94 protein-coding genes and 4 pseudogenes (1 of these 98 cut by a window edge) are annotated in these 106,211 nt (G+C 71.3%); 52 read left to right on the top strand and 46 right to left on the bottom strand.

What is annotated here, in order from left to right:
• Together ACZ6KY_RS21910 and ACZ6KY_RS21915 are read right to left on the bottom strand one after the other, a co-directional pair.
• Positions 1-553: the start of an MFS transporter gene (locus ACZ6KY_RS21910; RefSeq protein WP_469311966.1), read on the bottom strand. The gene continues 992 nt to the left of window position 1, outside the view; the window shows 553 of its 1,545 coding nt (coding positions 1-553); it begins with the start codon at positions 551-553; its stop codon lies off the left edge, out of view.
• A gap of 282 nt (positions 554-835) precedes the next feature.
• On the bottom strand, positions 836-1,009 hold the full coding sequence (locus tag ACZ6KY_RS21915) for a CsbD family protein (RefSeq protein WP_328551817.1): 174 nt from the start codon (positions 1,007-1,009) through the stop codon (positions 836-838).
• Between the two features lie 179 nt (positions 1,010-1,188).
• Here ACZ6KY_RS21915 and ACZ6KY_RS21920 point away from each other — a divergent pair, with 179 nt between their 5' ends.
• Positions 1,189-1,788, top strand: a complete 600-nt coding sequence (locus ACZ6KY_RS21920; protein ID WP_469311967.1) for a DUF5709 domain-containing protein — start codon at positions 1,189-1,191, stop codon at positions 1,786-1,788.
• Positions 1,789-1,915: 127 nt separating this feature from the next.
• On the opposite strand, the gene ACZ6KY_RS21925 is transcribed toward ACZ6KY_RS21920, so the two are convergent.
• The gene (locus tag ACZ6KY_RS21925) at positions 1,916-2,086 is read right to left on the bottom strand and encodes a hypothetical protein (protein WP_469311968.1); all 171 of its coding nucleotides are present in this window, start codon (positions 2,084-2,086) and stop codon (positions 1,916-1,918) included.
• A 253-nt stretch (positions 2,087-2,339) separates the two neighbouring features.
• On the opposite strand from ACZ6KY_RS21925, the gene ACZ6KY_RS21930 reads away from it, so the two are divergent.
• From ACZ6KY_RS21930 to ACZ6KY_RS21950, 5 genes are all read left to right on the top strand, one after another.
• Positions 2,340-2,519, top strand: a complete 180-nt coding sequence (locus ACZ6KY_RS21930) for a CsbD family protein (protein ID WP_469311969.1) — start codon at positions 2,340-2,342, stop codon at positions 2,517-2,519.
• 430 nt (positions 2,520-2,949) lie between these two features.
• Positions 2,950-3,681 (top strand): GvpL/GvpF family gas vesicle protein, encoded by a 732-nt coding sequence (locus ACZ6KY_RS21935; RefSeq protein ID WP_469311970.1) that lies wholly within the window; start codon positions 2,950-2,952, stop codon positions 3,679-3,681.
• 434 nt (positions 3,682-4,115) lie between these two features.
• A complete protein-coding gene (locus ACZ6KY_RS21940; RefSeq protein ID WP_469311971.1) occupies positions 4,116-5,462 on the top strand; it encodes a GH25 family lysozyme in 1,347 nt (448 codons plus the stop codon).
• Between the two features lie 130 nt (positions 5,463-5,592).
• Positions 5,593-6,012, top strand: coding sequence for a hypothetical protein (locus ACZ6KY_RS21945; RefSeq protein ID WP_469311972.1), 420 nt, complete (start codon positions 5,593-5,595; stop codon positions 6,010-6,012).
• A gap of 37 nt (positions 6,013-6,049) precedes the next feature.
• Positions 6,050-6,799 carry a D-Ala-D-Ala carboxypeptidase family metallohydrolase gene (locus tag ACZ6KY_RS21950; RefSeq protein WP_469311973.1) on the top strand — a complete coding sequence of 250 codons (750 nt, stop codon included), beginning with the start codon at positions 6,050-6,052 and terminating at the stop codon, positions 6,797-6,799.
• Between the two features lie 67 nt (positions 6,800-6,866).
• Here ACZ6KY_RS21950 and ACZ6KY_RS21955 read toward each other — a convergent pair whose 3' ends face one another.
• From ACZ6KY_RS21955 to ACZ6KY_RS21985, 7 genes are all read right to left on the bottom strand, one after another.
• A complete protein-coding gene (locus ACZ6KY_RS21955) occupies positions 6,867-7,946 on the bottom strand; it encodes a helix-turn-helix domain-containing protein (protein ID WP_469311974.1) in 1,080 nt (359 codons plus the stop codon).
• A gap of 127 nt (positions 7,947-8,073) precedes the next feature.
• Entirely contained in the window at positions 8,074-10,140 is a 2,067-nt protein-coding gene (locus ACZ6KY_RS21960) for a beta-galactosidase (protein WP_469311975.1), read from the bottom strand.
• Positions 10,137-11,462: a glycoside hydrolase family 36 protein gene (locus ACZ6KY_RS21965; protein WP_469311976.1), complete on the bottom strand. Its 1,326-nt coding sequence runs from the start codon at positions 11,460-11,462 to the stop codon at positions 10,137-10,139. The genes ACZ6KY_RS21960 and ACZ6KY_RS21965 overlap by 4 nt, the downstream gene beginning before the upstream one ends.
• Positions 11,463-11,511: 49 nt before the next feature.
• Complete coding sequence (locus ACZ6KY_RS21970) at positions 11,512-12,408, bottom strand: carbohydrate ABC transporter permease (protein ID WP_328551842.1); 897 nt, start codon at positions 12,406-12,408, stop codon at positions 11,512-11,514.
• A complete protein-coding gene (locus tag ACZ6KY_RS21975; RefSeq protein ID WP_469312047.1) occupies positions 12,405-13,385 on the bottom strand; it encodes a carbohydrate ABC transporter permease in 981 nt (326 codons plus the stop codon). Before ACZ6KY_RS21975 ends, ACZ6KY_RS21970 begins: the two co-directional genes overlap by 4 nt.
• A gap of 8 nt (positions 13,386-13,393) precedes the next feature.
• Positions 13,394-14,704, bottom strand: coding sequence for an ABC transporter substrate-binding protein (locus ACZ6KY_RS21980; protein WP_469311977.1), 1,311 nt, complete (start codon positions 14,702-14,704; stop codon positions 13,394-13,396).
• A gap of 791 nt (positions 14,705-15,495) precedes the next feature.
• Complete coding sequence (locus ACZ6KY_RS21985; protein ID WP_469311978.1) at positions 15,496-16,488, bottom strand: LacI family DNA-binding transcriptional regulator; 993 nt, start codon at positions 16,486-16,488, stop codon at positions 15,496-15,498.
• 366 nt (positions 16,489-16,854) lie between these two features.
• On the opposite strand from ACZ6KY_RS21985, the gene ACZ6KY_RS21990 reads away from it, so the two are divergent.
• Positions 16,855-18,012, top strand: coding sequence for a hypothetical protein (locus tag ACZ6KY_RS21990; protein ID WP_469311979.1), 1,158 nt, complete (start codon positions 16,855-16,857; stop codon positions 18,010-18,012).
• Positions 18,013-18,259: 247 nt separating this feature from the next.
• On the opposite strand, the gene ACZ6KY_RS21995 is transcribed toward ACZ6KY_RS21990, so the two are convergent.
• From ACZ6KY_RS21995 to ACZ6KY_RS22030, 8 genes and pseudogenes are all read right to left on the bottom strand, one after another.
• Positions 18,260-18,865, bottom strand: coding sequence for a GOLPH3/VPS74 family protein (locus ACZ6KY_RS21995; RefSeq protein ID WP_469311980.1), 606 nt, complete (start codon positions 18,863-18,865; stop codon positions 18,260-18,262).
• A 148-nt stretch (positions 18,866-19,013) separates the two neighbouring features.
• Positions 19,014-19,506, bottom strand: a pseudogene (locus ACZ6KY_RS22000) (serine hydrolase); the annotation flags it as partial.
• Between the two features lie 144 nt (positions 19,507-19,650).
• Positions 19,651-19,773: a type B 50S ribosomal protein L36 gene (gene ykgO / locus ACZ6KY_RS22005; RefSeq protein WP_081220789.1), complete on the bottom strand. Its 123-nt coding sequence runs from the start codon at positions 19,771-19,773 to the stop codon at positions 19,651-19,653.
• 47 nt (positions 19,774-19,820) lie between these two features.
• Positions 19,821-20,081, bottom strand: a complete 261-nt coding sequence (locus ACZ6KY_RS22010; protein ID WP_469311981.1) for a type B 50S ribosomal protein L31 — start codon at positions 20,079-20,081, stop codon at positions 19,821-19,823.
• Positions 20,082-20,157: 76 nt separating this feature from the next.
• The gene (gene rpmG / locus ACZ6KY_RS22015) at positions 20,158-20,322 is read right to left on the bottom strand and encodes a 50S ribosomal protein L33 (RefSeq protein ID WP_328551850.1); all 165 of its coding nucleotides are present in this window, start codon (positions 20,320-20,322) and stop codon (positions 20,158-20,160) included.
• Positions 20,323-20,718: 396 nt separating this feature from the next.
• Positions 20,719-21,447, bottom strand: coding sequence for a DUF4232 domain-containing protein (locus ACZ6KY_RS22020; RefSeq protein ID WP_469311982.1), 729 nt, complete (start codon positions 21,445-21,447; stop codon positions 20,719-20,721).
• Positions 21,448-22,192: 745 nt separating this feature from the next.
• Complete coding sequence (locus ACZ6KY_RS22025) at positions 22,193-22,474, bottom strand: hypothetical protein (protein ID WP_469311983.1); 282 nt, start codon at positions 22,472-22,474, stop codon at positions 22,193-22,195.
• Between the two features lie 91 nt (positions 22,475-22,565).
• The gene (locus ACZ6KY_RS22030; protein WP_469311984.1) at positions 22,566-23,420 is read right to left on the bottom strand and encodes a hypothetical protein; all 855 of its coding nucleotides are present in this window, start codon (positions 23,418-23,420) and stop codon (positions 22,566-22,568) included.
• 255 nt (positions 23,421-23,675) lie between these two features.
• Between ACZ6KY_RS22030 and ACZ6KY_RS22035 the strand changes: the two genes are divergently transcribed.
• From ACZ6KY_RS22035 to ACZ6KY_RS22050, 4 genes are read left to right on the top strand one after another with little or no spacing between them, the layout of a single operon-like run.
• Positions 23,676-24,380 carry a response regulator transcription factor gene (locus tag ACZ6KY_RS22035; protein ID WP_469311985.1) on the top strand — a complete coding sequence of 235 codons (705 nt, stop codon included), beginning with the start codon at positions 23,676-23,678 and terminating at the stop codon, positions 24,378-24,380.
• On the top strand, positions 24,377-25,867 hold the full coding sequence (locus ACZ6KY_RS22040; protein ID WP_469311986.1) for a sensor histidine kinase: 1,491 nt from the start codon (positions 24,377-24,379) through the stop codon (positions 25,865-25,867). Before ACZ6KY_RS22035 ends, ACZ6KY_RS22040 begins: the two co-directional genes overlap by 4 nt.
• Before the next feature lie 48 nt (positions 25,868-25,915).
• Positions 25,916-26,347: a hypothetical protein gene (locus tag ACZ6KY_RS22045; protein WP_469311987.1), complete on the top strand. Its 432-nt coding sequence runs from the start codon at positions 25,916-25,918 to the stop codon at positions 26,345-26,347.
• On the top strand, positions 26,347-26,541 hold the full coding sequence (locus ACZ6KY_RS22050; protein WP_469311988.1) for a hypothetical protein: 195 nt from the start codon (positions 26,347-26,349) through the stop codon (positions 26,539-26,541). Before ACZ6KY_RS22045 ends, ACZ6KY_RS22050 begins: the two co-directional genes overlap by 1 nt.
• A gap of 86 nt (positions 26,542-26,627) precedes the next feature.
• Here ACZ6KY_RS22050 and ACZ6KY_RS22055 read toward each other — a convergent pair whose 3' ends face one another.
• Complete coding sequence (locus ACZ6KY_RS22055) at positions 26,628-27,317, bottom strand: class I SAM-dependent methyltransferase (protein ID WP_469311989.1); 690 nt, start codon at positions 27,315-27,317, stop codon at positions 26,628-26,630.
• Positions 27,318-27,408: 91 nt separating this feature from the next.
• Here ACZ6KY_RS22055 and ACZ6KY_RS22060 point away from each other — a divergent pair, with 91 nt between their 5' ends.
• Both ACZ6KY_RS22060 and ACZ6KY_RS22065 read left to right on the top strand, forming a co-directional pair.
• A complete protein-coding gene (locus tag ACZ6KY_RS22060; protein WP_469311990.1) occupies positions 27,409-28,095 on the top strand; it encodes a TetR/AcrR family transcriptional regulator in 687 nt (228 codons plus the stop codon).
• Positions 28,096-28,351: 256 nt separating this feature from the next.
• Complete coding sequence (locus ACZ6KY_RS22065; protein WP_469311991.1) at positions 28,352-30,733, top strand: SpoIIE family protein phosphatase; 2,382 nt, start codon at positions 28,352-28,354, stop codon at positions 30,731-30,733.
• A gap of 76 nt (positions 30,734-30,809) precedes the next feature.
• On the opposite strand, the gene ACZ6KY_RS22070 is transcribed toward ACZ6KY_RS22065, so the two are convergent.
• Together ACZ6KY_RS22070 and ACZ6KY_RS22075 are read right to left on the bottom strand one after the other, a co-directional pair.
• Positions 30,810-32,051, bottom strand: a complete 1,242-nt coding sequence (locus ACZ6KY_RS22070) for an NAD(P)/FAD-dependent oxidoreductase (RefSeq protein WP_469311992.1) — start codon at positions 32,049-32,051, stop codon at positions 30,810-30,812.
• 504 nt (positions 32,052-32,555) lie between these two features.
• On the bottom strand, positions 32,556-32,903 hold the full coding sequence (locus ACZ6KY_RS22075; RefSeq protein WP_469311993.1) for a PRC-barrel domain containing protein: 348 nt from the start codon (positions 32,901-32,903) through the stop codon (positions 32,556-32,558).
• A 740-nt stretch (positions 32,904-33,643) separates the two neighbouring features.
• On the opposite strand from ACZ6KY_RS22075, the gene ACZ6KY_RS22080 reads away from it, so the two are divergent.
• The 10 genes from ACZ6KY_RS22080 to ACZ6KY_RS22125 all read left to right on the top strand — a co-directional run bounded on the left by ACZ6KY_RS22080 (position 33,644) and on the right by ACZ6KY_RS22125 (position 46,554).
• On the top strand, positions 33,644-34,183 hold the full coding sequence (locus tag ACZ6KY_RS22080) for a hypothetical protein (RefSeq protein WP_469311994.1): 540 nt from the start codon (positions 33,644-33,646) through the stop codon (positions 34,181-34,183).
• Positions 34,184-34,680: 497 nt separating this feature from the next.
• Positions 34,681-36,813, top strand: coding sequence for a hypothetical protein (locus ACZ6KY_RS22085; protein ID WP_469311995.1), 2,133 nt, complete (start codon positions 34,681-34,683; stop codon positions 36,811-36,813).
• Positions 36,814-36,899: 86 nt separating this feature from the next.
• On the top strand, positions 36,900-38,438 hold the full coding sequence (gene pelF, locus ACZ6KY_RS22090; RefSeq protein ID WP_469311996.1) for a GT4 family glycosyltransferase PelF: 1,539 nt from the start codon (positions 36,900-36,902) through the stop codon (positions 38,436-38,438).
• A complete protein-coding gene (locus ACZ6KY_RS22095) occupies positions 38,435-39,811 on the top strand; it encodes a hypothetical protein (RefSeq protein ID WP_469311997.1) in 1,377 nt (458 codons plus the stop codon). The genes pelF and ACZ6KY_RS22095 overlap by 4 nt, the downstream gene beginning before the upstream one ends.
• 95 nt (positions 39,812-39,906) lie before the next feature.
• Positions 39,907-40,908, top strand: a complete 1,002-nt coding sequence (locus ACZ6KY_RS22100; protein ID WP_469311998.1) for a GDP-mannose 4,6-dehydratase — start codon at positions 39,907-39,909, stop codon at positions 40,906-40,908.
• A gap of 33 nt (positions 40,909-40,941) precedes the next feature.
• On the top strand, positions 40,942-41,655 hold the full coding sequence (locus ACZ6KY_RS22105; protein WP_469311999.1) for a nucleotidyltransferase family protein: 714 nt from the start codon (positions 40,942-40,944) through the stop codon (positions 41,653-41,655).
• A gap of 7 nt (positions 41,656-41,662) precedes the next feature.
• Positions 41,663-42,592, top strand: a complete 930-nt coding sequence (locus ACZ6KY_RS22110) for an NAD-dependent epimerase/dehydratase family protein (protein ID WP_469312000.1) — start codon at positions 41,663-41,665, stop codon at positions 42,590-42,592.
• The gene (locus ACZ6KY_RS22115; protein WP_469312001.1) at positions 42,589-43,251 is read left to right on the top strand and encodes a spherulation-specific family 4 protein; all 663 of its coding nucleotides are present in this window, start codon (positions 42,589-42,591) and stop codon (positions 43,249-43,251) included. Before ACZ6KY_RS22110 ends, ACZ6KY_RS22115 begins: the two co-directional genes overlap by 4 nt.
• Before the next feature lie 285 nt (positions 43,252-43,536).
• Positions 43,537-45,399 (top strand): M1 family metallopeptidase, encoded by a 1,863-nt coding sequence (locus ACZ6KY_RS22120; RefSeq protein ID WP_469312002.1) that lies wholly within the window; start codon positions 43,537-43,539, stop codon positions 45,397-45,399.
• Positions 45,400-45,582: 183 nt separating this feature from the next.
• On the top strand, positions 45,583-46,554 hold the full coding sequence (locus tag ACZ6KY_RS22125; RefSeq protein WP_469312003.1) for an alpha/beta hydrolase: 972 nt from the start codon (positions 45,583-45,585) through the stop codon (positions 46,552-46,554).
• Positions 46,555-46,593: 39 nt separating this feature from the next.
• Here the strand turns inward: ACZ6KY_RS22125 and ACZ6KY_RS22130 are convergent, their stop codons facing one another.
• The 3 genes from ACZ6KY_RS22130 to ACZ6KY_RS22140 form a co-directional block, all read right to left on the bottom strand.
• Positions 46,594-47,952 (bottom strand): VWA domain-containing protein, encoded by a 1,359-nt coding sequence (locus tag ACZ6KY_RS22130; RefSeq protein WP_469312004.1) that lies wholly within the window; start codon positions 47,950-47,952, stop codon positions 46,594-46,596.
• An 8-nt stretch (positions 47,953-47,960) separates the two neighbouring features.
• Positions 47,961-48,818 (bottom strand): AAA family ATPase, encoded by an 858-nt coding sequence (locus tag ACZ6KY_RS22135; protein ID WP_469312048.1) that lies wholly within the window; start codon positions 48,816-48,818, stop codon positions 47,961-47,963.
• Between the two features lie 140 nt (positions 48,819-48,958).
• Complete coding sequence (locus ACZ6KY_RS22140) at positions 48,959-49,903, bottom strand: NADP-dependent oxidoreductase (RefSeq protein WP_469312005.1); 945 nt, start codon at positions 49,901-49,903, stop codon at positions 48,959-48,961.
• 531 nt (positions 49,904-50,434) lie between these two features.
• Between ACZ6KY_RS22140 and ACZ6KY_RS22145 the strand changes: the two genes are divergently transcribed.
• Positions 50,435-51,454 (top strand): LLM class flavin-dependent oxidoreductase, encoded by a 1,020-nt coding sequence (locus tag ACZ6KY_RS22145; RefSeq protein WP_469312006.1) that lies wholly within the window; start codon positions 50,435-50,437, stop codon positions 51,452-51,454.
• A 100-nt stretch (positions 51,455-51,554) separates the two neighbouring features.
• On the opposite strand, the gene sthA is transcribed toward ACZ6KY_RS22145, so the two are convergent.
• Entirely contained in the window at positions 51,555-52,958 is a 1,404-nt protein-coding gene (gene sthA / locus ACZ6KY_RS22150; RefSeq protein ID WP_469312007.1) for a Si-specific NAD(P)(+) transhydrogenase, read from the bottom strand.
• A gap of 502 nt (positions 52,959-53,460) precedes the next feature.
• Here sthA and ACZ6KY_RS22155 point away from each other — a divergent pair.
• Positions 53,461-55,362 carry an AMP-dependent synthetase/ligase gene (locus tag ACZ6KY_RS22155; RefSeq protein WP_469312008.1) on the top strand — a complete coding sequence of 634 codons (1,902 nt, stop codon included), beginning with the start codon at positions 53,461-53,463 and terminating at the stop codon, positions 55,360-55,362.
• 217 nt (positions 55,363-55,579) lie between these two features.
• Here ACZ6KY_RS22155 and ACZ6KY_RS22160 read toward each other — a convergent pair whose 3' ends face one another.
• The 4 genes from ACZ6KY_RS22160 to ACZ6KY_RS22175 form a co-directional block, all read right to left on the bottom strand.
• Entirely contained in the window at positions 55,580-57,424 is a 1,845-nt protein-coding gene (locus ACZ6KY_RS22160) for a sensor histidine kinase (protein WP_469312009.1), read from the bottom strand.
• Positions 57,421-58,119, bottom strand: a complete 699-nt coding sequence (locus ACZ6KY_RS22165) for a response regulator (RefSeq protein ID WP_469312010.1) — start codon at positions 58,117-58,119, stop codon at positions 57,421-57,423. Before ACZ6KY_RS22165 ends, ACZ6KY_RS22160 begins: the two co-directional genes overlap by 4 nt.
• Positions 58,120-58,278: 159 nt before the next feature.
• Entirely contained in the window at positions 58,279-59,037 is a 759-nt protein-coding gene (locus tag ACZ6KY_RS22170) for a L,D-transpeptidase family protein (RefSeq protein WP_469312011.1), read from the bottom strand.
• Between the two features lie 127 nt (positions 59,038-59,164).
• Complete coding sequence (locus ACZ6KY_RS22175; RefSeq protein ID WP_469312012.1) at positions 59,165-59,806, bottom strand: DUF6629 family protein; 642 nt, start codon at positions 59,804-59,806, stop codon at positions 59,165-59,167.
• Positions 59,807-60,108: 302 nt separating this feature from the next.
• Here ACZ6KY_RS22175 and ACZ6KY_RS22180 point away from each other — a divergent pair, with 302 nt between their 5' ends.
• The 9 genes from ACZ6KY_RS22180 to ACZ6KY_RS22220 all read left to right on the top strand — a co-directional run bounded on the left by ACZ6KY_RS22180 (position 60,109) and on the right by ACZ6KY_RS22220 (position 68,720).
• On the top strand, positions 60,109-60,324 hold the full coding sequence (locus ACZ6KY_RS22180; protein ID WP_151467464.1) for a DUF4177 domain-containing protein: 216 nt from the start codon (positions 60,109-60,111) through the stop codon (positions 60,322-60,324).
• A gap of 218 nt (positions 60,325-60,542) precedes the next feature.
• Positions 60,543-61,346, top strand: coding sequence for a VOC family protein (locus ACZ6KY_RS22185; RefSeq protein WP_469312013.1), 804 nt, complete (start codon positions 60,543-60,545; stop codon positions 61,344-61,346).
• A gap of 163 nt (positions 61,347-61,509) precedes the next feature.
• Positions 61,510-61,962 carry a cyclic nucleotide-binding domain-containing protein gene (locus ACZ6KY_RS22190; protein ID WP_469312014.1) on the top strand — a complete coding sequence of 151 codons (453 nt, stop codon included), beginning with the start codon at positions 61,510-61,512 and terminating at the stop codon, positions 61,960-61,962.
• A 68-nt stretch (positions 61,963-62,030) separates the two neighbouring features.
• Positions 62,031-62,846: an N-formylglutamate amidohydrolase gene (locus ACZ6KY_RS22195; protein WP_469312015.1), complete on the top strand. Its 816-nt coding sequence runs from the start codon at positions 62,031-62,033 to the stop codon at positions 62,844-62,846.
• A gap of 128 nt (positions 62,847-62,974) precedes the next feature.
• Entirely contained in the window at positions 62,975-63,799 is an 825-nt protein-coding gene (locus tag ACZ6KY_RS22200; RefSeq protein WP_469312016.1) for an amidohydrolase family protein, read from the top strand.
• Between the two features lie 49 nt (positions 63,800-63,848).
• The gene (locus ACZ6KY_RS22205) at positions 63,849-65,162 is read left to right on the top strand and encodes a DUF4032 domain-containing protein (RefSeq protein ID WP_469312017.1); all 1,314 of its coding nucleotides are present in this window, start codon (positions 63,849-63,851) and stop codon (positions 65,160-65,162) included.
• Positions 65,163-65,257: 95 nt separating this feature from the next.
• Positions 65,258-66,934: an NAD(P)/FAD-dependent oxidoreductase gene (locus tag ACZ6KY_RS22210; RefSeq protein WP_469312018.1), complete on the top strand. Its 1,677-nt coding sequence runs from the start codon at positions 65,258-65,260 to the stop codon at positions 66,932-66,934.
• Positions 66,931-68,373: an ATP-binding protein gene (locus ACZ6KY_RS22215; RefSeq protein WP_469312019.1), complete on the top strand. Its 1,443-nt coding sequence runs from the start codon at positions 66,931-66,933 to the stop codon at positions 68,371-68,373. Before ACZ6KY_RS22210 ends, ACZ6KY_RS22215 begins: the two co-directional genes overlap by 4 nt.
• Positions 68,370-68,720: a UBP-type zinc finger domain-containing protein gene (locus tag ACZ6KY_RS22220; RefSeq protein WP_469312020.1), complete on the top strand. Its 351-nt coding sequence runs from the start codon at positions 68,370-68,372 to the stop codon at positions 68,718-68,720. The genes ACZ6KY_RS22215 and ACZ6KY_RS22220 overlap by 4 nt, the downstream gene beginning before the upstream one ends.
• 28 nt (positions 68,721-68,748) lie before the next feature.
• On the opposite strand, the gene ACZ6KY_RS22225 is transcribed toward ACZ6KY_RS22220, so the two are convergent.
• On the bottom strand, positions 68,749-69,240 hold the full coding sequence (locus ACZ6KY_RS22225; RefSeq protein WP_469312021.1) for a VOC family protein: 492 nt from the start codon (positions 69,238-69,240) through the stop codon (positions 68,749-68,751).
• Between the two features lie 150 nt (positions 69,241-69,390).
• On the opposite strand from ACZ6KY_RS22225, the gene ACZ6KY_RS22230 reads away from it, so the two are divergent.
• Entirely contained in the window at positions 69,391-69,606 is a 216-nt protein-coding gene (locus ACZ6KY_RS22230) for a hypothetical protein (protein WP_037617573.1), read from the top strand.
• A 310-nt stretch (positions 69,607-69,916) separates the two neighbouring features.
• Entirely contained in the window at positions 69,917-70,060 is a 144-nt protein-coding gene (locus ACZ6KY_RS22235; RefSeq protein WP_469312022.1) for a hypothetical protein, read from the top strand.
• 3 nt (positions 70,061-70,063) lie between these two features.
• Here ACZ6KY_RS22235 and ACZ6KY_RS22240 read toward each other — a convergent pair whose 3' ends face one another.
• Both ACZ6KY_RS22240 and ACZ6KY_RS22245 read right to left on the bottom strand, forming a co-directional pair.
• Entirely contained in the window at positions 70,064-70,519 is a 456-nt protein-coding gene (locus ACZ6KY_RS22240) for a hypothetical protein (RefSeq protein WP_469312049.1), read from the bottom strand.
• Positions 70,520-70,687: 168 nt separating this feature from the next.
• Entirely contained in the window at positions 70,688-72,133 is a 1,446-nt protein-coding gene (locus tag ACZ6KY_RS22245) for a serine hydrolase domain-containing protein (RefSeq protein WP_469312023.1), read from the bottom strand.
• A 427-nt stretch (positions 72,134-72,560) separates the two neighbouring features.
• On the opposite strand from ACZ6KY_RS22245, the gene ACZ6KY_RS22250 reads away from it, so the two are divergent.
• On the top strand, positions 72,561-74,198 hold the full coding sequence (locus ACZ6KY_RS22250) for a protein kinase domain-containing protein (protein WP_469312024.1): 1,638 nt from the start codon (positions 72,561-72,563) through the stop codon (positions 74,196-74,198).
• 23 nt (positions 74,199-74,221) lie between these two features.
• On the opposite strand, the gene tgmB is transcribed toward ACZ6KY_RS22250, so the two are convergent.
• Positions 74,222-75,175, bottom strand: coding sequence for an ATP-grasp ribosomal peptide maturase (tgmB, locus tag ACZ6KY_RS22255; RefSeq protein ID WP_469312025.1), 954 nt, complete (start codon positions 75,173-75,175; stop codon positions 74,222-74,224).
• 14 nt (positions 75,176-75,189) lie between these two features.
• On the bottom strand, positions 75,190-75,381 hold the full coding sequence (gene tgmA / locus ACZ6KY_RS22260; protein WP_451810550.1) for a putative ATP-grasp-modified RiPP: 192 nt from the start codon (positions 75,379-75,381) through the stop codon (positions 75,190-75,192).
• A 251-nt stretch (positions 75,382-75,632) separates the two neighbouring features.
• On the opposite strand from tgmA, the gene ACZ6KY_RS22265 reads away from it, so the two are divergent.
• Positions 75,633-76,661, top strand: coding sequence for a hypothetical protein (locus ACZ6KY_RS22265; protein ID WP_469312026.1), 1,029 nt, complete (start codon positions 75,633-75,635; stop codon positions 76,659-76,661).
• A gap of 49 nt (positions 76,662-76,710) precedes the next feature.
• Here the strand turns inward: ACZ6KY_RS22265 and ACZ6KY_RS22270 are convergent, their stop codons facing one another.
• From ACZ6KY_RS22270 to ACZ6KY_RS22280, 3 genes are all read right to left on the bottom strand, one after another.
• Entirely contained in the window at positions 76,711-79,140 is a 2,430-nt protein-coding gene (locus ACZ6KY_RS22270) for a GH92 family glycosyl hydrolase (protein WP_469312027.1), read from the bottom strand.
• Between the two features lie 243 nt (positions 79,141-79,383).
• On the bottom strand, positions 79,384-80,535 hold the full coding sequence (locus tag ACZ6KY_RS22275; RefSeq protein ID WP_469312028.1) for an FAD-dependent oxidoreductase: 1,152 nt from the start codon (positions 80,533-80,535) through the stop codon (positions 79,384-79,386).
• A gap of 97 nt (positions 80,536-80,632) precedes the next feature.
• Positions 80,633-81,367 carry a TetR/AcrR family transcriptional regulator gene (locus tag ACZ6KY_RS22280; RefSeq protein WP_469312029.1) on the bottom strand — a complete coding sequence of 245 codons (735 nt, stop codon included), beginning with the start codon at positions 81,365-81,367 and terminating at the stop codon, positions 80,633-80,635.
• Positions 81,368-81,517: 150 nt separating this feature from the next.
• Between ACZ6KY_RS22280 and ACZ6KY_RS22285 the strand changes: the two genes are divergently transcribed.
• The gene (locus ACZ6KY_RS22285; RefSeq protein ID WP_469312030.1) at positions 81,518-82,201 is read left to right on the top strand and encodes a DUF2238 domain-containing protein; all 684 of its coding nucleotides are present in this window, start codon (positions 81,518-81,520) and stop codon (positions 82,199-82,201) included.
• Between the two features lie 228 nt (positions 82,202-82,429).
• Here the strand turns inward: ACZ6KY_RS22285 and ACZ6KY_RS22290 are convergent, their stop codons facing one another.
• Positions 82,430-83,413: an aldo/keto reductase gene (locus ACZ6KY_RS22290; protein WP_469312031.1), complete on the bottom strand. Its 984-nt coding sequence runs from the start codon at positions 83,411-83,413 to the stop codon at positions 82,430-82,432.
• Positions 83,414-83,527: 114 nt separating this feature from the next.
• Here ACZ6KY_RS22290 and ACZ6KY_RS22295 point away from each other — a divergent pair.
• Positions 83,528-83,620 (top strand): annotated as a pseudogene (locus tag ACZ6KY_RS22295) (cyclase family protein); the annotation flags it as partial.
• A gap of 30 nt (positions 83,621-83,650) precedes the next feature.
• Here the strand turns inward: ACZ6KY_RS22295 and ACZ6KY_RS22300 are convergent.
• Positions 83,651-84,085, bottom strand: a complete 435-nt coding sequence (locus ACZ6KY_RS22300; RefSeq protein WP_469312032.1) for a DUF7144 family membrane protein — start codon at positions 84,083-84,085, stop codon at positions 83,651-83,653.
• A 677-nt stretch (positions 84,086-84,762) separates the two neighbouring features.
• Positions 84,763-85,557: an SDR family oxidoreductase gene (locus ACZ6KY_RS22305; RefSeq protein ID WP_469312050.1), complete on the bottom strand. Its 795-nt coding sequence runs from the start codon at positions 85,555-85,557 to the stop codon at positions 84,763-84,765.
• Positions 85,558-86,075: 518 nt separating this feature from the next.
• On the opposite strand from ACZ6KY_RS22305, the gene ACZ6KY_RS22310 reads away from it, so the two are divergent.
• The 4 genes from ACZ6KY_RS22310 (at position 86,076) to ACZ6KY_RS22325 (ending at position 91,865) form a co-directional block, all read left to right on the top strand.
• A complete protein-coding gene (locus tag ACZ6KY_RS22310; RefSeq protein WP_469312033.1) occupies positions 86,076-86,630 on the top strand; it encodes a gluconokinase in 555 nt (184 codons plus the stop codon).
• 171 nt (positions 86,631-86,801) lie between these two features.
• Entirely contained in the window at positions 86,802-87,533 is a 732-nt protein-coding gene (locus ACZ6KY_RS22315) for a dienelactone hydrolase family protein (RefSeq protein ID WP_356781742.1), read from the top strand.
• Positions 87,534-88,396: 863 nt separating this feature from the next.
• Positions 88,397-90,550 (top strand): RICIN domain-containing protein, encoded by a 2,154-nt coding sequence (locus ACZ6KY_RS22320; RefSeq protein ID WP_469312051.1) that lies wholly within the window; start codon positions 88,397-88,399, stop codon positions 90,548-90,550.
• A gap of 22 nt (positions 90,551-90,572) precedes the next feature.
• A complete protein-coding gene (locus ACZ6KY_RS22325) occupies positions 90,573-91,865 on the top strand; it encodes a ThuA domain-containing protein (RefSeq protein WP_469312034.1) in 1,293 nt (430 codons plus the stop codon).
• An 83-nt stretch (positions 91,866-91,948) separates the two neighbouring features.
• On the opposite strand, the gene ACZ6KY_RS22330 is transcribed toward ACZ6KY_RS22325, so the two are convergent.
• Entirely contained in the window at positions 91,949-92,749 is an 801-nt protein-coding gene (locus ACZ6KY_RS22330) for a DUF1206 domain-containing protein (RefSeq protein ID WP_469312052.1), read from the bottom strand.
• 29 nt (positions 92,750-92,778) lie between these two features.
• A complete protein-coding gene (locus ACZ6KY_RS22335) occupies positions 92,779-93,177 on the bottom strand; it encodes a hypothetical protein (RefSeq protein WP_469312035.1) in 399 nt (132 codons plus the stop codon).
• Between the two features lie 191 nt (positions 93,178-93,368).
• Here ACZ6KY_RS22335 and ACZ6KY_RS22340 point away from each other — a divergent pair, with 191 nt between their 5' ends.
• From ACZ6KY_RS22340 to ACZ6KY_RS22365, 6 genes are all read left to right on the top strand, one after another.
• Positions 93,369-94,292, top strand: coding sequence for a MurR/RpiR family transcriptional regulator (locus tag ACZ6KY_RS22340; RefSeq protein ID WP_469312036.1), 924 nt, complete (start codon positions 93,369-93,371; stop codon positions 94,290-94,292).
• Between the two features lie 451 nt (positions 94,293-94,743).
• A complete protein-coding gene (locus ACZ6KY_RS22345) occupies positions 94,744-95,121 on the top strand; it encodes a hypothetical protein (protein ID WP_469312053.1) in 378 nt (125 codons plus the stop codon).
• 49 nt (positions 95,122-95,170) lie between these two features.
• Positions 95,171-96,073 (top strand): MBL fold metallo-hydrolase, encoded by a 903-nt coding sequence (locus ACZ6KY_RS22350; protein WP_469312037.1) that lies wholly within the window; start codon positions 95,171-95,173, stop codon positions 96,071-96,073.
• 152 nt (positions 96,074-96,225) lie between these two features.
• Positions 96,226-96,585: a YkvA family protein gene (locus ACZ6KY_RS22355; RefSeq protein WP_469312038.1), complete on the top strand. Its 360-nt coding sequence runs from the start codon at positions 96,226-96,228 to the stop codon at positions 96,583-96,585.
• Between the two features lie 89 nt (positions 96,586-96,674).
• Positions 96,675-98,099, top strand: a complete 1,425-nt coding sequence (locus ACZ6KY_RS22360; protein WP_469312039.1) for a CAP domain-containing protein — start codon at positions 96,675-96,677, stop codon at positions 98,097-98,099.
• Positions 98,100-98,370: 271 nt separating this feature from the next.
• A complete protein-coding gene (locus ACZ6KY_RS22365) occupies positions 98,371-99,627 on the top strand; it encodes a serine hydrolase domain-containing protein (protein WP_469312040.1) in 1,257 nt (418 codons plus the stop codon).
• A 24-nt stretch (positions 99,628-99,651) separates the two neighbouring features.
• Here ACZ6KY_RS22365 and ACZ6KY_RS22370 read toward each other — a convergent pair whose 3' ends face one another.
• Positions 99,652-101,997: a glycoside hydrolase family 65 protein gene (locus ACZ6KY_RS22370; protein ID WP_469312041.1), complete on the bottom strand. Its 2,346-nt coding sequence runs from the start codon at positions 101,995-101,997 to the stop codon at positions 99,652-99,654.
• Positions 101,994-102,734 (bottom strand): HAD family hydrolase, encoded by a 741-nt coding sequence (locus ACZ6KY_RS22375; RefSeq protein ID WP_469312042.1) that lies wholly within the window; start codon positions 102,732-102,734, stop codon positions 101,994-101,996. Before ACZ6KY_RS22375 ends, ACZ6KY_RS22370 begins: the two co-directional genes overlap by 4 nt.
• A gap of 175 nt (positions 102,735-102,909) precedes the next feature.
• On the opposite strand from ACZ6KY_RS22375, the pseudogene ACZ6KY_RS22380 reads away from it, so the two are divergent.
• Positions 102,910-103,539 (top strand): annotated as a pseudogene (locus ACZ6KY_RS22380) (nucleoside/nucleotide kinase family protein); the annotation flags it as partial.
• A 322-nt stretch (positions 103,540-103,861) separates the two neighbouring features.
• On the opposite strand, the pseudogene ACZ6KY_RS22385 reads toward ACZ6KY_RS22380, so the two are convergent.
• Positions 103,862-104,143 (bottom strand): annotated as a pseudogene (locus ACZ6KY_RS22385) (hypothetical protein); the annotation flags it as partial.
• A gap of 172 nt (positions 104,144-104,315) precedes the next feature.
• A complete protein-coding gene (locus tag ACZ6KY_RS22390) occupies positions 104,316-105,077 on the bottom strand; it encodes a peptidoglycan-binding protein (protein ID WP_469312043.1) in 762 nt (253 codons plus the stop codon).
• 306 nt (positions 105,078-105,383) lie between these two features.
• Between ACZ6KY_RS22390 and ACZ6KY_RS22395 the strand changes: the two genes are divergently transcribed.
• A complete protein-coding gene (locus tag ACZ6KY_RS22395) occupies positions 105,384-106,064 on the top strand; it encodes a DUF6445 family protein (RefSeq protein WP_469312044.1) in 681 nt (226 codons plus the stop codon).
• Positions 106,065-106,211: the final 147 nt, after the last annotated feature.

Below are 106,211 nucleotides of genomic sequence, written 5' to 3' on the forward strand. Positions count from 1 at the left end.
CCAGTCCGCCGATGACGGGGCCCACCGCGCTGGAGATGCCGACCGTGGCGCCGAAGAGCCCGAAGGCCCGGCCGCGCTCGGCTCCCCGGAACATCTGCTGGATGAGGGCGGAGTTCTGCGGTGCGAGGCAGCCGGCGGCCACGCCCTGCGCGAGCCGGGCCACGATCAGGAGCGTGATGGTCGGGGCGGCTCCCGCCGCGGCGCTGCACAGGACGAAGGCGGCGAGCGCGATCAGGAAGATCCGCCGCCGGCCCATCGCGTCGCCCAGCCGCCCTGCCGTCACGAGAACCAGCGCGAAGGTCAGGGCGTAGCCGGAGACGACCCACTGGATGGAGGGAGGGGTGGCGTGCAGGTCGCGCTGCATCGAGGGCAGGGCCACCGCCACGATGGTGACGTCGAGCAGACTCATGAACCCGGCGACGAGAGTGACCCACAGGGCGCGCCACCGCCGCGGATCGGCGCCTTCGGCCGCCCCCCGCGTCCCGTCCCCGCGTCCGTCTGCCTGCGTGTCCGGTCCCACGCCGGGGGCTCCTCTCCGCCGCTCCCCCACCATCTTGGGCCCGTGCGGGCATCCGGCAACACGAGATCCTGGGCGGCTCGCCCCCGTGAGCAGCGCCTCGATGACGCGGCTCGGCCAGAGCGGAGGGCGGCGGGCAGGTGTCACGGTGGGCGCCGGTGACCAGTAACCGGTCAGCGGTCAGCGGTCAGCGGTCAGCGGTCAGCGGTCAGCGGTCAGCGGTCAGCGGTCCGACGCATGGCCGTGGGGCCCGTTCCGTGGAACGGGCCCCACGTGGTTCGGTCGAGAACGACCGTGCAGACTCCCTCTACGGAGCTGTCAGCCCTTGAAGACGTCCTTCGTCTTCTCCTTGGCCTGCCGTGCGTCGCCCTTCGCCTTCTCGGCGCGGCCCTCGGCGGTCATCCGCTCGTTGCCCACGGCACGCCCGGCAGCTTCCTTCGTCTTGCCCTTGGCCTGTTCCATCTTGGCCTTGGCCTTCTCCTCGCCACCCACGATGTCTCACTTCCCCATCACGATCGACTTCGGGTGTCGAGGCATCGAGTGACCCGCGCGGCCCGCGTCAAACGTGTGGATCGAGGATCAGTACCCGGCCGCCCGGTGACCCTCCGTGGTCGCGTGCGGCTCCGGCGTGCCGGAATGGGTGGGCTGGGCCAGCCTGGATACATGGGCCGATGACGCTTCGATCCGTCCGGAGAGTCACGCCCGTCCAGGGCAGCCAGAGCGAGGACGACGTCATGGGTGATGAGGTCTACCAGCCGGGAGGCCCCGATGTCCGCGAGGACGAAGGCATCCTCGACCCTGAGGACACCCTTGAGGACCGGGGCTCGGATCCCTTCGACGAAGGGTGGTCGCCGCCCGAGCGCCCGCTCGCCGTGGAGCATCGGGGCACCACCGCGCGTGAGCAGCGTGAGGGGGAGAGCCTGGACGAGAAGCTGGCCGAGGAACGGACGGATCCGGCGCTGGAGGAGCCCGACGAGGACGACGACGCGCGCGACCTGGCGGACGATGAGGACGGGCTCCCGGACGACGAGGTGGGCGCGGACCGCGCGGAACGGATCCTGGCCCTCGACGAGGGCGCCCACGAGGACGCGGAGCACGACATGATCGCCGAGGACGCCGGCAGCGACGACGACACGGCCTCCGCGGAGGAGGCGGTCGCCCACCTGATTCCCGACGACGACATGCCGGAGCGGCTGCCGGACGAGGACGGGCGCCGCGCCCCGGAGGACGAGGTCCGCCGACTGCGTTCCGAGACGGACGTCGTTCCCTAGCGGGGTGCCGGTGCGCGGAGATCCGGAACGCGCGGACCTGAGTTCGTTACGGCACCGAAGTGGTCGTACGGCACCGAGGCGGTCGTACGGTGCCGAGGCGGTCGTACGGATACGAGATGACGGTCGGTCAGTCCTCGCCCCTGACGATGTTCCACTCGGGGGCGGACCGGTCCGTGCGGGCCGTTCGGTCGGCCGTCGCCGGAACACAGGTGCGCGGACCGCTCCGGCGCCGACGGCGCGCCATGGCCCATCCCGTTTCGGGTCGTGCGGTGGTCCTGGTGATGATGTCCGCGGTCACGGCTCTTCTTCTTCCTTCTCTGCTCGGCCCCGGTTCCTTCTCCGTTCGGGCCTCGTCGGGTCCGGCCGCTCCTGCGGCTCCGGGCTGTCAGTATCGGGTCCCCCTCCGTCACGCGGGGAAACCCGTGGCAGCCACGGGCGTCGTACGCGGCCGGGTACGCCGGTTTGCGATGCCGTCCGCCAGGCCACACGGTGAGGAACGGAGGCGCGGCCCGCCGCGCCGCGGCACGGAGCGCCCCGAGAGGACGGCGACGATGATGTTCAAGGGCAACGCGAAGGCGAAGCAGATCAAGGGCAAGGTGAAGGAGTCCGTCGGAAAGGTGTTGGGCGACACCTCGGTGCAAAGGGCGGGGCGCCGTGATCAACTGCGCGGCAAGGCCCAGGAGATGACGGAGAAGACCACGGCACGCGTGCGCGGGTGGACGAAGCACTGACCATGACGCTTCAGCGTCCCGCCGCTCCTGCTTCGGATCGCGCGGCCCGCGACTCCCGCGGGCCGCGCGATCCGAAGGGACCGCCCCATGAGGTGCGCCTTATCTGGTACTACAAATAGCGCCTATATGATGGTATTGGGATTTTCCGCCCGATGTGCGGCGTCCGCCGCCACGACCGGAGACACCTTGCCGCGGCAGAACCCGCCGGACGGCCGCCGGACCGGCGACAAGGCGCACCGCGCCGCACACGGGCAGATCGACCGGCGCTGAGACATCACAGCCGGTGAAGGGAGGCACCGTGACTGTGGTGCCGCGGACTCGAGGCGGCCTCACCGGCGGGAGCCAGGAGGAGAGGGTCGCGCAAGGGTGGCGACCGGCCCGGCGCTCCTCCCAGTGGGAGAGAAGCGCGTCTCACGCGGAGGAGTGAGCCATGGCCGTCCACGTCTACTCGATCACCTTCAAGGACCGTCCGCTCCGCCTCGACGACCTTGAAGGCGTCGGACCGTCGCCCGCCCGGCTGCGTACAGTGACCGCGGGTCCGCTCTGCGCTGTGGTGAGTGACGCGCCGGAGCAACCGCCCGTCGGACAGCAGGACATCGGGACGGACCGCGACATCGAGACGCACCAAGCGGTCCAGAAGCGTCTGATGGCGGACGGCACCGTCCTTCCCCTGAGGTTCGGCTGCACCGCTCCGGACGACGAAGCGGTCCGGCTCGCGCTGGAGGAACGTGCGGACGACTACGCCGACCGGCTCGGCCAGTTGGAGGGCTGCGTCGAGTACCACCTCAAGGCGTCGCAGGACGAGGAGATGCTGCTGCGGGAGATCCTCTCGGAGTCCGAGACGGCCCGGCGGCTCAACGACCGGATCAACGCCGGCACGGCCGACCCCGACACGGCTCCGCGTCTCGGCGAGCTGGTCGCCGCGGAAACGCGGGCCCGGCAGGAGGCCTTGGCGTCGGGCGTGGTCGAGGCGCTCCGCCCGTTCGCCCGGAAGATCGACTCCACCCGGGCGGACGGAGGAGACTTCCTGAGCGTCTCCTTCCTGGTGAACGAGGAACAGGACGAACTGTTCCTGGCAACGGAGTTGAGCCTCGCCCACCAGATGGGCGAGGGCTTCGACTTCCAGCTCGACGGTCCGCTTCCTCCGTACAGCTTCAGCTGACGGAGACGTCTCAGCATCGGGCACAGCACCCCGGACCCTCCGAGCGGGCCCGTCACCCGGCGTGAGCCGGACACGGCTCCACTTCGCCGCTTCGGGGCCTGGGCGCGAAAGATCCGGACCGCCGGAGCCGACGAACCCGAAGTGGGCCGTCCGGCCAGTGACTTCATCCTCCGGTCCGGCTCCAACGACGACATCCTCACGTAGCCGCCCGCCCCCTGCGCACGCAGCGCCGGTGCCGTGGCGGGACCCGTCAAGCTCCGCCTCCGCCCCCCGTATCCCGTGTTCATCCCATCAGTGATCCGTCCCCGCAGGTCACAGGCGCGTGACTGTCCCGGCGTCCCAACCCGGGCCGGAGGATCCGGCCTTCGGGAGAGCCGCTGCCAGCATGGCCCCTGCCGGGGACTCCCGGCGACTCACACGAGGGGGAACACCAGATGGGACAAAGGACGCTTCTGCGGGGTCTGACCCTCGCCGTAGCAGCGGTCCTGCCCCTGTACGGGCCGACGGCGGTGCAGGCGGCGGAGTCCGCAGCCGCCGCGGTCGCGGTCTGCGGGCACACGAGCGCACAGCCCACGCTACAGCGGGGATCGACGGGGGACTCGGCGGTCGAGGCGCAGTGCGAACTCGATCTGGCGACGAAGCCGAGCCGGTACACGCCGATCGCGGCGGACGGCTCGTTCGGGGCAGGGACCGAGACGCGCGTCAAGGAGTTCCAGCGGTGTGCCGGGCTGGGCGTGGACGGTGTGCTCGGCCCGCAGACCTGGGCGGCGCTGAACACCTGGGCCGCCCAGCCGCACACCTGCGCGACCCAGGGCACGTCGAGCACGGCGCAGACGACCGTGTGCGGCCATACCGACGCGCGCCCGACACTGCAACAGGGCGCGAAGGGCGTCGAAGTCAAGGAGTTGCAGTGCCGTCTGAACCTGGCCATGGATCCGTTCCACTATGCGCCGCTGACGATCGACGGCGACTTCGGGGGCGGGACCGCGTCCCGGGTCATCGAGCTCCAGCACTGCGCCAACCTCGGTGCCGACGGCGTCGCGGGCCCGAACACCTGGGCGAAGTTGGTGGACTGGTCCAGTCGTAACACGTACTGCACGCCGCCGCGCCCCGCCGGCTACCCGATCGACGGCCTGGACACAGCCAAGTACCAGCACCCGGGCGGCGCGCCGATCGACTGGAAGGCCGTACGGGCCTCGGGTGTCGAGTTCGCGACGGTCAAGGCCACCCGGGGTCTGAACGTCACCGACGAATACCTCGCCACCGACCTTCAGGGGGCCTGGGCCGCGGGACTGGCAGTCGCGCCCTACCACTTCTACACGGGCACAGCGCAGGACACGGGTGCCGCGCAGGCCGACCGGTTCATCGCCGCGGTGCGGGCGACCGGTTACACCGGGCAGCGTGCGGGCGACCTGCCGCCGGTATTCGACCTGGAGCGCATGGACGACGGCAGTGGGCGCTGCCCCACCTACGGCACGGTGGACGACGCCAAGGCCTGGCTCGACCGGGTGGAGGCGGCCTTCGGCCGCACTCCGATCATCTACACCCAGAAGTCCTTCCTGGACGACTGCCTGGGTTCGACCACCGCCTTCGCCCGGTATCCGCTGCAACTCGCGGACTACCGCCAGTCGATCACCCAGCCGCCAGTGCCGAACGGCTCGACGACCTGGGCGATGTGGCAGTACACCGACGCCGCGCTGTTCCCGGGCCTCCGGGCACCGGCGACCGGGGACGTGTTCAACGGCACCCAGGCCGATCTGGACCGGCTGGCCAACCGGTGACCCCGGCCGTACCGGGGAACGTCCCCATGACCGGCGGGTTCGCACGCGCGTCCTTCGTCGCCCCGCTCCTCACCCCGGGCGCCACCCCGCACATCGCCTTCTGACCCCCCTCACCCGAACGGAGACCATCATGATCAAAAGCAGGGCGTTCGCCTCGGTTCTGTTCACCGCGGCCGCGCTGCTGGGAGTGGGCGTCGCGCCCGCCTCCGCGCAGCCCTCGACCGCCGCGGTCAGCTGCTACGGCGGCGCCAGGACGCTGACGTACCACTACCAGTCAGCCGCCAAGGAGTACGGCACCTACACCACGTCCTCGCGGTGCGGTGACATCAACGTGCGACTCAGCGCGAGCACGCCGGACGGGGCGTACCTGGACGCCTGTGTGGTGTTCGTCGACCACACCACCAAGTGCAACAACGACGACGCCTACACCACGCACGGCACCGAGTGGGGAACTGTCGCCACCGACGTCAAGGACGGCACTCACTTCGTGCTGCGCGTGCACGCCTATGACATCGACGCGCAGAACGTCACCTTCCAGCTCGCCTACTGACCTCTTTCCGCACCACCGTTCCCCGAAAGGGCGATTGATGACTTCCTCCTTCCGTCCCATGGACCGCCGGGCCATGCTGCGTGGCACGCTGGCCGCCGGCGCCGGCATCGCGTTCGGCCAGCTGCTGTTCTCGGGTGTCGCACAGGCCTATTCGTGGTCGCGCACCCTGGGACAGGGCGACACCGGGGCCGACGTGACCGAGCTGCAGATCAGGATCGCGGGCTGGGCGGCGGACAGCGCCGGCCACAGCCGGGTCGGCGTCGACGGGGACTTCGGCGCCGGCACGGCCGCGGCGGTGAAGCGGTTCCAGGCGGCCTACGGTCTCACCGCCGACGCCAGCGTCGGGCCCAACACCCAGGCGAAGCTCAACGCGCTGGAGCAGTCGGACGGCTCCACGCTCCACTTCAACTGGAGCGAGTTCGTCGACCAGTCGACCGGCAACTTCAACGGCGGCAAGCTGACCGCGGCGCAGGTGAAGGAGAACGCCCGCCGCTGCATGTACAAGCTGGAGGCGCTGCGCAAGAAGCTGGGCGACAAGCCGATCACCGTCAACTCCGGCTTCCGCAGCATCGCGCACAACGCCGACATCGGCGGGGCCAGCGACAGCATGCACCTGTACGGCACCGCGGCCGACCTCGACGTGCCCGGCGTGGCCACGAAGACCGTCTACCAGAAGGCGGAGACCTGCGGGTTCTCCGGGCTGGAGACGTACACCGTCGACCACCAGCACGTCGACAGCAGGGCCGACCTCGGCCGCGACTGGTGGTGGGAGGACGGCACGGTCTGAGGCCGCCGCGGGGGATCCTGAACCGGAGCCCCGGGTACCGCCGCGGCGGTACCCGGGGCTCCGGGCTTCAGCCCTTCGGTTCGTCCTTCAACGCCGCCTCGCAGGAGGGCCAGTCGTGGAAGTCGTGCCGGACGCTCCACAGACGGTGGGCCGCCTTGATGTTCCACTCCGGATCGAACGCCCGCAGCGGCGTGCCGTCGAGTTCCCGCAGGCGGGCGTCGGAGATCTGGAACACGCCCCAGTTGCGGCTGCCGTTGGTGTTGGGCAGTACCCACAGCGGGTCGAGGAACGACGCGCAGCGGGCGATGGCCACGGCCTCGTCGGGATCCTCGACGAACACCGCACGGATCCGCTCGGCCACCCTGGCAGGCGACCAGGTCGACATGTCCACCTTCTGCGCGTAGAGCGCGTTCTTGGTGTCCTCGTCGACCACGCTGCTGGCCGGCACACCCGCCAGCACCTGGAACGCGGTCAGTCTGCGGAGCGTCTCCGGGCCGAAGTCCCCGTCGACGGCGAGCCTGCCTTTCGCCCGCACCAACAGGGTCTGGACCTCGCGCACGCACTCGTCGTGCTGCCCCATGCTCACCGACTTGCACGCGGAGGAGCGCAGCAGCCGGTCACCCGCGGCCGACGCGCCGCCGGTGCTGCTGTCGGGCATCCACACGAAGCCAGCCACCAGCACCACCGCGACCAGGGCGGCCAGTATCGCGAGACGGGAGGACCATTTCTCGGGCACCCGGTACCGTCGCGGCGTCCCGGTCTCGTCGAGGGTGATCTCCGGTGGGGTGACGTCGTCCGGTCCGGGGCCCGCCTGAGCGGGCAGGACAGGTTCGCCCGGCTCCGGTTCCGGCTCCGGCTCCGGCTCCGAGTTGTCCTTGGCCGTCACGGCCAGCGTGTCCCTGTCGGTGTCCGCCAGCGCCCACAGCCGGTGGAGTTCGCGGAGTTCCTCCGCGCTGGCACCGCACACCTTGGCGAAGGCGTGCACCACCCGGTAGTCCGCGGGAACGCTGAGACCGGAGCAGTACCGGTGCAGACTGGAACCGCTGACACCCGCCTCCTTGCCGAGGCGGTCGTAGCCCCGGCCGCTGCGGTCCTTCAGCATCCGAAGACAGGCTGCGAACTTTTCGGGATGCGGAGAGGCAACCACACGACCACCCTTGCTCAAACCTCTACTGACGGGTAGAAGCTACACCGCGCGAAAGGAGTGCGTCCGCCCTTTCACAGCCGCAACACGATCACCAATGGTCCGTCCGCTGACGGCATTTGACCAATAATCACCGACGTAGGTCCGTCTCCGTGTGTCTCTCCCCCACTCCGGTCACCGCCGCCCTCGGTACCCTCACCACCGCGATCTCGCCGGGATCGAGCCGCACCGACCCCGACAGCGGCTTGCCCGTCAGGAGTTCGGTGGCGCCGGGCGGGACGGGGATCTCCGCTCCCTTGCCCGCGTGGTCGATGTAGAAGACGTAGTCGGCGTCCCGGCCGCGCCGGCGGACGGTTTCCACGCCTGGGGGCACCTCTCCGGCGTCGGTGACTCCGGCGTCGGCGCGGATGCGGGCCAGCAGGGCCGTGAGGGTGTCCTGGTCGGGGAGTGTCGCCAAGTACCAGGCGGTGCCCGGTCCGTGGGTGTTCCTCGTCACCGCCGGGACACCGGCCAGGGGTCCCTCCGTGTACGTGGCCACCGGTTCCGCGCCGTTCAGCCGCACCCGTTCCGACCACAGGGTGGACGTGGCGCCCGGGGGCACCTGGCCGGTCAGCCCGGCCGACTCGCCGGGGAGGAGCGGGAAGAGCTCGTCGCTGCGGACGCCGAGGATCTCCCGGAAGGCTCCCGGGTAACCGCCCAGCCTGATGTGGCAGTTCTCGTCGACGGCGCCGCTGTGGAAGCCGACCGCGAGGGTGCCGCCGCGCTCGACGTGGCCGGTCAGGTTCGCCGCGCCCGCCTCGTCGACGAGGTACAGACTCGGGGCGAGGACCAGGCGGTAGGCGGAGAGGTCCGCGTCCGGGCGTACGAAGTCGACGGCCACGCCGGACCGCCACAGTGGCTCGTACCAGGCACGGACCAGATCCTGGTAGCGGAGTTCACCGCTCGGCTGGGAGGGCAGTTCCAGTGCCCAACGGGCGTTCCAGTCCCACACGATGGCGACCTCGGCCGTACCGGTGCTGCCGCGCACCTCGGCCAGGGCTCTCAGGTCGGCGCCGAGGCGGACCACGTCCTGCCAGATGCGGCTGTCCGTGCCCGCGTGCGGGAGCATCGCCGAGTGCCATTGTTCGGCGCCCGCCTTCGCGGCCCGCCACTGGAAGTAGGCGATGCCGTCTGCGCCGTGCGCCACGTGGGACAGGGCGTTGCGGCGCATTTCCCCGGGACTCTTGGCGCGGTTGACGGGCTGCCAGTTCACGGCGCCGGTGGAGTGTTCCATGAGCAGCCAGGGTCCGCCCGCCAGCGACCGTGTCAGGTCGCCGCACAGGGCCACGTCGATCTCCGAGGCCGGGTCGGCGGACATCAGGTAGTGGTCGTTGGAGACGACGTCCAGCTCCGGTGCCCACCGCCAGTAGTCCAGCGCGTCGAAGGTGTCCATCACCATGAAGTTGGTGGTGGCCGGTGTCGACGGGGCTGCCGTGCGCAGCACGTCCCGCTCCGCCGTGTACAGCGACAGGAGCTCGTCGGAGCAGAAGCGGCGCCAGTCCAGCTGGTGGGTGGGGTTGGGGACGGCTCCGGTGGCGCGGGGCGGCAGGATCTCGTCCCAGTCGTAGTACCACTGGCTCCAGAAGGTGGTGCCCCAGGCGTGGTTGAGGGCCGCCAGGTCCTCGTAGCGCTCGCGCAGCCAGCGCCGGAAGGACCGGGCGCTGGTGTCGCAGTAGCAGGCCGCGTTGTGGCAGCCGTACTCGTTGTGGATGTGCCACATCACCACGGCCGGGTGACCGGCGTACCGCTCGGCGAGCGCGCCCGCGACGCGCAGGGCGGCCTCGCGGTAGGCGGGGCTGCTCGGGCAGAACGTCTGCCGGCTGCCGTACGAGAGCCGGCGGCCGTCGCGGTCCACCGGGAGCGCCTCGGGGTGCGCCCGGAAGAACCACGCGGGTGGCGCGGCGGTCGGGGTGGCCAGGTCGGCGGCGATGCCGTTCTCGTGGAGGAGGTCCAGGAGTCGGTCCATGCGGGTGAAGTCGTACGTCCCCTCGGAGGGCTCCAGGAGCGCCCAGGAGAAGATGCCGACGCTGACCATGGTGACGCCGGCCTCGCGCATGAGGCACATGTCCTCGGCCCAGATCTCCTCGGGCCACTGCTCGGGGTTGTAGTCGCCGCCGTAGACGATGCCGGGGACGGAGAGGGTGCGTTCGGTGGTCATGCGGCCCCTCCCGAGGACAGCAGGCGACGGGTGGTGGCCACGCCCCACTCGTCGAGGGACAGCAGGCGGTCGCTGGAGGCCATCAGGCCGCCGGTGGCCTCGACATGGGCGGCCCAGCGTTCCCGGGTCTCCACTGCGGGGCGGGCCATCAGGCAGTCGGGGTCGTTGACCCACAGGCGGCGGTGCTGCCATTGGCGGCCGGTGCCGGTGAACTCGGCTGCGTCCTGGCCTGGTTGGCTGTAGTCGTCGGCCTCGGGGCGCCGGTGCGGTGCCGTGTCGGGGCTGACCCGCATCGCGTCGAACAGGCCGGTGGACGGGAGGACCGGCGCGCCGCAGCCGAGCAGGTAGGCGTCGGCGCCGATGGCTTCGCGGATCAGGGCGATACCGGCGCGGTAGGCGGTCAGCGCGTCGGCTCCCGAGTGCCGTACTCCGTCCAGGGCGCCCGCGTAGAGGAAGTCGGTCTTGAAGTAGTCGTATCCCTCGGCGCGCAGGGTGGCGAAGACGTCGGTCAGGTAGGCCCCGGCGTCGGGGTGTGTGGTGTCGAGGGTGTAGAGGTCGTGGTCCCAGTTGTGGCCCGCGTGCACGGGCGCGCCCTCGGCGTCGCGGACCAGCCAGTCGGGGTGCCGGACGGCGAGTTCGCTGTGCGGGGCCACCAGGAACGGCGCCGTCCAGATTCCCGCCCGCCGGCCGCGCGCGCGGATGGCGTCGGCGAGGGCGGAGCGGGAGCGGAAGCGGCCCGAGAGGGTCAGCCAGTCGCCGAGTGCGCTCTGGTAGCCGTCGTCGATCTGGACGACGTCGACGGGCAGGTCGAGGGTGTCCATCGCGCGGAGGTTCTCGTGGATGTCGTCCTCGGTGACGGCGGTGAAGTACTCGTACCAGGAGCACCACACGGTCGGCGCGGGCCGCGGGGCGGGCAGTGCGAGCCCGTCGGCCCAGGCGGCGAGCGCGCCCTGGATTCCGTCCGGTCCGGGGTGGGCCGACTCCGTGACGGGGCCGTCGGCGCTGATCTCCGCGCGGCCGTCCCGGACGGTCAGCCGGATCGACGGGACCGAGGTGGCCGGGTCCGTGGCCGCCCACAGCCGGACCGGGGCACCATCACCCGGATCGAGCGCGAGCAGTCCCTCGCCCTGGAAGACGGCGGGCGGCACGGTGCGGCCGGGCCGGTAACAGACCGTCGCCCAGTTGGCGTCGGCCGGGCGGTGCGGGGTGTCGTCGAGAGCGTAGGAGCCGCTGGGGCTCCAGGACTGCCAGCCCTCCTCGTGGACCCGTGCGGTGCGCGGGTCCACGGGCACGGAGGCTGCCGGGGTGAAGGATTGAGGCACGTCGTTCTCTTTCACGTGAAGCCGCCTGAGTCTCTCAAGTGAAGCCGTCTCAGCCCTTGTTGGCGCCGAGGGTCAGACCGCTGACGAACTGGCGCTGGAGCGCGAAGTACACGACGAGCGTGGGGATCGCGGTGAGCAGGGCGCCGGACGCGACGAGGTTGGGGTCGGTGAAGTACTGGCCGGAGAGGTTGTTCAGCGCCGAGGTGATCGGCATGTTCTCGCCGGTCGAGATCAGGACGAGCGCCCAGAAGAAGTCGTTGTAGATCCAGATCGACAGCAGGGTCGCCAGGGCCGCCATCGCGGGCTTGCACAGCGGCAGGGTGATCTGCCAGTACAGCCGCCAGACCGAGGCTCCGTCCACGAGCGCGGCCTCGGTCAGCTCGTGCGGCAGCGAGCGCATGTAGTTGCTGAGGACGAACGCGCAGAACCCGGACTGGAACGCCACGTGGATCAGCACGAGGCCGAGCGCGGAGTCGTACAGCTTGCCGCTCGCCGTGATGCCCGGCAGGTCGGTGAGCAGGTACATCCGGTACAGCGGGGTGATGATGACCTGCTGCGGGAGCAGGTTGCCCGCCGTGAAGACCAGCAGCAGCGCGAGATTGACGCGGAAGTCGAAGCGGCTGACGTAGAAGGCGACCATCGAGGACAGGAACAGCGTCAGCAGGACGGCCGGCACCGCGATCAGCAGTGTGTTGACGAAGTAGTGCGTCATGTCCGACTGTTCGAACGCGTTCTTGAAGTTGTCGAAGTTCAGTGTGTCCGGCCAGGACACATAGCCCTTCGCACTGGTCTCGCCGTACGGGCGCAGGGCCGAGAACATCGCCCACAGCAGCGGGGCGAGCCAGGCCAGGGCGGTGCAGGCGAGGAAGACGTGCAGCAGCACGCGGGCGGGGCGGACGGGCGCCCGCTGCCCCCGCCCGCCGGCCGCGAGGGTGGGGGCGCTCACGATCGCCGCTCCTTCCGGAAGGTGGCCACCAGATAAGGGATGATCACGACGAGTGAGATGACGAGCAGGACCACCGCTATCGCGGAGCCGTAACCGATGCGGCTGGACTCGCCGATGATGTTGTTGGTCACCAGGATCGAGAGCAACTCGGTTCCCTGGGCACCCTTGTTGAAGACGAAGACCAGGTCGAAGGCGCGCAGCGACTCGATGATGGTGACGACCAGCACGACCGTGTTGGTGGGCCGCAGCGTCGGGAAGACGACGTGTTTGAACGTCTGCCACTCGTTCGCGCCGTCCAGCGCGGAGGCCTCTCTGAGGGAGGGGTCGATTCCCTTGAGGCCGGCCAGGTAGAGGATCATCATGTAGCCGGTGTGGCGCCAGGAGGCCGCGACGAGGACGGCCCACAGGTTGAGTTTGGGGTCGCCGATCCAGTCGATGTAGTGGCCCGGCTTGTTGGCGCCGATGAGGCTGTTGATCAGGCCCGTGTCCGGGTTGTAGACGAGCTGCCAGACGAAGCCGATGCAGGCCATCGAGATGACGACCGGCAGGAAGAACGCCGTCTGGTAGACGCGGCTGAAGCGGATGTTCTTGTCGAGCTGGACGGCCAGGAAGAGGCCGAACGGTGTCGGGATCAGGATGAGGACGACGAACCAGATGACGTTGTGCTGGACGGCGGGCCAGAACTGCGGGTTGTCGGCGAAGAGTTGATGGAAGTTCTGGAGGCCCACCCACTTGATCGAGCCGAACCCGATGCCGTCCCAGGTAGTGAAGGCGAGGGCGATGGAGGCGAGGGCGGTGACCCAGACCAGGGCCACGTGCAGGACCGTGGGCACGCCCGCCATGAGGGCGAGCGTGAACCGGTCGCGTCGGGTCAGCAGGCGGCGGTGGCCGCGTGCTGCCCGCTTCGGCGCGGGGGCAGCGCCCGGAGGCGGCACACTGGCCGCCTCCGGGGACTTCTTCGTGGTGTCGGTGGTCATGATGTCGTTCACGCGGTCGCGAAGATCTGCTTCTTCTGGCGCTCGATCGAGGACAGCAGACTGTCCACGCCCTTGGGGTTCTGGAGGAACTTCTGGAGTCCGGGCTGCATCACCGTCGAGGTGAAGTCGGGGCGGGAGTCGCGGTCCATGAACTGGGTCAGGGTCTTGGCGCCCCCGATCATGTCGAACGCCTTCTTCTGGAGCGCCGAGTAGGCGGAGGTGTCGGCCTTGCTGGAGGCGGCCACCACGCTCGGGTCGCCCTTGAGGTAGAGCTCCTCCGCGGCCGGACTGCCCATGTACTCAAGCAGCTTGAGGACGCCGGAGTGGTTCTTGGGGGCCTTGCTGACCATGAGGCCGTCGGTGGGGGCCTCCACGGTGTCCTGGCCGTACGCGGGGTTGATCTCCGGGAAGGCGAAGAAGTCGAGGTCGTCCAGGTCGTCCTTGTTGGTGAACTGCTGGGCCACGAAGGTGCCGAGGACGTACATGCCGGCCTTCTTGGCCACCAGCGTCTGCGCGGCGTCCTGCCAGGTGCGGCCCATGAAGCCGTCCTGGTGGTACGGGAGGAGTTCGGCCCAGTGGTCGAAGGCGGCCTTGACCTTGGGGTCGGTCCAGGACGCCTTGCCGGCCATGAGCTGGACGTGGAAGTCGTAGCCGTTCAGGCGGAAGTTGATCTGGTCGAAGGTGCCCATCGCGGGCCAGGCGTCCTTGTCGCCGAAGGCGATGGGGACGAGCTTGTCCTTCTTCATCTGCTTGCACAGGGCGACGAGTTCGTCCCAGGTGGTGGGAACCTTGTAGCCGTGCTGCTGGAAGACGCTCTTGCGGTAGAAGACGGCCCACGGGTAGGTGGTCATCGGAACGAAGTAGTACTTGCCGTCCTCGCCCTTGCTGAGCTTCTTCATCGCGTCGGGGAAGTTGTCCCCGATCTTGGCCCACACGTCGTCGATGGGCGTGGCGAGCTTCTTGGCCGCGAAGAACTGCATGCGGTACCCGGCGAACCAGTTGAAGACGTCGTCCGGGGTGCCTTGCAGATACGAGTTGATCTGCTCCTGGAAGGTGTTGTGGTCCTTCGTGTTGACGTCGACGGTGAGGCCGGACTGCTTCCTGAAGGCCGCGTAGACGTCGGCGAACGCCTTCTTCGGCACGGCGTCGGACGCGTTGGAGCCGACCGTGACCGTCTTGGGATCCGACGCCGTGCCGCTGCCGCCGCAGGCGCTCAGCAGGGGTATGCCCGCGCCGAGCGCGGCCGCGCCGCCGATTCCGCGAAGCAGGGTGCGACGGCTGGGGGTCGGGGCGGACAGACCCGGGAGGGGAAGGTGCATGACGGCTCCTGAGGGCAGGGTTCGGTCAGGATGAACGGCGGGGAGGCCGGAAATCGATCAGAAACCAACTCGACCGAACAACGTGGGCGTAATGACAGCCCGATGTCGCCACGGCGTCAAGACCTCGCACCTCGCGTGCCCGAAACGTGACCGACACGGGATGGACGATCGCGGCCGGACCGAGACCCTGACCGCGCGCCGAGATCACCACCCCGGACGCCGACGGGCTCCAGGGCCCGGTTCAGCTGCCATGTCCGGCGCGGCGGAGGGGCATTGGAGCGCCGAGGGGATGCGGCCGACGCCAAGCGTTCGCGGCCCGGGCGGGAGACGGACCGGGGCGCGGGCGGCTCGGGCGCGCCTTTGACGCCACCGCCCCGGACGGTTCGCAAACCGGTCCGCGACGGGCAGAGTGACGGTCGCGCGGGGTGTGGTCTTTCACGACGGAGATGACCAAAAGTCAACAGCGGCTGATGGGTTTTGTTTACAGGCAGCCCGAAGCGACACGATGGTCATTCCATACTGAATCCGACAGCTCCATGGCAGGTCACGGAGCCGCCCACCCCTGGCCGGCTGTTCGCCCGCCGACCAGTCTCGCGCAACGTAATCGATTACGCTACGTTCCCTCGACATCGATCCGGCAAAGGCATGGAACGGAAACGGGCGTGTCGGAGACGGTCGTTCACGGTCGGCGGTCCCGTTTCGGAACGCGAAGAACATGACAGGGGCGCCGAACCGCGCCGGAACCGTGCGGGACCGACACCGAACGGCGCCGGACCGGCACGGCAGCGCCGTCAGACCGACGCGCGCGCCACGAAGTCCGCGGCGACCCGCACGGTCCTCCGCAGCGTTCGGCCGTCGATCTGCTCCAGGAGGAGCTCGGCCGCGACGCGGCCGACCTCGCGCGCCGGGTACCGGATGGTCGTCAGCCGCGGCCGGACCAGCGAGGCGAACTCGATGTCGTCGTGCCCCACCAGAGACACGTCGCCGGGGATGTCGAGCCCGAGGCGCTCGGCCGTGTCCATCGCGCCGACAGCCGTGATGTCGTTGCCGCACAGCACCGCCTCGGGCCGGCGCCGGGCACGCATCAGGCGTTCGAAGCCCTCCGCTCCCGCCTCGCGCGTGTGCTCGCCGCGGACGATGTGCTCCTCCGCGACGCGCAGCCCCGCCTCGGCCGCGTGCTCCAGGACGCGCTCCAGGCGGGGATCGCCGCCCGCGGCATCCAGCGGCCCGGCGATCACACCGATGCGCCGCCGGCCGGTGGCCGCCACATGCGCCAGCGCCTCGCGGACCGCGACATCCGCATCGGGAGTCACCAGATCGACATCGCCGAAGGAGACGTCCGCGCTGACCACCGCCGGAATCCCGGCGGCGCGCAGCACGTCGAAGGCATCGGTGGCCAGCCGGAACGGCGTCATCACCACACCGGCGAACCGCTGCTGCACCGCCTCGTCAAGGAGCGCCTCCTCCTCGTCCCGCCGCGCGCCCGTACTGCTCACCAGCACGTGGTAGCCGCAGCCGCGCAGTTCGTCCTGTATCGAGCGGGCCAGCAGCGCGTAGAAGGGGTTGGCGATGTCGGGCACGACGAGGGCGACCATCGTGGACTTGCCCGTACGAAGGCTGCGGGCGACGGGGTTGAGACTGAAGCCGAGCCGCTCGATGGCCGATTCGACCGATTTGCGCGTTTCCTCGGTTACCGGGCGCTTTCCGCTCAGCACATACGAGACGGTCGCGGACGAGACCCCCGCGGCCCGCGCCACGTCACTCATGGTCACCCGCTGCCGCATGCGCGTCCGCCCCTTCTCCGACCGCCACCCTACCGGCGCCCTCCGATCCCCGGAGGCCCCGGCCGGGCGCGACCCACTTCGTATCCTCGCAGGTCCGCGCCCTTCAGCGGGCCGAATGCTCGCGGTCGCCGCCCGCGACGCGCACGTCAGGAACCCGGCCGCCCGGGCCGCCCCGGCGAGCCGGTCCGGCGATCGGCGGCACCGCTCGCGTTCTTCGCGATGACCCCAATCCGGCCAATCGTCAACGAAATGCGCATAGTCACCCGATGGCGGAGGTCCGTGATCCAGAGGGGCCTCGGCTCCCGACTCTTGGCCAAAGGCGACCATACTGGGAGGCCACACCACACCCCACCAGCAAAGTGACTCATGCCGAAGTCCTCCACAGACCGTCCCACCGCCCCGGAAACAGTCTGGCTGGCCGCCGGGCGCCATACCGGCCCCGCCCCTCAGCAGGCGCTCCGGGAGCACCTGCGGGAACTGAAAGACAGCGAAAGGATCCAGGACTTCCTGGAGAAGGAGAACGCCGCGACGCCGGACGGTCACGTCTTCGAGGCGCGCTGGTTCGTCGACGGCGACGTCACGGTGCGGGCTCGGCTCGCCACCGACGGCCGTGAGCAGGTGGAAGGCGAGCGACGCTGGACGCTGGCGGCCGAGGCGGAACGGCCCTGGGACCCCGCGTGGCCCTCCCCTGCCGCCCTGCTCTGGCCCGAGCGAAGCGACTTCTCCTGGGATCGTGACGCCGTGGCCGGGCTGCGGCTCCAGGACATCAACCCGCTGCCGAAGGACGACGCGGTACTGCGGCGCCTGATCAAGGACACCGCCCGGCACAGCTGGAGCATCAACGTCGTCGTGCACGAGGCCATGACCCCCGACGCCGAAGGCCGCCTCCCGCTGGCCCGGCTGCTGCCGCCGGCCCTCCACCACCGAGTCGTCGAACACCGCGCCACGCCCGAGCAGTTCCACGCGGTCAACTGGGCGCTCGGCGACTTCGGGACGTCCGTGCCGCGTGGCGGGGCCGTCATTCTGTCCGGCACACCCGCCCGGGTCGGGTTCGACGAGCAGGCCTTCCGGGTGCGCAGTGTCTTCCTCGACGGCACCGAACCGACCGAACTCCTGGACAGGGTCGTACAGTTCGCGGCACTGCCCTGGCCGCTGCCGGACGACGCGGCGGCCGCCCTCACCGCGCTCCGCGAGGACTGGCATCTGCTGACCCTCGAAGAGGAACTCACCCACGCACGCGCCTTGGTGGCCTCGTACTCCGAGGCCCTCGACGCCATGACCAAGTCGCGCGACCTGTACCGCGAGGCGACCGAACTCGCCCACGCGGCGCTCGCCGAGATGGCCGAGTACCGCGACGCGGCGTCCGCCGTGCGGGACTCCGCGCCGGGGCAGGACAAGCACCCTCTGACGAAAACGTTTCAACGCGTCACGGACTCGCTGCTGTCCCGGCGGGCGCCTCGTGTCGACGCCCACCTCCAGGAAGCGCGCGCGAGCGAGGAACGGGCCCGCGAGGCTTCCGGGTGACCCCCGCGGGGAGGACGGCGCGCCCGCCGATCCGCCCCTGCGCACGTTTCACGGACTCGCGCACGTTCGTCGTACGGTCGGATCCGGCCCTCGTACGGTCGGATCCAGCCTCGGACCCGTTCCTCGTATGGTCGGACCGGCCGCGCGTGCCGTCGGAACAGCCGCGCGTGTCCCGTCGGACCCGCCCCACGCCGGGTTTCCGTCAGGCGCCCCGCGCGGAGCTGTCACGCGCCCCACACCGGAGCCGTCACGCGCCTCGCCAGATGTTGGCGAACGCCGCGTTCTCGATGGCCCGGCGCTGGCGGACGGCTTCCAGTTCCATCACCGCGTCGTGCACGGCGACCAGGACGGTCGTGACCGCCTCGTCCTCTACGGCCGGACTGTCCTCGGTCTGTTCGGCGGGGATCCCGACGACCGCCGCGAGCGCGGCGAGGACGGGCTCGTCCGCCGCCCAGCGGTGCATCGCCCGGCTGCGGGCCGGTGAGTCCACCAGCTCCATACGGTTCGGGCCGAACGGCAGTCGGCCGCGCCGCTGCCGGGTGAGCTGGCCCGTCTGTTCGAGGTCGGTCTGATAGGCCGCCGACAGGTCGCGGCCCCTGCGCCACAGCCAGTCCTCGACCCGCTCGTACGGGACCTGTCGCACGATCGAGGACGCCGCCTCACCCAGGAGACGGTCGTCGGTCGCCGGCTGCCTCGCCGGAACCATCCGGTCACCGTCCAGTGTGATGACCTCACCGGCGACGAGATCGATCACCTCGGCGCCGGCGAGGGCGAGCGACAGGTCGCCCTGCCCCACAGGACGTTCCGGCTCCTTGTCCATCGTGATGATGAACAAGTCCCTGGCCGTGGTCACGAACGGCTCCCTTCGGAGTACTTCGCCCGGCGCGACCGTCACGCGTCGGATCCAACGCATCCACCGCACCGCTGTCCTCGGGCGATCCGGTCGCCCGAGGAGAAGAGCACGTCACGATCGTGATCGTAACTCCCGGCGGACCGCCGCGTCAGTGAGCCGCGGGCTGCGCCGGCAGGTTGAACACGTGCTGCGGTGTGACGATCTTCGTGATCGCGTCTCCGAAGAGAGTGCTGGGCTCCGAGCCCTGGTAGCTGATGTCGGTGTTCAGCAGCACGACCAGGGTCGCCCGCGCCGGCGGGAAGCAGACGGTCAGCGACTCGTAGCCCGGCAGGGAGCCGTTGTGTGTGTCCGACCCATCCCTGGACGTCGAAGATGCCGAGGCCGTAGCCCACGCCCGGGATGGGGGTCGGGGGCGTGGTGAGCCGCTGCTTCCGGGTGGCGGGACTGATCATGGTGCTGCCGTCGGGGAAGACACCCGTGGCGACCGTGCGCGCCCAGGCGCGCAGATCGCGCAGGTTGGAGATCATCGCACCGGCCGCCCAGGCCCAGGAGGGATCCCAGGTGGTCGATTCCTCGACGTTGCCGCTCGCCGTCCGGTCCGTGCAGCCCCGCGCGTGCGGGCTCGGGAAGGCGGCGCCGGTGGTCCGCGTCCTGTCGGAACGTTCGCTCCCGTGCACCGGACCCGCCGCGCACATGGACGAGCGGCGGTGGAAGCCGCACGCGCGGCCGGTCCGGCCGACGCGCGGTGCGCCGGCCGGACCGGATGTCCTTCACCTGATGTGCCGTCAGCCCTGACGGGCCTTGAGTCGCGGGTTCTTCTTGTTCACAACGAAGACCACACCGCGTCTGCGGACCACCTGGGCCCCGGGCTTGGACTTCAGCGACCGCAGTGAGTTGCGTACCTTCATGGCTCTGTTCTCCTTCTGCTTCTGCCGAACTCGGCGCGCTCCGGCGTTCAGTGCCGCTTCGGCGCCGTGCGGCCGTAGCGGCGCTCGAAGCGCTCCACGCGGCCGGCGGTGTCCAGGACCCGCGAGGTCCCGGTGTGGAACGGGTGGCTCGCCGACGAGATCTCCACGTCGATGAGCGGACGGACGGTGCCGTCCTCCCACTCGATCGTCTTGGCGGAGTGCGCGGTGGATCGCGTCAGAAAGGCGACGTCTGCGGCACGGTCCCGGAAGACGACCGGACGCGATTCGGGGTGGATGTCGGGCCTCATGCGGTTCCCTCCTCGGTTACGGCAGGTGCGTCTGCGGATACGCCGGGTACGTCTGCCAGGTGCCCCCGGCGTGGGGTCAGCGCTCCTCCCGGAACGCGACGTGCTTGCCCGCCAGCGGGTCGTACTTCCGCAGGACGAGCCGGTCGGGGTCGTTCCCGCGGTTCTTGCGCGTCACGTAGGTGGCGCCGGTCCCGGCCGTCGACTTCAGCGTGACGACGGGGCGCGCGCTGCTGCGTGCCATGAAGTCCTCCTTCGCCCACCATGCACGAGCCTTGACTCTTGCATGCCAATCAGTTACGTGAGCTGTAACAGCGCACCCGGCGTCCGCATTCCCGGGCCCCGGACGCGACAGGCGACACGCCGACGGCTGACGGCTGTGCCGCCGCGCCTGGACCCGATCAGAGCCATAGGTCCAGGCGGGGCGTGTGCCATAGGTCCGGCCCGGGTCGGTGCTTCCGGTCCCACCCGCAGAGCCGCCAGGGGCGCGGCCCGGTCCCGGCAGCCTACGGACGGCCGCTCCGGACACCACCCTCTGCCGCTCTCCCGCAAGGCGCCCGGCACCCTGCGGGAGACTCCGATCCCGGTCACGGGGTGCAGTCGCCACCGGTGCGCGGCGGCGACAGCGCACCGGTGACGGTCAGGAAGGCTTCGTCGCGGTGACGGCCGTCACCGTCACCGTGTTGCCGCACTCGGCCAACACGCCGTCTTCGAGGGCGAGTTGGTGCGCTCCGCCGGCGGGGAGACCCACCACCAGGGTCGGATAGGTGACCGGAGTGGACCCGGACACGCAGTAGCCGTCACCCTCGCCCTGGACCTGGACGAACGTCATCTTGACCCAGGCCTTCGCCCCGGGCGCGAGCACCACCTCGGACGCGGAGCCCGTCGGGGTCACGGCCAGCGGGTGGTTCTTCTCGGGCGATCCGTTGGCCGCCCCCGCCACGGTCGGATACCCCTGGACGGCACACGACGCTCCGGACATATTGGTGAACTCGACGATCGCCGCGCCGGTTCCAGTTCCCTCGGGCCGTACGGCGGCCTGGTACATGAACGCCTTCAGGGACTCCCCGGCGCACGTCTTCGTCGCCGGGGTCGCGGTGGCGGTCGCGGTCGCCGAAACCGGGGTCTTGGGAATGGAGCCGCCCGCGGGCTTGGCCGAGGCTCCCGTCCCGCCGGACGACGGGGCGTGCGTCGGTGAGCCGGAGGACGAGGCCGTCGGCCCGGCCGTCTTGCCCGACGGCGAAGCGGTGGAGCCCGCGGCGTCCGCGCCCGGCTGGCACGCGGTCATGAGAAGTGTGGCCGCCGACAGGGTCGCCATCGCCAGAGCGGCTCCGCGGACACGCGACCCGAAGTGCATCCCGTACTGCATGAAGTCCCCCGATTGAGATGTTCAGGCGCCGGTCGCTCACCGGCACTCGTCGCTACAGATCGCCGATCGGCTTCCCGTGGTTCACGTGCGCACAGGGCTGTGACATGACGGTGACGGGGCACGTACCGATCGCCTGGGCGGCAGATCCGAGCGACGGCCCTGACCGCTCAGGGTCAGCGACAGACGCCGGGCGGTGCTCGACGTGGAGGTGAACCCGCCTGTAGTCGACCACGACCCGCATGTCCCGCGTCGCGGCCCTGATGAGGTCCAGCCGGGCCGTCGGACCCGCGCCGGCGACGAGGCGGGCTCCATCCACGTCGTGGTCGCGCTGACGTCGGTGCGTTCCGCGCGCTCCCCGGTCAGCAGGCGTGTCGTGGCGTCGGCGGACGTGGTGCGCAGGACGGGAACCTCGGCCGGGTCGGACGTCAGCGTGCCGTCGTCGTGCGGCGTCCAGCGGGCGTGGCGCAGGCGGTCGCTCACGCTCTCTGCCCGCGTACGGGTTCCCGGGAGGGGATCGGCGGAGGTGACGTCGCGGGTGCGGAAGGTGAGTCGTCCCCGCGGCCGGTCCTGCTCGCTGCCGCCGGACGACGACGGCTTTCCGGGCGTGAACGTCGAAGCCCCGGCGGACGGGCCGGATCACGCGGTGCGGCCGGGCCGGGGCACGCCGTCGTCGTGGCCCCGCCACCGCCACCCCCGGTCGCCGGGACGCGGCGTCGGCCCGTCGCTGGGCCCGTAAGCCGACCAGTCATCCGGTGGCGGACAGGAGGTTCTTCGACTCGGGGCTGCCCAGGACCGACGTGAGGGCCGCTGCGGCGTACGCCAGCCCGTCCAGCACCGCGGGAAGGACCGAGACCGCTCCGCCGCCCATGCCGCCGGGCGCCTGTCCGGGCGGGGCGAAGAGGTGGCGGCGGGGGGCGCCGCCCGCCGCGTACGCGCGAGCGGTCTGCGCCGCGAACCCGGTCTCCCCGGGGGCGGCCGACTCGGCGATCCGTATGCTCCGGGCGTCCAGCCGTTCCGGTGTCGTCATCCGGCCTCCCCCGGTCCGGTCGCCTCGCGTTCCTGCTCTCCGGTCCCGGTTGTCCCCGAGAAGGGGTTCGGGTAGGGGTTCGGGAAGGGCGTCACGAGGGCGTGCCGTCGAACTTGAAGCGGAACGCGACCGCGCCGTCGACGGTCCTGCCCTCGGCGGTGAGGGATGCCCCGGAGCCGTCGAGCCGGCCCGCGAAGGTCGTGCCCGCGGCCAGCGCGTGCGGGAGGCCGCCGGGCATCTGGCCGAGGTCGGAGCGGCAGGCGACGAGCAGGCCGGGCCAGTTGAGCAGGTTCAGGGCGATGGCCTGCTGGGCGTGCGGGTCCGTGAGCCTGGCGTCCAGTTCGCCGTCGGACCAGCCGATGTTCCAGTAGGTCAGCAGGAGATTCGGATCCCGGGGGTTGCCCGCCAGGTCCTGGCTGGAGGTCGTGCTGACCGACGAGGACCAGAAGGACACCGCTCCGGGCTGCGAGGGACTGCCCGCCGCGAACAGCATCGAGAACGGGTTGCTCTCCGTCTCGCCGCCACCGGTCCGCGGCCTGCTCAGGTTGAGCGTGCTGTTCATGGAGTAGGTCTGGCTGTCCGCCAGGCGCCGGGAGCCGTCGGTGGAGCAGTAGTCGTAGATGTCGACGGAGACGCTCGCGGTGCCGCTGTACGCCGTCCCCCACAGGGCCGACGCGCCCGAGTCGTCGGCCGACACCGGTTCGTCCGACGTCGCCGTCGTGGCCGGTTCCTCGCTCGGCGTCTCCGTCGGTGTCGGTACGTCGCTGACCGTGGGCGTCGGCTCCGGCGCGGAGGCGGAGGTCGGCGGGCCGGACTCCACGGTGCTCGCGGAGGCCGTCGACGCGTCGGCCGTCGCCGCCCCGTCGTTCCCGCACCCGGTCAGCGACGCGCACAGGAGCCCCGCGCACACCACCGCGACGGCTCGGCCCCGAACGTTTTCGGACACTCTTCGAACCCGCGTCATGGCACGCATGACACTCCCCTCCCCACCGGGCCGCTCCCCCACGAGCACCCAGGACATGCGGGACATTACGCTGCGGGGTCGCCCCCTTACCCGCCACAAAGTCCTTCGTTACCGATTCGTGCCTGCCCGCGGCGTCATGGACGGGACCGCGCGAGTCCGTCGACGAAGTGGCTGGTGCACCATGGGCGACGAAACGGGCCGGCCGACCGGCCCGTTCCTCCGAACCGGGGTGTGGTGATGGGCGGAGATCGGGGCCGGGTCCTCGTCGTCGACGACGACGCGGCGATACGGCGGTCACTCGAACGCGGTCTGCGGCTGGGCGGTTTCACGGTGGATCTCGCCGACGGCGGGCGGCCCGCGCTGGACGTGGCCCGGCGGACGCCGCCGGACGCGATCGTGCTGGACATCTCCATGCCCGACCTCAGCGGCATCGAGGTGTGCCGGACGCTGCGGGCGGAGGACAACGACGTACCCGTCCTGATGCTCTCCGCGCTCGACGAGACCGGTGACCGGATCGCGGGGCTGCAGGCCGGTGGCGACGACTACCTGGTGAAGCCTTTCGCCCTGCAGGAGTTGGTGCTCCGGCTCCAGGCGCTGCTGCGGCGCCGGCCGCCGAGGGACACCGACACCGTACGGGTGGGCGGGCTGTCACTGGACCCCGCGACCCGCCAGGTCAGCCTGGACGGGCGGCAACTGGAACTGACCCGGCGCGAGTTCGAGCTGCTGCATGTCCTGGCGCGCAACGCGGGCATCGTGCTCAGCCGTGATCAGCTCCTCGACCGGGTCTGGGGCTACGACTTCGATGTGCGCACCGACGCGGTGGACACGTTCGTGAGTTATCTGCGGCGCAAGCTGGAGGCGCCGGGCCGTGCCCGGGTCATCCACACCGTACGAGGAGTGGGGTTCGTGCTGCGCGACGACGGGCCGGAGGACGGACGATGAGACTGTCCACCCGCATCGCGCTCGCCGTCGGCGCTACCGTGCCGATCCTGGTGCTGGCCACCGGCTGGCTGCTGTTGCGGCTGGTCGCGACGGATCTGCACAACCAGCAGGACGCACACCTGCGGGAGAGCGCCGCGGCCGTGGCGAAGGACGCCCGGGGGCTGCTGCGCGCGAGTGCCGCCGACCGGTCGGCGGCGGTGGAACAGGCCCGTGAGCGGCGGCTGTTCACCTCCGCACTGGACGTCGGTGTACGGCTGACCGGTCCCGGGGGGACCTTCATGGGCGGACCGCAGCCCGAGCAGGGGGTGTCGCTTCCCGTGAACGCGCGGGTGCCGGCCACCCTGCGGGCAGGCGGGGACACCTGGCGGGTTCTGTCGACGCGGGTGTCCGGTGGGCGGCCCGGAGTACGCGGCACGCTCTGGCTGTTCGCGCCCGACACCGCCTCGGACACCCAACTACGGCTGGTGCGCAGGCGCGTGGTGTCGGTGGCGCTGCTCGCCGCGCCGTTGTCCGGGCTGCTGGCCGGGGCGGTGGCCGGGCGCGCGAGCCGTCCGCTCAGGCGGCTGCGGAACAGTGCGAGCGGTCTGGATCCGCGCACCAGCGCCGCGCGCCTGGACCACACGCCGGCCCGGATCGCCGAGGTCGACGATCTGGCGCACACCCTCCAGACGGTCCTGAGCCGCTACGACGAACAGGCCGCTAGGACCGAGGAGGCCCTCGCCACCGCCCGTTCCTTCGCCTCGGCCGCCGCGCACGAACTGCGCACTCCGCTGATGAGCATGCAGACCAATCTGGAGATCCTCACCGAACATCCGGGCCTTCCCGCTCCCGACCGCGACGAGGTCCTCGACGACCTGCGCCGCGAACACGCCCGTCTTCTGGGCCTGTTGGTCATGCTGCGCGAGCTCGGCCGTGGAGACCTGGTCGAGGCGGACGCGTTCGGCCCGGTGGACCTCGCGGACGTCGTCGAGGCGAGCGTGCGGGAGCAGCGGCGGCGCCATCCGCTCGCGCACATCGTCGCCGACTGCCCGCCGGGGCTGCGGGTGCACGGCTGGGAGCCCGGACTGCGCACGGTCCTGGACAATCTCCTCATCAACGCGCTGGTGCACGGCGGTTGTGCCGACGGCCGCCCCGCGCACATCGACGTCACACTGCGCGCGAGCGGCGACCACGCCCTCCTGTTCGTCGACGACCAGGGGCCGGGTATCGCGCCCGAGCGGCGCGCCGAGGTCTTCGGACGCTTCCAGCGCCGCCCGGACAGTCCGGGTTCGGGGCTCGGACTCACCCTGGTCGCCCAGCAGATCGACCTGCACCGGGGCCGTATCCGGGTCCTCGAACCGCCGGCCGGAGCGGGGACCCGGATCGAGGTCGTTCTCCCGCTGCTGAACGGCGGGGCCGGGACGGAGGCGACGCTCCCCGCGCAGCGCAACTGGATGATCACGACCGCCGGTGTCCGGCCACAAGAATTCCACAAAGACGACTCCTAGCGTGCCGGGCATGAGGGCAACCGCCCCCGGAACGGAGAGGAGTTCAGCATGTCGAGTACGTCGAGGACGCGGATGCCGGCGGCATCGAGGACCAGGACGACCGTCGTCTCGCTGATGGCGGTGGGCGCGCTGCTCGGCACCGCGGGCGCCGCGTCGGCCGACGGCACCGCGACGCGGCCGTCGGGCGCGCCGACGGGTGACGGCGCGAAGGCGCTCTGCAAGCGGGCGCCGAAGATCGACCAGCGGATCGACCGCATCCTCGGACGGCTGAACGGGGGCGCGTCGCAGCGCGGTTCCGTCGCCCGTCTGGAACAGCGGGTGGCCAACGCCAAGTCCGCCGGGCACACGCAGATCGAGACCTATCTCAACAACCGGCTCACCTTCCGGCGTTCCTTCGTCCCGACCCTGGAGGGCCGCAAGAAGGACCTGGCGGACGTCGAGAAGTGGTGCACGAGCCACGACAACGGAGCCAACTCCTGATGAGCGCACGGCACCTGGCCCTGGCCCTCGCCGCGACCGCGCTGCTCCTGACCGCGTGCGGCGGCCCGACCGACACCACGAACGCCCCCGCCTCGCCCGGCCCGGCCTCGACGGACCTAGCCCATCTGCGGAAGCTGGTCGACGGCGCGGAGTCCGCGGCGAGTTCCGCCGAGTCGGACATGGCCCGGGAGTAGTTGTCGTCGTCCGCCCCGGCGGTGTGCGGGAGTGCACACGACCGGGGCGTTCGGGGGCGACGGCCGGTGACGAGGCCTCCGCGGTCCTAACCCGGCTGTTCCGCGGGCTTCCTGGACAGCGGACGTACGCCCTGCACGTACGTCAGCCACGGACGGACGTCGCCGCTCCCCCGGATCTCGAAGCCCGCGCCGGTGATGAACCCGTCCAGCAGGTCGGTCCGGTTGTGTGACATGGCGTGCCCCAGGCCGCCGTGCACCAGGTGGCGCCCGAGGACGGTCTTCGGCGGCCGGAACTCGACGACCAGCAGGCGTCCGCCCGGCCGCAGGACGCGGCACATCTCCTTGAGGGCCGCCGGCCGGAGTTCCTCGGGCAGGTGGTGCAGCATCAGGCTGGTGACGACGGTGTCGAACGACGCGTCCGGGAGGGCGAGGTTCTCCGCGACCCCTTCCCGGTAGGCGCACGCGGCACCCTGTCCGGCCGCGTTCCTGCGCCGCGCGTAGGCGAGCACCGACGGCGACGGGTCCACGCCCGTCACCGTTCCCTCCGGTCCGACGACGGCGGCCATGCGCCGGGTCAGATACCCGGTGCCGCAGCCGACGTCCAGCACGCGGTCACCGGTCTCGGCCCCGCTCAGCGCGGCGAGCCGGGAGAAGGCGCGGTTCCGACGGCCCGCGAAACAGAACGCGCCGCACAGCTCGTAGGCACGCGGGGCACCGATGGTCACCCCTGGGGTGTCCGCGTGCGGCTTTCCTTGCATAAGGCGCCCGATGGACATACCGGCCACACTCCTTAACTTAGCGACGACTAAGTACATCCCTAACTTAGTCTCGACTAAGAAAACTCGCAACGGGCCTACGATGGCGGGTGTGACCGACACCGAGAAGACCCCCGCCCACCAGGGCAAGGCCCGAACCCGCACCCGGATGCCCGCCGCCGAGCGGCGCGCCTCGATCCTGGCCGCGGCCACCGAGGTCTTCTCCGAGACCGGCTACGAGCGGGGCAAGGTCTCCGACATCGCCCGGCGTGTCGGGGTCACGGAACCGGTGGTCTTCCAGAACTTCGGCTCCAAGTCCGCCCTCTACCAGGCGGCCCTGGACCATGTGACCACCGCGGTCACCGCGCTCCTGACCGAGGCCGCGGACACCGGACGCCCGGTCCCCGAGGTGCTGGCGGCCTTCCTGGACCCGGCCCACATGGACCGCTTCCACCAGCGCGGTGCCCACGGTTTCCTGTTCGCCGACGCGGCGGCCCTCGCCCACGACCCGGCCCTCGGCGAGGCCGCCCGGCACATCCACCAGAACTTCGCCGAGGCCCTCGCGGGACTGCTGCGCCGCGGCCAGAACGCCGGTGACATCCGCGACGACATCAGCGCGGACACCGCGGCCTGGTGGCTGATCTCGCTGCTCGCCGGACGCCCGCTGCGCAGCGCGGTGATGCCGGACCGGGCCGCCGTGGAGGCCCAGTTGACGGACATGGCCCTGCGGTCGCTGCTGCCCCCGGGCGGCGAGCCCGCTCCGCGGCCCCCGGCCGGCGATCAGCCGTCCGGCAGGTGACACGAGGAGTCCCGGCGCGTACAGGGCTCCCGGCCACATCGCCTCGCGACCCCCAGCGCCTCCGGCCGCATCGCGTCGCCTTGCTACCCCGCCGCGCCCGGCCGTATCGCCCTCCGACTCCACGGCACCGTAGAATTATTGCTTTGTGGACCAAAAAGGACATGTTTCGCGACATGATCTCCTCCGGTGATTCAGCCGTCGAAGTCGTCCCATGACGCGGGGGTGCCGGCCGGACGCACAGCAGAGGTGATTTCCGGTGACTGGTGCTACTCCGCTGATGGTCGTCGACGGCGCGGGCGTCGTCGTCCGGTGGAGCCGCAGAGCACGCGAGATCTGGCTGCGCTCGGACTCCGAGGCCGTGGGACGGGCGGCCCTGGCCATGGTCGCGTCCGGCGCCGGGGACTCCGGCAACGGGAACTCCGGCACCAGGGACTTCGACGCCGACGACTCGGGCGGCGGTACGGAACCCCGATCCGGCCCCCTGGTCATCCATGACGTCGACGGGAACCCGGTCGATCTCCGGGTCCAGGTGGTACCGCTGTCCGGCGGCGCGGTCGCGTGGGGCGTCTTCGAGGCCGACGAAGGCGCCACCCCCGGCGGCACACGGACCGCGGTCTTCGACATCCTGCGCGCCAACACGCACGAGGCGTTCTTCGTCCTGGACTCCGAGCTGCGTGTCCTCAGCGTCAATGAAGCGGCCTGCGCGTTGTGCGACATCGAGGCGGACAAGGCTCTCGACCGCCCGGTCACCGAAGTGTGCCGTCCCGCCCGTCCCCAGGAATTCGAAAGTGTCCTGCGGGGTGTTCTCGCCGACGGCACGTCCGTCGCCGACTACCTCGTACGGCTCGACCCGCTGAAGGGTCCGTCGCCGGAGCGCTTCGCGAAGGTCTCGGCGTTCCCGCTGAACAGCGCGCGCGGTGTGGTCGTCTCCATGACCGAGGTCACGGAGTCCATGCGCACCAAAAGGCGTCTGGCGGTGCTCGGTTCGGTGCGGGAGAGGGTGGGGCGAAGCCTGGACGTCGTCGCGACCTGCCAGGAACTGGTGGACGCGCTGGTGCCCGGCTTCGCCGACATAGCGGTGGTCGAAGTGGTCGACGCCGTGGTGCGGGGCGAGGATCCTCCGCTCAGCCCGCTCGGGCGTGACATCCCGCTGCGCCGCGCGGCCTTCCGCTACGAGGGAAGCGCCCCCATGGCGCAGGCCCGTCCCCTCGGCGACGTACGGGCCGTGCCGGCGCCGACGCCGTACTCACAGGTGCTCAGCGATCTCAAGCCGCGAGCCGTCGCCCTGGACGGCGCCACCCCCTGGCTCGACGCCGATCCGGAACGGGCCCGCGCCATCCGCGCCTCAGGCGCACGCCTGCTGCTCACCGTCCCGCTGGCGCTACGGGGCGCCGTGCTCGGACTGCTGAGCCTCTATCGCGTACGGCCGAACGACGCCTTCGACGAGAACGACCTGGCCGTCGCCCACGAACTGGCCACGCACACCGCGCTCAGCCTCGACAACGCCCGCCGCTACACCCACGAGCACACGATCGCGGCGGCCCTGCAACGCCATCTGCTGCCGCCGGAACCGCCCTCGCAGACGGCCATCGAATTCGCGCAGTTGCACGTCCCGGCCGACGCGGGGGCGGGCACCTGGTACGACGCCTTCGCTCTGCCCGGCGCGCGCACCGCCCTGGCGATCGGCGAGGTCAGCGGGAGCGGCATCGACGCCGCGACCACCATGGGCCAGCTCCGGACGGTGATCCAATCGCTCGCCGCGCTCGACCTGGAACCCGACGAGCTGCTCGCCCGCCTCAACGACGCGGTCGTACGGCTCGCCCACGAGCGGGCGGCCCTGCCGCCGAGCGATCCACTGCACGAGCAGCCGCTCAGCGCCGGCTGTGTCTACGCGGTCCACGACCCGCTCCACGGAGTCTGTGTCATGGCGTCCGCCGGTCATCCCGCGCCCGTCGTCGCGCACCCCGGCGGTGTGGTGCACGTCCCGGAGATCCCGACGGGTCCTCGCCTGGGCAGCCGGGACGGACCTCCCTTCGCCACCACCTCCGTCCCCATGCGGGACGGCAGTGTTCTCGCGCTGCGCTCCACCTCGTTCCCGGCCTCCGAAGGCCCGCACGGGGACCGGCCGGACCCGCTGCGGGAAGCACTGGCCCGGCTGGACCGGCCGCTGCGGGACATTCGGGACGACATTCTCTACAGGCTGCGCGACACCTCGGGCCTGCACGATGTCCTTGTGCTGCTGGCCCGCACCCGCGCCTTTCCGCCGGACCAGGTCGCCACCTGGGCACTGGACTCCGTGCCGACGGCGGCCGCGGCGGCGCGGCACCACGCCCGGGACCGGCTCGGGATGTGGCGGGTGGGCGAAGAGACCGCCTTCGCCACCGAGTTGATCGTCAGCGAGCTGGTGACCAACGCCCTGCGGTACGGAGCGCCACCGATCCGCTTGCGCCTCATCAAGGACACCACGCTCACCTGCGAGGTCAGCGACGCCGGCGGAGCGGCTCCGCGCCTGCGCCACGCCCGTACGGTCGACGAAGGCGGACGCGGCCTGTTCATCTGCGCGCAGATGAGCCACAACTGGGGCATCCGCTACTCCGCGCAGGGGAAGACGATCTGGACGGAACAGACGCTGTCCTAGGGGCAGTTGCTCGGATCACGCCCCGGACGCGGGGGCGCCGTACATCCTGCCGCAGACGCGGTGCGCCGTACCGCGTCTACCGAGCCAGGTCGCTCGCGACCTCGCGTGCCGCGCGGGCGCCCGACGCGAGCGCGCCCTGCACCGAGCCGGTGGCCCGGTGGTCGCCGCACACATAGCGGCCCGGGGAGACCCGGGCGGTCCGGCCGAGCGGATGCGGGGGCGGCATCGCCGGCAGGGCGTCCGGAACGGTCCGGACGGTCAGCAGGTCCCAGCCCGCGGTGTCTGTGCCGTACACCTCGGCGAGCGCGTCGCGCAGCCACACCTCCCGGCCCTCCTGGTCGTGCCCGAGCACCGAGGTGGCGATCAGCGACATCCCGGGCGGGGCGTAGCCGCGTACCACCTCGGTCAGGACGCAGGTGTTGAGGAAGCGCCTTCTCGTGTCCGTCAGCAGGATGGGTTCGGCCAGCGGGGAACGGGTCGCGGCGTGGTAGTACGTCGTCACGACGCGGTAGGCCGGGAGCTCCAGTTCGGGCAGCAGACGGGCTGCGGGGCCCGGCCCCGTGGCCACCACCACGGCCCGCGCGGCGAGTTCGCCTCCGGCGTCCAGTTCGACCCCGTCGTCCGTGAGCCGCGTGACCGGGGTGCTGAGGCGTACGGCGTCCGGGGGCAGCGCCTCGGCCAGCAGGCGCGGCACCGCCCCGATCCCGGCGCCGGGCAGGCACAGGGTGCCGCGCAGCATGCTGCGCCAGACGAGATGGAAGACCCGGCCCGAGGTCTCCAGCCGGTCCTCCAGGAAGACTCCGGACAGGAAGGGCCGGAAGAACCGCTCGACGAACTCCTCGGAGAATCCGGCCGCGGCCAGCGCGGTGCGGGTCGTACGGTCCTCTCCGCGTTTGAGCGATCGTGCGGGAGCGAGCATGTCCCGGCCGGACAGTGCGGCCAGCGCGATCAGGTCCCGGGTTCCCGCGAGCCGCCCCGGCCGCAGGTCCCCGAGCCGCCGTGGACCGCGGGTCGGGTCGCTGAAGCGCAGCGGCCCGTCCTCCGTGTGCACGAGGATGCCGGGCGTGAAGGGCCGCAGTCGCAGGTCGCGCAGCACGAGCCGGCGCCTGACCTGCGGATAGGACGTGTTGAAGACCTGGAAGCCCCGGTCGACGACGAACCCTTCGTGCGGGTCCGAGCGCATCCGGCCGCCCACGCCGTCCGACGCCTCCAGGACCTGGACCCCGAAGCCGTACCCGGCGAGATCGCGGGCGCACGCCAGACCGGCGAGCCCGCCGCCGACGACCAGGACATCGGACACTCCGCGCTTCGCGGTCATGGGCATCATCCTCCGAGCAGCCGGTCCGTCCGCGCGCCCGTGAGCGCGCGTGGGTGATCCGGGCACGGGCCGACGGCCTCGCGCCGTCGCACGCGCCCTCCTGCTCCGATCTTCCCGCCGGGCGCGCCGGGCGGATGCGGGGCCACGCCGGGAGACCGGCCGCGCGTCGTACGGCGCGGGGGTCCCGGGGGCTCCGGCGCGGAACAATTCGGCGCGGTCGGCCGTTACAGGGAATGTGGCGCGGAGGGGACAGTGTCCCCGGGCCTCACCCACAGCCCGCGGGGACGATCGTCCGGCTGAAGCCCCGTGGAGCCTCTCGCCGAGCGGCGGCCACCCTCCGCACACCGCGTGAACGGCCCCGGCTGGTCTCCCCCGTCCAGCCGGGGTCCCTTACCGTGCCGCACCGATTTTCACTGTGCCGCGCCGATTTTCCATCGCGCCCGGCGACAGCGAAAACCGCCGGCCCCACCCGGCATACGGGCGGAACCGGCGGTTCGCGTCGCGTCAGTGGCCTGAGCCGTAATGGCCGCCGATCTGGTCGCGGTAATGCGGATCTCCGAGATGCTTTTCCTTGTCGAATTCCGGTGCCGACTTGATTTCGTCCTTGGTCCTGGCGACCTGGACGGTCTTGTCCTCGTGGCTGATCGACGTGATCGTTCCGGCCGGCAGCAGGACCTCCTTGCCGAAGATCCAGACGCCGGTGTCGACGACGATGTACTGAGAACCGACCTCGTCGGAGTGCTTGTCGACCTTCCCGATGTGGCCGTCGGTCGCCTCCACCCGGTAGCCGGTGAGATCGTCGTCGGCCGTGTGACCACTGGTCGGACCGTAACCCCAAAGGTTCTCGTTCACGAAGAAGTCCTCCACTCGTCGGCGGACGCGCGCCGCCGTCGCACACGGGTGTGCGGGTGCGCGCCCCGTTGACCGGATTCCGGTCACGATTTCCTCAGCGTGTTTTCCGCTGAAGCCCACGGGTGTCCCGTTCCCGGCCGCTGACACCCGCTTCCCGGGAATCGCCCGAATTCCCGTCGCGGGCGCGGACTCCGTCGGCTTCACCCCGGCGTGCCCCTCGGCGTCCGAGCCGGCGGGACGACGGCGGCCCCGCCGCGCGATCCCGGGGGGGGTGGGGTCACGGGCGGGGCCGAGAGCTCGTGGCTGCCGGGGGGAGGCATCCACGAGCGGTCCCGGATTCCTTGTGCCCGCACTCCCCCGGTTCATGCACGGGTGTTTCGGACGAGGCCGGAGATGCCGCCCGGGAGGGAGATACGCGGGGAAGGACGGGGGTCCGGCCGGAAAAGACCGGCTTGGCCGATTTCGGGGCTAAACCCGGTGGACCGGTGAGCGGTGCGCCGGGCGCGATACGTTCGATATCCGCCAATGGCGGTGGCGGGACCGTGCGACCGGGCGGCGCCGCCCACGCCCCGGCACCCCGGTTCCCCGACTCCGCGTCGCCGTGCGGGAATCGGGGCGGCGACCGCTCCCACGACGCCTCCACCCGCCCCTCACGGGACATCCACTTCCGGCCGGACGTCACGCTCCGTGTCCGCAGCGGGGCAGACGGTGCGTTCGTGGCCTGCCTAGCCTCCCGGGCCATGCGATCAACACAGTTGAGACGTCTCGGTCTCGCCTCCGCCCTCGCCTTCGTCCTCGCGTTCGCCCTCGCCCTGTTCGGCCTGGCCCCCGGCGCGAACGCGGCCGACCCGGCCCCGGCCGATCTGACGTTCACCACGGACAGCGCCACGACCCTCCCGGGCGGCACGGTGGATCTGTCGATGACGATCACCAACCACAGGACGTACGACGTCTGGTTCGTCTACCAGACGATCGAGCCGACCTGGCTGACCACCCAGCGTCCCGATCTGAAGTACAGCTTCACCGGCTGCGCCCTGGCCTCGGCCGCCGGCAGCGTTCCGTGTCCGGGCACGGGACCCGGCAACCTCGGCCCGGACTACGGGTCCACCATTCCTCCCGGCCAGAGCCGAACCGTCACGCTCACCCTTCAGGTCGCCGCCGACTCCGGCTGCAACGGCAACATCGGCTTCTACTCGTACTACTACGCCGAGTTCAGCGACAGCACGAACACCAACGGCGGTCCGGTGTACACACCCGAGACCCGCGTGCTCTGCGCCTGACCGGCTGGACCGATGGGCGACGCATCGGAAATCCGGCGAGTCGCCGACAGGGCGGCCGGTCCACGCGACTCGCGCGGACCGGCCGCCCTCGGCACACAGTCGCCTCACAGGTCCGGGCCAGGGTGACCTAAAACCGATCATTCAGCCAAAACCTTCCGCGGTCTGGACCACTGGCACTACGGCGGGGCGGATCCAGGCGTTCCAGATCGGGTCACTCTCCGGTCGTGGCCAGCACAGTAACGTTTCGCGCCGTAACCGTCCGATACCCCACAGTGACGGTCGCGCCTTCGTCGCAACGTGCGAGGACCACCCGTTCGATACCCGCTCTTTTCCGTCACGTTTCGCAGCAGGCGCACGAAAGCTACACAGAGACCCCACTATGTGACGCGACGAACGCGTTGACGACCACGTCTGAGGGGGGCTGTGGCGTCGCGCCAGGGGGTGGTCGGCTCCATGCGAGCAGCACTCACCCCTGCCCGGGGAGGGGACCTCACCGCATGAAGCGGACGATTCACACGACCGCGCTGACCGTCAGCGCGCTCATCGCCTCGTTCGGCTTACCAGCCGGCACCGCGCACGCGGACACCGCCACACCCCGCATAGATCTGCGGGTCCTGATCGTGAGTGACGGCGGTCCTGCGACCGACGCCATCGCCGCCGAACTCAGCGCCGCCGGCACGCCGTACACCGAGGTCGACCTGCAGCAGTCCGGACGGCCGGTGATCGACGCCGGCTTCCTCGCGGACACCGTGGGCGGCGTACCGCGCGCCAAGTTCCAGGCTGTCGTGCTGCCCAACGACAACCCGTTCGCGGCGAACTCGGCCGAGATGGCGGCCCTCGCCGCCTACGAGCAGACGTACGCGATCCCACAGGTCGACGCGTACACCTACGCGCGTCCGGAGGCCGGACTCCAGTACCCCGTCTTCGGCGGCTACTCCGGCAGCCTCGACGGCGTACAGGCGCAGGTCACGACGGCCGGCAAGTCCGGGCCCTTCGGCTATCTGGACGGGGCGGTGCCGTTCGAGGACAACTCCCCGGACGTGGGCGAGAGTTACGCCTACCTGTCGACGCCCGCCGCGGGAGCCGACTTCACTCCGTACGTCGACGCGCCGATCCCCGGACAGTCGACGCGAGGGTCCCTCGTGGGCGAGTACCGGCACGACGGACGGCGTGAGCTCGTCGTCACGTTCGTGTACAACCAGTACCAGCAGCAGTTCCGGCTGCTGGCGCGCGGAATCGTGGAGTGGATGACCGGGGGCGTGCACCTGGGCGCCTCGCGCAACTACTTCGCCGTGCACGTCGACGATGTCTTCGCCGGTGACGACCGCTGGGACACCACGCTCAACTGCACTCCGGGCGACATCGACTGCCCGCAGGGCGAGGGGGCCACGAACCCGATCCGGATGACCCCGGCCGACGTCGACCACGCGACCGACTGGGAGACCAGAAGGAACTTCACCCTCGACCTGGCCTACAACGGCGCCGGCAGCGTCGACCAGCGCGAGGACAACGACGGTGCCGACCCGCTCGCCGACAAACTGATCGCCGACCGGAACCGGTTCCGCTGGATCAACCACACCTACACCCACGCGTTCCTCGGCTGCGAGCAGGACACCACCGTGGTGCCGTGGAAATGCGAAACGAACGCCGACGGCAGCACCCAGTGGGTCAGCCGCACCACGATCGCCGACGAGATCGCGAACAACCGCGCCTGGGGCCAGACCGCCGGACTCCCGCTGGACAACCAGGAGTTGATCACCGGTGAGCACTCCGGCCTGAAGATCTCTCCGCAACAGCCCGTCGACAACCCCAACCTGGCACTCGCGCTCAACGACACCGGCGTCGTCTGGCTCGGCTCCGACAACTCCCGCGAGACCGACCAGCGTCAGGTCGGTCCCGCCGTCACCGTGCCCCGCTACCCGATGAACGTCTTCTACAACGCGGGCAAGGCGGCCGAAGAGGTCGACGAGTACAACTGGATCTACACCGGCCGCGCCCAGGGCGGCAGCGGTGTCTGCGAGGACCACCCGGACACCTCGACCTGTCTGTCGGCGCCGCTGAGCACCAGCACGGGCTACACCGGCTACATCGTGCCGCTGGAGACCCGGATCGACCTCGGGCACGTGCTCGCCAACGACCCCAAGCCGCACTTCATCCACCAGTCGAACCTCGCCGAGGAGCGCATCGCCTACCCGGTGCTCGACGGCGTCCTCGACGGCTACGACAGCCTGTTCGCGGACGACACCCCGGTGGTGAACCTGCGGATGAAGGACATCGGCGTCGAACTGCGGCGCCGGGCCGCCTGGAAGGCCGCTGTCGACGCCGGCCAGGTCACCGCCTACCGCGTCGGTGACACCGTCACCGTCCAGGCGCCGAGCGGGGTCGCGGTCACCGCCACGATGCCCACGGGCACCACGAACGGCACGGCGGGCTTCGGCGACGCCTACGCCGGCGAGGTCTCCGGATGGACCACCCCGGCCGGCACAGCGCTCACGCTCGGCCTGCCGTCGTCCGCCGCCGCCCTGACCTCGACCGTCGACGCCTCACGGCAGCCCGCGACCAGCGGCGCGCCGGACACCCGCGTACCGGCGGGCGTCACCGAGCAGGTCCCCTACAGCCCGGCCGACTGAGCCGCGTACCGACCGAAGGTCCCGGCCGCGCCATCCGCGGCCGGGACGGGCTCGACCACCCCAAACCTCGGCCGTGGAGCACATCAATGCACGTTCCCCGCGGCGCGCGCAGCCTCAGCTCAACGCGCGTCACCCTGCTCACCGAAGGCACCTACCCGCACAGCCACGGCGGCGTCAGTGTCTGGTGCGACCAACTCGTCGACGGCATGCCCGACATCGACTTCGACGTCATCGCCGTCACCGGCACCGGACGCGAACCGATCGTGTGGGACATCCCCGCACAGGTCCAGGACATCGTCGCGGTCCCCATGTGGGGTCCGGCGCCCGACGGCCGCCCGCCCCGCGGGCGGCGCCGCAATCAACTCACCACCGCCTACGAACAGTTCCTGACCTCCCTGCTCGACCCGTGCGCCGAGGACCGGTTCGCCACCGCGCTGTACGCGATGGCGCAGGCCGCGGCCGACGGGATGCTGAGTCCGTTCCTGCGCGGCGACCGCGCGATCAGCATCCTGACCGGGGTGTGGAACCGTCCGGGTCTCGCCGTCCGCGAGGCCCGGCCGACCCTGCACGACGCCATCACCGCGACCGCTCTCCTTGAGCACGCGCTGCGCCCGTTGACGGCACCGCTGCCCGAGCACGGGGTGGCGCACGCGGTCAGCGGCGGTGTCGCCGTACTGCCGGGCCTGGCCGCGCTCGAACGGCACGGCGTACCGCTGCTGTTGACCGAGCACGGCGTCTACCTGCGCGAGCGCTATCTCGGTTACCGCACCGGTCCGTACCGCTGGCCGGTGAAGGCCGTCGTGCTGGGCTTCTTCCGGCTGCTCGCGGAGGAGACGTACCGGCGCGCCGCGCTGATCACCCCGGGCAACCGCTACAACCGGCTGTGGGAGGAGCAGGGCGGCGCCGCACCCGACTCGATCCGCACCGTCTACAACGGCGTGGACCCCGCCGCGTTCCCGCCGGCGGGTCCGGAGCCGGAGCGGCCGACCCTCAGCTGGGCCGGACGCGTCGACCCGATCAAGGACCTGGAGACCCTGATCCGGGCGTTCGCCCTCGTACGGGCCGAACTCCCGGACGCACGGCTCAGGTTGTTCGGCGGCACACCGCGTGGCGGCGAGGCCTACCGCGAACGCTGCGAGGCGCTGGCCGCCGAGCTGGGGCACGCCGACGCGGTCACCTTCGAGGGCCGCGTGGACGACATCAAGGACGCCTACGCGGCGGGCAACGTCGTGATGCTCTCCAGCATCAGCGAGGGCTTCCCGTTCACCCTGATCGAGGCCATGTCGTGCGGGCGGGCGACCGTGTCCACGGACGTGGGCGGGGTGCGCGAGGCCGTCGGCGACAGCGGACTCGTCGTCCCGCCACGGGATCCGGGCGCGATGGCCGCCGCCGCGCTGAAGCTGCTGAGGGATCCCGGACGCCGCGCGTCGATGGGTGAGGCGGCCCGGCTGCGGGTCATCGAGCAGTTCACCCTGCGGCAGACCGTCGACACCTTCCGGACCATCTACCTGGAACTGTCGGCGCTCGGCCGGATCGTCCCGGGCGTTCCCGGGCCGGCCGACGCCGTGCTCGCGGCACCGGCCGGCCCGGTCGCTCCGTCCAAGCAGAGGAGCCTGGCCGGATGAGCGGACCGATGGCCCTGGGACCCGGCGGTACGGGGGGCGACACCCTGTCCCTGCGGCTCGCCGACGACCGTACGCTCGCCCGGTCCAGGCCCCGCCAGGGCCCGGACCGGGACGCGGTCGACCGGCTCGCCGCCGAGCTCGCGGAGGGCATCGGGCCGGCCGTCCACCCGTACGAGGTGGCCGCTCTGCTGGAGTCGGAGGGGCTGACCGCCGAGGTCATCCAGGAGCGGTACGGGCACCCGAACCTCTTCTCGCTCGCCTCCGCGCTGTACGAGCGGGTGCCGCGCACCTTTCCCGAGCCGCCGCGGCCGGCCGATCCGTGGCGCCCGGACCATGTGCGCTGCGGGCTGCGCGGGGCGCTGTTCGCCCTGCCGGGCCTCGCCTATCTGCTCACCGGGCGGCTGTGGCACGCGGGCCGGGACCTGGACGTCCTGGTGGTGGCCGGACTCGTCTCCTGGGCGTGGGGGCAGGCACTCGGGCACCGCGCCTACCTGCGCATGACCACGGGCCGGCGCGAGGCGGGCCGGACCCTGCTCAAGGGGGCGCCGCTCGGCGCGCTCGCCGCGACGGCGTCCGGGGCGCTGATCGCCGGATCCGGCACGGCGATCGAGGTCGCCGCCGCGCAGTCGGTGTATCTCGCGGCGGCCGGGGTGCTGCTGGTGCTGGGCGCGGAACGGCTGCTGCTGGCCGCGCTCACCCCGCTGATCGCCGGGGCGGTGGCACTGCCCTGGTGGGACCCCGGGACCGCGGGGCGCATCGCCCTGCCGCTGCTGTCCGTGCTCGGCGCGGTCGCCGCGGCCGGCTGGACGCTGCGGGCCACGTTCACCGCCTCACCGGTTCAGGGCGGCGCCCGTCCGTCGCTGCTGCGGTCGCTGCCGTACGGCCTGTTCGGACTGTCCGCCGGGGTGCTGGTGCTGCTGGAGGGACGACAGCACCCGTACGCGGTGATCGTGCTGACCGTGAGCATGGGACCGGCGGAGTGGCTGCTGTACCGGTATCGCGGGATGTCGGTGGCGGCGCTGCGGGCGACGGCGACTCCGGCCGCCTTCCTGCTGCGTTCGACCGGCATCCTCGCCCTCTGTCTGCTCGTCTACGTCCTCCCACTGCTGCCGGCCGCCCTGCTCACCGGCGCGGAGCCGGCCCCGCTGCTGCTGCTCGCGGCCACGTTGTGGACCGCGCTGCTGCTCCAGGCCTTCGGGGTGGCCTGGCCGCCGGCCGCGGTCTGTCTGGCGGCGGCCTGCGGGGCCGCCTCGGCCACCGTGCTCCATCGCCCGCCGAGCGCCGTCGTACTGACCCTGTTCTGCGGCACGGCCGCCCTGTGTCTCACCGTCTGTGCCGTGTGGCTGCTGGGGCGACCGGCGCCACACGCCTGAACCACCGCACACGGCCGCCCGGACAAACCCGTACGGCCGCCGCGCACATCCGAAAACGCACGTCACACGATCAACCAACCGGAAGGACCAACGAGTTGACCACCGAACCGCTCGCCGCCGTCACCGGAGCCGAGGGTTTCATCGGCTCCCACCTCACCGAGGCGCTGGTCGCCTCCGGACATCGGGTGAGGGCCATGGCGCAGTACAACTCCTTCTCCTCGTACGGCTGGCTGGAGACCCTGCACCCCGATGTCCTGGACCAGGTGGACATCGTCCTCGGCGACGTCCGGGACCCGGGCTCGGTCCGCGGTCTGGTCGAAGACGCCCACTGCGTCTACCACTTGGCCGCGCTCATCGCGATCCCGTACTCCTACCAAGCGCCGCACAGCTATGTGGACACCAACGTCACCGGCACCCTGAACGTGCTGGAGGCGGTGCGCGCGCTCGGCACGCCCCGGCTCGTGCACACCTCCACGAGTGAGACGTACGGCACCGCGCAGACCGTGCCGATCACCGAGGACCATCCCATCAACACCCAGTCCCCGTACGCCGCTTCGAAGGCGGGCGGGGACCGGCTGGCCGACAGCTACCACGCGAGCTTCGACACGCCTGTCGTGACGCTGCGGCCGTTCAACACCTTCGGCCCGCGCCAGTCGATGCGCGCGGTCATCCCCACCGTCATCGGCCAGGTGGCGGCGGGCGAACGCACCATCACGCTCGGCGATCTGCGGCCCACCCGTGACTTCACCTTCGTCAAGGACACCGCGCAGGCGTTCCTCGCCGTGGGCACGGCGCCCGCGGAGAAGGTCGTGGGGCGGACCTTCAACGCCGGTACGGGCGGCGAGATCTCGGTCGGCGACCTGGTGGCGCTGATCGGCAAGGTGATGGACACCGCCCTCGACGTGCGCGAGGACGCGGGGCGCATCCGGCCGGCCAACTCCGAGGTGATGCGGCTGGTCGCCGACGCGACCCGGCTCACCGGGGCCACCGGCTGGAGCCCCGGTCACGACCTGGCCCAAGGACTCGCGCGGACCGTGGAGTTCTTCCGCGAACCGGCGAACCTGGCCCGCTACAAGACCGGCATCTACAACATCTGACCCGTCCGGCACGTCCCACGAAGGAGGAGCCTCATGCACGCAGTGATTCTGGCGGGAGGCAAGGGCGTCCGGCTGCGGCCCTACACCACCGCCCTGCCCAAGCCGCTCGTTCCCATCGGCGACCAGCACGCCATCCTGGAGATCGTTCTCCGTCAGCTCGCCTCGGCCGGGTTCACCAGCTGCACCATCGCCATAGGCCACCTGGGCGAGATCATCCGCGCCTACGTCGGCGACGGGTCCCAGTGGGGCATGGCCGTCGACTACTCCACGGAGGAGAGCCCGCTCGGCACGATGGGCCCCCTGCTGACGATGCGCGACCGGCTGCCCGAGTCGTTCCTCGTGATGAACGGCGACGTGCTCACCGATCTCGACTTCGGCGACGTCCTGGTGCAACACCGGGGTTCGGGCGCGCCGCTGACCATCGCGACGTACGCGCGCAAGGTGCACATCGACTTCGGCGTGCTGACCACCGACGACAGCAAGGTGGTCGCCTTCACCGAGAAGCCGAGCATCGACTACCGCGTCTCGATGGGCGTGTACGGTCTGTCGCGGTCCACGCTCGAGGGCTATACACCGGGGCTGCCGCTGGGCTTCGACGAGCTGGTCCTCGACCTGCTGCGGACCCGGAACGAGCCGCACGCCTACGATTTCGACGGGTACTGGCTCGACATCGGCCGCCCGGACGACTACGACCGGGCCAACGCCGAGTTCACCACCCGCAAGTCGCTGTTGCTCAAGGGAGCCTGACCACCGCATGCGCATTCTCGTCCTGGGCTTCACCGGCTATCTGGGCGGCCATGTCGTCGAGCACCTGCACACCCTTCCGGGCGTGCGGGTGCTCGGCGGCGGCCGCTCGCCCGCCGCGGAGTTCGGCATCGACCTGGCCACCGCTCGCAAGGAGCGGCTGGTTCCCACCCTGGCGGCGGCCGCGCCCGACGCCGTGATCAACTGCGCGGGCGCGACCGGCGGCGACGCCGTGACCCTCGCCGAGGTCAACTCCCGTGGCCCCGCCGTTCTTTGCGCGGCGCTGCGCGAGGCGGCGCCGGCCGCCCGGCTGGTCCATCTGGGCTCGGCCGCCGAATACGGTCCCGGTGTCCGCGACACCAGCGTGACCGAGTCCGCCGCCACCTGTCCCCTCACCCCGTACGGGGCCACCAAGCTCGCCGGCACGGTCACCGTCACCACCTCCGGACTCGACGCGGTGGTGCTCCGGGTGGGCAACCCCGTCGGGCCCGGGGCGCCGGCCGCCGGGCTGCCGGGCCGGATCGCGGGACTGCTCACGGAGGCCGGCACGGACCCGGACGCGGTCATCCGCCTCGGCGACCTGTCGGCGTACCGCGACTTCGTGGACGTACGCGATGTGGCACGGGCGGCGGTGTCCGCGGCGACGGCCCCCGGACAGCTGCCACGCGTCCTCAACATCGGGGGCGGAAAGGCCGTTCCGGTGCGCGACCTGGTGAGCGGTCTGGCGCGCGTCGCCGGGTTCCGGGGGCGTATCGAGGAGAACGGCGGCGGTTCCGCCCGCTCGGGCGAGGTGTCGTGGCAGTGCTCCGACATCACCGCCGCCGGGGAGGCCCTCGGCTGGCGGCCCACCCTGACCCTCGACGACTCGTTGGCGGCGCTCTGGACGGCAGTTGCGGGGACTGCTCCCGTTCCGCGTCCCGAAGACGACCGGCCGTCATGAGCCTGCTGATTCCGCTGTACGTCCACCCGGGCGAGGACCCGGGGGCCTGGCACCGCCTGATCAGGTCGGCCGACCGTACGTACGGGGTCGTCATCAACCCGGCCGACGGGCCGGGCGAGGGCCCGGATCCCTCGTTCACCGCGGCGGCGGACGCGCTGCGGTCCGCGGGCGCCCGGCTGCTCGGCTATGTCGACACCGACTACGGCGCGCGCGATCCGGACCTCGTCGCGGACGAGGTCCTGCGGCACCGGGACTGGTACGGGACCGAGGGGTGTTTCCTCGACCAGGTGGCGCCGACCCCGGAGGCGATGCCCGGCTGCAAGCGGCTGGTGCAGAGCCTGCGCCGGCTCGGCTCGGCTCCGGTCGTGCTGAACATGGGTGTCCACCCGGCGCCGGGGTACGCGCGCTTCGCGGATCTGCTCGTCACGTTCGAGGGCCACTGGTCCACGTACGTGTCGGCGTTCAGCAGACCGGCCTGGACCGCGCGGCATCCGCCCGAGCGGTTCTGTCATCTGGTCTACGGCGTCCCCGAGGCGCTCGTTCCGCTCGCCGTCCGCACCGCGCGTGAGCGCGGTGCGGCGGTGGCCGGTCCTGTGACGGGTGAACTCCCCAATCCGTGGGCGCGGTTGACGCCCGCCCTGAGCCAGCCGGAGGCCTGAGCGGTACACGTCCCAGAGCGCCGTTCCCGCGCCCGGACCTCCTTGCCCGCACCCCGGCTCCTCGTCGGCGCGGCGGCCTCCTTTCCAGCAGTTCGATGGCATGTCTCGGTCAAATCTGCGAGGCTTCCAGGTGCCGTCGCCCTGACCCCAGGGTGACGGCACGGAAATCTCACCAAGCGACCGCGCGCACCCGCGCGCGGCCCGCGGCCACCCAGCGGCGCACCCCAGTCGTCCCGGGCGGCCACCGAGCAGGCCGGAATCCCGGCCGCCTCAAAGGAGTTTCGTGTGAGACCGACCCCCCTCAAGGCCCTGGCGGCACGCGTTCTCGTCGTCGCCGCCCTGGCCGCAGTCTCGCTCCCCAGCACCCCCGCGGCCGCCTCGCCGCGTACAGCACCGGCGGCAGCGGCCGCCTGCACCCCGTCCCAGGTGGTGACCAACGGCGGCTTCGAGAGCGGCACTTCGCCCTGGACCCAGTCCTCGACCACCGTGATCACCAGCCGCACGGGCCAGAGCGCCCACGGCGGCACCAGCTTCGCCTGGCTGGACGGCGTCGGCAGCACCCACACCGACACGCTCTCGCAGAGCGTGACGATCCCGTCCGGGTGCAGCAGCGCCAGCCTCACCTTCTGGCTGCACATCGACACGGCGGAGACGACCTCGTCGACGGCCTACGACAAGCTCACGGCGAAGATCGGCAGCACGACGCTGGCGACGTACTCGAACCTCAACAAGGCGTCCGGGTACGCCCAGAAGACGTTCGACGTGTCGGCGTTCGCGGGCCAGACCGTGACCGTCGCCTTCACCGGCACCGAGGACTCCAGCCTCCAGACGAGCTTCGTCCTCGACGACCTCGCGCTCAACACCTCCGGTGACACGACCCCGCCGGCCGACTCCACCCGCACCCCGGCCGCCCCCGCCTACACGGTCAGCCTGACCAGCAACACGAGCGGCACCAGCTGGACCGGTCACGAGAGCGTGACCTTCACCAACGCCTCCTCCACCGCGCTCAGCGAGGTGTACCTGAGGCTGTGGGACAACTACCACGGCACCTGCTCCGCGATGCCCATCGCCGTCAGCAACGTCAGCGGCGGCACCGCGGGCGCCCTCTCCGTCAGCTGCACGGCACTCCAGATCAGCCTGGCGTCACCGCTGGCACAGGGCCAGAGCGCGACGATCGGCTTCGACCTGGCCATCACCGTACCCAGCGGCGCCGACCGGTTCGGCTACGACGGGGCCTTCAACAACATCGGCAACGCGCTGCCCGTGCTCGCGGTGAAGGACGGCTCCGGCTGGCACCTGGACCCGTACACCAACAACGGCGAGTCCTTCTACTCCCTGGCCGCCGACTTCAAGGTGACCCTCGACCACCCGACGAGCCTGCTGGTCCCGGCCACCGGCACCTCGGTCGACACCGCCGGCTCCAGCGGCCGCACGATCACCACGGCCACCGCGTCCAAGGTCCGTGACTTCGCCTGGGCCGCCGGGCCGTTCACCAAGATCTCCGGCACCTCCCCCGCCGGCACCGCGATCAACATCTACACCGTCACCGGCATCAGCTCCGCCAACGCCCAGTCCATGCTCACCACCGCCAAGTCCGCCGTGGACGCCCACGCGGCGCGCTTCGGCGCCTACCCGTACGGCGAGCTGGACGCGGTGATCGACAACAACTACTGGTTCGGCGGCATGGAGTACCCCGGGTTCGTCCTCGACCTGGTCAGCACCACGGCGCTCACCCACGAGATCGGTCACCAGTGGTTCTACGGGATCGTCGGCGACGACGAGTACAACAGCCCGTGGCTCGACGAGGCGTTCACGGACTACGCCACCGACCTGGCACAGGGCCTCACCGGCACCAACTGCTGGAACAGCACCTCCTGGGCCTCGACCGCAGAGAAGATCACCAACTCGATGGCCTACTGGGACGCGCACTCGTCCCGCTACTCCACCGTCGTCTACGGCTACGGCAAGTGCGCCCTGCACGACCTGCGGCGCGTGCTCGGCGACACCGTCATGGCCAAGCTCCTCAAGGACTACGCCACGTCCCACTGGTACGGCGTCTCGACCACGGCCGAGTTCAAGGCGGCCGCCCAGGCCGCCACGACCACGGACCTGACGTCGTTCTGGACGACCCACCGTATCGACGGCTGACCGATCACCGTATCGACAGCTGACTGATCCCCCGGTCCGCCGCGGTGGCGCCTTCGGGCGTCACCGCGGCGCGCATGGTCCGCCGGGTCGCGGGCAGGTTCCGCCGTACGGCGGCTCCCGGTCCGGGCGCACGGCGCCCGATCATGGTCGAGTGAGCCGCCGGGCTCGCCGCGAGGAGATGTCATGCTGCTGGTACCGCCCCCGTTCGACCCCGAACTCGGTGTCGCCCTCGCGGCGGTCGGCGGGTCCACGCCCTCCGGGCCGAGCCTTGCGGACATCGCCGCCCTGCGCGCGGCACAGGAACTCGCGGTGCCCGCGTACGACCTCACCGACGGCGGCGCTTTTACGACCTCGGACCTGACGGTTCCGGGGCCGAAGGGCGCGCCCGACATCTCGCTGTTCGTCGTCAGGCCCGTCGCGCCCCCGAAGGACGGGCCGCGCCCGGTGATCTACCACTCCCACGGCGGCGGCATGGTCCTCGGCACCAACCGGGCCGGGGTGGAGGTCGTCCTGGAGTGGGCGAAGGAACTGGACGCGGTCGTGGTGTCCGTCGAGTACCGGCTGGCGCCCGAAGACCCGTACCCGGCCGGGGTGGAGGACGTGTACGCCGGTCTGCTGTGGACAGCGCGGCACGCCGGGGAGTTCGGCGGCGACCCGGAGCGGATCGTCGTGGCGGGCGCCAGCGCGGGAGGCGGCCTGACCGCGGCGCTCGCCCTGCTCGCCCGGGACCGCGAGGGGCCGCGGGCGCTCGGGCAGGTCCTGATGTATCCGATGCTCGACGACCGCAACGACACTCTGTCCGCGCACCAGATGGCGGGCGTCGGCGCCTGGGACCGTACGGCCAACTCGACGGCTTGGACAGCCGTGTTGGGCGATGCCCGCGGCGGCCCGCACGTGCCCGCCTATGCCGCCCCGGCGCGGGCCGCCGACCTGTCCGGACTGCCCCCGGCCTTTCTCGACGTGGGCTCCGCGGAGACCTTCCGGGACGAGGTCGTCGACTACGCGTCGCGGATCTGGCAGGCAGGCGGAGTGGCCGAACTGCACGTGTGGCCCGGCGGTTTCCACGGCTTCGACTCGTTCGCCCCGCACACCGCGCTCGCCCGGACCGCCCGCGCCGCCCGCGTAGCCTGGTTGCGCAGGCTCCTCGCACCATGACGGCTCACTATCCTCGACAGCCGCCGCGCCCACGGTCGTTCAGACGGGCAGAAGGCGGCCGATCAGCGCGCTGAGCTGCTGGGCGTTGCGGCACTCGTGCATCTCGACGAGCTCGGCGTAGGCGAGGGCGGCGGAGTCGCCCGTGCCCCACTGCGAGCGGGCCTCGGGGTTCAGCCAGTAGGCACGGCGGGCCTGCCGGGTGAGCTGCCGGACGGCGGGAAGGTTCGGATCACTCATGTTCGTACGGGCGTCACCGAGCACGAAGACGGTCGTCCGGGAGCCGACCGCCCCGGTGTACCGCTCGGCGAACTCGCCGAACGCGACGCCGTAGTCACTGCTGCCGTGCCAGCCCGTGATCGTCGCCTCGGAACGGATCCGGGCGCTCAGCCCCTCGGGGTCGGCGGCGCCGGGCCCGATCAGCCCGGTCACCTCGTCGACCCGGTTGACGAAGGCGAACACCCGCACCTTGCTGAACTGGTCGTGCAGCGCCTGCACCAGCAGCATCGTGAAGTCCGAGAAGCCCGACACCGACCCCGACACATCGCACAGCAGCACCAGTTCGGGCCGCACGGGACGGCGTCTGCGCAGCACCGGGCGCATCGGCACCCCGCCCGTGGACAGCGATCCGCGCAGGGTCCGCCGCAGATCGATGGTGCCGCGACTGGCCCGGCGGCGGCGCGCGGCGAGGCGGGTGGCCAGTTTGCGCGCGAGCGGCTGTACGACCTTGCGGAGTTCGGCGAGCCGGTCCCGGCCGGCGAACAGGAAGTCGACGCGGTCGGCGGTCGGGGCCACCGCGCGCCGGGCGATCTCGTCACGGTCGCGCCGCTCGGCGATCCGGCGCCGCGCCTCCGTGGCGACCTGCCCGCGGAACACCTCGATGCGGCGGCGGATCTCGTCCTCGAGCAGCCGGTCGGTGAACCCCGCCCCGCCGCCCCGCGCGCGGACCGTGTCCCGCGCACGGGCCATCAGCGTCTGCGGTCGCAGCCGGTCGAGCGTCTGGTACGAGGACCAGCCGTCCGTGGCCGTGGTACCCTCGTAGCCGCCGAACCCGTCGACGGCTTCGATGGCCAACTGCCCCATGAGAGCTTCGTCGTTGGCGGCCAGGGCGGCGGCGAGGCGGTCCCGCAGATCGTCCCGGTCCGCGGGCGGCGCGCCGTCCGGTGCCCCGACGCCCCGCGGGAAGTACACGTCGAAGACGGGGTCGAACACCCGCCGCTGTCCCGGGTTGTGGAGCAGGGTGGCGGCCAGCCCTTCCCGCAGCCGGTCACGGTCCGCGAAGCCCAGCGCCGCCACCGCCTGAGCGGCGTCCACGGTCTCGCCGGTGCCGATCCGCACGCCGTGCGAGCGCAGTGCGCCGACCAGTCCCGTCAGCCGGTCCGCGACTGCGGCGGTCGGCACGGCGGCGTTCACACGGCGCCCAGGTCGAGCTTGGCCGCCGCCTTCAGTACGTCGTCCTGATGCTTGAGGATCACGCCGAGGCTGGCGCGTACGACGTCCTCGTCGAGGGTCTCGGCGCCCAGCGCGAGCAGCGTGCGGGCCCAGTCGATGGTCTCGGCGACGGAGGGGACCTTGCGCAGGTCCATCTCCCGCAGCGCCCCGACGACCCGCACGACGGACTCGGTGAGCGCCTCGTCGAGTCCGGGCACCTTCAGCCGTACGATCCGGCGCTCCAACTCCTCGTCGGGGAAGCCGATATGGAGGAAGAGACAGCGGCGGCGCAGCGCCTCGGACAGTTCGCGGCTGGCGTTCGAGGTGAGCACGACGAAGGGGCGGCTGGTCGCCGCGATCGTGCCCAGCTCGGGGACGGTGACCTGGAAGTCGCTGAGCACTTCGAGCAGCAGGCCCTCCACCTCGACGTCGGCCTTGTCGGTCTCGTCGATCAGCAGGACCTTCGGGTCGTCGCCGCGGATGGCGGTCAGCAGCGGGCGCGCCAGCAGGAACTCCTCGCTGAAGATGTCCGTGCGCGTCTCGTCCCACGTCTCGTCCCGGCCGGCGGTGATGCGCAGCAGCTGTTTGGCGTGGTTCCACTCGTACAACGCCCGTGACTCGTCGACGCCTTCGTAGCACTGGAGGCGGATCAGCCGGGCCCCGGCGACCTGGGCGACGGCCTTGGCGAGTTCGGTCTTGCCCACACCGGCGGGGCCCTCCACCAGGAGGGGTTTGCCGAGGCGGTCGGCCAGGAAGACCGTCGTGGCGACGGCGGGAGACGCGAGATAGCCCGTGTCGGCGAGGCGTGCGGAGACGTCGTCGACGGATGTGAACAGCAACGGGGCCTCCAGCACGCGCGGACGAGGTCGGGCTCACTATCTAAGCGCTTGTTCACCCTCGCTGTCACGTGTGACGGCCCCCACGGCACCCGGTGGAAGGCTCCGGGAAGGCGTCCCTCCCCCGAGGCCCAGGGGGCCTAGGAGACCCGCAGTACGATCTTGCCCCGCCGGTGCTCCCGTTCGAGGGCCGCGTACGCTCCCGGGGCGCTCTCCAGCGGCACGATCCGGTCGACCTGCGGAACCAGCAGGCCCGCCTCGACGAGTGCCGTCAGCTCCTCCAGACCGGCGCGGTCCGGCTCGACCACGAAGAACACCGCGCGGGCGTCCGCCCCGTCCGGCGGTGTCGGCGGCGCGACGACGCTGACCAGCACTCCGCCCGGACGCAGCACCTGCCAGGAACGGGCCTGGGTGTCCCCTCCGACGGTGTCGAGCACGACGTCGGCGTCCTTCACCTCGGCCTCGAAGCGCCGGCCGGCGTAGTCGATCACGGTCTCCGCGCCCAGGCCACGCACGAAGTCCGCGTCCCGGGCCGCAGCGGTGGCCGTCACCTCCGCCCCCAGCGCGGCCGCGACCTGCACCGCGAACGAGCCCACGCCACCCGCCGCGCCGTGCACCAGCACCCGCTGCCCCGGCGCGACACCGGCATGGGTGACAAGCCCCTGCCACGCCGTCAGACCCGCGAGCGGCAGCGCGGCCGTCCGCTCGTGGTCGAGCGACCCCGGCTTCGCGGCGAGATCCGCCGCGGGAACGGTCACGTACTCGGCCGCGGCCCCGTCCCGGGTGAAGGGAATCAGACCGTAGACCGCCTCACCGGGCCTGAAGTCCGCCACACCGTGACCGAGCTCGGCCACGACTCCGGAGAACTCCTTCGACGGCACGACCGGCAGTCGCGGGCTGCCGGTACCGTCGAAGCTGTCGGTCCAGGTCGCGTCCCAGCCCAGCTCCCCCGAGGTGACCGACGCCGCCCGCACCTCGACCAGCACGTCACCGGGACCGGGGACCGGCTTCGGCGCGACCTCGTACATCAGCTCCTCCGGCCCGCCCCGCCGATGACCGCGCACCGCGTGCATCGTGCCGTTCATCCGGTTCCTCCTCATCGGGACGGCACAGGGCCGCCGTCGAGTCGATCGCCATCGGGTCCTGCGGCTCCGGCACGGACCGGCCGTTCTTCACGATAGATCCGGGACCGGCGGCTTTCCTGCCGGGCCCGTGCCCCGCGCCGTCGCGAGAGCGGGAGCGGCGCCTTTCCCACGGGGCTCGACCGGTGCCTCGTACGGCAGCGGAAGCGGGCTCCCGGTCATCGAGGGCCGCGAGGCGTCCTGGCCGCGCCGTGAACGGTCCCGCGGCCGGCCGCGGGAAGGCGCGCCGGGCGGCAGAGAGGCCTGACCCGTCACCACGGGGGGAGCGACGGGCCAGACCCTCCGTCCACGGTGCCATGCCCGGACCGTGTCGCGCAGTGTCTTCGCGAAGTCCCGCACGGCGCGACGCGCGGACGCCCCGCGCCGTGGCTCCCTGACCTGGCCGGTCCTCCCGAGGGCCCACGGTGACCGCCTGCAACAATCTGCGGTAGCGCCGATGTTCGTCACGGCGTGCCGCGAACGATGGAGGAGCCTGTGCCACTGCCGTCACGCCCCCTGCGAAAACTGGGCTTCCTGACCATCGGCCTTTTCGACGAGGACGACCCGGGGCGCGGCCACGAGTCCACGCTCGGCATCATCGAACTGGGCGAGCGGCTGGGCTTCGACAGCGCGTGGCTGCGCCACCGCCATCTCCAGTACGGCATCTCCTCGCCCGTCGCCGTGCTGGCTGCCGCCTCACAGCGCACCCGCCGCATCGAGCTCGGGACGGCCGTCATACCCGTGGGCTGGGAGAACCCGCTGCGACTCGCCGAGGACCTGGCGACCGTCGACGTGCTGGCCGGTGGCCGCCTCAACCCGGGAGTCAGCGTCGGCCCGCCCATGCACTACGAGCGGGTGAAGCACGCTCTCTATCCCGACACCGGCGAGAGCGAGGACTTCGGATACGCGCGCGTGGAACGGCTGTTGGACTTCGTGCGCGGCAAGCCGGCCACCGACTTCAGCGGGACGGAGGGCTTCGAGGTCTTCTCGGACCGCGTACAGCCGCACTCCCTGGGCCTGGGCCGCCGCATGTGGTACGGCGGCGGCAGCCTGCGGTCGGCCCGGTGGGCGGGCGAGCACGGGATGAACTTCCTGACCAGCAGCGTCGTGAAGGCGGAGGAGTCCGAGGACTTCGCCGGGATCCAGCTCTCCCATGTGCGGGCCTTCCGCGCCCACCACCCGGACGGCGAGGGCGCCCGCGTCTCGCAGGGGCTCGTCGTGATCCCCACCGACAGCGCCTCCCCCGAGCAGCGCGCGAAGTACGAGGAGTACGCCCAGGGGCGGCTGCCGCGCACGACGACACCGCAGGGGCCCGCGCGTCTGATGTTCGCGCCCGACCTCGTCGACAGCTCCGACCACATCGCCGAACAGCTCTACGCCCAGGCCGCGTTCAGGGAGATCGACGAGGTGGCGTTCGCCCTTCCGTTCACCTTCGGCCACGAGGACTACGTGCAGATCCTCACCGACATCGCCACGAAGCTGGGCCCGGCGCTGGGGTGGCGACCGGCCGCCTGAACGGAGCCGGGGAACCCGCCGGGTGGCGTGATCGCCCCCGGCGGGGCCGGGTCGACGCCGAACACGCCGTCCCCGCCCGCCCGGGAGCGTCTCGCGGCGGTCAGTCCCTGAGGCGGTCGATCTGCCGGATCTTGTTGGTCGCGTCCAGGGCGGCGACCTTGTAGGACTCGGCGAGCGTCGGGTAGTTGAAGACGGCGTCGACCAGGTAGTCGACCGTTCCGCCGCAGCCCATGACGGCCTGACCGATGTGGATGAGCTCGGTCGCGCCGGTACCGAAGCAGTGGACGCCGAGGAGTTTACGGTCCTCGGGCGAGACCAGCAGCTTCAGCATGCCGTGCGAGTCACCGATGATCTGCCCCCGGGCCAGTTCCCGGTAGCGGGACATGCCCACCTCGAACGGTACGCAGTCCGCGGTGAGTTGATCCTCGGTCCGGCCGATGAAGCTGATCTCCGGGATGGTGTAGATGCCGATCGGCTGGAGGTCGAGCATCCGGTTCACCGGCTCTCCGCAGGCGTGGTACGCCGCCGTACGGCCCTGTTCCATCGAGGTGGCCGCGAGCGCCGGGAAGCCGATGACGTCCCCGACGGCGTAGATGTGCGGCACCTCGGTGCGGTAGTGCTCGTCGACGGTGATCCTGCCGCGCGGGTCGGCGGACAACCCCGCCTTGTCCAGGTCGAGTTCATCGGTGAGGCCCTGTCGGCCCGCCGAGTACATGACCGCGTCGGCGGGGATCTTCTTGCCGCTCTCCAGGACCGTGAGCGTGCCCCGGGCGTGGCGCTCGACGGCGGCGACGGTCTCACCGAACCGGAAGGTGACGGCGAGGTCCCGCAGGTGGTACTTCAGCGACTCGATGACCTCGACATCACAGAAGTCGAGCATCCCGGAACGCTTCTCGACCACCGTGACCTTGGAGCCGAGGGCGGCGAACATGGAGGCGTACTCCATGCCGATCACACCGGCGCCGACGATGACCATGGAGCGCGGCACCTGCTCCAGGTTCAGGACGTTGTCCGAGTCCATGATCGTCCGCCCGTCGAACTCGACGGTGTCGGGCCGCGCCGGACGCGTACCCGTGGCGATGACGATGTGGTCGGCGCTCAACAGCTTTTCGTTGCCGTTCACTTCGACCAGGGCGACGGTGTGGTCGTCCACGAAACGGCCGGTACCGGCGAACAGGGACACATGGTTGCGCGAGAGCTGGTTGCGGATGACGTCGACCTCGCGACTGACCACGTGCTCGGTGCGAGCGGTCAGATCGGCGACGGTGATGTCCTCCTTCAGGCGGTAGCTCTGGCCGTAAAGATCCCGCTGGCTGAGGCCGCTGAGATACAGGACCGCCTCACGCAGCGTCTTGGAGGGGATGGTTCCGGTGTGGATGGAGACCCCGCCGACCATGTCGGGGCGGTCGATGACGGCGACCCGACGGCCGAGCTTGGCCGCCGCGATGGCGGCCTTCTGTCCACCCGGGCCGGATCCTATGACAAGCATGTCGAAGTCGCGCACCTGCGGAGTCTGTCAGCCCGGGACCGCTTCCCGAAAGGGTGAACGGGTGATCAGTCGCCGGAGTGACGGATGAAGCGACAGCGCGCGGTGCCGCCGCCGTCAACCGCCGGGCACCCCAGGTCCGTACGGCGGCGCTCCCCCAGGTCCGTAAGACATCCCTCCGCCCTGCGCCCTCCCTCCTGTCCCCGTCCGGGTGGCCGCCGCCCGCTCCTGCACCCTCGGAGCGACAGGTACCCGTCCTGCGCCCTGTCCAGGTGGCGGCCGTCCGTCCTGTCTTCGCGCGGCGGCGTCCGGAAGGACCGTCGGCGTCAACGGCGGCCGGGCGGGCAGCTGTTGGCGTGCGGGCGGGGCGAAAGGGAAGGTCCGGGGAACGAAAATCAGCGGCAGGCGAACGCATGCCGGAATGGGGCGCGGGCATCGCCCGTGTGGGCTACATTCGGGAATCCTTGGCATCGGCGCCTCCGGGGGTGAGGTCACGTCGAGGAGAATTCCGGAGCGGCGAATGCACAAGTCCCACCTTCCTCCACCGCCAACCGCACCCACTCAGGGGGGACTCGCCGACAGCCTCCGCGAAACGGCGCTCAGCACCCCTGATCTGCCGCAGCTCGCGCGCCGCGCCGAGGGTCGCTCGGGCGCCTGGACGCAGATGACGGCGGCCGAGCTGTGGGGCGAAGTGGTCGACGTGGCGCGGGGGCTCGTCAGATCCGGCATCCGGCCGGGCGACCGCGTGGCCATCATGGCGCGCACCCGCTACGAGTGGACCGTGCTCAGCTATGCCCTGTGGTCGGTCGGCGCGGAGATCGTGCCGATCTACCCGACCTCGTCGCACGAACAGGTCGCGTGGATCCTGAAGGACGCGCACTGCGTGGGCGTGGTGGTCGAGGACGAGCAGGGCGTCATGACGATCGGCTCGGCCTGCGCGGCGCTCCCGTTCCTGCGCCATGTCTGGCAGTTGGACACCGGGGCGATCGCGCAGCTGGTCGAGCGCGGCCGGGCGATACCGGTGACCGCGGTCGACTCGCTGCGCCGGATCGTGCTGGCCGACTCCACCGCGGTCGTCGCGTACACCTCCGGCACGACGGGGCAGCCCAGGGGATGCGCGCTGACGCACCGCAGCCTGGCGAGCCCCTGCGACACGCTGCTCGAAGGGTGGAGACAGACGGCGGCTCCGCCGGGCGTGCAGCCGGCCGTCCTGGCCTTCCTGCCCTTCTCCCACGTCTACGGCCTGATGGTCCAGGGGCTGTGTCTGCGCGGCGGCATCCTGATGGGGCACGAGCCCGATCTGAGGGAGGCGACACTCTCCGAGGCGATGCTCTCGTTCCGGCCGACCTATCTCTACGCCGTCCCGTCGGTGTTCGAGAGGATCTACAAGAACTTCGTGAAGGCGTCCCAACGGGCCGGTCGCAGCGCGCTGTTCGAGCGGGCGGTGCGCACGGCGCAGGACTTCGCCCTGGCCGAGGAGCAGCAGCGGCTGGGCACGGGGACGGGCCCGGGCTTCGATCTGCGGCTTCAGCATTCCCTCTACGAGAGGACGGTGTACAAGCGGTTGCGCGCCGCGCTGGGCGGGCGGGTGTGCGGCGCGGTCTCGGGCGGCTCCCCGCTGAACCGTGAACTCGCCCTGTTCTTCGCGGGAATCGGCATCCTGATCCACGACGGATACGGGCTCACCGAGACCAGCGGAGGAATCACCGCTCAGCCGGTCGGGCGGGAGAAGTTCGGCACCGTCGGACGGCCGCTGCCGGGCACGGAGATCCAGGTGTCCGACGACGGGGAGATCCACGTGTGGGGGCCCTCCGTGTTCCAGGGATACATCAACGACGCGGCGGCGACCAGGGCTTCGTTCCGGAACGGCTGGCTGGCGACCGGGGACATCGGTCAGGTCGACGCCGACGGATACCTGACCATCACCGGGCGCAAGAAGGACATCATCATCACCAGCAGCGGGAAGAGCGTGGCCCCCGCCGCCCTTGAGGAACGGCTGCGGGTCCACCCGCTCATCCATCAGGCGGCCGTCGTGGGCGACAACCGGCCCTGCGTGGGCGCCCTCATCACCCTGGACCCCGAGTTCGTGACGCACTGGCGTGCCTCCCGGGCCAAGGGGGAGACACCCGCCCGGGACGCGCGTGAGGAGAACGAGCTGCGCGAGGAGGTCAGGCGCGCGGTCGCGGCGGCCAACACCACCGTGTCCCGCTCCGAGTCCATCCGGGTCTTCCGTGTCCTGCCGGAGCCGTTCGACCTGTCCAACGGGCTGCTGACCCCCTCGCTGAAACTGCGCCGGGACGCGATCGCCCAGAGGTACGCGGCCGAGATCGAGGCGATGTATCAGACCTCGTCGAGGGTTCCGCGGGAGGCGGCGATCGGCGAGCCGTCGATCCTGGACGACTCGGACAACGTGTTCCGGTGACCGGGACACGGTCGGCCGACGGCGCGCCGCGGAACATAGGTGCCTCCCAGGAGTGACCTCAGCGGCGTGACACGGCTCCTGGTCCCCGGCTGCTCGGTACTGTTCATGCGCCCACCTTGCGCCGGCCCCGCCGGAACGACCAGCCCCCTCCCGTGCGCAGCACCCCCGGTCCTGGTACCGGCACCACCACGCTCACCGGGAATACGGGGCTCCTCGCTCAACCGGACCCGGTGGCGGGTGAAGCGGTGGTCCCGGCGCACGGTAGCCGCAAGGTGAAGGCTGTGCCGGTGCCGGGTTCGCTGGTGACGGTGACCGTTCCGTCGTGGGCGGCGGCGAGTTGACGGACGATGGCGAGGCCCAGGCCGCTGCCGCCGGTGCGCCGGCTGCGGGACTTCTCCGCGCGCCAGAACCGGTCGAAGACGCTGGCCAGATCTCCGGGATCGATGCCGCCCCCGGTGTCGGCCACCTCGAACACGACGTGACCGTCGTCGTGGTGCGCGGAGAGGGTGACCGTGCCGCCGGCCGGGGTGTGGCGGGTAGCGTTGGACACCAGGTTGCCGAGCGCCTGCCGCATCCGTACGGGATCCGCGTCCAGCCAGGGCGTGCCGGCCACCTCGGTCACCAGGCGGATGCCGGCGGCCTCCGCCCCGACCCGGTGTGCCGCGGCGACCTGTTCGAGGAGTTCGTCGGCGCGCACCTCCTCGCGGTGCAGTCGCAGGGTGCCCGCGTCGGCGGCCGCGAGGTCCTGGAGGTCGTCGATGACGCGCTGCAGGACCACGGCCTCCTCGTGCAGGGAGGACAGCAGTTCCGGGTCGGGGTCGACGAGGCCGTCGCGGGCCACCTCGAGCCAGCCGCGGATATTGGTGAGCGGGGTGCGCAGTTCGTGCGCGATGTCGCTGACCATCGCCTTGCGCTGCGCCTCCATCCGCTCGCGGCGCTCGGTCAGTTCGTTGAAGGCGAGCGCCAGGATGCCGGTCTCGTCCTGGGTGGTGACGGGCACCCGTACATGCCGTTCGGGCGGTTGCCGCGCGGCCTGGGTCAGCGCGCGCAGGGGGCGTACGAGCCGGGTGGCGACCAGCGCGGTCACGGCCACGGTGAGGGCGAGGACGAGTCCGGCGACACCGAACACCTTGGCCTTGTTGGCCGTGGACATGTCGAAGCGGGGGACGGGCCTGTCCCCCGTGCCGAGGAAGAGCTGGGCCACCGGGGCGACGTAGGGCGCGAGTTGACGGCGTCGGGCGTCGTCGACGCAGGCGTTCGTCGTCCGGGCCAGGGCGCCGTGCCGGTCGATCGCCCTCTTCTCGAACAGGTAGGGGGCCGGGGTGGCTCCGCCCGTGGCCTCCAGCGAGAGTGCCACGGGCTGGCCGAGGAGCACCTTGTGCCGGTCCAGACACGTCCGGGTGAGCGCCGACAGAGCGTCCAGGGCCTTCTGCTCGGTCGGGGTGGGGGTGTTGAGCAGCCCGTCGGCGCACTCGGTCGGCACATAGCCGGAGTCGGCTCTCCCGTCCTCGTCCGTCAGGACGGTACGGCCGCTCGGCATCCGGTCCAGGCGGGTCTGAATACCGTTGCGCGCGAAGCACAGTTGGCGCACCGTGGCCAGCTTGGCCACCCGCAGGCGCTCGGTCGCCGGCAGCCGATAGGGCCCCACCGCGCGGGGGTCGACACCGGCGAGCTGCGCACCGGATTCCGTGTAGGTGTCGGTGCGCAGCGGGTCGATCGTGGCGGCGGCCCGGGGCGGCAGGGAGGTCCCGCGGGCCGCGGAGTCCGCGAACGGGGTGCGGTCGCCCGCGGTCAGGGCGATGCGCCGGCCCGTCCTCCGCGAGATCGTGCGCAGCGTCCCCGCGACACCGGACCAGTCGGGATGGGTGGCCGCGTATCCGCTGAGCTGCCGGAGGATGTCCGTGTCCTCGGCGAGCACCTGGCCCTGCTCCTCCTGGATGGCCCGGGTGGTGGTCTGCACCGCGAGCCAGGCCGTCGCGGCCACGGAGCACACGGCGATGAGCACGGAGGTGATCAACAGCCGCACCAGCAGGCTCTTGCGCAGCGGCATGGCGCGGCTCACGCCCGGTCGCCCGCGAGCTTGTACCCGACGCCGAACACCGTCAGCAGGCGCGTCGGACGGCGCGGATCCGCCTCGATCTTCTTGCGCAGGTTCATGATGTGCACATCGATGGCCCGTTCGGTCGAGGCCCGGTCGATGCCCCGGGTGCGGTGCAGCAACTGCCTTCGGGAGAAGACCCGTTCGGGTTCGCCGGCCATCGCGAGCAGGATCTCGTACTCGCCCGGAGTGCACTCCACAGGCGAGCCGTCGCACAGGACCGTGTGCCGTTCCGGGTCGACCGTGATCCCGGCTGCCCTGACGACCGGATCGCCGCGCCGCTCGCCGGCGGGCCGTCCGCTGCGCCTGAGCACCGTACGGATACGGGCCATCAGCTCGCGCGGACTGTACGGCTTGGTCATGTAGTCGTCCGCGCCGAGCCGCAGACCGAGCAGTACGTCGTCCTCGGTGGAGCGGGCGGTCAGCATCAGGACGGGGATGTCGTCGTTCTCGCGCAGCGCCCGGCACACCTCGAACCCGTCGACCACCGGGAGCATGAGGTCCAGGACGACGAGGTCGGGCCGGTGCCGCCGGACCTCGTCGAGAGCGGCCCCGCCGTCGTGGACCACGGTCGCCGTATGCCCCTCGCCCAGCAGTGAGCGGCGTATCAGCTCCGCCTGCTTCTCATCGTCCTCCGCGACCAGCACATATGCGCACACGCGGCCGATGGTAGGGGCTGCGGGGCGCGATTCGGCCGGTGAGAGGGGCTTCCCACACCCTGACACCTTCCTCACATCCTCCGGGGACACTGCGGCGGTTCCGACGCCGGTGAGGCTTCCAGGAGTGCGCTGCGGGCCGGCGGGACCTCCCGGAGGGCGTCAGCGTGCCAGCGAGGCCGCGTCCCCCATGACCACCACGGGGTGAAGGGCGGGGTCCAGAGCGCGCATCAGCTCCTTCAGGTCGTCCTCGCGCAGTCCGACGCAGCCGTGTGTCGGACCGCCGTGGTCCACGTGCAGCCAGATGCCTCCGCCGCGGGCCGCGCCCATCGGCCGGGTCCAGTCCAGGGGTGTGGTGCCGGGGCTGCGGTTGTAGTCGATGGCGACCACGTAGTCGAAGGAGCCGGCCAGCGGCTCGCCGTCGAAGCCCGTGCCGGGTGAGGTGAAGGCGCCCGAGCGGTCGTACGGGAGCCGGGTGCCGGGGTCGGGCAGCAGCCCGCCCGCGTCCGTCAAGGTGAAGACGCCTATGGGGGAACGCAGATCACCGGCGTGGTGGTGGTCGGTCCAGCCCTTGAGGGCGTTGTGCGCGGGCCTGCTCGGGGCCGCCTGCCAGCCCACCTCCGTACGTTCGTAGAACACCACGCTGGACAGCGAGGAGTTCCTGCCCCGGCCGGTCACCACGACCGCCTGACGGGTCCGCGACGGGATCGCGGCCAGGGTCCTGGGCCCGAGTCCCGGCAGTTGTCGCGGGACCGTCGCTCGCGAGGAGGTCGGGGCGGGGGCCGGTGCCGCCACGCCGTGGCGCGTCGGGGAGCCGTCCGCTCCGGGGCCGAGCCTCTCGGCCGGGCTACCGCCGCAGCCGGTGAGCAGGAACGAGGCGGCGACGATCGCCACCGGAACACGGTGTACAGGGTTGATCATGCGTCGACCCTGACCGACACATATGAGGAACTCGTCAGGTCGTCCATGGTTCGCCGAATACCCGGGCCGCGCCGGATCACCGGTGCTCCGGCCTGTCGTGATCATCACGTCACCGTGACCCGTCATATCAGGCGTGACCGACCCGCTCGTGCGGGGCGACGGCCTCCCGCGAGTTCACCCATCCCAGCAGGGACACCGAGACGACCGCCGCGAACGCGCACCACGTCGAGACGAACTCCAGCTCCCACAGCGACCAGCAGATCGCCGCGCCCCCTCCGACCAGGACCCCGAGCAGCAGCAGCCCCCGGTCGCCGGAGATCAGCAGCGCGCCGACGGTGGCGAACAGGTAACCCGCGATGACCAGTTCGGGCTGCGGCAGGTCGACGGCATACCCCATGGTGTGGCCGCGGATCTCGGCCCGCACGGGATGGACGGCCATGGCGTGCGTGAGCGCCGCCGCGGTCGCGACACCGGCGGCGAGCGGGAACAGAAGCCGGCGCCGGGCACGGCGCGGCGCCGCGCACAGCACGCCCAGCGGCACCCACACCGCCAGCAGCGGAAGGGCGATCACGGCCCAGGCCACGGTGGCGGGACCCGTACCGCCACCCGCGTCCCAGACCCGGGACTCGACGATCTGGTGGGCGCCGAGCAGCAACGGCAGCGCGGCCAGCGGGAGATCCCGCCTCCGCCGCGCCCGGATCACACAGGCCACCCCGACAGCGGCGACACCGGCACCGGCCACCAGATCGGCCGTCGCACTCCAGCACATCGCGCCACCCTGAAATCCGCCGTCACGAGATCCCGCCGTCCGGAGTCACGCTACGGCGCCGTACGGCCGAAATCCGGCATGGCCATGCCGCAGGACCACTCGGAGGGCCGCCGCGAGCGGGACTCCCCACCCCGGCAGGCAGGGGGTCCGGCCTGCCGGTCGATCCCCCGCTGCGGCCAGGCACTTCATGAAGTTTCAACAAAGGTATCCGTACGGTCCGGTTCGCCCCTGTGCCGCGACCGCGAAGAGTGATTGGGTGGTCCCCGGCCATGCCATCCAACAAGCAGGAGAGCTCCGCAACCATGAGCACCCCGTACACCTTCGAATACAAGGTCGTCACGTTCCGAGAGTCGCTGATCGGCGACGCGCTGGACAGCGACAAGCTGGAAAAGGTCCTGAACAAGCACGCCGAGGACGGGTGGGCGCTCAAGGCGATCACGGCCGCGGACGTCAAGGGCCGCATAGGTCCCGGTGCCGTGGAGGGGCTGCTGCTCACCCTGGAGCGTCCGCGCGCCTGACGCTCGTGCGGTGCGAGCGGCGCCGAAGCGGGAGATGCTGTTGCTGATGGGACAGCGGATCCGCAGGTGCTACTGATGCCGTCGGAGGCCTTCCGGCACGGAAGGCCTCTCACGGCTGAACTCACGTCCGGGAACCCGACGAGGTCCCGCACCCCGCGCGACCGCTGTCGGCCAGTGCGGTCGGGACGGACGGCCCAGTGAGGTCAGGACGGACGGCGATGAAGAGCGACGGAACACTCCACACCGGTGTCGTCACCAGCCAGTCGGTGTTCGGCGCGCCGTGCTGGGTCAACCTGACCACCCGCGATCTGCGGGCCGCCGAGCGCTTCTACACCGCGGTTCTCGGCTGGAGATGGGCCTCGGGCACCCGGATGGGCGACCAGTACCGGATCGCCCGTGTCGCCGGGACTCCCGTCGCCGGAATCTCCGAGGTCGACTTCGTGGCGAGGACCGCGGTCGCCTGGACCCCCTTCTTCGCCGTGGCCTCCGCGGACGAGACGGTCTCGCGCAGCCAGGAACGCGGCGGTACGACCGCGGTGGGGCCGATCTCACTGCCACCGGGCCGGGCCGCGCTGCTGGCCGACCGGGACGGCGCGGTCTTCGGCATCTGGGAGGGCGCCCTGGTCTCCGGGTGGGAACGCTGGCGCAGCGCGGCCCCTGCCTTCGTCCGCCTGCACACCCGCGACGCCTTCGACGCCGCCATCTTCTACGGGGAGGTACTGGGCTGGGCGTCCGGGGGCCCCGGCTGCTGCGAGGTGGGCTACGAGGAGAACGAGGTCGTGCTGCGCAGCCTCGGCGACGTGGTGGCCCGGATCTACTCCGGGGCGGTGGGTGCCGCCCCCGACCCCAGCGTCCGGCCGCACTGGCAGATCCACTTCGCGGTCGACGACGTGGAGGCCTGCGTCCGCGCGGCGCGCGTCAACGGCGGCACCGCCCGTCAGCAGGGTGTCGGCTCGATGGAAGCCGTCCTCACCGACCCCGACGGGGCTCGCTTCACGGTGACCTCCCGGGCCGCCGGATGACAGCGCGGACGGGGCGCTCACGAGCGCTCCGCGGCGAGGTCGCGCGGCCCACGACGCGACGGATTACTCCGTTCGGGCTCCAATAGAGGATGACGGGATACCACCGGTTACGACAGGCGCCGCCGACCCCCGCGGTCACGCGGCGACCCGATGGAGGTCCGCGATGCCCACTGCTCTCCGGCTCCTGCACGCTCTCTCCCCCGAACACCGCGAACGGCTGATGAGCGTGGCCCGCGAGGTCTCCTTTCCCGCGGACGGGCCGATCTTCGAGGAGGGAGGCACCGCCGACCGCTTCTGGGTGGTCCGCTCCGGCACGGTCTCCCTGTACCAGCGGGTCATCGCCGAACGACGGATCAGCGTCGCGCAGCTCGGGCCCGGCGACCTGCTCGGCTGGTCATGGCTGTTCCGCCCGCACACCTGGGACTTCGGCGCCGAGGCGTTCAGTCCGGTGCGCGCCTACGAGTTCGACGCCGCCGAGGTACGCACGCTGTGCGACCAGGATCCGACGCTGGAACTGTCGCTGACCCGGACGATCGGCGCGATCCTGGCCCACCGTCTCGAAACGACCCGGGCGGCGCTCATCGAGCACTACGCGCGCCGCGGGGGCGGCGGCTGAGAGGACGCGGCCGAGGTCACGCCGCCGGTCCTGCCCAGTGTCGGACCCGGCTGCGACAGTGATCTCTTATGAACGACATTCTCGGTTCCCAGGACGCCCCGGACTCCTTCGCGTTCCTGCCCGGCGCGGTCCACTCGCCCGTGATCCTGCACGTGCCGCACTCCTCCCGGGAGATTCCGGCGCCGGTCCGTGACGGCATCCTCCTCGGCGACGCGGCGCTGGAGGGCGAGTTGGACCACATCACCGACGCGCACACCGCTGAACTGGCGGCCGCCGTGGCCGAGGCGGCCGGGCTGACGCCGTGGCGGTTCGTCAACCGGCTGTCCCGGCTGGTCGTCGATCCCGAGCGCTTTCCGGACGGGCGGGAGGAGATGCTGGCGGTCGGTATGGGCGCGGTCTACACGCGGACGACACACCGGGCGCCGCTGCGGACCGCGGACTTCGATCCGCGGCCGCTGACCGACCGCTACTTCCACCCGTACGCGCGGGCGATGACGGACGCGGTCGCCGACCGGCTGGCCGCCACCGGACGGGCCGTGATCATCGACGTCCACTCGTATCCGGCGGTACGGCTGCCCTACGAACTGCACGGTGACGGGCCGCGGCCGCCGGTCTGCCTGGGGACCGACTCCTTCCACACACCGCCGGAACTGGTAGCGCTCGCGGAGAAGGCGTTCGCGGGACTCGGCGGTGTGGGGATCGACAGCCCGTTCTCGGGCGCGTACGTCCCCTTGCGGCACTACGAGCGGGAACCGCGGGTCGCGGCGCTGATGGTGGAGATCCGGCGGGACACGTACATGAAGGAGCCGGGAGGGCCGGTGGGCCCCGGCTTCCCGCGTCTGGTCGCGGCCCTGACGACGCTGGTGGACGCCGTGGGCGGGTAGAGCCGGAGCGCCGACGCCGCGGGCGGGTGGAGCCGGAGCGCCGTGAGCGGGTAGCCAGGGAGCGCGGGACCTCCTAGGGTCGATGGTAAGCAAGCGCTCAGCCACCTATCCAGGGAGGGCACAGGACCATGCCGGTCGTCGACGCGTGGATGCAGCACCCCACTCTCCGCCACTCCAACCACGAGATGTTCGAGTCCCTGCGCCGCTGGACCGGCATGAAGGTGCTGGAGGAGGAGATGCCGGTCGAGGTCACGCTGACCGCGCTGGCGGCGGCCGACGTGGACACCGGTCTGTCCTCGGCCTGGTACGGACCCCAGGGCGCGCTGATCACCAACGACGAGGTCGCCGGATTCGTGGCGCGGTCGAAGGGCCGGCTGCGCGGGGTCGCGGGCGCCGACCTCACACGCCCTGTGGCGGCTGTACGGGAACTGCGGCGGGCCGTCGAGGAGTTGGGCTTCGTGGCCCTGCGGATCATTCCGTGGCTGTGGCAACTGCCGCCCACCGACCGGCTCTACTACCCCCTGTACACCGCCTGCGCCGAACTCGGCATCCCCTTCTGCACCCAGGTCGGGCACACCGGCCCGCTGCGGCCCTCCGAGACCGGCCGGCCCATCCCGTACATCGACCAGGTCGCGCTCGACTTCCCCGAACTGACCATCGTCTGCGGGCACATCGGCTACCCGTGGACCACGGAGATGATCGCGGTCGCCGACAAGCACGCGAACGTGTACATCGACACCAGCGCCTACACCACCCGCCGCTACCCCCCGGAGCTGGTCGGGTATCTGCGCGGCCGGGGGCGGCGCAAGGTCCTCTTCGGCTCCAACTACCCCATGATCACACCGAGTCGGGCGCTGGAGCACCTCGGCGAGCTGGGCCTGGACGAGGAGACCACCGCGTTGTTCCTTTCGGGCAACGCCCGGCGCGTCTTCCGCCTCCCCGATCATTCGTAGATGCTGGAGCCGGAACACCGTCGGACGTTGAGGTGAGGGCAGCCCGGCCATGGCTTTGCGGATCAGCGCCACCAACCCCGAGCATCCCGCGCTCCTGCTCGAACTGCCGTGGCAACTGCCCCTGGAGGAGTGGCCCGAGCACCTTCTGGTGCCGCTGCCGCGCGGCATCTCCCGGCACGTGGTGCGCTACGCGCGCGCCGGTGACGAGGTGGTGGCCGTCAAGGAACTCGCCGAGCGGCCCGCGGTGCGCGAGTACGAGCTGCTGCTCGGCCTGGACCGGCTCGCGATCCCCGCGGTCGACCCGCTCGCCGTGGTCACCGGCCGCGCGGACGCGGCGGGAGAGCCGCTGGAGTCGGTGCTGATCACCCGGCACCTGGGCGGCTCACTGCCGTACCGGTCGATGTTCGAGACGACCATGCGGCCAGCCACCATGCACCGGCTGATGGACGCGCTGGCCGTCCTGCTGGTGCGGCTGCACCTGGCCGGCTTCGCCTGGGGCGACTGCTCGCTGTCCAACACGCTGTTCCGGCGCGACGCGGGAGCGTACGCCGCGTACCTGGTGGACGCCGAGACGGGCGAACTGCACCCGCGGCTCAGCACCGGGCAGCGGGACTACGACCTCGATCTCGCCCGTGTGAACATCAGCGGCGAACTGCTGGACCTGGAGGCGGCCGGCGCCCTGCACCCCTCGGTGGACCCGATCGAGTTCGGCCGGGAGATCTGCGCGCGCTACCGGAGCCTGTGGGAGGAGCTGACCCGCACCTCCGTCTACCCGGCCGGCAAGTACCACTACATCGACCGCCGCATACGCCGCCTCAACGACCTCGGTTTCGACGTCGCCGAGATGCAGATCGCGAGCTCCTCCAACGGCGACACCGTGACCTTCGTGCCCAAGGTCGTCGACGCGGGCCACCACCAGCGCCAGCTGCTGCGGCTGACCGGCCTCGACACCGAGGAGAACCAGGCCCGCCGGCTCCTGAACGACCTGGAGAGCTGGATGGCCACCCAGGACGATTACGCGCCCAGTGGCCCTCGCCCGGGCTCCCGGTCCGCTTCGGGCGGCGGGCACCCGCATGCCGCCCGGCCGGAGGTGCTCGCCCACCGCTGGGTCCGGGACGTGTTCCGGCCGACGGTCCGGGCGGTGCCGCAGGACCTGCGCGGCTCCATGGACCCGGCCGAGCTCTACCACGAGCTCCTCGAACACCGCTGGTTCCTGTCCGAGCGCGCCCAGCACGACATCGGCCTGGACGCGGCCGTCGAGGACTACGTCACGAACATCCTCCCCAAGGTCCGCGACCCCCTGCCGGTCCCGGTGGACGCGCCGGAGCCGCCCCGCGGGTACCCCGTTCCCGAGCAAAGGTGACCGATCGTACATACGATTGGCTCTGTACCCGCCGTGCGGCGCCCGCGGTGTCCGCTCGGCCGGAACGCAACTGACCAGCTCGGGGTGGGAGACGTATGACCCAGGCCGCCAGTCCGGCGCGGACCGTCATTCTGACCGTCGACGACGACCCCGGAGTGTCGCGCGCCGTCGCCCGTGACCTCCGCCGCCGCTACGGCGAGGGCCACCGGATCGTGCGCGCCGAGTCCGGGGACGCCGCCCTGGACGCCCTGCGCGAGCTGAAGCTGCGCGGTGACCAGGTGGCCGTGATCCTCGCCGACTACCGGATGCCTCAGATGAACGGCATCGAGTTCCTGGAGCAGGCCCTCGACGTGTATCCCGGCGCGCGCCGGGTGCTGCTGACCGCGTACGCGGACACCAACGCGGCGATCGACGCGATCAACGTCATCGACCTCGACCACTACCTGCTCAAGCCCTGGGATCCGCCGGAGGAGAAGCTCTATCCGGTCGTCGACGATCTCCTGGACGCGTGGCGGGCCAGCGACTACCGGCCCGTGGGAGCCTGCAAGGTGGTCGGCCACCGGTGGTCGGCGCGTTCGTCGGGCGTCCGGGAGTTCCTGGCCCGCAACCAGGTGCCCTACCGGTGGTACTCGTCCGACACCCCCGAGGGACAGCGGCTGCTGAGCGCCGCGGGGCAGGACGGGGAGCGGCTGCCGCTGGTGGTCACCCCGGACGGCACGCCGCTCGTCGAGCCCGACGACCACGAGATCGCGGCGCACGTCGGACTCGCCACGACACCCACCTCGGAGTTCTACGACCTCGTCGTCATCGGCGGCGGACCCGCCGGGCTCGGGGCCGCCGTGTACGGCGCCTCCGAGGGGCTGCGCACGGTGCTCGTGGAACGGTCCGCGACCGGTGGGCAGGCGGGCCAGAGTTCACGGATCGAGAACTATCTCGGCTTCCCCGACGGCGTCTCCGGGGGGCAGCTCACCGACCGGGCGCGGCGGCAGGCGGCCAAGTTCGGCGCCGAGATCCTCACCGCGCGTGAGGTGACCGGACTGGAGGTCACCGGGGCCTCGCGCACCATCCGCTTCTCGGACGGCTCCGCCATCTCCGCGCACGCGGTGATCCTCGCGACCGGGGTGTCGTACCGACAGCTCCAGGCACCCGGCCTGGCCGAGCTGACGGGCTGCGGCGTCTACTACGGCTCGGCGCTGACCGAGGCGGCCGCCTGCCAGGGCCACGACGTGTACATCGTGGGCGGGGCGAACTCGGCCGGCCAGGCGGCGATGTATCTGGCCCGGGGCGCCAAGTCCGTCACCATCCTGGTGCGCGGCCCCTCGCTGTCCGCCTCGATGTCCCACTATCTGATCGAGCAGATCGGCGAGGCGTCCAACATCTCGGTGCGCACCGGCACGGTCGTCGAGTCCGCGCACGGCGACGGCCATCTGGAGCAGTTGACCCTGCGCGATGTGGAGAGCGGCCACACCGAACTCGTCGACGCGCAGTGGATGTTCCTGTTCATCGGCGCGGCCCCGCTCACCGACTGGCTGGAGGGCACGGTGCTCCGGGACGGCCGCGGATTCATCGTGGCGGGCCCGGACATGACACCCGACGGGCAGCCGCCGCGCGGCTGGGAGCTGGACCGGCCTCCGTACCACCTGGAAACCAATGTGCCCGGCGTGTTCGTGGCCGGGGACGCGCGCGCCGAGTCGGCGAAGAGGGTCGCGTCCGCGGTCGGAGAGGGAGCCATGGCCGTCATGCTCGTCCACCGTTATCTGGAGCAGTCGTGAGCGGGCGGCCGGTGCCGTGCGACGCGGCGGAACTCAGCACGCTCTTCCTGTTCGAGAAGCTCGACGCCGACCAGCTCGACCGGCTGTGCCGGGAGGGCCGGACGGAGGAGTTCGACCCCGGGCCCGTCTACACCGAGGGTGAGCCGGCCACCTGCTTCTACGTGCTCCTGGAGGGCACGGTGGTGATGTCGCGCCGGGTCGGCGCGGACGACGTGGAGATCAGCCGCACCTCGAAGCGCGGGGTGTACGCGGGCGCGATGCAGGCGTATCTCAGCGGCCCGGACGACGCCCGGTACAAGGGTTCCATGCGGGTCACCGAGCCCTCGCGGTTCTTCGTGCTGCCCGCGGCGACGTTCTCCGCGATCCTGCGGGACTGGTTCCCGATGGCCGTCCATCTGCTGGAGGGCATGTTCTTCGGCAGCCAGAACACCCAGCGGACCATCGGGCAGCGCGAACGTCTCCTGGCACTCGGCTCGCTGTCCGCGGGGCTGACGCACGAGCTCAACAACCCGGCCGCGGCGGCCGTGCGGGCCACCTCCGCGCTGCGCGACCGGGTGGCCCACATGCGGCAGAAGCTGGGAGTGATCGCGTCGGGACCCTATGCGCGCGACACCCTGGAGACGCTGGTCGAGATCCAGGAGCGCACCGCCGAGCAGGTCGCCAAGGCCACGCCGCTGACCCCGCTGGAGGCCTCCGACCGGGAGGACGCGCTCGCCGACTGGCTCGACGACCACGAGATCGCGGGCGGCTGGCAGCTCGCGCCCACGTTCGTGCAGGCGGGGCTCGACACCGACTGGCTTGACCAGGTCGCGGCGGCCGTGGACGGACCGACCCTCGAAGGCGCGGTCCGGTGGCTGAACTACACGGTCGAGACCGAGCTGCTCATGAACGAGATCGAGGACTCCACCACCCGGATCTCGCACCTGGTGGACGCGGCCAAGCAGTACTCACAGATGGACCGCGCGCCCTACCAGGTCGCCGACGTGCACGAACTGCTCGACAGCACCCTGATGATGCTCGCCGGCAAGATGGGCTCCGGCATCAAGGTCGCCAAGGAGTACGACCGGTCGGTGCCGCGGATCCCCGCCTATCCGGGCGAGTTGAACCAGGTGTGGACGAACCTCATCGACAACGCCGTCTCGGCGATGGACGGCGAGGGGAAGCTGACGGTGCGCACGGCGCTCGACGGCGACCATGTGCTCGTCGAGTTCCACGACACCGGTTCCGGGGTGCCCGCCGAGATCCGCGACCGCATCTTCGACCCGTTCTTCACCACGAAGCCGGTGGGTGAGGGCACCGGGCTCGGCCTGGACATCTCCTGGCGGATCGTCGTCAACAAGCATCACGGAAGTCTGCTGGTGCAGTCCGTGCCCGGCGACACCCGCTTCCAGGTGCGCCTGCCCCTGACCGTCGCGGAAACCTCCGAGGAGTCGACATGACCACGCCGAACGGAATCGACCCCTCCGTACCGCCGAGCGGCACCGGCTGCACGGAGTGCGACGCGGCCGGCGGGTGGTGGTTCCATCTGCGGCGCTGCGCCCGGTGCGGGCACATCGGCTGCTGCGACGACTCCCCGGCCAAGCACGCCACCGCCCACGCGCGGAGCACGGGGCACCCGGTCATCCAGAGTTTCGAACCGGGCGAGAACTGGTTCTGGGACTACGACACCTCGGAGCTGTACGACTCCGGTCCCGAGCTCGCTCCCCCGGTGAGCCATCCGCTCGACCAGCCCACGCCCGGCCCCGCGGGGCGCGTCCCGGCCAACTGGGCCGAGATGCTCCGCTGAGGCCCCGACGCCGGCCCCGGGCCCGCGCTCAGAGGACCGTGTTGCCGTACATCTCGCCGAGCGGATCGGCGAGCAGTTCGACCCGGGCGCCGTCGGGGTCACGGAAGTAGAGCGAGGTGCCGCTCTCCTCCGTGTACGTGACCTCGGCGGCGTCGAGCCGGTCGCGCAGGCCGCGCCAGGTGACGGGGTCGACCGAGACGGCGAGGTGGTGCAGTCCGCCGAGGACCTCCGCGTAGGGGCCGAGGTCGAGGCCCGGGAAGTCGAAGAAGGCGAGCAGATTGCCGTTGCCGAGGTCGAAGAAGAAGTGGGTCGAGCCCTGGTAGTCCCGGTTCTCGATCATCTCGGTGAGGGGGAAGCCCAGGACGCCCTGGTAGAACCGTACGGTCCGCTCCACGTCCGAGGAGAGCAGCGCCACGTGGTGCACGCCGCGGGCCGTGCTCGCCGGCCTCTCCGGCATCAGATGGGCGTCCCGGATCCGCTGACGCTCCGCTTCGATCGCTGTCAGGTCCAACGCGCCCATCGAAAGCTCCTCACCCAGTGACAACGCACTTAGTACTGAAGACAACCACTTCACTGAAATACAACCACTTCACGCCATACGACGGCCTCGCTTCAGCCCGCGTCCGCCCGTCCGGATGCGCGGCGCGGCGCGAGGGACGATCCTGGAGACATGTCCGGACGGGCTCCTTTGGTCGTGCATCCGGCCCTGGATACCAGTGGCCGTGAGGTGACCGCGCGGGGTGAGAACCTCGGCGTGGCGTTCTCGGACGAGGATCTGCTGGAGTTCCTCGGCCGGGCCGGTCTGCCGGACGCGGAGGATCTGCTGGACGATCCGGCATGGGTGAAGTGGCGCGGAGGCCAGGCGCACTTCTACGGGACCGGATAGCGACACGGCTTTCGCTGGAGTGCCCGGGTCGCGGCGTTGCTCCGAACGGGAGGCGCGCTCACCCGACCCGGTGGGTCCTCGGCGCGGCGCGTTCCACCGGTGCGCGCGCACACGTTGCTCCGGCATGGACAGCACTCACGAAGCGTTGCGACACGTTCCCGCTCGCGCGGGTGCCGGCACCCGCGCGAGCGCCGGCACGGTCATGGGCACAGGCATCGGCCGGCCCTACGCCGAGCCGCCGGGCCGTCCTGGCCCTCCCGGTCGTCAAGGCGTTCTCCAGGGAGGCCATCCGCCGATCTACGCACAGCTCGTGTCGGAGTGGCGAGCCGAGGGCCGTCTCGTCCCTGAACCCCGCGAGGTGCTGTGGGCGACCTTCGCGGCACCCGTTCCGGAGCAGGGCGCCGACGGATCCGTTCCCCCGGTGCCCGTCCCGCGGGGACTGCCCGGCTGGTGAGGCCTATTCCTCGGCCGACGGCGCCAGGACCGCGAGGGTGCCGTTGGCCTGGCGCAGCGCCAGTTCCAGCGAGAGGGCCGGGTGCAGGACACCCGTCCCGTCCGGCGGGACGATCCATTCCAGCGGTCCCGCGGAACGGTACGGCGGTGGTACGGCGATCCATGAGCCCTTGCCGAGGTGGCGGAGCCCCGATCCCTCCCATCGGCTGGCGGGGTCGGGCGGCAGGAAGAAGCCGACGCGGTGGGCCGCGCAGTCGACCAGGGTCGGCCCCGGTACCTGGATCGGGTCGGACCACAGGATGTCCAGGGCGAGCAGGCCGAGTTGCTCGGGCACGCTGAGCACGTCCCAGTAGCGTCCGGCCTCCAGGAGGCAACCCCCGCTCCCCTGGTCCCACTCCCGTTTGCACGCTCTCGGATTCCTGGCGGCCGCGGCGAGCCACTCCACGCTCTGCATCCACATCACGTTCGTCACGGATCACCCCGGAGATAGTCCCCTCCACTCGGCAGATGCGGAAGGAGGCACCGGCCGAAGCCCGCGGTTGCCCGCCAGGACCTCGGCATACGCATGTTGGTAGATATCTCTACATGGCGGAAGGGGTGGCGCGGTATGGCGTTTCCGATGGCCTGTTCACGACGGCTGTGACGGTGCGTGAAGGGATTCGAGGGAGCGGGCGTGGAGCGGGCTCGTGTGCCAGCGGGCCGTGAAGGTGCGTTCGGGCAGGGAGCAGGTCACGGTCAGCCGGTGCGGGGTCTCCAGGAAGAGCACGTCGACCCGCAGGGTGCCCGGGTCGGTCCAGCCCCCGCTGACCGCCGTGGGCGTCGGGCCGGGATCGACGGTCCAGCCGGTTCCGCCGAGCCGCAGTTCGAGCCGCCGGTCGCCCTCCACCAGGGTGACGCGCGGGCCCTTGTCGCCCTCGGTGACGACCACGCCGGTCAGCGTCCGCTGGTCCGCGCAGACGCCTCCGGCGGGAACGAACCGCGCGTCCGACCACACGTCCCCGGGCTCCGGGGGCTCGGACCCGGCCTCGACCGGCGGCAGCGCGAGCCGGGCGAGCCGTCGGCGCAGCGCCTCGTCGCCCTCGCCTCCGGCCGGCAGCGGTGCCGTACCGAACGCGGGCAGCAGGTGCCGCCACATCAGGTCAAGCAGCTCCTGCATCCGGTCGGTCGCCGCGGTCGTCGCGATCACCGCGTCGTGTTCGGGCAGCACGACGCAGAACTGTCCGAACGCCCCGTCGCCGCGGTATCCGTGCCGTCCTCGCCAGAACTGGAATCCGTAGCCCTGCTGCCAGTCCGACCTGGCCCCCTCGGGGGTGCCGTCCGCGTTCGCGATGTGGGCGCGGGTCGCCTCCGCGATCCAGGAGGCCGGCAGCAGCCGCCGCCCGTCCCACACGCCTTCGCGCAGATACAGCTGGCCGAGCCGGGCGATCGCGTCGGTCGCGGCGTGCAGCCCGCTGAAGCCGATCTCCCGGCCGGCCCGGTTCCGCGTCCAGGCGGTCTCCCCGATGCCCAGGGGGTCGAACAGCCGGGGCCGCAGATACGCGGTCAGCGACAGCCCGGTGACCCGCTGGACGATCGTGGCGAGTGTGTAGGTGGCGGACTGGTTGTACGCGAACACGGTGCCGGGTTCGCGGTCCGGCGGGATCAGCAGGAAGCCGCGTACCGCCTCCTGCCGGTCGAGCCGGAGCGCGTCGGCATAGGTCTCGGCGAGGTGGCCGCTGGCCATGGCCGCGACATGCCGGACCAGCATCCTGCGGCTGCGCGGATCGGTGATGTCGGCCTCGAACCCGGGGAAGTACGAGATCACCGGGCGGTCCAGGTCCAACAGGCCCTCGGCCACGGCGAATCCGGCCGCCGTGGAGGTGAAGCTCTTGCTGAGCGAGTAGAGGAGCTGGAGGCGCTCGGGTGTGTACGGCGCCCACCAGCCGGAGGCGACGAGGTGCCCGTGGCGCAGGATCATCAGACTGTGCGGTTCGATGTCCGGGTCGGCCTCGACGGCGTCGAGGAACGCGGTGATCCCCGAGGCGTCGACTCCCTGCTCGGCGGGCGGGCTGACGGGCAGCGGTCGGGCACTCATACGGGCGGCCTCCGGGTGGCTCGGGCGGTGCACGGCGACTGGACGACAATCGGCCGAGGACATTGCGTGCATCTGACATCTTTCCCGGGCGCCTCCCCCGTGTCCATGTCCCGGCGGCGACGGCACCGCCCGGTCCCCGGTCCGACGTCAACTGCCGCCTCCGGACGGCCCGTTCCCGGTTCGGCGTCAACTCCCTTTTCTGGAAGGAGAGTTGCTGGACCACAAGAGGCCGCGGGCTCCTGGCACGGCAAGGAGTCCGTGCGGTGAATCGACGGGGAACACGGGCCTGAAGTGTTCGTACGGGTGCGCGACGGCGTCGCGGCCGAGTAAAAACAGGTATCTCTATCCGTCTTCCGTTGAACACTCTTCGTCACGTCCCGCGTACTTCTGGGAAAGGTGAGTGACCGGTACGCGACGAGGGATGACGATGGCCAAGGCGCAAGACTCCGCGGGCGAGTTGATCGCCGAGAGATACCGGCTGCTCGAGATCGCCCTGCGCGAAGAGGGCCGGGCCGTCTGGCACGGCGAGGACACGGCCTTCGGACGGCCCGTCGTCCTGACCCGGTCACGCGTCGCCGAGCACCGGGGCGAGAAGGCGCGGGAGCCCGCCGCCGACCGGATCCTGCGCGCGGCCGAGATCCTGGGTCCGGCCTGTCCCGGCCAGGTGGCCGCGGTGCTCGACGTGGTCGAGGGGAGCGACTTCGTGTGGACCGTCACGGAGCGGCCCCCGGGCGGCCCGCTGACCGAACTCCTGCTGCGCGGCCCCGTCGCCCCGGTGCGGGCGGCCAGGATCGGGCTCGGCGTCCTCGATGTCCTCACGGCCGCCCACCGCGAGGGAGTGCCCCACGGCGAACTCGGCCCGAGCCAGGTGTGGGCCGACGAGCACGGCACCGTCACCGTGACGGGGTTCGGGCTGGCGGCGGCCGGCGACGCTACGCGCGTCACCGCTCCCTCGTACGCCTCCCCGGAACAGGCCCGTGGTGAGGGCGGCGCACCCGCCGCGGACTTCTGGGCGCTGGGCGCGATCATGTACGCGCTGGTCGAGGGCCGGCCGGTCGTGCGGGACCGCGGCCAGACGGAGGCCACGCTCCGGGCGGTGGACCGGCTGCCGGTCAGGGCACCGCGGAGCGCGGGCCCGCTCGCGCCCGCCATTTTGGGCCTGCTGCGCTGGGACCCCGAGGAGAGGGTGCCCGAAGCCGTCGTGCGCGAGGCGCTGACGCGCATCCTGCGGCAGGACCTCGAAGAGACGACGCCGCCGGAGCCGCTGCCCGATCTCCTCGATCCCGCCCGGGACTTCCGCGACGGGGGCACGGACGAGGGGCGTCCGCGGCGCACCCGGGGAGGTCTGCCCGTCGGCAGGCCGGTTCTGCTGGGCGGGGCGCTCGCCGTGACGGTGGTCGCCGTCGGGGTGTTCGCCTCGATGGGCGGACTGCCGGGCGAGGACAACGCCTCCGCGTCCGGCTCCGCACCGTCACGGACGGCCTCCAGCACGCCGTCCGCGGCCCCCAGCACTGCCGGGACGGCGTCCGGCCCGAAGCCGACGGCGTCCTCCAAGCCGTCCTCCTCCCCCTCGCCCTCGCCGACCGGGGGTTCGACGGTGCCGGCCGGCTTCTCCCTCTACCGGGCGCCCCAGGGGTTCGCCGTCGCGCTCCCGCTGGGCTGGAAACCCGTGGAGACACAGTCCTCCGACGACCTCGCCTACCGGGTGACCTTCGGCGCGAGCGGCGATCCGCGCACCCTGGCCGTCACCTACAGCACCCAGCTGGGTCCGGACCCCGTCGCCGTCTGGAGCGCCCTGGAGCCGTCCCTGCGTGCCGTGACCACCGGCTACGAACGGGTGGGCGCCATCCAGCCGGTGACCTATCGCGGCATGAAGGGCGCCGACATGGAGTGGTACTCCGTGTCGGCGGGCGTACGGGTGCGCACCTTCGGCCGCGGGTTCCTCATCGGTGACCACCGGGGCTTCTCGCTGCGCTGGACGACCCCGGCGGACGACTGGGACACCACGGCCAACCGGCTGGCGCTGAGGACGTTCCTCAACTCCTTCCAGCCGAACGCGAAGTGATCGACCGTCACCGAACGCTCATGTCAAGGTCCTTCCGGGACACGGAGGCCGGACCTTCGCTGCGCCAGCCACACGGCGACCTCGTCGGCGATGGGCTGCCCGGTCTCCAGTTCGACGAAGCCGAACTGGCCTCCCTGATTGCACTCCAGGAACCACCAGATGCCCTCCGCGTCCTCGGCGAAGTCGAAGGCCGCGTAGGCGAGTCCGGTGAAGGCGAGGTAGTCGTGGACCGCACGGGCGATGCGATGGGGCACCGGTGCGGGTTCCCAGCCGTTCCCCGTCTCGCCGAACCGGCCGTCGACCTGGCCGGGCTCGGCGGCCTTGCGGGCGGCGAACAGCCGGGTGCCGATGCCGGTGAGCCGGATGTCGGCGCGTTTGGGAATGTACTGCTGGAGCAACGCGGGGCCGGCCGCCACGCCGGAGAAGTCCGTGCCGGGTCCGACCAGTGTGGTGGGCAGAGCCGCGGCAGGCTCGCCCGGCGGCGGCCCCGAGGCCGATTTCACCACCACTTCCCCGTACTCCTGGACGAACTGCTGGGCCACCCGGGGAGCGGTCGTGATGACGGTGGGCGGCACCGCGAATCCGCTGCTGTGGGCCACCCGTAGCTGCCAGGGCTTGTGCCGGGCCTGCTCGGCGCGGCGCGGGTGGTTCATCCAGCGGGTCGAGGCCGAGTAGAGCATGCCGAACAGGGCCTGCCTGGTCTCGGCGGTCAGCCAGGCCGAGGGTTCGGCGGCGTGGGCCGCCGGCTCGCCCGGCCTGCGCACCCACACGGAGCGCAGGCCGCCCATGCTGAGCACATGGCCGTTGACCGACAGATAGCCGTCGAAGTCACCGTGGGCGTAGTCGGCGGACAGCACCGCCTTGCCGGGCAGGTCGGCGGGATCGAGGCGCACCATGGGCACGCCCCGCTCATGCAGTTTGGCCACCACCATGTCGGCGGTGACGTCCTGTTCGGCCGTGAGTATGAGAACCGTCATGCGCGCGGCATCCGTCAGTCGTCGAAGTGCGTCTGGGAACCGGCCGTCGACGTCGTGGTGCCGGTCGCCATCAGCAACGCGCGGTCGCTGACGGCCGGGCGGCCGTCGGGCAGCACGTTCAGTTGCAGGGACACGTCGAAGTGGTACGGGGGTATTGCGGCCGACTGCCCCGAGGGCAGGGCGTAGTTGAGAGTGAACGGTCGCACGAAAGATCCTCCCGCGGTCGCGCGATGGCCAATACCCACCCGTACGTGACACGGCCGTAAGGAATTCATCACTTTCTGCCACATCGGGGTGAAGGTCATCACATCGCGTCGTTTCTGTCTTACACATTTCGGATTTACTTGGGTGTCCGCTTGGTTCCGGTCCACGCGTGGCAGCCAGATTCCACGCAAACCTTAGGCCAATGCTTCATCCTCCGTGACATCAACGCCCCGCCATCCCAGGAGAGTTCCCGTTGACCGCAGCCATCACCTCGTCCGAGGAATCCGCCGCGGGGTCCGGCGCGCCGGACCCCGTCGAGCGCGACGCCCATGATTTCGGCGCCTACGCGCGAAACGGTGGCTGGGCCTTCGCGCTGAAGGTGGCGCGCAGTGTCCGGCCCGGCGGACAGTCCGCCGACGAGACGCGGAAGGTGTCCGCGAAGGAGTTCGCGGAACTGGCCGGCTGCTCGTCCGAGCGCGTCATGCGCTACTACAGGGCCTGGGACCGGGCCGCCGACGACGGCCTGGTCCCCCATTTCGAGACCCTGCTGCCCGGCGCGGACGTCGAACTGCCGGACGCGGAGGCCTGGTCCACGTACTACGCCTCCCGTTCGAGCGCCGCCTCCGAGCGCGGCACGGCCATCGCCGAGGCCGCGGAGGCCGAGGGCATCCGTCCCACCAAGGCCCTGGAGGTGGCCGAGAACCCGACCGCGCTGCGGGCCGCGATCCTCGCCGACCCCTCCACGGCGAAGGCGGCGCGCGCCGCGCTGCTCGACCGGGTGAAGGAAGACCCGGCGCTCCAGACCGAGTTGGCCCGCGACATCTCCCGCACGGACGAACTCAAGAAGGCGGTCGCCACCGAGAACCGGGCGGCCGACCGTATCGGCTACGTGCGCCAGATCGCGGAGAAGGGCCAGATCAGGACACCGGCCGGGCAGACCCTGGACGCACCGGCCGAGCTGCGCTCCGAGGCCGAGCGGCACCTGTCCCTCCTCGACGAGCTCGACGAGGGCGAGGACGCGGGAGAGTGGGCCACGGAGGCGTACGACACGATGAGGAACCTCGTCGTCGAGACGGTGGAGGCCGACCCCGAACTGCGCGTCCAGGAACGCCGGACGAAGTTCTACAGCAGCCTGCAGAAGGCCACGAGGGTGTTCGAGGAGCTGACGTTCGACGACGCCGACGACATCTACGAGGACGACATGGTGCAGCGCCTGGAGGAGCTCCAGCAGACGATCGGCACCGCCATCGCGGCGCTGCGCGGGGCGGCCGGCCGGGAGTGAGCGGGCCGTTCGGCCGCGCGGGAACGGGTGTTCCCGCGCGGCCGAACGGTCACCGCGGCAGGTCCTCGGGGGCGGTGGCCCACTCGGTGTCGGGCTGCTCACCGAGTCGGAAGCTCACCGTGCCGCCCTCGGTCGTGAGACCGGCGCCGGTCCAGGAGCGCTGCGTGGGGCGCCCGTCGACCCGTACGGCGTCGATGTACAGGTGCGTGGCGTCCGCGTCGGGCGCGCTGATGACGATGCTCTTCCCGCCCGGCCGCGGCACCACCGCGCGCGGGAAGACCGGGGCGCCCAGGAGCAGCGTCGCGCTGCCCGGGGTCTGCGGGTACAGGCCGAGCGCGGAGAAGACGTACCAGGCGGACATGGTCCCGAGGTCGTCGTTGCCCGGCAGGCCCGAGGGGCCGGTGCCGTAGACGGTGTCGAGGATCTGCCGGACGGTCGCCTGGGTCTTCCAGGGCTGTCCGAGCCCGTTGTAGAGCCAGGGCGCGTGGATGCCGGGCTCGTTGGTGGGGTCGTAGCGCAGGGCGTCCCCGCCGCGTACGGACCAGGAACCGTCGGCCTTGTGGAAGAAGCCGTCCAGCCGTGCCGCGGCCGTGTCCCGGCCGCCCATGGCGGCGGCCAGCCCCTGGACGTCCTGCGGGACCATCCAGGTGTACGTGGCGCTGGTGCCCTGCGCGAAGCCGAGGTCGCTGCCGGGGCTGAACGGCGTCACCCAGGACCCGTCGAGCCTGCGGGCCCGGATGTAGCCGGCGTCGGCCGTGGCGGCGGGGTCGAAGACATTGCGCCAGTAGGCGCCCCGCTCGGCGAAGACGGCCGCTTCCTGGTCGCGGCCCAGCAGCCGCGCCCACTTGGCGAGCGCCGAGTCGGCGACCGCGTCCTCCAGTGTCTCGGCGGCGCCGCCCCAGCAGTGGCACACGTCCTGCGCCGCGTAGTGCGACGTCAGATACTGCGCCAGGTTGGGGCGTTGGCCCACGCACTGGCCGGGGCAGCCGGCGTCCAGGAGCCCTTCGGGGCGCGGCACGGTGGCCTGCCGTACGAGCGAGTCGAACGCTCCCTCGTAGTCGAAGTCGCGCACGCCCATCGCGTAGAGGGTGGCCACGGTCGCCGCCGAGGGGTCACCCGTCATGACGTGGGTGGCGCCGCTGATGTGCACCCAGCGGTCCCAGACCCCGTCGTTCTGCCGCGCGAAGTTGTAGAGGGACTGGGCGAAGTCGCCCGCGACCCGTGGCTTCAGCAGGGCGAGGAGCTGTATCTGGGCGCGGTACTGGTCCCAGCCCGAGAAGTTGCTGTACTGCGCGCGCTGGCCGCGGGCGAGACGGTGCACGGCGCCGTCCATGCCGTAGTAGCGGCCGTCGGCGTCGCTGATCAGGTTCGGCTGCATGAGCGCGTGGTAGAGCGCGGTGTAGAAGGTGGTGCGCCGGTCGGTGGTGCCGCCGTCGACCCGGACGGTGCTCAGCTCGCGGTTCCAGGCGCGGGCGCCCGCGTCGGCCACGTCCGCGACGCTCGCGTCCGGGGCGATCTCCCGGCGCAGGTTGGCCTCGGCGCCGCCGAGACCGACGTACGAGATGCCGATCCGCATGTGGACATCGTTGTCAGCACGCGTGTCGAAGCCGACGTACCCGCCGGAGCCGCGGCCCGCGCGGTCCGCGCCGGTGGCGTAGCCCTCCCCGCCCGAAGCGGTGGTGGACCCCGCGGACAGGGTGCCGTCCTTCCAGGTGCCGACGGAGGAGAAGTCCCGGTCGAAGGAGGCGCTGAAGTACAGCCGGTAGTAGCTCTTGCGGTTGTTCGTGCCGCCGTTGGCGCGGCGGCCGCAGAACGCGCCGGTCAGCACCGAGCCGGTCACCTTGCGGTGCGCGGTGTCGATGTCGACCTGCGCGTCCTCGCTGCCGTTGAGGGAGTTGGAGACCCGGAAGAGCAGGTTGGCGGGGCGGTCCGCCGGGAAGGTGAAGTCGGCGACGCCCGCCCGCCGGCTCACCGCGAGGTCGGCCGACGCGCCCGAGGCGAGGCCGAGCGAGTAGCGCCCGGGTACGGCCTTCTCCGCGGTGTGCGAGAAGTCGGCCGCGTACACCGCGTCCTTGGTGTCGGCCGAGGGCGAGGACGTGACGTCACCGACGAACGGCATGATCGGGACGTCGCCCGCGGCGCCGGGGTTGCATCCGGCTCCGTTGACATGGGTGAGGCTCAGACCACGGATGCGGGTGACGTCGTACTGGTAGCCGTTGGCGGCCCCGGTGCTGGTCTGGTCGCCGGTCGTACTGGTCGGGGACCAGCCGATCATCCCCTGCGGGAGCGTGGCTCCGGGGTAGGTGGTGCCGCTGTTCGCCGATCCGATCAGCGGGTCCACCAGGGACACCGGCCGCTCCACGGTACGGGCGCCCGCGCCGGCGGGGAGCGGAGCCGCCAGGGCGAGGGCGGTGGTCACGAGCACGGCGGCGGATCTGCTGCCGAACCGTCTTGCTGTACGCGGCCATGAGGGGCGCATGGGAGGTGTCACCTTCCGACGGACAGGGTGCGAGGACAGTCGGACCGGTGATGCCCGGCGACTGCCCAGGACCCCGGCCCGGGCGCGAGAATAGAGGGCGCCCGGGAGTGCCGGAAGTGACGTGCGCGTCCGGAGGGTGACGGCGTGGTGAAGGGTGGGCCCGTCCGGCGGAGAGAGCGGTGCGATGGCCGCCGACGCGCACCGGAATTCACTGATCAATCGTCATAATTCATGCCCCGTACGTCAGTTGGCGTCGACCCGGTACTGGTTCATCAGGTCGACGAGGCTCTGCGGGGCGTCCGGGCTGAAGCAGATCGAGAGGTTCGCGGCGGATTCGGTGGCCGCGTTCTCGGAGCGCGGGAAGAGCGCCTCCTCGTAAGCGGCCAGGGCCTTCTCGGTGTCGCCGGGGTGGGCGACGAGGGCGGCGGCGAGTTCGGCTCCGTCGAGCATCGCGAGGTTGGCACCCTCTCCGGCGAAGGGGGACATCACGTGCGCGGCGTCACCGAGCAGGGTGACACCGGGGACGCGCTCCCAGCGCAGGCCGGGCGGCAGGGCGTGGATCGGCCGGGCGACGAGTTCACCGTCCGCCTCCGCGATCAGGGAGCGCAGGCTCTCGTCCCAGCCGTCGAAGCGCTCCAGGAGACTCCGCTTGGCCGCCTCGGCGTCGGTGAAGTCGACGGCGCCGGAGACCGCCCAGTCGGCGGCCGTGCGCAGGGCCGCGTAGACGTGCAGGGAGCCGTCCGGGTCACGGTGGCCGAGCAGGCCCTTCTCCTCCGCGAGTGCGAACAGGATGCCGCCTCCGACGACGGCCGCGCCCTTCGGGTGGCGGGTGTCGGCGTCGAGGAGGTGCATCTCGACGAAGGAGATGCCGGCGTAGACCGGGGTGGCGTCCGTGACCAGCGGCCGTACCTTCGACCAGGCGCCGTCGGCGCCGATCAGCACATCGGCGGTGAAGACGTTCCCGTCGGCGAGGGTCACCTCGTGGCGGCCGTCCCCGGTCGTCCGTGTCCCGGTGACCTTGGCGCCCCAGCGGACGGTGCCCTCGGGCAGCGAGCCCAGCAGGATGTCGCGCAGGGCGGCCCTGGAGACCTCCGGGCGTGACGCGTTCTCGCCCGCGTCCTCCATCCGGACGGTGGCGTTCTTGTCGAGGACGCGCATGGCCTCGCCGCCGGCGTGGATGGCCGCGCGGAACTCGTCGTACAGCCCCGCGGCGCGCAGCGCGGCCTGGCCGGACTCCTCGTGCATGTCGAGCATGCCGCCCTGCGGGCGGGCGGTGGGCGAGGCGTCCAGGTCGTAGACGGCCGCTTCCATGCCGTTCAGGCGCAGGACGCGGGCGAGCGTGAGGCCGCCGAGACCGGCGCCGATCACGGCGATGGGGTGGTGGGTGTTCGTCATGGCCGGTTCTCCTTGTACAGGTTGTACGGGTCGTTCGGGGCCAACCGTCGCCTCGCGGTGACGGTGTGTGGTGGTGACGGCCGCGCGCCGGAAAGGCTCACGGCGTGTCGGGTGTGGTGGCCGCCGTCGGCGCCTCGGGCGTGTCCGGCCGGGGCGTGAGTACGACGCCGTTGATCAGGACGTGGAAGCCCCAGTCCAGACGGGCCACGCCCGGCCCGGAGAGCAGGTCGGCGCCCAGCGCGGCGATGTGCGGGTGCCGCTCGCGAGAGGCACCGCGCACCGCCGCGGCGAGGGCCGCCCACTCGCCCTCGGTGTCGGCCGGGTCCTTCTCCCCCGCGGCGTGTTCCGCCGCGGTGGCGGTGGCGAACTGGAGCAGCAGGTCGATCGCCCAGGCCGCCCGCTCACCGGGGACACCGCCCTCGTCGAGCAGGGACAGCAGCGCCTCGGCCAGGTCCAGGTAGCGCTCGCCGGACGGGCGGGCCACCAGGGCCGAGCGGGCGAGCCCCGGGTGCTCGAACAGGACGGCCGTGTACGAGGTGAGGACCTTCACGAGCCGGTCGCGCCAGTCACCGTTCGCGCGGACCGGGCCGAGGTCGACGCCGCCGAGCAGGTCGTCGAGCACCGCCGCGTGCAGTTCGGCGGTGTTGCGCACATAGACGTAGAGCGAGGCCGGTCCGGTGTCGAGCTCCTGCGCCAGGCGGCGCATGGTGACGCGCGTCAGGCCTTCGGCGCGCATCAGCGCGACGGCGGTCCGGATGATGCCGTCCCTGGTCAGGGCCGGCTTCGCCGGGCGTTCGCGGCGACTGGGGCGGGGGGCGGGTTGTCCTGTCACTCCTCTACGATAACGAACATGTTCGTTGCGAACAAGTACGTCACGAACATGTTCGTCGCTTTGTGCGCGGCGGCCGGATGAGTACCCGTACTCATGCCACCCGGCCCGGCGCTCCGCCACGATGGGGCCACCTGGACGAAGGAGCCCGCCATGCCCGGATCAGTCCTCGCCCCGCCCGGCCCGCACCCTGCCTCCCCGGAGCGCGCCCGTCGCCGGACGCTGCCGGGCGTGCTCGTCGCGGTGGTGATCGCGGGCATGGCGCTCTCCGCGTGGCACGCGCACGACGGGACGACCTGGCTGCTGGAGACCGTATGGGTGATCGTCGGGCTGCCGCTGGTGGTGATCAGCCGGCGGCGGTTCCCGATGACGACTCTGCTGTACTGCCTCCTCGCGGCGCACGCGCTGGTGCTCGCGGTGGGCGGCCACTACACCTACGCGCAGGTTCCGCCGGGCGACTGGGTGCGCGACACGTTCGGGCTCGACCGCAATCCGTACGACCGGTTCGGGCACCTCATGCAGGGCTTCGTGCCGGCCGTCCTGGTGCGGGAACTGCTCAGCAGGACGTCACCGCTGCGCGGCAGCAGGTGGCTGGCGCCGCTGACCGTGTGCGCGTGCCTCGCCTTCAGCGCCCTCTTCGAGATGTTCGAGTGGGCGGCCGCCGTGATCGGCGGCCATGGCGCGGACGCCTTCCTGGCGACCCAGGGCGATGTGTGGGACACCCAGTGGGACATGTTCTGCGCCCTGATCGGCGCGACCGTCTCGGTCCTGGTGCTGAGCCGCGTGCACGACCGGCAGCTCGCCGCGCTCCCGGCGGCGCGAGCCGCCGGGGACTGACCCGCCCCGACGGCACCGGGCTTCCGGACCGGCCTGTCCCGGCGGTACGGGCCGCCGGGAAGCCGACGCCTCCCCGCGGCACCGGCCTTCAAGGACCGGCTCTTCCCGGGGACGCGGACCGGCAGGAACGGACCCGCCCCGGCAGCACCGGCCCACAAAAGACGGCATCCCCGGCGGCAGGGACCGCCAGGAACGGGTGCGTCCCCGCCGCCGGGTTTCGTCTCGCCGCTACCAGCGGCTCTCCACCTGGCCCTTGATCCGCCGCTCGTACAGCTCGTCGATGGCGTCCAGCGTCGTGCGCGAGAGCTCGGGCAGCTTCGCGGCCGCAGCGTTGGCGCGGGCCTGTTCGGGGGAACGGGCTCCCGGGATCACCGTGGTCACGCCGGGCTGCGCGATGACCCACCGCAGCGCGAGCTGGGCCGGGGTGTACCCCTCGGGGGCGAGGGCGGAGAACTCGGCCGCCGCCTCCACGCCCGTCACGAAGTCGACCCCGGAGAAGGTCTCGCCCTGGTCGAAGGCCTCGCCGTGGCGGTTGTACGTGCGGTGGTCGTCGGCGGCGAAGACGGTGTCCTTGGTGTACTTGCCGGAGAGCAGCCCGGAGGCCAGCGGAACCCGCGCGATGACGCCGACGCCCGCCTCCCGGGCCGCGGGCAGGACCTGCCGCAGGGGCTTCATCCGGAACGGGTTGAGGATGATCTGGACGCTCGCCACGTTCGGGCGGGCGATGGCGGTCAGCGCCTCGTCGCACGTCTCGACGCTCACGCCGTACGCCGCGATCCGCTCCTCCTCGACCAGGGTGTCGAGGGCGTCGAACACCGCGTCGGTGGAGTACACGGGGGTCGGCGGGCAGTGCAGCTGCACCAGGTCGAGGCGGTCGACGCCGAGGTTGCGGCGGGAACGGTCGTTCCAGGCGCGGAAGTTGTCGAGGACGTAGTTCTCCGGGATCTGGTCGACACGGCGGCCCATCTTGGTGGCGACCATGACATGCAGGTCCGGGCGTCCGCTCAGGAAGGTCGCGATGGTCTCCTCGCTGCGCCCGTCGCCGTACACATCGGCGGTGTCGAAGAAGGTCACCCCCGACTCCGCGGCCGTCTCCAGCACGGCCAGGGCGTCCTTCTCACTCACGTCGCCCCAGTCGGCCCCCAGTTGCCAGGTGCCGAGACCGATCACCGAAGCATGCTGACCCGACCTGTCGAATACGCGCTCGTCCATGGCGCCAGTCTGACACTTCCCGCAGGCCGGACAGGACGCCCGCGCCCCGCGCGTCCTCGCTCTCCGGTGCGTGCGTCACCGCGAGCAGTTCCAGGACCTGGCGGCGGTCCGCGACAGGAGGGACGCTGGTCCTTCCTGCGCGTGATCGCGCCGCTGCGGCTGCCGGCCGCCGCGGGTTCACGGGTCAATCCGATCGCCCTGTTCTGAGCGGCCGCCTCCGGTCACGTACGGATCCGGCTACACCCGCGCCCCAGGCACGTGCTTCGGTTCGGCCAGGAGACCGTAGATGACCAGCAGGGACACGAGCATCGTGAACACCGACCAGAACGGGTAGACCGGCAGGAAGATCATCTGCGCGATCAGGGCGAACGCGGCCAGGCAGATGCCCGTCAGACGTGCCCCCCGGGAGCCCACGAACACGCCGAGGCTCGCCAGCGCCATCACGATGCCGAGGACGACGAAGATCCAGCCCCAGGCCGTGTAGTTGAGGATGAGCAGCCGGTTGCCCTGGGAGTACACCTTCGAGTAGTACCCGTGGTTGAAGATCGCCACGAACCCGTTGAGGAGATTGAACAGAGCGCTGACCATCAGCAGGATCCCGGCGAAGGCCACCCAGTGCGAACGCTCCATCGGCGGCACGAGGTCGGCTGGCTCAGAGGCTTGTTGCTGCATGAGATCCATGAGATCCAGCCGGATGCCAGACCGCAATTCGTACGGGACCGTTGGTGTTCGGACGCGACGGGGGCGGGTGGCCCGCACGGACCGTCGTCAGACCCCGTCGTCCGTTCCCTTCATCGGTTCCGTCGTCGGTTCCCGTCCGTTCCCGTCGTCAGTCCGCCCGCACCGGGCCGGGTACCCAGGCGGGACCGGGCAGGAGCGCGGTGTCATGGGCCCCGGGCTGCGGGGTGCGGGCTCGGTGACCGGTTCCAGCCGCCCGTCCGGCCGTACGAGGAACAGCAGCGGGTGTCCGGCCGGGATGCCCTGCTCGACACGGCGGACCGGACGTCGACGTTCGTGGGTCTGCCCTGGAAGTCCGGGGTGAAGCCCCGCTGCGTGTTCATCCATGAGTTCGCGCCGATGACGGCGAACGCCCCCGTCAGCGCGGCGAGCGGCAGCGGGGTGGTGAGCCGGAAGTGCGGCCACGCCGGGAGGCGGCGTCAGCCGTGGAGGTCGATGGCGATCAGGACCGCTTCCAGGAAGAGCGCCCAGGCCTCCACCCCGAATCCGCCGCATGAGCAAGGCATTCATCCTGCTGGCCGGCACTCCCGAGGTCCTCATCGGCTGGTGCCGGCGGTGGACGCGGGCAGGGCGTTGGCGGGGAGCACGAGGTGGGGGCGGGCGCCACCGCCTCAGCCGCCGGTGGCGAAGCCGGGGAAGAGGGTCATCCCGCCGTCGACGAACAGGGTCGTGCCGACCACGTAGTCCATGAGGTCGGAGGCCAGTACCGTCACCGCGTCGGCGATGTCCTGGGGGTCGCCGACCCTGCGGTAGGGGATCAGTTTGAGCAGCTCCGCCTCGGCCTCTGGGGTGTCCCAGGCGCTGCGGTTGATCGGGGTCTTGATGGCGCCGGGCGCGACGGCGTTGACCCGGACCCCGTGCGGGCCCAGTTCCTGGGCCAGCGTCTGCATGAGCATGAGGACGCCGCCCTTGGACGCGGCGTAGTTCAGGTGACCGGACCACGGAATGAGCTGGTGCACGGAACTCATGCAGACGATCTTTCCGGCGGAGCGGGAGACCTCCGGCACGACACCGCGCCGTAGGAACTCCTTGGTCGCCTCCCTGGCGCACAGGAACTGGCCGGTGAGGTTCACGTCGATGACCTTGTGCCACTGTTCGAGGGTCATCTCCGTCACCGACGCGTCCCGTTGCAGGCCAGCGTTGGCCACCAGGACGTCGATCGTGCCGAACTCCTCCAGCATCCGCGCGAACATCCCGACGACCTGGCCCTCGTCGGACACGTCCGCCTCATGGGCGAACGCCCGCACACCGAAGCCCTCGATCTGCCGGACCACGTCCTCGGCGGCCTCCTGCCCGAAGACGTAGTTGACGACCACGTCGGCGCCCGCCCGGCCCAGCGCGATCGCCGTCGCCAGTCCGATGCCGGAGTTCGCCCCGGTCACCAGAGCCTTCTGGCCCCGCAGCAGCGGCAGCCCCGCAAGCTGCCCACCGGTGTCCACGCCTGAGGCCACTGCCGTCTCCCATTCGTCGGTGTGCCGTGTTCGGGGACCGGACCGGCCGTCGGTCCGCCGGCCGGCCCACGCGGGCCGGCTCGGCAGGGGCGCCGGTGTCCCTGGGCCGCGCGGAGGTCCTGTCCGCCGCGGCCACGTCGACTTCGGGGCCGCAGACCCCGTACCGAGGCAATCACCCCTGCCCGGAGTCGGCGAGGGCGGACTCGCCCCGCTCGGCCGTTGGGAGTAGCCGGGTCCCCCCGGCGGAGCAACCGCCCGGCTCCGGTGCCCCCGCTGAGCGAAAGCACCGCACGACCGTGCCCGCCCGGGTGGGGAATCCACCGCGCGGAACAGCACCGGCCTGCGTGCGCGGCGCGCCCATCCGGGTGCATTCCGCCGGACCACGCCGCCGCGCGGGCCCGGCACCCCGGCCCTCCCCCGAGGATTCCGGCGTGGGCACCCACGTCCTGCCGGATCGACCCAGGAGGAGCCGCATGCCATCACCCGGGGCCGCACCGACGATCGTAGTCGTCATGGGCGTCTCGGCGTCCGGCAAAAGCACGTTCGGCAGGAAGCTCGCCCAGCGTCTCGACGTGCCCTTCGTGGAGGGCGACGACTTCCACACACCGCGGAACATCGCCAGGATGAGCGCGGGCCGGCCGTTGGACGACGCCGACCGTGAACCGTGGCTGCACACGCTCGCGAACTGGATCCGCGACGCGATCCGGTCCCGGCGGAGCGCGGTCGTGTCCTGCTCGGCCCTGAAGGCGACCTACCGGGAGCTGCTCCGTGCGGCCGGGCCCGGCGCCGTGTGGTTCGTGCACCTGGACCTGGAGCGGGAGACCGCCAGGCGGCGCATCACGCGTCGCACCGGCCACTTCATGTCCGAGCGACTGCTCGCATCCCAGTACGACGCCCTCCAGCCGCTGCTCGACGACGAACCGGGGCTGACGGTCGACGCGACGGGCGACACCGAGGCGGCCTTGGACCGGGTACAGACCGCCCTCGCCGCATTCGAATCCGAACGCCGGGGCACGACCACCGACTAGCGTCCTGCGCCGGAAGTTCCTAGGTAGTTCCCCGGCTGAGTCGCGGACGGCCAGTGCTGCCTGGTCGGCGACGGGAATCCGACCGCCAGGACGAGACAGATCTACCCACGGATTTCAGGCACAGGACACTAGAGTTGAGGCGACATTCAGCGACGGAACCACGGGGGACTGATGACCGGTCAGTGGGAAACACTCGGCGAAACGGGCGGCGTCGAGGCGTATGTGCACCGGCCGGCGGGTGACGTGCGGGGCGCCGTGGTGGTCTGCTCGGAGCTCTACGGAGTGAACGCCTACGTCCGCGACACCTGCGCCGAGTTGGCGGCCTCCGGCTATGTCGCGCTGGCGCCCGACTACTACTGGCGCAGCGCCCGCCGCACCGGACTCGGGTACTCCGCCGAGGAGCGCGACGACGGCCTCGTGCTGATGCGCGCCCTGGACCGGGACGAGTTGGTGGCCGACGCCTCCGCGGCGCTGGCCGCGGCACGCACGGAAACCGGGGAGCGGGGCGTGGCCTTCCTCGGACTGAGCATGGGCGGGCACATCGCGGTCCGGGCGGCGACCGAGCTGAGCTTCGAGCTGGCGGTCCTCTTCTACCCGGGCTGGCTGCTGAACAGCGGCTTCCCGCTGGTCGGTCCGGTGCCCCCGCTGGAGACCAGCGAGCGGATCGCCGCGGGCGGCGCGTTCCTGCTGGGCTTTCGCGGCGAGCTGGACCACATCATCCCGGCCGAGGAGTGGGAGCGGGCCGAGCGGCAGCTCACCGAGGCGAAGGTGCCGCACGAGCTGGTGACCTACCCGGGCGCCCGGCACGGCTTCGCCTGTGCGGACCGCCCGGACGACCACGACCCACAGGCCGGCGCGGATGCCTGGCGCAAGGTCTACGCCGCCCTGGAGTCGCACCTCTAGTGTCCTGTGCGGAAGTTCCTAGGTAGTTCCGGCTGAGTCGCGAACGGCCGATGCCGCCTGGTCGGCGACGGGAATCCGACCGCCAGGACGAGACAGATCTACCCACGGATTTCAGGCACAGGACACTGGCGGCACGCAGCGTCGAGCCGAGGGGCGAAGGACGGGGGCCGAGGGGGACGGCGGAACACGCACAGCGCCCCGGAAGTGCTTCCGGGGCGCTGTTCCGCGGCAGCCGCTTCCCTTGCCGCAGGACACGAACCGGCGGTGCCGGTCGGCGCGGTGGCCGGTGGATTCCTGTGTCTCTCCAGGACAGGAGTCACCGACCCGGAACCAGAGTGCCCTGAGATGCGGGTGAGGTGGGCGCGGTTCGCCGCCATGTCACCACGTTGTAAGGAACCACACACCCGGGAAGCCGTTCCGGAACCCGAGCGTGACCCCGATTCAAGAAGTGAACCGCGAAGTACCCGGGGGGGGAAGGGCGCACGTCGTCGCGATCCCGTCGTGGTCGCGTGGGCGGCCGGCGGTTCAGCACGCCGACAGCGGGTCCCAGTTCACCGAACCCATGAACACCCTTGCGGTGGCGCCGAGTTCAGGGTCCGCCTGTTGACGGGATGTTCAACTCCTGCCGCCCGCAGCCGATTTCAAAGGGTTCTTTGTTTCATATCTTGACGTCTTTGGTGCAGACCTTTAGGTTCACCGATCACCACGACTCCATGAATGCATTCGATGTTCACGGACATGAACCCCCCACCAGTTCAGGAGTGTCCCCCATGTCCAGATTCACCCTGCCCAGATCCGGAAGAGGGTCCGGGCGGCACCGAACGACCAGGCTGCTGACGGTGACCGCGCTCGTGGCGGCGACGATGTCGGGCCTGACCCTCGCCTCGCAGAACGCCGCCGCCCGGAACGACACCGTCGCGCAGGCAGCCGCGGTGCCGGCCGGCTGGGCCACCGTCGTCAACGCGGGCAGCGGCAAGTGCGTCGACGCCCGAGCCGCCGGAACGGCGAACGGCACGGCGGTCCAGCAGTACGCCTGCAACAGCAGCCAGGCCCAGCAGTGGCAGTTCGCGGCCACGTCGGGCGGCTACTCCCAGGTCGACAACCGGGCCGACGCCACCAAGGCCTGGGACATCACCGACGTCTCGACCGCGGACAGCGCGCTGGTGCAGCTGTGGGCGTACGGCGGCGGCACCAACCAGCAGTGGCAGGCCGTGGCGGAGGCCGGCGGCGCCTACCACTTCGTGAACCGCAACAGCGGCAAGTGCCTCGACGTGCCGAGCGCCTCCACCGCCGACAGCGTGCAGCTCCAGCAGTACACGTGCAACGGCACCACGGCCCAGTCCTTCTATGTCAACGCGGTGGACACCCAACAGCCGCCGGGGACACCGGACCTGGGCCCGAACGTCACCGTCTTCGACCCGTCGACACCGGCCGCGACCGTCCAGAGCAGTCTCGACTCGGCGTTCTCCCAGCAGGAGACCAACCAGTTCGGCACCGCCCGCAAGGCCTTCCTCTTCAAGCCCGGCACCTACGACGCCAACGCGAACGTCGGCTTCTACACCCAGGTCGCGGGTCTCGGCCTGTCCCCCGACGACGTCGACATCCGGGGCTCGGTGCACGCCGAGGCGGACTGGTTCCAGGGCAACGCGACCCAGAACTTCTGGCGTTCGGCGGAGAACCTGTCGGTGACTCCCACGTCCGGGTCGGACCGCTGGGCGGTGTCGCAGGCGGCGCCGTACCGTCGGATGCATCTGCGCGGCAACCTGGCGCTGGACGACGGCGGCTGGTCGAGCGGCGGCTACATGGCCGACACGAAGATCGACGGCCAGGTCAACTCCGGTTCGCAGCAGCAGTGGCTGTCGCGGAACACCGAGTGGTCGAACTGGACCGGCTCCAACTGGAACATGGTGTTCGTCGGCGCGAAGAACGCCCCCGCGAACAGTTTCCCGAACCCGCCGTACACGACGGTGGACCAGACGCCGGTCTCGCGTGAGAAGCCCTTCCTGTACGTCGACCCGGCGGGCGCCTGGAAGGTGTTCGTACCGTCCGTGCGCACCAACTCCAGCGGCACGAGCTGGAGTTCGGGAACTCCCGCGGGCACGTCCCTGCCGCTCTCCGACTTCTTCATCGTGAAGCCGGGCGCGACGGCGGCGCAGCTGAACGACGCGCTGGCCCAGGGCAAGAACCTGCTGGTGACACCCGGCGTCTACCACCTCGACCAGACCCTCAAGGTCACCCGGGCCGACACCGTCGTGCTGGGCCTCGGTCTCGCCACGCTCGTCCCCGACAACGGCGTCACCGCCATGACGGTCGCCGACGTGAACGGCGTCCAGCTCGCCGGGCTGCTGATCGACGCGGGCACCACCAACTCCGCGCAGCTGCTGGAGATGGGGCCGAGCGGCTCCTCCGCGGACCACAGCGCCGACCCGAGCTCCCTGCACGACGTGTTCTTCCGCATCGGCGGCGCGGGCGTCGGCAAGGCCACCACCAGTCTGACCATCAACAGCGACGACGTCATCGGCGACCACCTGTGGCTGTGGCGCGCGGACCACGGCAGCGGGGTCGGCTGGACCAGCAACACGGCAGACACCGGGCTCGTCGTGAACGGCGACGACGTGACCATGTACGGCCTGTTCGTCGAGCACTACCAGAAGTACCAGACCGTCTGGAACGGCAACGGCGGCCGCACGTACTTCTACCAGAACGAGATGCCCTACGACCCGCCCAACCAGGCGGCGTGGATGAACGGTTCGACGCAGGGCTACGCCGCCTACAAGGTCGGCGCCTCCGTGACGAGCCATCAGGTGTACGGCTTCGGCAGCTACTGCTACTTCAACGTCAACCCCGCCGTCGCCGCCGAGCACGCCATCGAGGCCCCCAGCAACGCGAACGTGCGCTTCAAGGACATGGTGACCGTCTCGCTGGGCGGTACGGGCACCATCCGGCACGTCGTCAACGACCGGGGCGGCCCGTCCAACTCCTCGACCAATGTCGCGAACCTCGTCAGCTACCCCTGACACGTACGGGAAGGAGAGTCGGATGCGCATCAGCGAATCCGGTCCGGCGCGCGGTGTCCTGCGGGTCCTCGTCCTGCTGGCGACCCTGCTCGGCCTCGCGGCTCCACCGGCCGCGCAGGCGACCACCACGGCGGCCCCGTTCAAGGTGCTCGCCCTCTACAACGGCACCTGGGACGCCGCCCACATCAGCTTCGTCCACGAGGCCAACGACTGGTTCCCGAAGCAGGCCGCGGCGAACGGCTTCACCTACACGGCCAGCAACGACTGGGACCTGCTCAGCAACGGAGGCGTGAACGCGTACCAAGTCGTCCTGTTCCTCGACGACCTGCCGCAGACCGCGGCCCAACGCGCCGGTTTCGAGCAGTACATGCGCGCCGGCGGCGGCTGGCTGGGCTTCCATGTCTCCGCCTTCACCACCGACGCGCAGAGCTGGTCCTGGTATCACGACCAGTTCCTCGGCAGCGGCGACTTCAAGTCCAACACCTGGGGGCCGACCACGGCCGTCCTGAAGGTGGAGGACCGGACGCATCCCTCCACCGCGAACCTGCCCACGACGTTCACCTCGTCGGTCAGCGAGTGGTACAGCTGGTCCAACGACCTGCGGCAGAACCCGGACATCAGGATCCTCGCCTCGATCGACCCGAGCAGCTTCCCGCTGGGCACGGACCCCGACCAGACCTGGACCAGCGGCTACTACCCGATTCTGTGGACCAACACGAAGTACCGGATGCTGTACGCGAACTTCGGTCACAACGCGATGGACTACGCGACGAACACCACGCTGTCGTCGACGTTCGCGAGCGCGACGCAGAACCGGTTCCTGCTGGACGGACTCAAGTGGCTCGGCGGGGCGGACACCTCGGTGCCACCGGCGGATCCCATCTCCGAGACCACCTGGTACTCACTCGCCAACTCCGGCAACGGCACCTGCGTGGACGCCCGTTCGGCCGGTACGGCGAACGGGACCGCGATCCAGCAGTACGCGTGCAACGGCACGCAGGCGCAGCAGTTCCAGTTCCGTTCGACGGACAGCGGCTACACGCGGATCACGCTCCGGCCGAATCCGCAGCAGGTCATCGACGTCACCGACCGCTCGACGGCCGACAACGCGCCGTTGCAGCTGTGGAGTTGGTCGAGCGGCCAGAACCAGCAGTGGCAGCCGGTGCGGGAGAGCACCGGGCGCTATCACTTCGTCGCCCGGCACAGCGGCAAGTGCCTGAGCGCGGCGGGTTCCGCGGCGAACAGCGTGCAGCTCACCCAGCGCGCCTGTGACGGCTCGGCCGCGCAGAGCTTCGCCCTCACGGCGCAGCCCTGACCGGTCCCTGCCATGCCGCAAAGGGTGTCCCCGTCGCGTGCGCGCGACGGGGACACCCTCGCCTGGGAAGCGCCCCTGCGGCTTCACACCCTCCGCCACCGTGCCATCGCGAAGGAGAACAGCCCGAACAGGACCAGCCCCGCGGCGACGCAGACGAGCAGCCACGGGCCCGCCGGGGTTCCGGCGAAGGACCGCAGGGTGCCGTCCATGCCCTTGGCCTGGTCGGGCCGGTAGTCGACGGCGGCCCGGACCGCGAAGGCCCCCGCCGCGGCGAACACCACGCCACGCGCGGCCCCGCCGCCGACACCCGCCGTGTCGACCGCCCTGCGGACCCGTCGCGACATCTCACCGAGCTTCAGGTGCTTGTGGTACTTGCGCATGACGGCCCGTACGGCGATCCAGCCGCCCGCCACGACAAGACCCACGCCGGCGATGCCGACGATCCACTGGCCACCGGGCATACCGAGCGCCTTGGCCGTGACGTCGCGGGACTGCCGGTCGCCCGAACCGCTGCCGCGCGCGCCGGCGGCGAAGGCCAGCACGGAGTAGGCGACGAACCCGTAGAACACGCACCGCGCGCCCGACATCAGGCGCTTGCCCGCCGCTCCGCCGTCCTGCCCGGCGGCACCGAACAGCGCCTCGGACAGCCGCCACAACGCCATGCCGACGAGCCCCGCGCCGAGGGCCCACAGCAGGGCCGCCCCGAAGGGCTTGGAGGCGATCTCCTGCAGGGCGCCGCCCCGGTCGGCCTGCTGTCCGCTGTCGCCGAAGGCGATGCGCAGCGCCAGTACGCCGACCAGGGCGTAGATCACCCCTCGCGCGGTCAGTCCCGCGCGTGCCGCTCCTTCCCGTGCCGAGCCGGTCGCCGCGCGGCGGGCACCCATCTCTCCGCCGCGGGCCGCCGTCCCGGCGTTCACACGGACCGCATCTCGTGCGCCGTACTCGAATCCAGCCGCAGCTTCATCTGAACCTCCTGGTCACCGGCCTCCGTGCCCAGCTCGTGCACGGTGAAGACGGCACCGAGGGCCTCCCGCAGACGCTGTGTCGCGAGGGGACCGCCCTGTGCCTCCACCGTCGGCTGCCCCGAAAGTTCCGCGACAGGCCCGGCACCGGCCCGGGGATCACCGGCCGTGTCGAACAGCGCGGTCCACACCGTCGGTCTGCCGCTCGCGGACTCGTGGGGCTCGTCCGCGTCCTCCCGGTCCGCGACGAAGCGTCCGGACAGGACGGCGAGCACGCTCTTGGCGTCGGCCGCGGAACAGTCCCCGAGCATCACGTGAACCGTTGACGCGGGCAGTTGTTGCACGCTCATGAAAACCCTCTCCCTCGCGTCGGCGTACAGGCACGCGCGCCCGCGAACGAGCACGTCGTGATGCCTGTGCGGGTACCCCGCGATCGGGCGCGAAACGAGGAACGCACGCATTGCTTGCGCCCGTACCGGCCCAGGTCAGAAAGGTCGGTGAGCTATGTTGAGTTCTCGTGGGACATGAAGGAGGCGCACCGGTGCCATCGCCGCAGCAGGCACGCGCACAGGCATCCGCGATCACCTCGGGAAAGACGGCACCCGAGGCGGGCGCCGCACCCACGTCCCAGCTCAGGGAACTGTTCGACGGGCCCCGGCTCTCCCCGGGCCAGCGGCGCATCGCCCAGTACCTGATCGAGCACATCACCGAGGCGGCGTTCCTGTCGATCACCGACCTCGCCGAGCGGGTGGGCGTGAGCCAGCCCTCCGTGACCCGCTTCGCGGCGGCGGTGGGGTTCAGCGGCTACCCCGCGCTCCGGGAGAGCCTGCAGGCCATCGCGCTCAGCACCCTCGGCAGCACACCGGGAACCCCGGCCGAGGTCACGAGCAACGAGCTCCAGGCCGCGGTGGACGCCGAGATCGAGAACCTGGAGAACCTGCGGCGGGACTTCGCCGATCCCGACCAGATCATCCGCGTCGGCCTGGCCCTGTCGAAGTCGGCGCCCCTGACGGTGCTCGGGCTGCGGATCTCCGTCTCGCTGGCCGAGTACTTCGCGTACGCGGCCCGCCGTATCCACCCTGACGTGCGGGTGGTGACGCGCGGCGGCTCGGTCGCGTACGACGCGCTGCTCCAGTCGCGCGAGGCGGGCGGCACCTGGGTGCTGGCCTTCGGGATGCCCCGGCACGCCCAGGAGACGCTCACAGCCATGCGGGTCGCGCGCAGCGCGGGCCTCCAGGTGGCCCTGATCACCGACCTCGGGCTCGGCCCGCTGGCCGACGAGGCCGACGTCACCTTCGCCACCGGCACCGGGTCGCGCCTCGTCTTCGACTCCTACGCGGCGCCCGTGGTCCTGTCGGCGGCGCTGCTCCAGGCCATGACCGACGCCGATCCGGAGCGCACGCAGGGACGCCTGGAGGAGTACGAGCAGGTCGCCGAGGAGCACCAGTTCTTCCTGCGCGACTGACCCCGGCACCACGCGAGGACGGTCACGCGACGGCGCGGGCCGCGTCGCCGCACGGACCGCCTCGCCGCACGGACCGCGTCTCGGCACCGGCCGCCTCTCGGCACAGTCGCCCCACGACCCGAGGCCCGAGCCCCTCGCGGTACCCACCGAACCCCTCCCCCGTACCGGCTGTCACCACGGCATCACGGGATCATTCATATCAAAGCACGCATGAATGTTTTCATGCCCTTGCGTATCCGGCGGTATATATAAATACTTCTTTCGGATCGTGACCTGGAGGCCTCCAGGTCACTACCCATGACCACCCGGGGCCGTCCGCTCCTACCCGCATCGGGTCCCGGGTGTTCGAGCGGGTCTCGCCTGCGAGACCCGTGGTGGCGGCCCCGGTCATCCCCTATGCCGGGGCCGCCCCAGAGTCCCCCGCCGACGTAACCCGGAAGCGATGAACAACATGGCCCTGACGTATTCACCGATCACCTCGGACTGGCCGTGCCAGGTCAAGACCCCCGGCAGCTTCGACTGGGAGCGATCGGCGGTGAAATGGCTGCGCGAGCTGGTGCCGAGCCGCTACGCGAGCTACCCCGTCCTGCACAAGCACCCCGTCCTGCTGGCCCGCCACGCGCACCTCCAGGTGCAGCAGGAGATACGGGTCGCCCGCACGGCACTGCAGACCGCCCGCTCCGAGCTGCCAGGCCTCGGCCTGCAGGAGGGGGTCATCGAGCACACCATCAAGCTGTACGCCGCCGAGCTCATGCAGCTCCAGCACATCGCGCGGAGCATCCGTACGGTGTCCCAGGCGCTGGTGGACCACGCCCACCCGCGAAACTGAGGTCCCGGGCCCTGCCGTGGTCCGGCGGGACCGAGCCCGAGGAGACAGCGTGGACACTGCTGGGAAGCAGACCGACGGCGCCCGTGGAAGCGATGATTCCGCACCTGCCGCACCTCTCGACGTGCGGTGGATCCACGGCTCGCCCTCGGCCAAGCACAACACGGATCCCGACATCCAGGTCCACGCCTACGACGAGCACACCGTGATCCTTCGCCAGAACATGGCGATCGACTACGAAGCGCCCTTCATGTTCCTGCTGTTCGGGACCGCGCGGGCCGTGCTGATCGACACGGGGGCCACGGCCTCGGCCGGCCTCTTCCCGCTGCGTCGCGTCGTCGACGAGGTGATGGAGTCCTGGCTGGCCGGGCATCCCCGGGACGACTACGGGCTGCTCGTGCTGCACACCCATCCGCACGGCGACCACATCGCGGGGGACGGCCAGTTCACCGGCCGCCCCGGCACCGAGGTCGTGGACGCGGCGCCGGCCAGCGCCTGGGACTTCTTCGGGTTCCGTGACGATCCCGACGCCGTCGCCCGGGTCGATCTCGGCGGCCGGGTGCTGGAGTGCCTGGCCACGCCGGGGCACCACGAGGCCTCGGTGACGTTCTTCGACCCCTGGACCGGGTTCCTGCTCACGGGCGACACCGTCTATCCGGGGCGCCTGTACGTCGAGGACTGGCCGGCCTTCACCCGCACCGTCGACCGTCTGATCGACTTCTGCGGGCGGCGCCCGGTCACCCACGTGCTCGGCTGCCACATCGAGATGACCCGGGAACCGGGGCGTGACTACCCCGTGCGCACCACCTATCAGCCCGACGAGCCGCCGTTGCAGATGACCACGGATCAGCTGCTGGACATCCGCCGGGCCATCGTGTCCGTCGGCCCGCGACCCGGCCGGCATGTCTTCGACGACTTCGTCATCTGCCGCGGCGACACACCGGGCGCGGGCTAACGGGTGTCGTTCGGGTCACCCGCCGCCCGTACCCGCCTGCCCCTGCCCCTGCCCCCGAACGCGCGCACGGATGGCCTACCCGGGGCGGTAGCCTGGCCGCGAGCGGGCACACGGGAGGGAAGCGCACCCCGACGAGATCTCTGGACGGACACATGGATTCGACCTCATGGACCCTGGTCCTCGTCATCGTCGCGGTCCTCGCGGCCGCCGCGCTCGGGGTGGCGCTGATGCTCCTGCTCCGCCTCGTACGCACCCGCCGTGATCTGCGGCGGGCCGGACTGCCGACCGGGCCGCGCTGGGTGTTCTGGGGCGCCGTCATCTATCTGGTGCTGCCGACCGACCTGCTGCCCGACCCGATCTACCTGGACGACATCGGCGTCATGCTGCTCGCCCTGCGCTCGCTGCGCGCCGCCGCGCCCGCCGTGTCGTCACTCCGGCCGCCCGCCGCCCCCGGCGGTCTCCGCGCCATGCCCAGCCCGCGGCGGGCCCCGCGCAAGTCGCGGGAACCCTAGGGCGCGGGTGGTCCGTTGAGCGGTCGACGGCCCGTGCTCCGCGCCGGATGGCGCGGCGGGCACGGATCACCACATCGACGGGCGGCGCCATGAGCGAGCTGGTTCCCGGGGCCAACACGCCCCTGCCGGACGGGGTCCTGACCCTCAGGGTCCCGGGCCCCTTCGACGTGTCCGCCCTGATCACCGACGACGGCGGCAAGGTGCGCGGCGACGGCGACTTCGTGTTCTACAACCAGCCGGCCGCGCCCGGCGCCCGTCTCGACGGCGACCGTCTCACCATCGATCCGGCGCGGCTGAGGCCCGGAGCTGCCCGCGTCACGGTCGTCGTCAGCCCCGCCGACCCCGCGACTCCGCTGGGCCGGCTGCCCTCCCCCACGGTGCAGGTCACCGCATCGGACGGCCGCGCCCTCGCCCGGTTCACCCCGCCCCGGCCGGAGCGGGAGACGGTGCTGCTCCTCGCCGAGCTGTACCGGCGCGGCACGGCCTGGAAACTCCGCGCTCTCGGACAGGGGTACGCGGACGGACTGGCGGGCGTCGCGCGGGATTTCGGGGTCGACGTCACGGAGGACACCGCGCCGTCGGGTACGGCGGCGAGCGCGACCCCGGACGCGGGGCGCGGAGCCGCACCGGGTGGCCGGCCCATGACGAGGCCGGGCGCCGGGCCGGTCGTGACGGCGAGAGGCGGATCGGTGGGTACGGCGAGAGGGGGTCCGGTAGGTACGGCGGATGGCGGGTCCGACGCCGATGGATTCCTGGGGCCGGTGAACTCCGCGCGCGGCGCCGCGGGTTCGCCGCCCGTCCGCCTCGACGCCCGGCTGACGGACGCGGCACGGAGCCATGCGACCGCCATGGCGGCATGCGGCCTGCTCGGTTCGGAGAGCCCGGACGGCACCTCCGTCTACCAGCGCGTCATCTCGGCCGGTTACCCGTACCTGACCATCGGAGAGCATCTGGTCTCCGGCCCGCGCACCGCGCAGGAGTTCGTCGAGTACTGCCTCTCCCGCGAGGAGTCGCGGCGTACGCTGTGCGATCCGGCGTTCGACCGGGCGGGACTGGCGTGCGTTCCCGACGCCCGCACGGGCGACCTGTACTGGACGGCGCTGTGGGCCCGGCCGTTCAGCCCGGCGGGCCTGGAGCGGACGGCGCGCGAGGTCATCGCGCTGACCAACGCCGAGCGGGCCTCGGCCGGCCTGCCGCCCCTTCACGCCGACGCGACGCTCACCGCCGCGGCCCAGGCCCACAGCGCCGACATGGTGGCCCGCGACTTCTACGCGCACGAATCCCCCGACGGCAGCCGGCCCTGGGACCGGGCCGCCGCGGCGGGCTGCACCCGCCGCTCCATCGGCGAGAACATCGCCTGCGGGCAGCGCTCCCCCGCCGAGGTGGTCCTCGGCTGGATGAACAGTCCCGGCCATCGCGCCAACATCCTCAAGCGCGACTTCACCCACATAGGCATCGGCCTCGCCGGAGGCAGCCGGGCGGGCACGTACTGGACCCAGCTCTTCGGCGGCTGACCCGGCGTCAGCCCCCGGGCGCCGTCGCGCCGCCCGTAGAACGGGCGACCATCTGAACGGCACCCATCCGAACGGGCACCCGTCCGGAGCCTCACCCGGCAGAGCGTCTTTCCGCCAATTCGCCGATTCCCCTTCACCGTTTGCGCTTCATCCCCGGGCAATGCGACCCGCGCGCCCCTTCAGCGCGTACAGATGGTGCCGACGCCCGCATCCGCGGGGCGGTTCGAGCCGGCACGTCGAACCGGCAGACGGCACTCGGGAGAAGAATCAGATGGTCTCAGCAACGGTGGGTACGGGCACGGCGCTCGGCGCGGTTGTGGTGTCCCTGCTGGCGGCCCCGGCGCAGGCCGTGACGCCGGCGGGCACCAGCCGTTCCGGCATCGAACGGGCCGCGGTGGCCGCCGCCGCGGCGCCCGACGACGCGGGCCTGCGCGCGATTCTGCGTACGGCGCGCAGCCAGGGAGCGCCCGGCGCGATGGCGAGAATCGACGACAACGGCACGGTGCACCGCCTCGTCGAGGGGGTCGACGACCGGGCCACCGGACGGACCATCAGCACGAACGACCGGTTCCGCGTCGGCAGCGTCACCAAGTCCTTCTCCGCCGTGGTGCTGCTCCAGCTGGTCGACGAGGGCAAGCTGAAGCTCGACAGGTCGGTCAACAGCTATCTGCCGGGCCTGCTCCCCGACAACAGGATCACCGTGCGGCACGTACTGAGCCATCGCAGCGGTCTGTACGACTACACCAACGACATGTTCGCCCGGACGGTCCCCGGCTTCGAAGCCGTCCGCAACAAGGTGTTCAGCTACCGCGACCTGGTGAAGCTGTCGCTGAAGAAGCCGCGCACCAACGCGCCGGGGGCCGCGTATTCGTACTCGAACACCAACTTCGTCGTCGCAGGGATGCTGATCGAGAAGCTGACCGGGCACGCCGTCGGCACCGAGTACCAGAAGCGCATCTTCACCCCGCTGAACCTCACGAACACGTTCTACGTCCATCCCGGCACCGTGATTCCGGGCCGGCACGCCAACGGCTATCTCACGCCCGACACGGCGGGAGCGGCCCTGGTCGACGCCACGAAGCAGACCGTCTCCTGGGCTCAGAGCGCGGGCGCCATCATCTCCACGCCGCACGACCTGGACACCTTCTTCTCGGCGCTGCTGCGCGGCAAGCTCATGTCCGCCGCCCAGCTCACCCAGATGACGAAGTGGACGCGGGTGAACAGCAACACGTCCTACGGCCTCGGGCTGCGCCGCCGTGATCTGTCGTGCGGGATCTCCGTGTACGGGCACACCGGCACCGTGCAGGGCTACTACACGTACGCCTTCACCACGAAGGACGGCAAGCGCAGTCTCACCGCGCTGGCCAACACCTCGAACAACACGACCGTGCTCAACACCATGTACCGCACCCTGGAGCCCGCGTTCTGCGGCAAGCCCGCGACCAAGGCCGCCGCCCGGACCGGCGCACCCGACGCGGCGCCCCTGGAGCGGCACGAGGACATCGCGCCCGCCATCACCCGCGACTGACGCGCCGACGCCCCCCGCCGCGTCTCACCCCTGGGGATTCGGCCGCCGGTGCCGCGGCTGGTCCGGGGCGGGGCGCAGCCGCGGCGCCGGGATGGGCAGGCTGTGCGGCTTGTCGGCGTCGACGGTGAAGGGTTCACGGTAGTGATGGATCTCCAGGGGGCCGCCGCCCACGAGCGTGTACGTGGCGACGTCCTGCCCGATCTCCACGCGCAGCCGGCGGCCGAGGACCTCCAGGGAGAAGGCGAGACGGCTGAACCGTTCCGGCAGCCGGGGCGCGAACTCCAGGGTGTCCCCGTGGTGACGCAGCCCGCCGAAGCCCGCGACCAGGGCCATCCAGGTCCCGGCGAGCGAGGCGATGTGCAGTCCGTCGCGGGTGTTGTGCTCCAGGTCCTGCAGATCCATCAGCGCGGCCTCGACCAGGTAGTCGTAGGCGAGGCCCGGATGACCGGTCTCGGCGGCGATCACGGCCTGGCAGCAGGCCGACAGGGACGAGTCCCGGACGGTGAGGGGTTCGTAGTAGGCGAAGTCGCGGGCCTTCTGCTCCTCGTCGAAGAAGGGGCTGCACTTGTACAGGGCGAGCACCAGGTCGGCCTGCTTGACGACCTGCTTGCGGTAGATGTCGAAGTAGGGGAAGTGCAGCATCAGCGGGTACTGGTCGGGGCGGGTGGCGGCGAAGTCCCAGCGCTGGTAGCGGGTGAAGCCGGCGTTCTGCTCGTGGACGCCGAGCTCGTGGTTGTAGGGGATGTGCATGGCGTCGGCGGCGTCGCGCCAGGCGGCGCTCTCCTCCTCGTCGACGCCGAGTTCCGCGGCCCGCCGGGGGTGCCGCTCGACGGCGTCCGCGGCGGCCAGCAGGTTCGCGCGGGCCATCAGGTTGGTGTACGTGTTGTCGTCGGCGACGGCGCTGTACTCGTCGGGTCCCGTCACCCCGTCTATGTGGAACCGTCCCTGGTGGTCGTGGTGTCCCAGGGAGCGCCACAGCCGTGCCGTCTCGGTCAACAGCTCGACGCCGGTGTCGCGTTCGAAGCGCGTGTCGCCCGTGGCGGCGGTGTAGCGGATGACGGCGTCGGCGATGTCGGCGTTCACATGGAACGCGGCGGTGCCGGCCGGCCAGTACGCCGAGCCCTCCGAGCCCGCTATGGTCCGCCAGGGGAACGCGGCTCCGCCCAGGCCGAGTTGGGCCGCCCGCTCGCGTGCGGCCGGAAGGGTGTTCTGGCGCCAGCGCAGCGCCTCGGCGACGGCACCGGGCGAGGTGTAGGTGAGCAGCGGCAGGACGAAGGTCTCGGTGTCCCAGAAGGCGTGGCCGTCATAGCCGGAGCCGGTCAGACCCTTGGCGGGGATGGCACGTTGTTCGGCGCGGGCGCCTGCCTGGAGGACGTGGAAGAGGGCGAAGCGGACCGCCTGCTGGATCGCCTCGTCGCCGCCCACCTCGACGTCGGCGCGTGCCCAGAAGTCGTCGAGATAGGTGCGTTGTTCGTCCACGAGCTGCTGCCAGCCGCTGTGCTGGGCGGCGGCGAGCGCCGCGTCCACCTGGTCGCGCAGAGCGGGCAGGGAACGGTTTCCCGACCAGCCGTAGGAGACGACTTTCTCCAGGCGCAGTGTCTGGCCGGGCTCCAGCACGGAGGTCACCGTGAGGCGGGCGACGTCGTCGCTGCTCTCGCTGGTCATGGTGGTCCGGTCGGGCCCCCTGACCGCGTGGTCGGCGGCCGCGGCGACCCGCAGCGCGCTGTTCCGCGTGCGGTGCACGAGCCGCAGCCGGCGGCCCGCCGCGTAGTGCTCCTCCGCCTCCAGCGGCGAATCCAGGGCGACCGCGGTCCGCGGATCGCCGGTGCGGCCGGGCAGTTGCTCGTTGGCGACGAGCTCCGACTGGACGACCACCCGGGTCCGGCTGTCGACGGGCTCCACCTCGTAGGCGACGGCCGCGATCGCCCGCTGGGTGAAGGAGACGAGCCGGGTGGAGCGGACCCGGACCGTGGAGCCGGCCGGCGAGGTCCACTCGCAGGTGCGGGTGAGCAGCCCGGTGCGCAGGTCGAGGACGCGCTCGTGGGAGCGCAGTCGTCCGTAGCGCAGGTCGAACGGTTCGTCGTCCACGAGCAGCCGGACGATCTTGCCGTTGGTGACGTTGATGACCGTCTGCCCGGACTCCGGATAGCCGTAGCCCGCCTCCGCGTAGGGCAGCGGATGCGTCTCGTGGACGCCGCCCAGGTAGGAGCCGGGCAGGCCGTGGGGTTCGCCCTCGTCGAGGTTGCCGCGCCAGCCGACATGGCCGTTGGCGAGGGCGAACACGGACTCGCTCTGCGGCAGCAGCCCGAGGTGCAGCTCGCTCTCGCGCAGGGCCCAGGGCTCGACTCCGTACGACGAATGGGTGATCACGCGGGCTCCCCCAGTTCGGCCAGATCCCGTACGACGATGTCGGCGCCGTGGGCGCGCAGGGCGGCGCTCTGGCCGACGCGGTCCACGCCGACGACGTACCCGAAGTGGCCCGAGCGGCCCGCGTCCATGCCGGCGAGCGCGTCCTCGAACACGGCCGCCGCGGACGCGTCGACACCGAGGTCGTGGGCCGCGGCCAGGAAGGTGTCGGGGCGCGGTTTGCCCGGCAGCCGCCGTTCGGTGGCGACGGCACCGTCGATGCGTACGTCGAAGAGGGACTCCGCCCCCACCGAGCGCAGGACGTCCCGGCAGTTGGCGCTGGAGGAGACGACCGCGGTCCGCAGGCCGCGCGCCCGGACGGCCTCGATATAGCGCAGCGTGCCGTCGTAGGCCTCGACCCCGTCCGTGCGGATCATGTCGAGGAGCAGTTCGTTCTTGCGGTTGCCCAGGCCGTGGACGGTGGCGCGGTCCGGCGGGTCGTCGGGGGTTCCTTCGGGGAGTTCGATGCCGCGCGAGGCGAGGAAGGTGCGGACGCCGTCGGCGCGCGGCAGCCCGTCCACGTACGCGGCGTAGTCGTCGGCGTCGTCGAAGGGGCGGAATCCGTCGCCGTCACGTCCGCGCAGGAAATCGTCGAACGTGCGCTTCCAGGCGGCCGCGTGGACCACGGCGGTCTTGGTGATCACCCCGTCGAGGTCGAAGAGGCAGGCCAGGATCTCTTTCGGCAGGCCGAGCTCAGTCATACGAGCAGTCTTCCCCCGGGAACCGCCTCCAGCGGGTGGCGCGCGCCACATCACCGGGCGCCAGGTTTCAGTCGTGCGGTCATCGCCCCCTCCGGCACAGGACTTCCCCTGTACCCCGTGTCGTCGATACTGGAGGCATGGAAATCGCTGTCCCCGTCCCCCTGTCCCGGCTCGTATGACCGAGGGGGGTCCTACCTTCGACGACCTGGTGCGGCGGGCCGCCGCGCTCGTACGTCCCGGTCGGCGCGCCCTTCTCGGTATCGCCGGCAGCCCCGGGTCGGGCAAGACGACGCTTGCCGAGCGGCTGGTCCGGCGGCTCGACGAGGACGGGGCCTTCGGCGTCGCGCATGTGCCGATGGACGGGTTCCATCTCGCGGATGCCGAGCTGGACCGGCTGGGGCGCCGCGACCGGAAGGGGGCTCCGGACACGTTCGACGCGGCGGGGTACGCGGCGCTGCTGCGCAGGCTGCGCGAGGACGAGGAGGATCTCGTCTACGCGCCCGGCTTCGAGAGGGTCCTCGAACAGCCCCTGGCGGGCGCCCTTCCGGTTCCCCGGACCGCCCGTCTGATCGTCACCGAGGGGAACTACCTGCTGCTGCGCGAGGACGCGTGGGCGCGGGCCCGCGCGCGGCTCGACGAGGTGTGGTTCTGCGAGCTCGACGAGGCCGACCGCGTCCGGCGGCTGGTCGCACGCCACGAGGAGTTCGGCAAGGATCACGACACGGCTGTGGCGTGGGTGCTGGGAACGGATCAGCGCAACGCCGAGCTGGTCGCCGCGACCCGGAACCGCGCCGACCTGATTGTCGGGCCGACAGTGGCCGGGACGGCGGCCACCGGAGAGGCCGCCACCGGAGGAGCGGTCGCCGGAGGTGCGATCACCCGGGAAGCGGTCGTAGAAGCAGGGGTCGCCGAAGAGGGAGTCGCCGGGGAGGCGGTCATCGGGCCGGCGGTCGGCGAGGCCGGATCCCCGGTTCGGGTTCCCCGTGGGCATCGCCCGCGGGATCGCCGATCAGCGCGGTGAACGCCTCGGTGATGGGGGCCAGTCGGACCGACGTGCCCGCGAACGTGGGGGTGCAGGGGCCGCCGGGTCCATGGCGGACGGCGAAGGCGGGCGGCGGCGCAGGTTTCGGGTAGCCGGGGTTGTCCTCGGTGTGGACGCGCTCGCGCAGATGGAAGGCCAGGCTGCGGCGGACGGCCTCCGGAATCCGGGGATCCTTCGTGCGCTGCCAGGCGAGGGCCTGCAGGGAGGTGATTCCGAGCGAGGTGTCGCCGATGTCGTCGCGGGCGGCGGGGTGTTCGAGGTTCCCCTCGGAGATGAGGCGGGCGAGGGCCTCCTCGGCGACGGCGTCGTAGGCGGCCGGATCGTCGGGGAGATCGTGCAACGGGCCACGCCGGCAAGGAAGACGCACGGAGATCAGCCCCTCGTGCCGGAGGTCGTCACATCCTCGACCAGGTTCGCGCGGGGGCCGGGTGGGCAGATGAGCGGGAGCGGGTGTGCCGGCCCGGCGAACATCACGGTGCCGAGAGGTGGGAGGCCGGGGCGGGGGGAGCGACCGTCACCGCGCCGCCCGCCCCGGCCGTTCAGGGGGCGGTCGTCCTGGATTCCAGGTCGGCCCGTGTGTCGTTGCCGTAGACGCCGGACTCGTCGCCGCGGATGCCGTACCAGAGCTGGAAGCGGGCGACGGCCGCGGCGAGCGTGGCGTCGTAGGTTCCGCTGGTGCTGCCGTGGTCGTACACGTTCGGGATGTGGAGCAGGCGTTGCTGAAGGGCCGTCACCTCGGGACCGCTGTCGCCCTCCCGGAGGGTTCCGGCGCCGTCCGGATCGGTGGCCCCCGACGAGTCCCGGCCGGCCGGTGCCGCCGAGGGATTCACTCCGGCTCCCGCCGGGGACGCGTCGTCCCGGCCCGCGCCCGGCAGCAGGAGGGCGACAGCGAAGCCGATCAGGGCCGCCGCCACGACGGCGACCGTGATCGCGGCGCGGCGCAGGCTCATGTCGCGCCCGAGGCCGTGGGCGCCTCCGGGCCGCTTTCCGTTCGGGCGTCCGCTTCCCGCGGTGGGTCCGTCGGCCGCGTCCGCCCGCGGCGCGTCGGCCGTGTAGTCCTCCCCGGCCGGGACCGGGGGCAGCTCCTCGGTCTCGTCCTCCTCGGGGGCGGGCAGGAGTCGTATCGCGGCCGCGGGTGGGGCGATCGACTCGTAGTCCTCGTCCGCGTCCGTCATCCCCTCCTTCTCGCGCACCTGCCGCAGCAGCTCCGCAAGGGACTCGGAGCGGCGGCGGCGCTCGATGTGAGTGGGTTCGATCACTGAGCGCCCGGTGGACTTCCCGCGTTCGGGCCGTGTCGACACACTGCTCTCCTTCCGTGCACGCGGTCTCCCGCCGTCCCTGTGCAGTGATACGGGGGCGCGGGCCCGGACGTTCAGCACGCCACCGCACCTCGATGACCGCGCTCAGGCCGGACCGGCCACCGCCGCGACTCGGACGCGCGGCGCGAACTCGGCCTGTCTCAGGTCACGTTGACGGGCCCGGGATTCACGCACGGGTCTCACGGACGCGGAGGCCGGCTCGGGATGGCCGATCCATGAAGCCGAGTTGGCGGAAGGTTGACCAATTCCCTGGAGATCACTTACGGACGCGTCTATAGGGTCGGCCGCATGCCCCCACAACCCCCGAGAACACCGGCGTTGCCGGTCCTCCCCTATCGGAAGCCCACCCGGGACCGGGACTACTGGGTCTTCGACAACGTACTGCCCGACGCGGACGCCGTACGGGCCCGGTGCGTCGGCAAGGACGACTGGGTCAAGGGCCATCCGTACACCTCGGAGAGCTGGCCGGGGCTGCGGACGATGCCCGGACTGGAACCGGATGAATTGACGCGCGTAGAGCGGCTGGTGAAGAAGGCCACCGGCGCGCAGAAGCTGTGGCAGCAGTCGACTCCGTCGGGTGCCACGCTCAACCACAACTGCGTCCAGGTCGTCGGCAAGGACGAGGGCGAAACCCGCCCCCACACGGACTCCCGCGCCCTGTGCCGTTACGCCGCGGTGCTCTATCTGAACCCGAACGTCCCCAAGGACTGCGGAACGAGCTTCTTCCGGCAGAGCCTGCCCGGCGGCCGGCTCGGCGGCAATGTCGTCGTCGCACCGCACAACAACCTGGTCGAGGCCCTCGGTACGCGTTTCGTCCCGCCGGACTCCTTCGTCGAGGACATCCGCGTCCCGCACCGCTACAACCGGCTGCTCCTCTACAACGCCAACCTGATGCACAGCGCCACCGACTACTGCGGGACCACCATGGAGGACAAACGGATGACCGCCGTCTTCTTCTGGATGGCGTGATCCGGACCGGCCGCCCGGCCGGCTCCCAGCGTCGGACACGGCCCCGGACCATGGGCGAATTCGAGTGGTCGTCGCAACACGTGATCGGTTGTTCAGGCCGCGAGCAGTTTAGACAGGCGCTCGGCTGGGGTTTCCCAGCCGAGCGTT

The sequence above is a fragment of the Streptomyces sp. NPDC042002 genome (assembly GCF_055588305.1).

Bases quoted from the DNA above. Each gene is read 5' to 3' on its own strand.
- ACZ6KY_RS21920 (WP_469311967.1), top strand. From the start codon at position 1,189: ATGACGCTTCGATCCGTCCGGAGAGTCACGCCCGTCCAGGGCAGCCAG.
- ACZ6KY_RS21930 (WP_469311969.1), top strand. From the start codon at position 2,340: ATGATGTTCAAGGGCAACGCGAAGGCGAAGCAGATCAAGGGCAAGGTG.
- ACZ6KY_RS21935 (WP_469311970.1), top strand. From the start codon at position 2,950: ATGGCCGTCCACGTCTACTCGATCACCTTCAAGGACCGTCCGCTCCGC.
- ACZ6KY_RS21940 (WP_469311971.1), top strand. From the start codon at position 4,116: ATGGGACAAAGGACGCTTCTGCGGGGTCTGACCCTCGCCGTAGCAGCG.
- ACZ6KY_RS21945 (WP_469311972.1), top strand. From the start codon at position 5,593: ATGATCAAAAGCAGGGCGTTCGCCTCGGTTCTGTTCACCGCGGCCGCG.
- ACZ6KY_RS21950 (WP_469311973.1), top strand. From the start codon at position 6,050: ATGACTTCCTCCTTCCGTCCCATGGACCGCCGGGCCATGCTGCGTGGC.
- ACZ6KY_RS21960 (WP_469311975.1), bottom strand. From the start codon at position 10,140: ATGACCACCGAACGCACCCTCTCCGTCCCCGGCATCGTCTACGGCGGC.
- ACZ6KY_RS21975 (WP_469312047.1), bottom strand. From the start codon at position 13,385: ATGACCACCGACACCACGAAGAAGTCCCCGGAGGCGGCCAGTGTGCCG.
- ACZ6KY_RS21980 (WP_469311977.1), bottom strand. From the start codon at position 14,704: ATGCACCTTCCCCTCCCGGGTCTGTCCGCCCCGACCCCCAGCCGTCGC.
- ACZ6KY_RS21985 (WP_469311978.1), bottom strand. From the start codon at position 16,488: ATGCGGCAGCGGGTGACCATGAGTGACGTGGCGCGGGCCGCGGGGGTC.
- ACZ6KY_RS21990 (WP_469311979.1), top strand. From the start codon at position 16,855: ATGCCGAAGTCCTCCACAGACCGTCCCACCGCCCCGGAAACAGTCTGG.
- ykgO (WP_081220789.1), bottom strand. From the start codon at position 19,773: ATGAAGGTACGCAACTCACTGCGGTCGCTGAAGTCCAAGCCCGGGGCC.
- ACZ6KY_RS22010 (WP_469311981.1), bottom strand. From the start codon at position 20,081: ATGAGGCCCGACATCCACCCCGAATCGCGTCCGGTCGTCTTCCGGGAC.
- rpmG (WP_328551850.1), bottom strand. From the start codon at position 20,322: ATGGCACGCAGCAGCGCGCGCCCCGTCGTCACGCTGAAGTCGACGGCC.
- ACZ6KY_RS22020 (WP_469311982.1), bottom strand. From the start codon at position 21,447: ATGCAGTACGGGATGCACTTCGGGTCGCGTGTCCGCGGAGCCGCTCTG.
- ACZ6KY_RS22025 (WP_469311983.1), bottom strand. From the start codon at position 22,474: ATGACGACACCGGAACGGCTGGACGCCCGGAGCATACGGATCGCCGAG.
- ACZ6KY_RS22035 (WP_469311985.1), top strand. From the start codon at position 23,676: ATGGGCGGAGATCGGGGCCGGGTCCTCGTCGTCGACGACGACGCGGCG.
- ACZ6KY_RS22040 (WP_469311986.1), top strand. From the start codon at position 24,377: ATGAGACTGTCCACCCGCATCGCGCTCGCCGTCGGCGCTACCGTGCCG.
- ACZ6KY_RS22045 (WP_469311987.1), top strand. From the start codon at position 25,916: ATGTCGAGTACGTCGAGGACGCGGATGCCGGCGGCATCGAGGACCAGG.
- ACZ6KY_RS22050 (WP_469311988.1), top strand. From the start codon at position 26,347: ATGAGCGCACGGCACCTGGCCCTGGCCCTCGCCGCGACCGCGCTGCTC.
- ACZ6KY_RS22055 (WP_469311989.1), bottom strand. From the start codon at position 27,317: ATGTCCATCGGGCGCCTTATGCAAGGAAAGCCGCACGCGGACACCCCA.
- ACZ6KY_RS22070 (WP_469311992.1), bottom strand. From the start codon at position 32,051: ATGACCGCGAAGCGCGGAGTGTCCGATGTCCTGGTCGTCGGCGGCGGG.
- ACZ6KY_RS22080 (WP_469311994.1), top strand. From the start codon at position 33,644: ATGCGATCAACACAGTTGAGACGTCTCGGTCTCGCCTCCGCCCTCGCC.
- ACZ6KY_RS22085 (WP_469311995.1), top strand. From the start codon at position 34,681: ATGAAGCGGACGATTCACACGACCGCGCTGACCGTCAGCGCGCTCATC.
- pelF (WP_469311996.1), top strand. From the start codon at position 36,900: ATGCACGTTCCCCGCGGCGCGCGCAGCCTCAGCTCAACGCGCGTCACC.
- ACZ6KY_RS22095 (WP_469311997.1), top strand. From the start codon at position 38,435: ATGAGCGGACCGATGGCCCTGGGACCCGGCGGTACGGGGGGCGACACC.
- ACZ6KY_RS22105 (WP_469311999.1), top strand. From the start codon at position 40,942: ATGCACGCAGTGATTCTGGCGGGAGGCAAGGGCGTCCGGCTGCGGCCC.
- ACZ6KY_RS22110 (WP_469312000.1), top strand. From the start codon at position 41,663: ATGCGCATTCTCGTCCTGGGCTTCACCGGCTATCTGGGCGGCCATGTC.
- ACZ6KY_RS22115 (WP_469312001.1), top strand. From the start codon at position 42,589: ATGAGCCTGCTGATTCCGCTGTACGTCCACCCGGGCGAGGACCCGGGG.
- ACZ6KY_RS22125 (WP_469312003.1), top strand. From the start codon at position 45,583: ATGCTGCTGGTACCGCCCCCGTTCGACCCCGAACTCGGTGTCGCCCTC.
- ACZ6KY_RS22140 (WP_469312005.1), bottom strand. From the start codon at position 49,903: ATGAACGGCACGATGCACGCGGTGCGCGGTCATCGGCGGGGCGGGCCG.
- ACZ6KY_RS22155 (WP_469312008.1), top strand. From the start codon at position 53,461: ATGCACAAGTCCCACCTTCCTCCACCGCCAACCGCACCCACTCAGGGG.
- ACZ6KY_RS22170 (WP_469312011.1), bottom strand. From the start codon at position 59,037: ATGATCAACCCTGTACACCGTGTTCCGGTGGCGATCGTCGCCGCCTCG.
- ACZ6KY_RS22175 (WP_469312012.1), bottom strand. From the start codon at position 59,806: ATGTGCTGGAGTGCGACGGCCGATCTGGTGGCCGGTGCCGGTGTCGCC.
- ACZ6KY_RS22180 (WP_151467464.1), top strand. From the start codon at position 60,109: ATGAGCACCCCGTACACCTTCGAATACAAGGTCGTCACGTTCCGAGAG.
- ACZ6KY_RS22185 (WP_469312013.1), top strand. From the start codon at position 60,543: ATGAAGAGCGACGGAACACTCCACACCGGTGTCGTCACCAGCCAGTCG.
- ACZ6KY_RS22190 (WP_469312014.1), top strand. From the start codon at position 61,510: ATGCCCACTGCTCTCCGGCTCCTGCACGCTCTCTCCCCCGAACACCGC.
- ACZ6KY_RS22195 (WP_469312015.1), top strand. From the start codon at position 62,031: ATGAACGACATTCTCGGTTCCCAGGACGCCCCGGACTCCTTCGCGTTC.
- ACZ6KY_RS22200 (WP_469312016.1), top strand. From the start codon at position 62,975: ATGCCGGTCGTCGACGCGTGGATGCAGCACCCCACTCTCCGCCACTCC.
- ACZ6KY_RS22205 (WP_469312017.1), top strand. From the start codon at position 63,849: ATGGCTTTGCGGATCAGCGCCACCAACCCCGAGCATCCCGCGCTCCTG.
- ACZ6KY_RS22210 (WP_469312018.1), top strand. From the start codon at position 65,258: ATGACCCAGGCCGCCAGTCCGGCGCGGACCGTCATTCTGACCGTCGAC.
- ACZ6KY_RS22220 (WP_469312020.1), top strand. From the start codon at position 68,370: ATGACCACGCCGAACGGAATCGACCCCTCCGTACCGCCGAGCGGCACC.
- ACZ6KY_RS22225 (WP_469312021.1), bottom strand. From the start codon at position 69,240: ATGGGCGCGTTGGACCTGACAGCGATCGAAGCGGAGCGTCAGCGGATC.
- ACZ6KY_RS22230 (WP_037617573.1), top strand. From the start codon at position 69,391: ATGTCCGGACGGGCTCCTTTGGTCGTGCATCCGGCCCTGGATACCAGT.
- ACZ6KY_RS22240 (WP_469312049.1), bottom strand. From the start codon at position 70,519: ATGTGGATGCAGAGCGTGGAGTGGCTCGCCGCGGCCGCCAGGAATCCG.
- ACZ6KY_RS22245 (WP_469312023.1), bottom strand. From the start codon at position 72,133: ATGAGTGCCCGACCGCTGCCCGTCAGCCCGCCCGCCGAGCAGGGAGTC.
- ACZ6KY_RS22250 (WP_469312024.1), top strand. From the start codon at position 72,561: ATGGCCAAGGCGCAAGACTCCGCGGGCGAGTTGATCGCCGAGAGATAC.
- tgmB (WP_469312025.1), bottom strand. From the start codon at position 75,175: ATGACGGTTCTCATACTCACGGCCGAACAGGACGTCACCGCCGACATG.
- ACZ6KY_RS22270 (WP_469312027.1), bottom strand. From the start codon at position 79,140: ATGCGCCCCTCATGGCCGCGTACAGCAAGACGGTTCGGCAGCAGATCC.
- ACZ6KY_RS22275 (WP_469312028.1), bottom strand. From the start codon at position 80,535: ATGACGAACACCCACCACCCCATCGCCGTGATCGGCGCCGGTCTCGGC.
- ACZ6KY_RS22285 (WP_469312030.1), top strand. From the start codon at position 81,518: ATGCCCGGATCAGTCCTCGCCCCGCCCGGCCCGCACCCTGCCTCCCCG.
- ACZ6KY_RS22290 (WP_469312031.1), bottom strand. From the start codon at position 83,413: ATGGACGAGCGCGTATTCGACAGGTCGGGTCAGCATGCTTCGGTGATC.
- ACZ6KY_RS22300 (WP_469312032.1), bottom strand. From the start codon at position 84,085: ATGCAGCAACAAGCCTCTGAGCCAGCCGACCTCGTGCCGCCGATGGAG.
- ACZ6KY_RS22310 (WP_469312033.1), top strand. From the start codon at position 86,076: ATGCCATCACCCGGGGCCGCACCGACGATCGTAGTCGTCATGGGCGTC.
- ACZ6KY_RS22315 (WP_356781742.1), top strand. From the start codon at position 86,802: ATGACCGGTCAGTGGGAAACACTCGGCGAAACGGGCGGCGTCGAGGCG.
- ACZ6KY_RS22320 (WP_469312051.1), top strand. From the start codon at position 88,397: ATGTCGGGCCTGACCCTCGCCTCGCAGAACGCCGCCGCCCGGAACGAC.
- ACZ6KY_RS22325 (WP_469312034.1), top strand. From the start codon at position 90,573: ATGCGCATCAGCGAATCCGGTCCGGCGCGCGGTGTCCTGCGGGTCCTC.
- ACZ6KY_RS22330 (WP_469312052.1), bottom strand. From the start codon at position 92,749: ATGGGTGCCCGCCGCGCGGCGACCGGCTCGGCACGGGAAGGAGCGGCA.
- ACZ6KY_RS22335 (WP_469312035.1), bottom strand. From the start codon at position 93,177: ATGAGCGTGCAACAACTGCCCGCGTCAACGGTTCACGTGATGCTCGGG.
- ACZ6KY_RS22345 (WP_469312053.1), top strand. From the start codon at position 94,744: ATGGCCCTGACGTATTCACCGATCACCTCGGACTGGCCGTGCCAGGTC.
- ACZ6KY_RS22355 (WP_469312038.1), top strand. From the start codon at position 96,226: ATGGATTCGACCTCATGGACCCTGGTCCTCGTCATCGTCGCGGTCCTC.
- ACZ6KY_RS22360 (WP_469312039.1), top strand. From the start codon at position 96,675: ATGAGCGAGCTGGTTCCCGGGGCCAACACGCCCCTGCCGGACGGGGTC.
- ACZ6KY_RS22365 (WP_469312040.1), top strand. From the start codon at position 98,371: ATGGTCTCAGCAACGGTGGGTACGGGCACGGCGCTCGGCGCGGTTGTG.
- ACZ6KY_RS22375 (WP_469312042.1), bottom strand. From the start codon at position 102,734: ATGACTGAGCTCGGCCTGCCGAAAGAGATCCTGGCCTGCCTCTTCGAC.
- ACZ6KY_RS22395 (WP_469312044.1), top strand. From the start codon at position 105,384: ATGCCCCCACAACCCCCGAGAACACCGGCGTTGCCGGTCCTCCCCTAT.